The 115343-nt window shown below is 63.3% G+C and carries 101 protein-coding genes and 4 tRNA genes (2 of these 105 only partly in view); 46 read left to right on the top strand and 59 right to left on the bottom strand.

The genetic code is table 11. The features are described from left to right. From IPM06_08195 to IPM06_08185, 3 genes are all read right to left on the bottom strand, one after another. Positions 1–395 carry the 5' portion of a tetratricopeptide repeat protein gene (locus IPM06_08195; GenBank protein MBK8770395.1) on the bottom strand. 418 nt of this gene lie to the left of the window's left edge, so the window shows 395 of its 813 coding nt (coding positions 1–395); its start codon is at positions 393–395; its stop codon lies beyond the left edge, outside the window. Between the two features lie 84 nt (positions 396–479). Further along, on the bottom strand, positions 480–1553 hold the full coding sequence (locus IPM06_08190) for a quinone-dependent dihydroorotate dehydrogenase (GenBank protein MBK8770394.1): 1074 nt from the start codon (positions 1551–1553) through the stop codon (positions 480–482). Then, positions 1550–1906, bottom strand: coding sequence for a DUF952 domain-containing protein (locus IPM06_08185; protein MBK8770393.1), 357 nt, complete (start codon positions 1904–1906; stop codon positions 1550–1552). The genes IPM06_08190 and IPM06_08185 overlap by 4 nt, the downstream gene beginning before the upstream one ends. 120 nt (positions 1907–2026) lie before the next feature. Between IPM06_08185 and IPM06_08180 the strand changes: the two genes are divergently transcribed. Continuing rightward, positions 2027–2662 carry a helix-turn-helix transcriptional regulator gene (locus tag IPM06_08180; GenBank protein ID MBK8770392.1) on the top strand — a complete coding sequence of 212 codons (636 nt, stop codon included), beginning with the start codon at positions 2027–2029 and terminating at the stop codon, positions 2660–2662. Between the two features lie 32 nt (positions 2663–2694). Here IPM06_08180 and IPM06_08175 read toward each other — a convergent pair. Both IPM06_08175 and IPM06_08170 read right to left on the bottom strand, forming a co-directional pair. Beyond that, positions 2695–2771: transfer RNA gene (locus tag IPM06_08175), tRNA-His, on the bottom strand. A gap of 168 nt (positions 2772–2939) precedes the next feature. Beyond that, a complete protein-coding gene (locus IPM06_08170; GenBank protein ID MBK8770391.1) occupies positions 2940–3362 on the bottom strand; it encodes a phasin family protein in 423 nt (140 codons plus the stop codon). A 205-nt stretch (positions 3363–3567) separates the two neighbouring features. Here IPM06_08170 and IPM06_08165 point away from each other — a divergent pair, with 205 nt between their 5' ends. Together IPM06_08165 and IPM06_08160 are read left to right on the top strand one after the other, a co-directional pair. Further along, on the top strand, positions 3568–6129 hold the full coding sequence (locus IPM06_08165) for a PAS domain S-box protein (GenBank protein ID MBK8770390.1): 2562 nt from the start codon (positions 3568–3570) through the stop codon (positions 6127–6129). 9 nt (positions 6130–6138) lie between these two features. After that, positions 6139–7806 carry an iron ABC transporter permease gene (locus IPM06_08160; protein ID MBK8770389.1) on the top strand — a complete coding sequence of 556 codons (1668 nt, stop codon included), beginning with the start codon at positions 6139–6141 and terminating at the stop codon, positions 7804–7806. On the opposite strand, the gene IPM06_08155 is transcribed toward IPM06_08160, so the two are convergent. Continuing rightward, positions 7803–9794, bottom strand: coding sequence for an acetoacetate--CoA ligase (locus IPM06_08155; GenBank protein ID MBK8770388.1), 1992 nt, complete (start codon positions 9792–9794; stop codon positions 7803–7805). The genes IPM06_08160 and IPM06_08155 overlap by 4 nt on opposite strands. A 46-nt stretch (positions 9795–9840) precedes the next feature. Here IPM06_08155 and IPM06_08150 point away from each other — a divergent pair, with 46 nt between their 5' ends. From IPM06_08150 to IPM06_08140, 3 genes are read left to right on the top strand one after another with little or no spacing between them, the layout of a single operon-like run. After that, the gene (locus IPM06_08150) at positions 9841–11670 is read left to right on the top strand and encodes a hypothetical protein (protein ID MBK8770387.1); all 1830 of its coding nucleotides are present in this window, start codon (positions 9841–9843) and stop codon (positions 11668–11670) included. Positions 11671–11672: 2 nt separating this feature from the next. Beyond that, positions 11673–12128, top strand: coding sequence for a molybdopterin synthase catalytic subunit MoaE (moaE, locus tag IPM06_08145; protein MBK8770386.1), 456 nt, complete (start codon positions 11673–11675; stop codon positions 12126–12128). Then, positions 12125–12718: a thermonuclease family protein gene (locus tag IPM06_08140; protein MBK8770385.1), complete on the top strand. Its 594-nt coding sequence runs from the start codon at positions 12125–12127 to the stop codon at positions 12716–12718. The genes moaE and IPM06_08140 overlap by 4 nt, the downstream gene beginning before the upstream one ends. 3 nt (positions 12719–12721) lie before the next feature. On the opposite strand, the gene IPM06_08135 is transcribed toward IPM06_08140, so the two are convergent. From IPM06_08135 to IPM06_08110, 6 genes are all read right to left on the bottom strand, one after another. Beyond that, entirely contained in the window at positions 12722–13762 is a 1041-nt protein-coding gene (locus IPM06_08135; protein ID MBK8770384.1) for a Gfo/Idh/MocA family oxidoreductase, read from the bottom strand. Between the two features lie 113 nt (positions 13763–13875). Next, a complete protein-coding gene (locus IPM06_08130) occupies positions 13876–14664 on the bottom strand; it encodes a ThuA domain-containing protein (GenBank protein MBK8770383.1) in 789 nt (262 codons plus the stop codon). Next, positions 14661–15674 (bottom strand): sn-glycerol-3-phosphate ABC transporter ATP-binding protein UgpC, encoded by a 1014-nt coding sequence (gene ugpC, locus IPM06_08125; GenBank protein MBK8770382.1) that lies wholly within the window; start codon positions 15672–15674, stop codon positions 14661–14663. Before ugpC ends, IPM06_08130 begins: the two co-directional genes overlap by 4 nt. Before the next feature lies 1 nt (position 15675). After that, positions 15676–16809: a carbohydrate ABC transporter permease gene (locus IPM06_08120; GenBank protein ID MBK8770381.1), complete on the bottom strand. Its 1134-nt coding sequence runs from the start codon at positions 16807–16809 to the stop codon at positions 15676–15678. A 13-nt stretch (positions 16810–16822) separates the two neighbouring features. Continuing rightward, positions 16823–17839, bottom strand: coding sequence for a sugar ABC transporter permease (locus IPM06_08115; protein ID MBK8770380.1), 1017 nt, complete (start codon positions 17837–17839; stop codon positions 16823–16825). 194 nt (positions 17840–18033) lie between these two features. Continuing rightward, a complete protein-coding gene (locus tag IPM06_08110) occupies positions 18034–19389 on the bottom strand; it encodes a carbohydrate ABC transporter substrate-binding protein (protein ID MBK8770379.1) in 1356 nt (451 codons plus the stop codon). 254 nt (positions 19390–19643) lie between these two features. Here IPM06_08110 and IPM06_08105 point away from each other — a divergent pair, with 254 nt between their 5' ends. After that, entirely contained in the window at positions 19644–20675 is a 1032-nt protein-coding gene (locus IPM06_08105; protein ID MBK8770378.1) for a substrate-binding domain-containing protein, read from the top strand. 7 nt (positions 20676–20682) lie between these two features. Beyond that, entirely contained in the window at positions 20683–21498 is an 816-nt protein-coding gene (locus tag IPM06_08100) for an alpha/beta hydrolase (GenBank protein ID MBK8770377.1), read from the top strand. A 2-nt stretch (positions 21499–21500) separates the two neighbouring features. Here the strand turns inward: IPM06_08100 and IPM06_08095 are convergent, their stop codons facing one another. The 3 genes from IPM06_08095 to IPM06_08085 form a co-directional block, all read right to left on the bottom strand. After that, a complete protein-coding gene (locus IPM06_08095) occupies positions 21501–21695 on the bottom strand; it encodes a DUF1127 domain-containing protein (protein ID MBK8770376.1) in 195 nt (64 codons plus the stop codon). Between the two features lie 942 nt (positions 21696–22637). Continuing rightward, on the bottom strand, positions 22638–26204 hold the full coding sequence (locus IPM06_08090) for a DUF4011 domain-containing protein (protein MBK8770375.1): 3567 nt from the start codon (positions 26202–26204) through the stop codon (positions 22638–22640). Positions 26205–26425: 221 nt separating this feature from the next. Further along, positions 26426–26500 (bottom strand) — tRNA-Thr (locus IPM06_08085). Between the two features lie 114 nt (positions 26501–26614). On the opposite strand from IPM06_08085, the gene IPM06_08080 reads away from it, so the two are divergent. Together IPM06_08080 and IPM06_08075 are read left to right on the top strand one after the other, a co-directional pair. Next, positions 26615–26758 carry a hypothetical protein gene (locus tag IPM06_08080; protein MBK8770374.1) on the top strand — a complete coding sequence of 48 codons (144 nt, stop codon included), beginning with the start codon at positions 26615–26617 and terminating at the stop codon, positions 26756–26758. After that, on the top strand, positions 26742–27074 hold the full coding sequence (locus IPM06_08075; protein ID MBK8770373.1) for a hypothetical protein: 333 nt from the start codon (positions 26742–26744) through the stop codon (positions 27072–27074). Before IPM06_08080 ends, IPM06_08075 begins: the two co-directional genes overlap by 17 nt. Before the next feature lie 22 nt (positions 27075–27096). Here the strand turns inward: IPM06_08075 and IPM06_08070 are convergent, their stop codons facing one another. Next, a complete protein-coding gene (locus tag IPM06_08070; protein ID MBK8770372.1) occupies positions 27097–28041 on the bottom strand; it encodes a threonine/serine dehydratase in 945 nt (314 codons plus the stop codon). A gap of 207 nt (positions 28042–28248) precedes the next feature. Here IPM06_08070 and murA point away from each other — a divergent pair, with 207 nt between their 5' ends. The 4 genes from murA to IPM06_08050 are packed head-to-tail and all read left to right on the top strand — an operon-like array spanning position 28249 to position 30869. Beyond that, entirely contained in the window at positions 28249–29538 is a 1290-nt protein-coding gene (murA, locus tag IPM06_08065; protein MBK8770371.1) for a UDP-N-acetylglucosamine 1-carboxyvinyltransferase, read from the top strand. Next, on the top strand, positions 29513–29965 hold the full coding sequence (locus tag IPM06_08060) for a DUF2948 family protein (protein ID MBK8770370.1): 453 nt from the start codon (positions 29513–29515) through the stop codon (positions 29963–29965). The genes murA and IPM06_08060 overlap by 26 nt, the downstream gene beginning before the upstream one ends. Continuing rightward, positions 29962–30441 (top strand): UPF0262 family protein, encoded by a 480-nt coding sequence (locus tag IPM06_08055; protein ID MBK8770369.1) that lies wholly within the window; start codon positions 29962–29964, stop codon positions 30439–30441. Before IPM06_08060 ends, IPM06_08055 begins: the two co-directional genes overlap by 4 nt. Further along, entirely contained in the window at positions 30438–30869 is a 432-nt protein-coding gene (locus tag IPM06_08050) for an arsenate reductase ArsC (GenBank protein MBK8770368.1), read from the top strand. Before IPM06_08055 ends, IPM06_08050 begins: the two co-directional genes overlap by 4 nt. On the opposite strand, the gene IPM06_08045 is transcribed toward IPM06_08050, so the two are convergent. From IPM06_08045 to IPM06_08030, 4 genes are all read right to left on the bottom strand, one after another. Continuing rightward, complete coding sequence (locus IPM06_08045; protein MBK8770367.1) at positions 30866–31171, bottom strand: 30S ribosomal protein S21; 306 nt, start codon at positions 31169–31171, stop codon at positions 30866–30868. The two genes, IPM06_08050 and IPM06_08045, sit on opposite strands and share 4 nt — an antisense overlap. 134 nt (positions 31172–31305) lie before the next feature. Beyond that, the gene (locus IPM06_08040) at positions 31306–31518 is read right to left on the bottom strand and encodes a cold-shock protein (protein ID MBK8770366.1); all 213 of its coding nucleotides are present in this window, start codon (positions 31516–31518) and stop codon (positions 31306–31308) included. A 201-nt stretch (positions 31519–31719) separates the two neighbouring features. Beyond that, entirely contained in the window at positions 31720–33339 is a 1620-nt protein-coding gene (locus IPM06_08035; protein ID MBK8770365.1) for a lysine--tRNA ligase, read from the bottom strand. A gap of 59 nt (positions 33340–33398) precedes the next feature. Then, positions 33399–34259 (bottom strand): dienelactone hydrolase family protein, encoded by an 861-nt coding sequence (locus IPM06_08030; protein MBK8770364.1) that lies wholly within the window; start codon positions 34257–34259, stop codon positions 33399–33401. Between the two features lie 71 nt (positions 34260–34330). Here IPM06_08030 and IPM06_08025 point away from each other — a divergent pair, with 71 nt between their 5' ends. Both IPM06_08025 and IPM06_08020 read left to right on the top strand, forming a co-directional pair. Beyond that, the gene (locus IPM06_08025) at positions 34331–37138 is read left to right on the top strand and encodes an ATP-dependent DNA helicase (GenBank protein ID MBK8770363.1); all 2808 of its coding nucleotides are present in this window, start codon (positions 34331–34333) and stop codon (positions 37136–37138) included. Between the two features lie 13 nt (positions 37139–37151). Further along, positions 37152–37565 (top strand): tellurite resistance TerB family protein, encoded by a 414-nt coding sequence (locus tag IPM06_08020; protein ID MBK8770362.1) that lies wholly within the window; start codon positions 37152–37154, stop codon positions 37563–37565. Here IPM06_08020 and IPM06_08015 read toward each other — a convergent pair. Next, positions 37562–38887: an MATE family efflux transporter gene (locus tag IPM06_08015; protein MBK8770361.1), complete on the bottom strand. Its 1326-nt coding sequence runs from the start codon at positions 38885–38887 to the stop codon at positions 37562–37564. The two genes, IPM06_08020 and IPM06_08015, sit on opposite strands and share 4 nt — an antisense overlap. A gap of 51 nt (positions 38888–38938) precedes the next feature. On the opposite strand from IPM06_08015, the gene IPM06_08010 reads away from it, so the two are divergent. Both IPM06_08010 and pdeM read left to right on the top strand, forming a co-directional pair. Next, a complete protein-coding gene (locus IPM06_08010; GenBank protein MBK8770360.1) occupies positions 38939–41410 on the top strand; it encodes a ligase-associated DNA damage response DEXH box helicase in 2472 nt (823 codons plus the stop codon). Continuing rightward, on the top strand, positions 41403–42083 hold the full coding sequence (gene pdeM, locus IPM06_08005) for a ligase-associated DNA damage response endonuclease PdeM (protein MBK8770359.1): 681 nt from the start codon (positions 41403–41405) through the stop codon (positions 42081–42083). Before IPM06_08010 ends, pdeM begins: the two co-directional genes overlap by 8 nt. On the opposite strand, the gene IPM06_08000 is transcribed toward pdeM, so the two are convergent. Next, positions 42080–45238, bottom strand: coding sequence for an SEL1-like repeat protein (locus tag IPM06_08000; protein MBK8770358.1), 3159 nt, complete (start codon positions 45236–45238; stop codon positions 42080–42082). The genes pdeM and IPM06_08000 overlap by 4 nt on opposite strands. 163 nt (positions 45239–45401) lie before the next feature. Here IPM06_08000 and nudC point away from each other — a divergent pair, with 163 nt between their 5' ends. Then, a complete protein-coding gene (gene nudC / locus IPM06_07995) occupies positions 45402–46262 on the top strand; it encodes an NAD(+) diphosphatase (protein ID MBK8770357.1) in 861 nt (286 codons plus the stop codon). A gap of 1 nt (position 46263) precedes the next feature. On the opposite strand, the gene IPM06_07990 is transcribed toward nudC, so the two are convergent. Both IPM06_07990 and IPM06_07985 read right to left on the bottom strand, forming a co-directional pair. Further along, positions 46264–47130 carry a prephenate dehydratase gene (locus IPM06_07990; GenBank protein MBK8770356.1) on the bottom strand — a complete coding sequence of 289 codons (867 nt, stop codon included), beginning with the start codon at positions 47128–47130 and terminating at the stop codon, positions 46264–46266. Then, positions 47127–47876 (bottom strand): 3-deoxy-manno-octulosonate cytidylyltransferase, encoded by a 750-nt coding sequence (locus IPM06_07985; GenBank protein ID MBK8770355.1) that lies wholly within the window; start codon positions 47874–47876, stop codon positions 47127–47129. Before IPM06_07985 ends, IPM06_07990 begins: the two co-directional genes overlap by 4 nt. 111 nt (positions 47877–47987) lie before the next feature. Here IPM06_07985 and IPM06_07980 point away from each other — a divergent pair, with 111 nt between their 5' ends. The 6 genes from IPM06_07980 (at position 47988) to IPM06_07955 (ending at position 55281) form a co-directional block, all read left to right on the top strand. Further along, positions 47988–48539, top strand: a complete 552-nt coding sequence (locus IPM06_07980; GenBank protein MBK8770354.1) for a cytochrome c family protein — start codon at positions 47988–47990, stop codon at positions 48537–48539. A gap of 117 nt (positions 48540–48656) precedes the next feature. Then, positions 48657–50513, top strand: a complete 1857-nt coding sequence (locus IPM06_07975; GenBank protein MBK8770353.1) for an ABC transporter substrate-binding protein — start codon at positions 48657–48659, stop codon at positions 50511–50513. A 7-nt stretch (positions 50514–50520) separates the two neighbouring features. Next, positions 50521–51612 (top strand): microcin C ABC transporter permease YejB, encoded by a 1092-nt coding sequence (locus tag IPM06_07970; GenBank protein MBK8770352.1) that lies wholly within the window; start codon positions 50521–50523, stop codon positions 51610–51612. After that, positions 51612–52715: an ABC transporter permease gene (locus tag IPM06_07965; protein ID MBK8770351.1), complete on the top strand. Its 1104-nt coding sequence runs from the start codon at positions 51612–51614 to the stop codon at positions 52713–52715. Before IPM06_07970 ends, IPM06_07965 begins: the two co-directional genes overlap by 1 nt. Further along, on the top strand, positions 52712–54337 hold the full coding sequence (locus tag IPM06_07960; GenBank protein ID MBK8770350.1) for an ABC transporter ATP-binding protein: 1626 nt from the start codon (positions 52712–52714) through the stop codon (positions 54335–54337). The genes IPM06_07965 and IPM06_07960 overlap by 4 nt, the downstream gene beginning before the upstream one ends. Further along, positions 54334–55281, top strand: coding sequence for a glyoxylate/hydroxypyruvate reductase A (locus IPM06_07955; protein MBK8770349.1), 948 nt, complete (start codon positions 54334–54336; stop codon positions 55279–55281). The genes IPM06_07960 and IPM06_07955 overlap by 4 nt, the downstream gene beginning before the upstream one ends. Here the strand turns inward: IPM06_07955 and IPM06_07950 are convergent. The 4 genes from IPM06_07950 to IPM06_07935 are packed head-to-tail and all read right to left on the bottom strand — an operon-like array spanning position 55275 to position 58768. Next, positions 55275–56114, bottom strand: a complete 840-nt coding sequence (locus IPM06_07950) for a C40 family peptidase (protein MBK8770348.1) — start codon at positions 56112–56114, stop codon at positions 55275–55277. The genes IPM06_07955 and IPM06_07950 overlap by 7 nt on opposite strands. Next, positions 56114–56458, bottom strand: a complete 345-nt coding sequence (locus IPM06_07945; GenBank protein MBK8770347.1) for a MarR family transcriptional regulator — start codon at positions 56456–56458, stop codon at positions 56114–56116. Before IPM06_07945 ends, IPM06_07950 begins: the two co-directional genes overlap by 1 nt. Positions 56459–56517: 59 nt before the next feature. Further along, positions 56518–57900: a leucyl aminopeptidase family protein gene (locus IPM06_07940; GenBank protein ID MBK8770346.1), complete on the bottom strand. Its 1383-nt coding sequence runs from the start codon at positions 57898–57900 to the stop codon at positions 56518–56520. Positions 57901–57922: 22 nt separating this feature from the next. Continuing rightward, on the bottom strand, positions 57923–58768 hold the full coding sequence (locus IPM06_07935) for a transporter substrate-binding domain-containing protein (GenBank protein ID MBK8770345.1): 846 nt from the start codon (positions 58766–58768) through the stop codon (positions 57923–57925). 257 nt (positions 58769–59025) lie between these two features. On the opposite strand from IPM06_07935, the gene IPM06_07930 reads away from it, so the two are divergent. Continuing rightward, positions 59026–60717: a glycosyltransferase gene (locus IPM06_07930; GenBank protein MBK8770344.1), complete on the top strand. Its 1692-nt coding sequence runs from the start codon at positions 59026–59028 to the stop codon at positions 60715–60717. Here IPM06_07930 and IPM06_07925 read toward each other — a convergent pair. The 8 genes from IPM06_07925 to IPM06_07890 form a co-directional block, all read right to left on the bottom strand. After that, entirely contained in the window at positions 60695–61663 is a 969-nt protein-coding gene (locus tag IPM06_07925) for a type II secretion system F family protein (protein MBK8770343.1), read from the bottom strand. The genes IPM06_07930 and IPM06_07925 overlap by 23 nt on opposite strands. A 33-nt stretch (positions 61664–61696) precedes the next feature. After that, positions 61697–62689, bottom strand: a complete 993-nt coding sequence (locus IPM06_07920) for a type II secretion system F family protein (GenBank protein ID MBK8770342.1) — start codon at positions 62687–62689, stop codon at positions 61697–61699. A 27-nt stretch (positions 62690–62716) separates the two neighbouring features. Continuing rightward, positions 62717–64240, bottom strand: coding sequence for a CpaF family protein (locus IPM06_07915; GenBank protein ID MBK8770341.1), 1524 nt, complete (start codon positions 64238–64240; stop codon positions 62717–62719). Positions 64241–64259: 19 nt separating this feature from the next. Then, a complete protein-coding gene (locus IPM06_07910) occupies positions 64260–65522 on the bottom strand; it encodes a CtpF protein (protein MBK8770340.1) in 1263 nt (420 codons plus the stop codon). A 49-nt stretch (positions 65523–65571) separates the two neighbouring features. Further along, on the bottom strand, positions 65572–66228 hold the full coding sequence (locus IPM06_07905) for a CpaD family pilus assembly protein (GenBank protein ID MBK8770339.1): 657 nt from the start codon (positions 66226–66228) through the stop codon (positions 65572–65574). 26 nt (positions 66229–66254) lie between these two features. Further along, entirely contained in the window at positions 66255–67700 is a 1446-nt protein-coding gene (locus IPM06_07900; protein ID MBK8770338.1) for a type II and III secretion system protein family protein, read from the bottom strand. A 12-nt stretch (positions 67701–67712) separates the two neighbouring features. Further along, entirely contained in the window at positions 67713–68534 is an 822-nt protein-coding gene (cpaB, locus tag IPM06_07895; GenBank protein ID MBK8770337.1) for a Flp pilus assembly protein CpaB, read from the bottom strand. Between the two features lie 121 nt (positions 68535–68655). Then, a complete protein-coding gene (locus IPM06_07890) occupies positions 68656–69168 on the bottom strand; it encodes a prepilin peptidase (GenBank protein ID MBK8770336.1) in 513 nt (170 codons plus the stop codon). A gap of 273 nt (positions 69169–69441) precedes the next feature. Between IPM06_07890 and IPM06_07885 the strand changes: the two genes are divergently transcribed. The 5 genes from IPM06_07885 to IPM06_07865 all read left to right on the top strand — a co-directional run bounded on the left by IPM06_07885 (position 69442) and on the right by IPM06_07865 (position 73779). After that, positions 69442–69933 carry a pilus assembly protein N-terminal domain-containing protein gene (locus IPM06_07885; GenBank protein MBK8770335.1) on the top strand — a complete coding sequence of 164 codons (492 nt, stop codon included), beginning with the start codon at positions 69442–69444 and terminating at the stop codon, positions 69931–69933. A gap of 178 nt (positions 69934–70111) precedes the next feature. Further along, positions 70112–70669: a pilus assembly protein gene (locus tag IPM06_07880; GenBank protein MBK8770334.1), complete on the top strand. Its 558-nt coding sequence runs from the start codon at positions 70112–70114 to the stop codon at positions 70667–70669. Between the two features lie 14 nt (positions 70670–70683). Beyond that, positions 70684–71262 (top strand): pilus assembly protein, encoded by a 579-nt coding sequence (locus IPM06_07875; protein MBK8770333.1) that lies wholly within the window; start codon positions 70684–70686, stop codon positions 71260–71262. Between the two features lie 117 nt (positions 71263–71379). Then, the gene (locus tag IPM06_07870; GenBank protein MBK8770332.1) at positions 71380–72222 is read left to right on the top strand and encodes an EamA family transporter; all 843 of its coding nucleotides are present in this window, start codon (positions 71380–71382) and stop codon (positions 72220–72222) included. Positions 72223–72348: 126 nt separating this feature from the next. Beyond that, the gene (locus tag IPM06_07865) at positions 72349–73779 is read left to right on the top strand and encodes an aldehyde dehydrogenase family protein (protein ID MBK8770331.1); all 1431 of its coding nucleotides are present in this window, start codon (positions 72349–72351) and stop codon (positions 73777–73779) included. Between the two features lie 14 nt (positions 73780–73793). Here IPM06_07865 and IPM06_07860 read toward each other — a convergent pair whose 3' ends face one another. From IPM06_07860 to IPM06_07845, 4 genes are read right to left on the bottom strand one after another with little or no spacing between them, the layout of a single operon-like run. Beyond that, the gene (locus tag IPM06_07860) at positions 73794–74648 is read right to left on the bottom strand and encodes a DMT family transporter (protein MBK8770330.1); all 855 of its coding nucleotides are present in this window, start codon (positions 74646–74648) and stop codon (positions 73794–73796) included. A gap of 29 nt (positions 74649–74677) precedes the next feature. Then, positions 74678–75325: a fumarylacetoacetate hydrolase family protein gene (locus IPM06_07855; GenBank protein ID MBK8770329.1), complete on the bottom strand. Its 648-nt coding sequence runs from the start codon at positions 75323–75325 to the stop codon at positions 74678–74680. Continuing rightward, a complete protein-coding gene (gene pncA, locus IPM06_07850; GenBank protein ID MBK8770328.1) occupies positions 75322–75921 on the bottom strand; it encodes a bifunctional nicotinamidase/pyrazinamidase in 600 nt (199 codons plus the stop codon). Before pncA ends, IPM06_07855 begins: the two co-directional genes overlap by 4 nt. Before the next feature lie 8 nt (positions 75922–75929). Next, positions 75930–76880, bottom strand: a complete 951-nt coding sequence (locus IPM06_07845; protein ID MBK8770327.1) for a glucokinase — start codon at positions 76878–76880, stop codon at positions 75930–75932. Here IPM06_07845 and IPM06_07840 point away from each other — a divergent pair. Both IPM06_07840 and IPM06_07835 read left to right on the top strand, forming a co-directional pair. Further along, positions 76879–78567, top strand: coding sequence for a peptide chain release factor 3 (locus IPM06_07840; GenBank protein ID MBK8770326.1), 1689 nt, complete (start codon positions 76879–76881; stop codon positions 78565–78567). The genes IPM06_07845 and IPM06_07840 overlap by 2 nt on opposite strands. Positions 78568–78590: 23 nt before the next feature. Beyond that, entirely contained in the window at positions 78591–79325 is a 735-nt protein-coding gene (locus tag IPM06_07835) for a DUF599 family protein (GenBank protein ID MBK8770325.1), read from the top strand. A 68-nt stretch (positions 79326–79393) separates the two neighbouring features. Here IPM06_07835 and mtnA read toward each other — a convergent pair whose 3' ends face one another. From mtnA to zwf, 5 genes are read right to left on the bottom strand one after another with little or no spacing between them, the layout of a single operon-like run. Continuing rightward, positions 79394–80488, bottom strand: coding sequence for an S-methyl-5-thioribose-1-phosphate isomerase (gene mtnA, locus IPM06_07830; GenBank protein MBK8770324.1), 1095 nt, complete (start codon positions 80486–80488; stop codon positions 79394–79396). Further along, positions 80485–81150 (bottom strand): bifunctional 4-hydroxy-2-oxoglutarate aldolase/2-dehydro-3-deoxy-phosphogluconate aldolase, encoded by a 666-nt coding sequence (eda, locus tag IPM06_07825; protein MBK8770323.1) that lies wholly within the window; start codon positions 81148–81150, stop codon positions 80485–80487. Before eda ends, mtnA begins: the two co-directional genes overlap by 4 nt. A 2-nt stretch (positions 81151–81152) precedes the next feature. Continuing rightward, positions 81153–82973: a phosphogluconate dehydratase gene (locus IPM06_07820; GenBank protein ID MBK8770322.1), complete on the bottom strand. Its 1821-nt coding sequence runs from the start codon at positions 82971–82973 to the stop codon at positions 81153–81155. Positions 82974–82986: 13 nt separating this feature from the next. Further along, positions 82987–83712, bottom strand: a complete 726-nt coding sequence (gene pgl, locus IPM06_07815; GenBank protein MBK8770321.1) for a 6-phosphogluconolactonase — start codon at positions 83710–83712, stop codon at positions 82987–82989. Next, positions 83640–85121 carry a glucose-6-phosphate dehydrogenase gene (gene zwf / locus IPM06_07810; GenBank protein ID MBK8770320.1) on the bottom strand — a complete coding sequence of 494 codons (1482 nt, stop codon included), beginning with the start codon at positions 85119–85121 and terminating at the stop codon, positions 83640–83642. The genes pgl and zwf overlap by 73 nt, the downstream gene beginning before the upstream one ends. A gap of 151 nt (positions 85122–85272) precedes the next feature. Between zwf and IPM06_07805 the strand changes: the two genes are divergently transcribed. After that, complete coding sequence (locus IPM06_07805; protein MBK8770319.1) at positions 85273–86196, top strand: carbohydrate kinase; 924 nt, start codon at positions 85273–85275, stop codon at positions 86194–86196. 77 nt (positions 86197–86273) lie between these two features. Further along, the gene (gene hrpB / locus IPM06_07800) at positions 86274–88715 is read left to right on the top strand and encodes an ATP-dependent helicase HrpB (GenBank protein MBK8770318.1); all 2442 of its coding nucleotides are present in this window, start codon (positions 86274–86276) and stop codon (positions 88713–88715) included. A 2-nt stretch (positions 88716–88717) separates the two neighbouring features. Here hrpB and ptsN read toward each other — a convergent pair whose 3' ends face one another. From ptsN to IPM06_07765, 7 genes are all read right to left on the bottom strand, one after another. Then, positions 88718–89185 carry a PTS IIA-like nitrogen regulatory protein PtsN gene (gene ptsN / locus IPM06_07795; protein ID MBK8770317.1) on the bottom strand — a complete coding sequence of 156 codons (468 nt, stop codon included), beginning with the start codon at positions 89183–89185 and terminating at the stop codon, positions 88718–88720. A gap of 179 nt (positions 89186–89364) precedes the next feature. Then, entirely contained in the window at positions 89365–90858 is a 1494-nt protein-coding gene (rpoN, locus tag IPM06_07790; protein ID MBK8770316.1) for an RNA polymerase factor sigma-54, read from the bottom strand. 17 nt (positions 90859–90875) lie between these two features. Then, entirely contained in the window at positions 90876–91712 is an 837-nt protein-coding gene (gene lptB, locus IPM06_07785; protein ID MBK8770315.1) for an LPS export ABC transporter ATP-binding protein, read from the bottom strand. A gap of 36 nt (positions 91713–91748) precedes the next feature. Beyond that, positions 91749–92231 (bottom strand): LPS export ABC transporter periplasmic protein LptC, encoded by a 483-nt coding sequence (gene lptC / locus IPM06_07780; GenBank protein MBK8770314.1) that lies wholly within the window; start codon positions 92229–92231, stop codon positions 91749–91751. Continuing rightward, a complete protein-coding gene (gene lptC / locus IPM06_07775; GenBank protein ID MBK8770313.1) occupies positions 92228–92899 on the bottom strand; it encodes an LPS export ABC transporter periplasmic protein LptC in 672 nt (223 codons plus the stop codon). Before lptC (IPM06_07775) ends, lptC (IPM06_07780) begins: the two co-directional genes overlap by 4 nt. Continuing rightward, a complete protein-coding gene (locus tag IPM06_07770) occupies positions 92880–93494 on the bottom strand; it encodes a ribonuclease D (protein ID MBK8770312.1) in 615 nt (204 codons plus the stop codon). Before IPM06_07770 ends, lptC (IPM06_07775) begins: the two co-directional genes overlap by 20 nt. A gap of 179 nt (positions 93495–93673) precedes the next feature. Then, positions 93674–93758: transfer RNA gene (locus tag IPM06_07765), tRNA-Leu, on the bottom strand. Between the two features lie 139 nt (positions 93759–93897). Between IPM06_07765 and IPM06_07760 the strand changes: the two genes are divergently transcribed. Continuing rightward, positions 93898–94863 (top strand): complex I NDUFA9 subunit family protein, encoded by a 966-nt coding sequence (locus tag IPM06_07760; GenBank protein MBK8770311.1) that lies wholly within the window; start codon positions 93898–93900, stop codon positions 94861–94863. Here IPM06_07760 and IPM06_07755 read toward each other — a convergent pair. Further along, positions 94842–95663: an undecaprenyl-diphosphate phosphatase gene (locus IPM06_07755; GenBank protein ID MBK8770310.1), complete on the bottom strand. Its 822-nt coding sequence runs from the start codon at positions 95661–95663 to the stop codon at positions 94842–94844. The two genes, IPM06_07760 and IPM06_07755, sit on opposite strands and share 22 nt — an antisense overlap. Before the next feature lie 148 nt (positions 95664–95811). Here IPM06_07755 and IPM06_07750 point away from each other — a divergent pair, with 148 nt between their 5' ends. From IPM06_07750 to IPM06_07740, 3 genes are read left to right on the top strand one after another with little or no spacing between them, the layout of a single operon-like run. Beyond that, the gene (locus IPM06_07750) at positions 95812–96498 is read left to right on the top strand and encodes a glutathione S-transferase family protein (GenBank protein ID MBK8770309.1); all 687 of its coding nucleotides are present in this window, start codon (positions 95812–95814) and stop codon (positions 96496–96498) included. Beyond that, entirely contained in the window at positions 96479–97615 is a 1137-nt protein-coding gene (queG, locus tag IPM06_07745) for a tRNA epoxyqueuosine(34) reductase QueG (protein ID MBK8770308.1), read from the top strand. Before IPM06_07750 ends, queG begins: the two co-directional genes overlap by 20 nt. Then, the gene (locus IPM06_07740; protein MBK8770307.1) at positions 97612–98475 is read left to right on the top strand and encodes an SDR family oxidoreductase; all 864 of its coding nucleotides are present in this window, start codon (positions 97612–97614) and stop codon (positions 98473–98475) included. The genes queG and IPM06_07740 overlap by 4 nt, the downstream gene beginning before the upstream one ends. On the opposite strand, the gene IPM06_07735 is transcribed toward IPM06_07740, so the two are convergent. Then, positions 98469–99272 (bottom strand): alpha/beta fold hydrolase, encoded by an 804-nt coding sequence (locus IPM06_07735; GenBank protein ID MBK8770306.1) that lies wholly within the window; start codon positions 99270–99272, stop codon positions 98469–98471. The two genes, IPM06_07740 and IPM06_07735, sit on opposite strands and share 7 nt — an antisense overlap. Positions 99273–99375: 103 nt before the next feature. On the opposite strand from IPM06_07735, the gene IPM06_07730 reads away from it, so the two are divergent. Then, complete coding sequence (locus tag IPM06_07730; GenBank protein ID MBK8770305.1) at positions 99376–99945, top strand: translation initiation factor IF-3; 570 nt, start codon at positions 99376–99378, stop codon at positions 99943–99945. A gap of 146 nt (positions 99946–100091) precedes the next feature. Further along, on the top strand, positions 100092–101198 hold the full coding sequence (locus IPM06_07725) for a TRAP transporter substrate-binding protein (protein ID MBK8770304.1): 1107 nt from the start codon (positions 100092–100094) through the stop codon (positions 101196–101198). Between the two features lie 50 nt (positions 101199–101248). Here IPM06_07725 and IPM06_07720 read toward each other — a convergent pair whose 3' ends face one another. The 5 genes from IPM06_07720 to IPM06_07700 form a co-directional block, all read right to left on the bottom strand. Next, positions 101249–102691 (bottom strand): TRAP transporter large permease subunit, encoded by a 1443-nt coding sequence (locus IPM06_07720; protein MBK8770303.1) that lies wholly within the window; start codon positions 102689–102691, stop codon positions 101249–101251. Next, a complete protein-coding gene (locus IPM06_07715) occupies positions 102688–103293 on the bottom strand; it encodes a TRAP transporter small permease subunit (protein MBK8770302.1) in 606 nt (201 codons plus the stop codon). Before IPM06_07715 ends, IPM06_07720 begins: the two co-directional genes overlap by 4 nt. A 95-nt stretch (positions 103294–103388) precedes the next feature. Beyond that, the gene (locus IPM06_07710) at positions 103389–104969 is read right to left on the bottom strand and encodes a phosphoenolpyruvate carboxykinase (GenBank protein MBK8770301.1); all 1581 of its coding nucleotides are present in this window, start codon (positions 104967–104969) and stop codon (positions 103389–103391) included. 114 nt (positions 104970–105083) lie between these two features. Further along, positions 105084–108044, bottom strand: coding sequence for a DNA polymerase I (gene polA / locus IPM06_07705; protein ID MBK8770300.1), 2961 nt, complete (start codon positions 108042–108044; stop codon positions 105084–105086). After that, positions 108007–109095: an acyltransferase family protein gene (locus IPM06_07700; GenBank protein MBK8770299.1), complete on the bottom strand. Its 1089-nt coding sequence runs from the start codon at positions 109093–109095 to the stop codon at positions 108007–108009. The genes polA and IPM06_07700 overlap by 38 nt, the downstream gene beginning before the upstream one ends. Before the next feature lie 506 nt (positions 109096–109601). On the opposite strand from IPM06_07700, the gene IPM06_07695 reads away from it, so the two are divergent. From IPM06_07695 to IPM06_07675, 5 genes are all read left to right on the top strand, one after another. Further along, positions 109602–109678: transfer RNA gene (locus IPM06_07695), tRNA-Arg, on the top strand. Positions 109679–109835: 157 nt separating this feature from the next. Beyond that, positions 109836–110165: a type II toxin-antitoxin system RelE/ParE family toxin gene (locus IPM06_07690; protein MBK8770298.1), complete on the top strand. Its 330-nt coding sequence runs from the start codon at positions 109836–109838 to the stop codon at positions 110163–110165. Next, entirely contained in the window at positions 110146–110478 is a 333-nt protein-coding gene (locus tag IPM06_07685; protein ID MBK8770297.1) for a HigA family addiction module antidote protein, read from the top strand. The genes IPM06_07690 and IPM06_07685 overlap by 20 nt, the downstream gene beginning before the upstream one ends. A gap of 44 nt (positions 110479–110522) precedes the next feature. Next, complete coding sequence (locus tag IPM06_07680) at positions 110523–112658, top strand: DUF262 domain-containing protein (GenBank protein ID MBK8770296.1); 2136 nt, start codon at positions 110523–110525, stop codon at positions 112656–112658. 61 nt (positions 112659–112719) lie between these two features. Beyond that, on the top strand, positions 112720–115343 hold the 5' portion of the coding sequence (locus IPM06_07675; protein ID MBK8770295.1) for a class I SAM-dependent DNA methyltransferase. Its footprint extends 139 nt past the window's final position; 2624 of the gene's 2763 nt are visible here — the first part of the coding sequence; the start codon lies at positions 112720–112722; its stop codon lies off the right edge, out of view.

Below are 115343 nucleotides of genomic sequence, written 5' to 3'. Positions count from 1 at the left end.
AAGGTGGTTGCGGCATTGGGGAAGTCGCCCATGGCGAGGAAGGATTTTCCGATCCTGGCCTGCACGTCGCCATTGGCGGCATTCGCGGACGAAACCTTTTGCAGCACCTGGGCTGCATTCTGCTGCTGGCCGAATTTCTGCAGGTTGTCGGCGTAGGCCATGCCGATCGCCGCATTGCCCTGGTCCTTGTTCCAGGCGGCGGCCAGCTGTTCCGTCTTCTTGAAGGAAAGCTTGTCGTCAGGGGCGCTGGTGCTGCCGGTCGTCAGCGGATCCCCGCCTCCGATGCTTGCCTTGTTCTGGCATCCTGCCAGGAGCACGGCCGCCGAGAGCGCGATGGCCACGGCGGCGGAGCGCCGCAGTGAACGCTGGGGCTGCGAAGGCACGGCAGGCAACATGGAAAACTCCCGGACATCTTACTGACGTCCGACCATGGCCCAGCAACGGTCAATAAAGACTTAACCACGTTTTTTAAGGACTTTTCAGGCGGCGAGGCCGGCTGATTGCAGCCCTACGGCTTCCGAAATGTTCATGAGATGATGCTCGCGCAGGCGTCGCGCGAGGCCGTCGAGGATGTCGGCGACGAGGCCAGGCCCGCGATAGACCAGCGCCGAATAGACCTGCAGCAGGCTGGCGCCGGCGACGATTTTCGTCCACGCCGTATCCGCATCCGCAATGCCGCCGACGCCGACCAGCGGCACCCGCCCGCCCGTCATCTGGTGAAAGCGCGCCAACTGCCGGGTCGACAACGCAAACAGCGGCTTGCCCGAGAGCCCGCCCTGTTCGCCCTTGTGCCGCGAAAGCAGCGGCGGGCGCGACAGTGTGGTGTTGGAAATGATCACCGCATCCACTTCGCCCTTCCCGGTGGCGGCGGCGATATCGGACAGTTCCGCTTCCGTCAGATCGGGCGCGATCTTGAGCAGCACCGGCAGGCGGCGCGGCAGCTTCAACCGGGCTTCATTGACGCGGTCCAGCAGGCGCACCAGTTCATCGCGCGATTGCAGGCCGCGCAGTCCCGGCGTGTTGGGCGAGGAAATGTTGACGGTGAGATACGAGGCGCGCGGCCCGAACCAGCGCACGCCCTCCACATAATCCGCCACGCGATCGGCCGAATCCTTGTTGGCCCCGATGTTGACGCCGACGATGCCAGCCAGCCCACGCCGGGCATCCAGCCTGCGGGCGGCGGCGGCGGCACCCTCGTTGTTGAAGCCCATGCGGTTGATCACGGCTTCATCCTCCTTGAGGCGGAAGAGACGTGGGCGGGGATTGCCGTCCTGCGGGCGGGGCGTCACTGTGCCCACTTCGACAAAACCGAAACCCAGCGCCAGCATGGCATCCGGCACCTGGGCATTCTTGTCGAAGCCTGGGGCCAATCCCAGCGGATTGGGGAAGGCAAGCCCGAAGAGCTTCTGCGCCAGGGCGGCATGGCCGCCACCCTGCGCCGACCGCGCCGGCAATGCGGCGAGGGCCTTGATGGTAAGGCCGTGGGCATATTCGGCATCGAGCGCATGCAGCAGCGGGCGCGCCGCGGCAAAGCCGCGCGAGGCAAGACTCATGTGTTCCAATCCTCGGGAAAAACGTGATGGGTACCTGCCCACGGCAGCGGCTTCGCCCACAGTGCAAGCGCGGGATCGAGGGCGGCATGGAGATGGGGAAAGAGTTGCCCGCCGCGCGACGGCTCGTAACGAAGCTGCGGCCCTAGGGCAGCACCGTCAAAGGCCACCAGCAGAAGGCCCTCCTGGCCGTGGAAATGGCGGCGCGCCGTTTCCTCCGCCTGGGCTGCGGTGGAGAAATGGATGTAGCCATCCGCGAGATCGACAGGGGAGCCATCGAAACGGCCTTCCGCCTCGGCGGCGCGCCACAGCGACTCCGGCACGATCTTGTAGATGAGGGGCAGTTCGGCTGTCATGGCGGTCCGGCGGTGGCGATGCGGGCCCTCCCATAGCATTGCCGCACGGCTTGCCAAGCGTCACCTGTTCCTGTATTCTTTTCCTAGATGCGGGATTAATGCGGAATGCGGGAGAGTGCCATGTTCACCCACAAGCAGGTCTGGAATGCCATTGACGTGATTGCCGAGCGCTACGGCTTCTCGGCTTCGGGCCTTGCCAAGAAGGCGGGACTTGATCCCACGTCCTTCAATCCATCCAAGCGCAATGGCCCCGATGGCCGGCCGCGCTGGCCGACGATGGAAAGCATTGCCCGCGTGCTGCAGGCCTCGGGCGCGCCCGTGGAAGAATTCATGGAACTGCTGATGGGCCGCAAGGGTGCGCCCGCCAAGCTGCGCGTGCTGCCGCTCCTCGGCTTTGCCCGGGCCGGCAAGGGCGGCTTCTTCGATGATTCGGGCTTTCCCGCCGGCAATGGCTGGGATGAGGTGGAGGTGCCGGGTGTCACCGACAACGCCGCCTACGCGCTGGAGATCACGGGCGATTCCATGCAGCCTGTTTATCGCGAGGGCGACACCATCATCATTTCGCCCGCCGCCACGGTGCGCAAGGGCGACCGCGTGGTGGTGCGCACCACGGATGGACAGGTGATGGCCAAGATCATGCAGCGGCAAACCGCCAAGAGCATCGAGCTTGCCTCGTTCAATCCTGACCACCCCAACAAGGTGCTCGACATGAAGAGCGTCGACTGGGTGGCCCGCATCATCTGGGCCAGTCAGTAAGGCCCACGTGCTAAAAATATCGCTGGGGGAGATGGTACCGCCACCCCGGCTCGAACGGGGGACCTCTAGATCCACAATCTAGCGCTCTAACCAACTGAGCTATGGCGGCACGGGCGCTTCACTAGCGCAACACTTCTCCGAGTGCAAACCCCTGTGCCGGGAAAATTCCGCCGCGCCGGACCTCCCCCGAAAACCGAAAAGAAAAGGCCCGGACATGCCGGGCCTCGAGGAAGCCGCGCCGGGAGGGAGGCGCCGCGAATTCGTTGGGTCGCCAGACTCAGGCGGCCTTGGGGAAGGGGAAGGCAGCGAAGCTCTTGGTGAAGCCTTCCTGCACGGGAGCAGCGGCTTCGCGAACGAAGGCCGACGTCACGTCGTTCAGTTCCTGGAACTGCTTCATGGCAACTTCCGACTGGGCCTTGAAGAAGTCCTGCTGGAGCGTGAACAGCGCCTCGGGCGACTTGACGGCTGCGGCATCGCGCCAGAAGCCCATCACGGCCTTGGTGTTGGTTTCGAGGAAGGCCATGCCCTTTGAATGGAGGTCGGCAAGGCGGGCCTGGCACTGCTTGGCCGAGGCGGTCAGCGCTTCAGCGCTCTCCTTCGCGGGGCCAGCTTCACCACCAAAGGCTGCCTGGGCGGAATCGATGGAGCCGGTGACGAAATCGGTGGCGAGTTCGACGGGGGATTTGGTCTTGCGGGTCATGACGCGTTCTCCATTCCTGTGTTTCGCCTCCCTCCTACCACCATTTTTTGTGCATTGCAACATAAATGTTGCACCGCACAATCCACAGCTTTCGCACGACAGGGGCCATCAGGGTTAAGGAAGTGTGGACGTGGTCGCTCAAACTTGATTTATTGCAACGACTTGGGGCCGTGTCGGCCCCGCTTGTTCAGGCCCGCCAGACCCCGTGACCACCACCCGCCCCCGAACGCTTGAAGACCTGCGCCAGGACAGCAATCCGGCGTGGCTGTGGGATGCCGCACGCGGGCGGATCGTGTGGGCCAACACGGCGGGCGTCACACTCCTCGGCGGCGACAGCGTGTTCGACCTGGTGGACCGTCCTTTCGACGCTGAAGACCCCGGGGTTTCCGCCGTGCGCGGCCTTTCGGCGTCCCTTGCGCCCGGACAGGTGCGCTCCCTTCGCCTCCCCCTGCCCGGTGCCAGTGCCGGTGAAGACATGGCGGTGTTGTGCAGCCTGCATCTCCTCGCCGATGGCCGTCAGGGCGTTCTGGTGGCCGGTGAACCGCCACCCAGGGCCCTTTCTCCCATCGGCAGTGATATGGCGGGTACGGCGCTGCTTCATCTGCCCGTCGCGGTTCTGATCTGCGACACGGCCGGCCACATCCTTCACGGCAACGCTGCCGCGCGCGACCTGATCGACCTCACCACCGCCCGCAGCCTTGCTGATCTGGTTGCCGTTGAGGGCAAGGCCGAGGCTCTTGTCACAGCGCTGCACCGCAGCGGCATGACGAGCGCCGTCGTCCCCCTTACCTGCCGCCTGGGACAGCGCGACGTGCGCCTCACCCTGTCGCGCCTGCCCGCAGCCGAGCAATCCCTCATCTCTGTCGTCATGGAAGACGTGACGGACCGCCGCGCCCTGGAGCGCAGCCTTTCCGCACCAGCCAGCGCGCCGGTGGCGGCTCCTCCGCAGGATGCTTTCGCCATGCTGGCGAAATCCATGCAGGACACGATCGAGGCACAATCGCGCCGCCCGTCGAAGCCTGCCCTGACACCTGCTCCGCAGCCACCGGCGAAGGCGGACGTACAGCCCAACGCGAAGCCGTCGCGAACCGCCGAACCTGTGCACCTCCGCGCCAAGTCTCCTGACGTGCCCGCCGACAAGGCCCAGGGCTCCGAGGTTTCCAGAATGCCGTTCGTGCCGGAACCCGTGCGGCACTCCTTCGAGCGGACGGGCGAAGCCATTCTGATCGGCCGGGGCGAGACGCCTCTCTTTGCCACCCGCAAGGCGGCAGAATTGCTGGGCTATGATTCTCCCGATCGTCTGCTGGGCGATGCGGGACTGTGGCAGCAGATCCGCGCCGATGCGCAAGCGCAGCGCCCGACCAGCCTGCCGACGTCCACGGGGGAGGCCCTCGATCTCGCGGTGACAAGCCGCTGCGTGCCCTGGGTCAGCGGCCCCGCGCAGGAGTTTGTTCTCCGCCGCGCCCCTGCCCTTGCAAAGGGTGAAACCGCCATCGCGACATCCGTTGTGGCCGCACCTGTGCCCGAACCCGTGCCGCCACCACCACCGCCTGCTTCCGTCATCGCTGCCGACAGCAAGCCTGTTGCCATCGCGGCCGAGGCCAGTGCGGCTGCCGCCCCCGCCCCGCCGCCCGCTTCCGGCCAGGTGATGGCGACAAATGAACTGAAGGCCATGCTCGATGTGGCTTCCGACGGCATCATCGCACTGGACAGCGAGGGCTGCATCCTGAGCTTCAGTGCCGGGGCCGAGGCCATCTTCGGCATGCCGCAGTCCGAGGTGCAGGGCCGGCCCTTCGCCGACCTTCTCAGCCCGGATGGCCGCAAGGCGTGGCGTGATTACCTCGCGGCACTTGCCGGACCGGGCCTTGCCAGCGTCTTCAACGACGGCCGCGAATTTTCCGCGATCGTGAAGCAGGGCGGCACCGTTCCGCTGTTCGTGACGCTGGGCAAGCTGCAATCTCCCCATTCACAGGCGAGCTTCTGCGCGGTGGTGCGCGACATCACGCAGTGGAAGCGCACCGAACAGGAATTGCGCGAGGCCCGTGACATGGCCGAGCAGGCGAACCGGCAGAAATCGGAATTCCTCGCCGGCATCAGCCACGAAATCCGCACGCCGCTCAACGCCATCCTCGGGTTCTCGGACGTGATGCGCACCGAGCGCTTCGGTGAACTCCGTAACGAGAAATACCGCGCCTATGCCAACGACATCCACGCCAGCGGTTCACATCTGCTGGCGCTGGTGAATGACCTTCTGGATTTGTCCAAGGTGGAGGCGGGCAAGCTCGAACTGGATTTTACCGCCGTCAACGTGGCCGATGCCGTCGACCACACGCTGCGCCTCCTCAATGAAGAAGCGGCGCGCGCAAATGTCGTTGTGCGAAAGTCGTTGGCGCCGGGCCTGCCCCGCGTCGTCGCCGATCTGAGGGCGCTGCGGCAGGTGCTGCTCAACCTGCTCTCCAATGCCATCAAGTATACCAATGCAGGCGGACAGGTGATCGTGTCGGCGCAGATGGACGAGACGGGCGAAGTGGTGCTGCGCGTCAAGGACAGCGGCATCGGCATGACGGCAACGCAGTTGCAGGAAGCCTTGCGGCCCTACATCCGCGTGGATGCCGCGGGCCGCGAACGCCAGGGCACGGGACTTGGCTTGCCGTTGAGCAAGGCGCTGGCCGAAGCGAACCGCGCCCAGTTCAGCATCGCGAGCGAACCGGGCCAGGGTACGCTGGCGGAGGTGCGCTTCCCGGCCACCCGCGTCCTGGCGGAATAGCAAAGGCCCATGGCCGTTCGTGCAACGGAAGGTCCGGCCGGTCAGCGCCGGGTGACGTCGCCCTTGCGCATGGCGGCTGTTCTCCTGTCGCTACCCCTGTTCCTGCCGCTGGTGGCCATTCTCTTCCTCGCCCTCACCGCCGACAGCAATGCCTGGCCCGATCTCCTCGGCAGCGTGCTGCCGGGCATGGTCCAGCAGACGGTGCTGCTGGCCGCCGGCGTGACACTTGTAACGCTTGTCACAGGCACCGTGATGGCGTGGCTGGTGACCTTCTACAATTTTCCGGGCCGCAACCTGATGAAGTGGTCCGCGATCCTGCCGCTCGCGGTGCCCGGCTACATCACGGCCTTTGCCTACGTGGACTACTTCTCTTTCGCCGGCCCTTTCCAGACTGCGGTGCGCCGGATGATGGGTTGGCAATCGCCAGCGGAAAGCTGGATTCCCGAAATCCGTTCGTTGGGCGGCGCCATTTTCGTCATCGCCTTTTCGCTTTACCCTTACGTCTACATGTCGGCACGGGCGGCGTTCCTCAAGCAACCCATGTCGCAGCTTGACGTGGCGCGCACGCTGGGCCGTTCACCGTGGCGCGCCTTCCTGCAGATCACCCTGCCTCAGGCGCGGCCTGCCCTTGCCGTTGGCGCTTCGCTTGTCATCATGGAAGTGATGAACGACATCGGTGCTGTGCAGTTCTTCGGCATCAACACGCTGACCTATGGCATCTATTCGACCTGGCTGGGACAGGGAAACCTGGGGGCGGCGGCGCAACTGGCCTTTGTGCTGCTGCTCGCCGTCGCGGGGCTGATCGGCTTTGAACACCTGATGCGGCAGCGGGATACGCTGTCGCGTGGTGCGCGGGCGCATTCTCCCATTCAGCGGATACGGCTGCGCGGCACGGGCGCGGCACTGGCTTTCGCCGCGCTGTTCGTTCCCATTCTCCTCGGATTCGGCATTCCCGTGTGGCTGCTGCTTCACTACGGCTGGCGGCGCTTTGCCGACCTGCCATCGTCTGCGTTCTTTTCGGCCATGGGCAACTCGCTGCTGCTTGCAGCGCTGGCCTGCGCCGGGACGGTGCTGCTCGCCCTTCTCTTCGGCCACGCGACACGCAACCACGAGAACCCCTGGCTCAGCCGCCTCACGCGCTTTGCCAGCTTCGGCTATGCGCTGCCCGGAACCGTGCTGGCCATCGGCATTCTCATTCCCTTCGCCTTCCTCGACACGCAAATCAACGCGGTGGCGAAGGCGCTGTTCGGAACCATGCCGGGGCTCATCCTCTCGGGCAGCCTGGTCGCCCTGGTCTTTGCCTATGTGACGCGCTTCCTCGTCATTGCCACCGGCACCGTCGATGCCGGCTTCCTCAAAATCTCGCCACATCTCGACCAGGTGGCGCGGACGCTTGGACGGAAGCCTTTCGCGGTGTTTCACGAAATCCACCTGCCGCTGCTGCGCCCATCGCTCGTCACAGCGACGCTGCTCGTCTTCGTGGATGCGTTGAAGGAGCTTCCCGCCACGCTGCTGTTGCGGCCCTTCGACTTCGACACGCTGGCCACCTTCGTGTTCACCAGCGCGTCCCTGGGGCAACTGGAAGAAGCGGCGCTTCCCGCCTTGTCGATTGCCTGCGCGGGATTGATCCCCGTGTTCATCCTGTCACGCAACCTGCGAGACCCGGCGCAGGGCTAGGCCGACAGGTCCGGCAGATTGGCGTAGAGATCGAGCGCTTCCGGATTGGCGAGTGCTTCCTTGTTTTTCACGGCACGGCCATGCACCACTTCGCGCACGGCAAGTTCGGTGATCTTGCCAGACTTGGTGCGTGGAATATCAGCGACCGCGATGATCTTCGCGGGCACATGGCGGGGCGATGCACCGTCGCGGATCGCCTTCTTCATGCGCGCCACCAGATCGTCGGTGAGTGCAACACCGGGCTTGAGGCGCGTGAACAGGATCACGCGCACGTCACCCTGCCACTCCTGACCGATAGCGAGCGCTTCCAGCACATCGGGAATGCGCTCGACCTGGGCGTAAATCTCCGCCGTGCCGATCCGCACGCCGCCGGGATTGAGCGTGGCGTCGGAGCGGCCGTGGATGATCATGCCGCCGTGCGGCGTGATTTCGGCAAAGTCGCCGTGGCACCACAGGCCTTCGAAGCGGTCGAAATAGGCGGCGTGGAATTTCTCGCCGGTGGGGTCATTCCAGAACATGACCGGCATCGAGGGAAAGGGTTGCGTGCAGACGAGTTCGCCCTTTTCGCCAAGCACGGGGCGGCCCGCGTCGTCGAACACATCCGCCGCCACGCCCAGCATCGGCCCCTGGATTTCGCCCGCGTAGACAGGTTCATCAGGATTGCCCCCCACGAAGCAGCCGCAGATGTCGGTGCCGCCTGAAATGGAAGCCAGTTGCACATCGGCCTTCACACCATCATAGATGAATGCGAAGCCTTCTTCCGAAAGCGGCGAGCCCGTCGACATGACGCTCCGCAACGTCCGGAGCTTCAGGTGATCCTTGGGCCGGAAGCCCGACTTGCGTAGGCTGTCGATATATTTGGCCGACGTGCCGAAGTGGGTCATGCCCTCTTCCTCGGCATAATCCCAGAGCACGCGCTCGGCAGGATGGAAGGGTGAGCCATCGAAAAGCAGCAGGGTGGCGCCCGCGGCAAGGCCGCTCACCAGCCAGTTCCACATCATCCAGCCGCAGGTGGAGAAATAGAAGACGCGGTCGCCGGGCTTCACGTCGGTGTTGAGGACATGCTCCACCAGATGCTTGAGGAGAATGCCGCCATGGCCGTGCACGATGCATTTGGGCACGCCGGTCGTGCCTGACGAATAGAGAATGTAGAGGGGATGGTCGAAAGGCAATTGCGCGAAGGTGACGGGTTTCGGCGCGATGCCGCGGGTGAGGCTCGCGAGCGCAATGCCGCCGGGAATGGCCGCTGCGACGGCGTCCGCCGTGCCGGCATAGTCGAAGACGATGACCTTGCTGAGCGAGGCAATCCGGCGGGCGACCGATGTGATCTTGTCCGCCATGGAGAACATCTTGCCACCATAGAAATAGCCATCGCAACAGAGCAGCACCTTGGGTTCGATCTGGCCGAAGCGGTCGAGGATGCCGCGTTCGCCGAAATCCGGCGAGCAGGAAGACCAGATGGCACCGAGCGAGGCACACGCGAGCAGGCCCACCACGGCGGCGGGATGGTTGGGAACGACGGCGCAGACGCGGTCGCCCTTTTCGACGCCCAGCCGCTGCAGGGCCTGCTGCAGCTGCGAGACCTGCTCATTGAGGCCGCGCCAGCTCACGACGCTCCGTGCGCCTGTCTCCGCGCGGAAGATCAGGGCGGGTTCATCGCCGGTGCGGCGCAGAATGTTTTCCGCATAGTTGAGACGCGCCTCCGGAAAGAACCCCGCGTGGGGCATGCGGCCGGGATGGGCGATCACGATGTCACCCTTGGCACTCGCCTTCACCTTGCAGAAATCCCAGACTGCATCCCAGAAGGCGGGTGCCTGCTGCAGCGACCAGGCCTGCACAGCGCGAAACCCTTCAAGCGCCACGCCGTGACGGCCGCGGACGAAGGCCTCGAAATCGCGCAGGTTTGCGGTGGCGCGGCGGGCGGAGGTGGGCGTCCAGAGCGGCTCATTGGTCATGGTGGTTCTTCGGTCCTGTGAGGGCTTGCTCATATCGCCTGCCTTGAAACAGCCGCAAGGGGTGCGGCATAAGAGGGTGATGCGGCGTTCCCTCCGTTCCATTCTCCTGGCCGTCCCTGCGGCGCTGCTCGTCGTTGCGGGCGGCACGGCGATCCTGCTGCCGCAGCTTGCCGCGTCGCGCCTGGCGGCGCGGGCCGAGGCCAGGCAGGGACTCACGATGACCGTGGACGGACACGCGGGCCTTTCCTTTTCCGACGGACTGGCCGTCACTCTCGACAACGTCACATTCATGCGGGGCAGCAAGCAGGGCGTGCCCACCCTTACCGTCGGCCGCATCATCGTGCCATCGCCCCTGGCGCAGCTGGGCGGTCAAGGTCTGCGGCGCATCCGTCTGATCGACCCCGTCTTCACCTTCACGGCATCCGACACCAAAAATCTCGCCGAGAGCGATACCGCGTCCGCGACGGCGAAGGAGACGGTGAAGCCCCTCAACGTCAGCATCGAAAACGGCGCGGTGAAGGCAGCCGATCCACAGCATAACCTGGCGCTTGCCATCACCGACATCTCGGGCGAGATCACGCAGGTGGAGTCTGGCGCGCTCGAAGCCGGCCTGCGCGGTTTGTTCAATGGCGTGGCAACCGAGCTTGCCCTGTCCGTCGATGATGTGCGCCGCCTCGAACAGCGCGGTTCACCTTCCGATGTGACGCTCACCAGCAAGGCCGGACAGGTCGTCATGTCGGGGCGCCTGCGCTTTACCGGGGCCCTGCAATTCGATGGCAGCGTTTCGGCGGAGGCGCAGGACACACAATCATTCCTGTCGTGGATGGGCGTGGCGCTCTCCGGCTTTGCCGATGGCGTGCCGCTGGCGCTGGATGCGGGCCTTTCGATCGCACAATCACAGGCGCGCTTCAGCAACCTCGCCTTCTCGCTGGGCGGCATGCAGGCCAAGGGCAGCGTGGCCTTGCAGGCCGCAGCCCCGCGGCCCGCCTTCAAGGCCGATCTCGCCTTCAACACCGTGAACCTCAACATCTATTCCGCCCATGGTCCCGCAGGAGACGCGCCGCCGCCTGACCTGACGCAGGAGTGGCGCGAAGCATCGCTGCCGTTCAACGATCTCAAGGCGGCTGATGCGGAAATCGCCATCACCACCGACGAGATGACGGCGGGCGCGGTGAAGACCGGGCCCACGGCATTGCGTGCCACGCTCACCGATGGAGCGCTTGTGGCCCACGCAGAGACACAGGCTCTGTTCGGCGGCAAGGGTGTGCTGGACCTGAACCTGCGCCATGGCGACGGCACACAGATGAAACTCGGCCTCGATGTCACCGGGGCCACGGCCAAGGATTTTCTCGGCAAGGCTTTCGGCGTCACGTTCCTCTCCGGCCCTGTTGACGTGAAGGGCGACCTCAGCGCTTCGGGCTCCAGTCCGGCACAGCTTGTGTCGACGCTGGCCGGGACGGCCCGCGTTGCATTGCGCGACGGCGAGGTGGACGGCATCGATCTTGCCAAGCTCGCAGGTTTTGTCAGCACCGAAGACATCCAGGGCTGGGGCCTGTCGCAAGGCTCGGCCACGGCGGTCAGTTCGGCCTCCGCCACGGCCACGTTCAGTGATGGCATTGCCACGTTGTCCGAGGCGCGCCTCACGGCGGCGGGGCTTTCTGCAAAGATCGACGGAAACGTCGATCTCCTGCGCCGGGCCGTCAATCTTGTGGTGACGCCGGAAAAGGGCGTGCCCCTTCCTGTGGCGGCGAAGATCAAGGGGCCTTGGGAAAATCCCAAGCTCTCGGCGAAGCTCGACGTCGATGGCGCATTGCGTGGCAGCGACGGACTTGACGATGTCGTCGATGGAGTTGCCAAGGATGCCGCGAAATCGGCTAAGAAGGCGCTGAAGAAACTTCTGGGCGACTGACGCTGATGATCCGGGTGCAGGAACAGGCTTTCGATGCGGGCCGGGAGCTGATGGCTTTCAAGGCCGGCAAAACGCATGTGGGGGGCACAGCCCTGTTCGTGGGCTCCGTGCGCGAAATGAACGAGGGCGCTGCCGTTTCCGCCATGACGCTCGAACATTATCCGGGCATGACAGAAAAGGCACTGGCGGCCATTGAGGCCGAGGCACGCGGGCGCTGGCCGCTGGACGATGTGCTCATCATCCACCGCTTTGGCCGCATGCTGCCGGGCGACGACATTGTTCTCGTGTTGTGCAGTTCATCCCACCGGGAAGCTGCATTCGAGGCCTGCCAATTCCTGATGGACTGGCTGAAGACCAGAGCCCCCTTCTGGAAACTTGAAGAGGGTGGGGGCGCGCCGCGCTGGGTGGATGCGCGCGAGAGCGATGATTGGGCGGCGTCTCGCTGGAGCAAGACGTGAGGGCAGGCGCGCTGGCCGCCCAGTGGGCCACGGTTCTTGTCCTGCTCGCGCTCTTCGCCGCCATTGCCTATTGGCGGCCGCAATGGGTTTCGGGCGAGGTGAGTTCACGGCCCACGCAAGATCGTCCGGCAGGTGGGCGCTATCACGCCATTGATGGCGACAGCTTCACGCTCGGCGACAGGGAAATCCGCCTGCACGGAATCGATGCGCCGGAATACCGCCAGACCTGCCGCGCCGGAGGCGGGAAGATGGTGAACTGCGGAAAACTGGCGCGCGATGAACTCTCCCGTCTCGTCGGCAGCGGCACGGTGACATGCCGTGTGATCGAGCGCGACCGCTATGGGCGGCAGGTCTCGGACTGCATGGCGGGCGAGACCAACATCAACCGCGAGATGGTACGGAACGGGTGGGCCGTGGCTTACCGCCGGCACCTCGATGGCCTGGATCTCATTCGCTATGCCAAGGATGAGCAGGACGCGCATGCGGCCCGGCGGGGAATCTGGCAGTGGGTCTTCGAAACGCCCGAGACCTACCGCACGCACAACCGCGCCTTCCAGGGCGGGCTCGGTGGCACGTTCAAGGACGATTGAGCGTCAGACCTTCACAAGTCCCGCGCCATCATTGTCGAAGCAGAGGTCCAGCACGCGCTGCAAGCCCGCGGCGTGACGGAAATCCGGTTCGAGATTCTTGCCTGCGGCAATGGCGTTGATGAAGCGGCGGTAGTTGGTCTCGACCGGTTCCGCCTTGATCGCCCGCCAGGCCATGGTGTTCACGTCCTCGCCCGTGCAGGCGCGAAGTTCGGTCCAGCCTTCGAAGTGCTTCACTTCAACCGCGCCCTTGTCGCCATGGATGCGCAGGTGAAGCTCGTTGTCATGGCCTGTCATGAAGCGCGAAGCCTGGATGATGCCAAGCGCGCCATTGGCAAACTCGACCGTCATCACGGCGGAGTCGTTGGCATCAAGGGGATATTCGCCGATCTTGTCACCGTCCGCCTTGTGGAAGGTCTTGAGGCGGGGCTGCACGGCCACCAGTTCGGATGAGCAGCCGAAGCTGGCGAAGTCGAGAATGTGAATGCCCACGTCGCCAAGTACGCCCTTGGAGCCGTGCTTCTGCGAGAGGCGCCACAGCCACATGGGCAGAGTCTTCCAGTCGCCCCAGTGATTGCCCACCAGCCACGACTGGCGGTAACTCGCCTCCACATGGCGGATGCGGCCCAGCGTTCCCTCCGTCACCAGCCTGCGGGCGACGTGGAGTGCAGCGACGTTGCGGTAAGTGAGGTTCACCATGTTGATGACGCCCGCCTTCTCCGCCGCACGTGCCATCTCATCGGCAAGAGCGAAGTTTTCGGCGAGCGGCTTTTCGCACAGCACATGCTTGCCGGCCTTGAGCAGCTTCATCGTGGTTGGGTGATGGATGGCATCCGGCGTCACGTTGGTGGCGGCATCGAAGCCGCCCCAGGCAATCGCCGCATCCAGGTCTTCGAAGCTCTTCGCCATGCCGTAGGCCTTGGCAAATTCGGCGGCGCGGCCCGGAACGACATCGCAGGCGCCGACGAGCTCCACACGCGGGTCCAGCGCGAAGGCGGTGGCATGGGCCTTCGCCATGCCTCCGGTGCCGAGGACAAGAAGTCGGATGGGCTTGGTCATGGACGTGAACTTTCTCAAATTTCACTCACTCCATCGGCGGGCATGGCCCGAAGATGGAGACTGGTTGGCCGGATCACGCCCGGCCAGGGAGGATGTTGTGTTTATCTGTAACCTTCTTCGCCATCCTCGTGCAGGCGGGGGCCCTTCACTTCGAGAGGGTATGGCGCCTTGTCGTGGGGCACGTTGGGAGCGGCGTGGATGCCGGTCCACGGCTTCGAAGGATTATAGGCCCAGCGCGTGGCGTTCTTGATGACGCGCAGCACATCGGGATTATGATAGGTCGGATAGGCTTCGTGGCCGGGGCGGAAATAGAAGATGTTGCCGGCGCCACGGCGATAGGTCACGCCGGAGCGGAATACTTCGCCGCCTTCGAAATGCGAGATCATCACGGTTTCCAGCGGCTCCGGAATGGAGAAGGGCTCGCCGTACATCTCCTCATGCTCGATGCGGATGCATTCCGGCAGGCCTGCCGCGATGGGATGGTTCGGGTTGACGATCCAGACGATTTCCTTTTCGCCCGCCTCGCGCCATTTCAGCGAACAGGGCGTGCCCATGAGACGCTTGAAGATCTTCGCGTAGTGCCCCGAGTGCAGGACAATGAGGCCCATGCCCTCGAACACACGCTTCGCCACGCGCTCGACGATCTCGTCCTTCACGTCGCCGTGGGCGGCATGTCCCCACCAGATCAGGACATCCGTGGCGGCGAGGCGCTTCTCGGAGAGGCCGTGTTCTTCATCGTCATCGAGCAGCGCGTGATCGACAACGAAATCCTTGTCACCCGCGAAGGCCTTCTTCAGAGCGCCATGCATGCCTTCCGGATACAGCGAGGCCACGAGCTTGTTCTTCTTCTCGTGACGGTGTTCATGCCAGATCAGTGTGCGAATGGTCATTTGTCTTCAATTCTCTTTCCGTTGTCATCAAAGCGGTGAACCTGGCCATTCATGGCCGTGAGGTGCACCTTGTCGCCCGTCTTTACTGCGGTGCGGCCGTTTTCGCGGGCGGTTATAAGGCCGTGCTCGGTGGCGACATAGACAAAACTGTCGCTGCCCAGCACCTCGGTATATTCAACGACACCCGCCATGCTGCCTGCCGAAGCCCTGGTCGAAATATCAACATGCTCCGGGCGCACGCCCAGCGTCGTGCACTTGGCCTTGGCGGCGGGAGCGCCCGTGATCAGATTCATCTTGGGCGAGCCGATGAAGCCCGCAACAAAGGTATTGCCCGGCCTTTCGTAGAGTTCCATGGGCGTACCCACCTGCTCCACGCGCCCTGCCTGCAGCACCACGATGCGGTCGGCCAATGTCATCGCCTCCACCTGGTCGTGGGTCACGTAGATCATGGTGGTGGAGGGCATGCCGCGTTTCAATTTTGCAATCTCCATGCGGGTCGCAACGCGCAAGGCCGCGTCGAGGTTGGAGAGCGGCTCGTCGAAGAGGAACACCTTGGCGCCCCGCACGATGGCGCGGCCGATGGCGACGCGCTGGCGCTGCCCGCCGGAGAGCGCCTTGGGCAGGCGCGTGAGATAGGGCGTGAGTTGCAGCATGTCCGCCACCTTGCCCACCCGCGTCTTGATTTCATCGCGCGCCACGCCCTGGTTTTCCAGGGCGAAGGAGATGTTCTCGTAAACGCTCATGTGCGGATAGAGCGCGTAGGATTGGAACACCATGGCGATGCCGCGTTTCGATGGCGGCACCTCGTTCACGACGGCATGGTCGATTTCGAGGGTTCCCGATGAAATGGATTCGAGTCCGCAGATCGAGCGCAGCAACGTGGATTTGCCACAGCCCGAGGGGCCGACGAAGACGATGAACTCGCCCGAGTTGATGGCAAGGTTCACATCCTTGAGGATATGCACGTCGCCGTATGACTTGTTGAGGTTCGTGAGCTTGATGTCGGCCATGTCAGCCTCCCTTCACAGAGCCGGCCAACAGGCCGCGGACGAAGTAGCGTTGCAGCGAGAAGAACACGAGCAGCGGCACGATGATGGTGATGAAGGCCGAGGCCGTGAGGATTTCCCAGTTGCCGCCGCGTGAACCCAGCAGCGAATTCAGCTGGTAGGTCAGCACCGTCTTGTCAGGCTCGGTGCCGAGGAAGACGATGGCCACCAGCAGGTCGTTCCATACCCAGAGGAACTGGAAAATGGCGAAGGATGCGAGCGCCGGGAACGACAGGGGCAGGATGATGCGGCGGAAAATCTTGAAGTCGTTGGCGCCATCCACCTGCGCGGATTCGATCAGGTCGCGCGGCAGGCCGGCGATATAGCTGCGCAGGAGATAAATGGCGAAGGGAAGGCCGAAGCCCGTGTGGGCGAGCCAGATGCCAAGGTAGGTCTTCGAGAGAAATCCGGACGCATTGTAGAGCTTGAGCAGCGGGATGAGCGACATCTGCAGCGGCACCACGAGCAGACCCACCACGACGGAGATCATGAATCCCCGCCCCGGGATCTTCATCCACGCCAGGGCATAGGCGGCGAAGGCGGCGATGAGGATGGGGATGATGGTTGCGGGAATCGTGACTGTGAGGGAATTGACGAAGGAGCGCCCGATGCCCTGCGAGAAGAGCACGTTTGAATAGTTCTCCGTGGTAAAGCGCGGCGGCACGGAGGTCATGTAGAAGACCCGCTGTCCCCGGCCGTCCTCGATCTTCACCGGCGATGCGTAAGTGTAGGCGCCATCGCTGTTGACGGTGAGCGTGCGGCCATCGTCGTAGGCGGCGGTCGTGCCTGCGGCGAATTCATCGGGTCTGGCGACCTTCGTTCCGAAGGCGGTGACGGTGCCGCTTCCCGTTTCGCTGCCGTCGAACAGGTTGCCGGTGATGACGAACTTGCTGTCCTGTTCCACCTGGGCCGCGGCATCCTTGGTGCGGGTCTGGGCGGAGCGCACGGTGGTGGTGAGTGCCGTCCACCAGCCTGATGTGGCGATCAGGTTCTTGTCACGCAGTGACGAGACCAGAAGGCCCGCTGTCGGAAACGTCCACAGGGCGACGATGACCAGCACTGCGAAATGCAGCGCGAAGCGGGAGGGTTCAAGGCGCATGCGTTGCAGCATCTCAGTGTCCTCCCTTCTGCTCGGCGTTGGCCTGACGGATGTTCCAGATCATGATGGGCAGGACCGCGACCATGATGATGATGGCGATGGCGGCACCCCGGCCGAAATCGCCACCGCCGCGGAACATCCAGTCGAACATGAGGTTGGCCAGCACCTGCGTGTTCCACTGGCCATTGGTCATGGTGAGCACGATGTCGAAGACCTTGAGCACCAGCACGGTGATCGTCGTCCACACCACGATGATCGTCGGCATGATCTGCGGCACCATGATCCGCCAGAAAATCTTGAAAGGTCCGGCACCATCGATCAGCGCGGCTTCGAGGGTATCCTCGGGCACACCGCGCAGCGCTGCCCCCAGGATCACCGTGGCAAAGCCTGTCTGGATCCAGATGAGGATCACCATGAGGAAGAAGTTGTTCCAGAATGGCATGGAGATCCACACCTGTGGCGCTCCGCCAAACCAGGCGACAATGGCGTTGAGAATGCCAATCTGCTCCTGGCCTTCGCCGCGGTAGTCATAGACGAACTTCCAGATCACCGAGGCACCGACAAAGGAGATCGCCATGGGAAGGAATATAAAGCTCTTGGCGACGGGTCCCCAGAGGATGCGGTCGGTGAGCACCGCGATGACGAGGCCCAAGAAGGTGCAGGCGGCGGGTACCACCAGAAGCCAGAGGAAGTTGTTGAAGATCGAGGTGCGGAAGCCCGTGTCGTTCATGGCCCAGCGGTAATTGTCCAGCCCTACGAAACCATCGCCTGCCTTGTCGTGGAAGGAGAGCCAGAGCGTCTGGAAAACCGGATAGATGAGATAGACCGTAAGCAGCAGCAGCGCCGGCAGGAGAAAGAGCCAGGGGCGGATGGTGGACTGGAGCTTGAGGTTGCGGATGGAGCGGTCGTCGTTGGCGGCCTTCACCGGCAGCAGCGCATCCAGTGCTGCGTTCGATCCCCAGAAATAGGCGAGACAGCCGCCGACACCGATCAGCACGGTTGCGAGGGCATAGATCAATTGGGCGATCATGGGTCACACTCCAGCCAGCACGAGAGGGGTGGCGTTGCGGGTCAGTTCACGCAAGACGGCAGAGCAGATAGAGGGGAAACGGCCAGCTGTAAAAGCCAGCCGCTTCCGTCCGGACTTCCGGGAGGAAATCGGAAGCCTTATTTTTGTATATGGACCGCCAGCAACCCCCGGATCACTGGCGGCCCCGGTTGGGACTACTTGATTTCGTCCCAGGCCTTCTGGATGGCGGCACCTGTGTCGGCGGCGGACTTGCCGCCGACGAAATCCACCATGCCTGTCCAGAAGGCGCCGGCGCCGATCTTGCCGGGCATCAGGTCTGAACCGTCGAAGCGGAAGGTGGTGGCGGAGGAAAGGATTTCGCCCTGCTTCTTCGCCGCGTCGTTGATGTAGGCGTCCTGGTTCACGGTCTTGAGCGGCGTCAGGAAGCCGCCGTCCTTCATGAACACCTCATGGGAGAGCGGCATCTTCAGGAACTCGATGAAGGCCCGGGCAGCCTTCGAGTCCTTGGTGATGGCAGCGAGCGTGCCCGCGCCCAGCACCGGCTTGCCGAGTTCAGGCTTGGCGGCATACGGCGGGAAGTAGAAGAAGTCCGCGTCCTCGCCCACCTTCGTTCCTTCCGGGAAGAAGGAGGGAATGAACGAAGCCTGGCGGTGCATGTAGCACTTGGGAGGCGAGGAGAAGAGGCCCTTGGGGCTGTCGCGGAAATCCGTCGAGGCCACGCCTGCCGCACCACCATCAACCAGCGCGTCATTCTTGGCGAATGAGCCGAAGGCCTCAATGGCGCCCACGACTTCCGGCGAATCGAACTTCAGTTCGTTGGTTACCCACTTGTCGTAATTCTCGGGCGGCTGGGTGCGCAGCATCAGGTCTTCCACCCAATCGGTGGCGGGCCAGCCCGTTGCACCGCCGGAACCCAGACCGATGCACCAGGGCTTTCCGCCGTCCTTGACGATCTGGTCCTGCAGGGCGACCAGCTCTTCCATGGTCTGCGGAATCTTGTAGCCCGCATCCTTGAAGTTCTCCGGCGAATACCAGACGAGGGACTTCAGGTCGGCCTTGTAGGGGAAGGCATAGAAATTCGAGGCGCCGTCCTTGCCCTTGTAGCTGCCCAGCGCCACCCACGAGGCACCTGCGCCGTAGTTGTCGGTGATGAACTTGGCATCGTCACCGGTGAGCGGCACCAGGTGGCCCTTGGCCGCGAGGTCAGCAAGCAGGCCGGGCTGCGGCAGGATGAGGATGTTGGCGGGGGAGCCTGCCTCGGTATCGATCACCGCCTGCTGCTCATAGTTTTCGGACGAGGAGTATTTGACTTCGGCACCGGTGGCCTGGCGGAAATATTCCAGCACGACCTGGATGTGGGCTTCGTCATCGCCGCGCCAGGGTCCGAAAATGGTGAGCGTCTCGCCCTTGAGGTCCATCTTCTTCAGGGCATCGAAGTTGTCCCAGTGGAACGGGCCTTCGCCGGGCTTGTACTTCAGGTCGGCGGAAAGAGCGGGGGTGAGGGTTGCCATGGCAAGCAGGGCAGCCGAGACGGCCAGACGCAGTTTCATCAGATTTCCTCCCTTTGATGAGCAATGCGAGCGTACTCCGCGCGCCAGGGACGGGCAATTTCCAAAGCGCTTTGGATAAATCATGGCTAGACTTGCATTGTGGCGGAGTCAACTGGAATTCTCAAAATAAGGATATGCAGCACAGGTTAAGTGTGCAGCGCAACATGGGTTAGCAGTCGCAAAAGATCATGTGTCGCCGGCAATTCAACTGTTCTATTGAAAGCGCTTTGGGAATGTGTGAGTGTCCACGCCCGATGAATCTCCGCACCCTTTCAAACCTGCTGCAGCTGTCACAGACCACGGTGAGTCGTGCGCTCAATGGCTTTCCCGAGGTTTCGGAAGAAACGCGGGCGCGGGTGCGGGCTGCCGCAGAGATGCATGGCTACCGTCCCTCCGCTGCGGCGCGGCGATTGGCGACGGGGCAGTCCGGTACGCTGGGGCTTGTGTTTCCGCGCGAGCGCAACATGCTTGCCGATCTCATCTTCACGGAGTTCCTGGGCTCCTGCGTCGAGCAGGCTTCCGACCTCGGCTATGACGTGACACTGGCCATGGCGCGGGGAGCACAGACGGAAGAGGCGGTGTACCGCCGCGCCGTGCGCTCGGCCCGTGTCGACGGCATGATCCTGTCGAGTCCGCTGCTCTCCGATCCACGCATCGAATTGCTGCGCTCGCTGGAGATGCCCTTTATCCTGCATGGGCGCACACGCGTGGAGGTGCCGCATGCCTCGCTCGACATCGACAACCGTGGCGCCTTCCTGCAGGCAACGCGCCTGCTGTGCGATCTCGGCCATCGCAACATCGCGCTCATCAATGGCGATCCCGCCTTCAATTATGCCGCCGACCGCGAGAGTGGTTTTCGCGAGGCACTGACCGGCAACGGTCTCGTGCCGCAGTATGCACTCATCACGGGCGCGATGATGACAGAGCGCCATGGCGAAGACGAAGCGGCCCGCATGCTGGCGCTTCCCGCAAGCGCACGGCCAAGCGCCTTCCTGTGCTCTTCCATTGCCCAGGCGCTGGGCGTGAGCCGTGTGCTGGCACGGGCCGGACTGCGCACAGGCAAGGACGTGTCACTCATCGCCCATGATGACCGCGTGGCGGATTTCCGCGCCGAAACCTTCGAGATACCGCTGACGACGACGCAATCGTCGATCGGTGCGGCGGGCAAGCGCGTGGTGGAACTGTTGATCCACATGCTGCGCCATCCGGCCGAGCCCCTGCCCCATGAGGTGTGGCCCGTCGATCTCGTGGTGCGCGCCTCGACAGGGCCGGCACCCGGGGTATAACGGCGGGATGATCCAGGATTTCGACGATGCCTATACCAATGGGGCCTACATTCCCGGCGGAGCTGACTGGCCCGCGCGCTGGACGGCCTCTGCCGAGCGCTTCCGTGAGCACCTGCCTTCGCGCTGCACCGCCGAATACGGCATCCCCTATGGCAGCGGTGAGCGCAACCGCTACGACCTCTACCTGCCGGAGGGCGGGCCCAAGGGACTGGCGGTCTTCATCCACGGTGGATACTGGATGAAGTTCCAGCGCAGCGACTGGTCGCATCTGGCGCAAGGGGCGCTGGGGCGCGGCTGGGCCGTGGCCATGCCGGGCTACACGCTGGCGCCCGAAAATTCGGTCAGCGGCATGACATCGGAAATCGCCCGCGCCATCACGGCGGTGGCGGCGCGGATCGACGGACCCATCCGCATCGCCGGGCATTCCGCCGGCGGGCATCTCGCCACGCGCATGATCTGCGAACCGCCACAGGTGCCGGAAGAGGTGGTCACGCGGGTGGAGCAGGTCATCTCGATCAGCGGCCTGCACGACCTTCGCCCGCTGATGCGGACCGCCATGAACGGAACGCTGAAGCTCACCGAACTGGAGGCGCGCAACGAAAGTCCCGCGCTACGGCGGCCGCGGCCGGGCTCACGCGTCATGTGCTGGGTGGGTGCGGCGGAACGGCCGGAATTCATCCGGCAGAACGATCTTCTCGCCAACATCTGGCATGGGCTTGGCATCGACATTGCGGCCCATCACGAAGCGGGCCGCCACCATTTCGATGTGATCGAGGATCTCACCGATCCGGCAAGCGCGCTCGCCCGGCTTTTCGCACCCTGATCTCAGAACAGGTCTGACATCACCGAGGCGCGGTTGAGGCCGATGTCCTTGAGCATGCGGTCATCGAGCTTGAGAAGGGCCCGGCGCGCCGCGCGGCGCACGGCCATTTCACGCAGGCCCGTGGCCACGCGCACGATGAAGGCGCGGTTCTGGCGGGCGGTGATGTCGTTGATCTGAAGCGTTGTCATTTGGTCCATCCATTGATCAGAATTGAATGGACGCGCTCCTAAAGCCCCGGCCCTGAGCCGCACCTGAAGCTGCTGTTCATCTCGGGTTCATGCGGGAGGAAAAAAGGGCTGGTGCTGCCAGAGAGGATCGAACTCCATCCGCATCCTATAAATTTCAATTTTTTCATATGCGAACAAGACGGTTGTACATTGGCTGGGAAAAGTGTTACTGAATTGCGGATTGAGAGTGGCCATCTTCAGTGGCCCCCCCCCCCCCCCCGCCCCCCCCCCCCCCCCCCCCCCCCCCCGCCCCCCCCCCGCCCCCCCCCGCCCGCCCGCCCCGCGCCCCGGCCCCCCCCCCGCCCCGCCCCGCCGGCCCGGCGCCCCCCCCCCCCCCCCCCCCCCCCCCCCGCCCCCCCCCGCCCCCCCCTCCCGGGCCCGCCCCCCCGGCCCCCGCCGCCCGGCCCCGCCCGCGCCCCGCCCCGGCCCCCGCGCCCCCGGCCCGCGCCCCCGCCGGCCCCCCGCCCGCCCCCCCGCCCCCCCCGCGCCCCCTCCCGGCCCCGCCCCGGCCTGCCCCCCCCCCGCCCCGCCCCCCCCCCCCCCCCCCCCCCCCCCCCCCCCCCCCCCCCCCCCCCCCCCCCCCCCCCCCCCCCCCCCCCCCCCCGCCCCGCCCCCCCCCCCCCCCCCCCCCCCCCCCCCCCCTCCCCCCCCCCCTCCCGGCCCCCCGCCCCCCGCCCCCCCCCCCCCCCCCCCCCGGCCCCCCCCCCCCCCCCCCCCCCCCCGCCCCCCCCCCCCCCCCCCCCCCCCCGCGCCTCCCCCCCGCCCCCCCCCCCCCGGCCCGCGTCTGTCTCTTCGGCTGAGGTGTAATGGCCCCGCACCCCCCGCCCGCGCCCCCGGGGCCCGCCCCCCCCCGCCCCCCGCCCCCCCGGCTTGGCGGGGGCCCCCCCCCCCCCCCCGAACAACTCCCACCCCTCACCACCCCGAAGGCCAGGCCATGCTATCCAATCCAGTCTGAGGTTTGCGAGGCCCATATCCAACTGACACAAAAATTACGTCACGTTCATCACCTTGCACTGTTTCAAGGTTCTTTACGAAAAGTGGTTCGTGCACAGAGTCCGTTACAAACTTTTCCAGTTTCGAATTCTGTCGCCGTTCGTTTTCCAGAAGGTCTTCGATTAGGGTTTTCTGAGCCATAGAGAACGTCACGACCCCTAGACTTCTCGAGGGAAATCTTTGGGCGTGATCCACAATAGCTTTCACCACCTCCCGAGCTTCAATCTCATTCCTGCGTGTGCCTCCACGATCGTAGGAACCGGAAACTCTGCGCGCAACAAACCCATCACGACCGCGGACATAGTTCGGAGAGGGAGGAAGAAAGAGATTATTCTCATAGAACTCTTGGTTCGAAACAACGATCAGAGAAGGATGACGAGAGCGGTAGTGCCACCGGAGCATGCGCGATGGAAGGCCTCTCGCCTCACACAAGGTTAGAATGCTCTCCATTTCAATGGCACTCGGCAGAACAGCAGCAGCGCTGTCCTCTTCGTCTTCGTCAATTTCTTCGTCGTTCATCATTCGATCGAAGAAACTCGTTGGGGGAAGCTGCTTTTTGTCGCCAACAACTGCTAACTGCCTGCAGCGCGCGATTGCTCCCAGCGCATCTTCGGGCTTGATCTGGCTGGCTTCATCCATCACCAGGAGGTCAAATGTTACCGATCCGGGCGGCAGGAACTGAGCCACTGAAAGGGGGCTCATAAGCATAACGGGCTTAATCTGCTGTAGAACACTACCCGCCCGCGCCATGAGCTTCCGGACGGGCATAAGACCACGTTGTCTTCCAATTTCTCCCCTTATGATGCCCATCTGTCCCATTGAACCCCGCGGCATCTCTTGCCCGTGTTTAAACAATATCTGTTTCGTGGCTAGTGAGAGCCGCTTGATATCTAGCTGTCGAAATTCCTCCACGAGTTTCGTTCTTTGTTGCCCTTCCAGCTCCGCCAGCCCCGGCCTAGTCTTTATAGCTCTGTTCCAGATGCCCTCGTATCTCAAGAAGCAGACGACATCACGCATCTGAGTCGGTAGAATCCGGCCAGACTCCACCTCCTCCAAGAGCCGCCCCGCGCCACAGTTCTCCATTGTTGCCAAAGCGCGACTTAGCTTGCACCAACCAACATATTTTTCGGTTGAGTTAGCAAGAGTTCTGAACTTCACCCCCAACTCATCTAGCGGGATCGACTGCACTTCCGCGCTGGACTGGCTGGGCCACGTCAATTGAATTTCACTAACGACATTTGTCGACAGAGTGAGCAGCTCTTCTCGCTCCTTCTCATAGATATCAAGAGAGCTCGTCACCGTTCGCACCGAACCTTGAAATCCGAATACGGCCGATGCCATTGCAGGTGGCAGTTTTTCCACAGTCGCAAGCCAGTCGAAGATCTCCATTACCGTCGACTTGTTAAGTCGTGCTTCCTGCCACGCAGTCCCCAGATGTTCTTGCAGTAGTGTCCCGGCGCTGCGAGCAAGCGGTTCCTTTTCTATTGCAGCAACCAGACAATCGAGTCGCTTCACCATTTCCAAAGGCTGTTCCGGAACAGGATTAGACGAGACCCGCCTGTATTCCTCGAGGGCACGCTTATACGAAGGCGACAATCGCCCAAGCATAGATCGGGATTTTTCTGCGATTAGATCGCGCAATGGGCGCGGTTCGATGTTGTAAACACTGTCGTTGAACCAAGCTGACACGCGACGAACTTCAACATCGAAGTCCTCAACCACATCAAAGCAATCCAATAACTTTTGACGACTTCCCCCCTGTCTCAAAGATCTCGGCAATTGGGCATCTGGCCAAGGACGCTTCTGTAATGCTGAGAGCACTTGAACAACTACGGCTGCGGACAAGAAAGTGTGTGGACCGGTTAGCGACAGCTCGCTGTAGAGTTTTTGAGTCTCTCGAGAAAATTCGATCAAGCGCTCTGCTAGTGCAGATAGCTTCGCTTGCCAGCGTTGAAGTTCCGACGGCTGAATGAGAACGTTCCCAATGCCACGCCACGGATGCTCCCTAGCCAATCCTTCACTAGCGACCGATTCAATATAATCAGAACAGGAATCTAGAATCTTGCGAAATTCGTCATTTGACCAAATCGCGGCCTTTTCTATCTCAAAATGAGGTGGCTTCACGCCTTGGGACGACAAGTAGACTTGCATTCCTAGCGCTTCGAAAGGTGTTGTTCCAGTGTCGTCGAAGACTGTGTTTAATAGATTGCTTTGCGTGTTGAGGGTATCACGTATAACCTGCAAGCGTTGCGGTAGCTCTCCCTCAGTTTGTTGAGGCAATGGCGTTGCCAGAGTCCTTCCTAACTCCTCAACTACGGCTTTCTTATTGGCGTTTCGGCTGTGTAGCTCCAGGCAGACTGGGGACAGGCCTACCTTTCGAAGGCGATCATGCACGACTTTGAGAGCCGCAATTTTCTCAGAGACAAATAAGACCTTCTTACCATCCATCACGGCTGCTGCGACCACATTTGCAATAGTCTGGGATTTCCCTGTTCCGGGCGGTCCTTGGACAACGAGGTCTCTGCCTCGTCTTATTGCCTCGACAACAAGTGCCTGGGAGCTGTCAGCGTCAACAACGTGGAAGGTATCTGCGGCTGGGATTATTTGGTCTACGCTTGCACCTTCGGGAAATAACCTTTCTTCCTCCGGAAAGCCATCATTCAGAAGTCCGCGGATAAGCGGATGTTTCGCAAGTTCATCGCCTTTCCATACATCTGGATCAAGATCATGAAACATAGCGATCTTGGTGAAGGAGAAGAAGCCCAGCGCAATTTGGTTTGGCCTAATGGTCCATCTTTCCTGGCTACGAATAGTATCTCCAACGGATTGAAAATATGCACTCGGCAGCCAGTTTTCATCTTCGGGAAGAGGAGGCAGACTTATGCCGAGATCTTGTTTCAGCCTTTCCTCCAAACCGATGTTGTGGGACAAATCCTGTTCCCTCAGCTGCAGCTTGTATGCAGATCTAACGTTGTCACGAACGAGTTCCACTGGAAGCAAGACAAGCGGAGCGTGACGAGGTTCCTGCGACTTTGGATCTTCAAACCACTGCAAGAAACCTAAGGCCAAGAACAGAATTTCTATGCCTTGCTCTTGCTCAACAGTCCTTGCGTCACGATAAAGTCCCGTTAGCCTCTTTTGCAATCCTTCGGGCGTCAGCTTGGTTTGGAGCTTCGTGTCGGTATAGCGACTTTCGTCAACGTCTTCCGACAATATGTCGGGCAAAAGCAAAATGTCAGAGTCTTCAGTTGCTGCTGAACTTGCCCTTCCAGGATCGAAAGACATCTTCCGCCCTTCTGAATACAGAATGCGAAAAACTTCATCGGAGAGTTCATCAAAAATCTCGATGGACTTTGCCTTCGAGCTTCCAATCGGAAAATTGACGAGCCGGTTCCTGTTGCCGGTGTCAATCAGCGCCCGCCTGTTTTGAAGTAGATGCCTGCGGATGATTGATGTATCGGTTGGGATGGTGTCGCGATCTGACATATCTGTGATAAAGCCGAATGTCCCCGCCCCCTGTATTCTATGTAGCTCAGATTCTTACGACTGAGATTACCTACGTCAACAATCTCGTCCCGAGTGCTACTGTTTGACTACAGCGCTGGCGTTCCTGCCGCTCGTATTTCCTTAAGTCTAACTCAGTTGCCTCTGCCGCGCTCAGCCATCCAGAACCACCAGCCGTTTTTTAGCAATTACAAGAAGTAGGCTGGTGCTGCCAGAGAGGATCGAACTCTCGACCTCTCCCTTACCAAGGGAGTGCTCTACCACTGAGCTACGGCAGCATTGAAACGCCAGGGCGAAGCGCCGGAGCGGCTACGCGGGGCGCTCATGCCACAGCCTTTCCGCAAGTGCAACCCGCCCGTTGACAGACCTCCCCCACCGGGCACAATGGACCCATGAAACGGCCCGAAACTCCCAAGGCGACACAGAAGGCGGCCCGCACGGGCCGGCTGGCCAAGGCGCTCAAGGCCAATATCAAGCGGCGCAAGACGGCCGCCGACGGCGCCAAGAGGGGGCAGAGCGATGACGGACAAGCATGAAAAGACCGGGACGGCGGGCGGCGAGGGCTTCAATCTCGCCAGCATCCTGTGCAACGGCCTGGCCCTTCTCTTCGTTGCCGCTGCCGTGGCCGTGGTGTTGTACCAGGCCTACGGCTTCGTGACCGGTCAGGGCTGGACGTGGCTCAGCGTCGTTGATGCGATGGACTGGCTCGGCTTGCCGCGTCCCATGCCGACCGAGGTGAACGCCGTCAGCTTCGTCACAACGATCCTCACCTCCCTGCCGCTGCCGCTGGTGCTGCTGGTGATCGGCTGGCTGTGGAGCAAGCTCGCGGATCTTTTCGAATCCATGAGCTGAACGCTGCCGGGGCCCAAGCCCCTCAGGTGAAGGACACGGCCGTGGTATTGGCGCCGCAAAGCAGCACCGCCACCCGCTCATCCTTCGCCGGCCTGTAGGCACCGCAGAGCAGCGCCGCCAGCGCCGTGGCACCACCCGGTTCGGCCACCACGCGGAGCACATTCCAGAGCGACTGCTGCGCCGCGCTGATGGCGGCATCGGGCACGAGGATGGCGCTGTGGATATAGCGCTGGGCCAGCGGGAACATGAGTGACCCCACCTTGCGGGGGGCGAGCGAATCAGCGGCCACGCCGCTGCCCGGAGCCTCCACCGGATGCCCCGCCCGCAAGGCATCATGCAGGGTGGGGGCAAGTTCCGGCTCCACCGAGACGATGCGGACGCGGTCCTCGACCCAGGCGGCGATGCCGCCGATCAGTCCGCCGCCGCCGGTCGCCACCAGCAGTGTATCGATGTCCGGGGCCTGCTCCTCCAGTTCGAGGGCGACGCTGCCTTGCCCCAGCAGCGTTTCCCGCTGTTCGAAGGCATGCACCTTGAGGGCGCCGGAGATGGCGGCATGGGCCTCGCAGCCGGCCAGTGCCTCGTCGTAGCGGTCGCCGCCCACCACAAGCTCGGCCCCATAACTCCGGATCAGCGCCTGCTTGGCGGGCGATGAAATGGCGGGCACGAAGATGCGGGCGGCATGGCCCAGGCGTTGCGCGGCATAGGCCACGGCTGCGCCATGGTTGCCGCCGGAAGCCGCCGTCACGCCCGCGCCCGGCACGTCGCGGAGCGTCAGGTTGGCGAAGGCCCCGCGGCCCTTGAACGAGCCCGTGTGCTGGAGAAACTCCAGCTTGAACGTGAGGGGTGGCAGGTCGAGGCCGAAGTCCTCCGCCGCCACCCGGACCACGGGCGTACGGCGGATGTGCGGGGCAAAGCGGGGGTATGCGGCAGCGATGGCCGCACGGTCGATCACGGGTGTATCGGACATGCCGGAAGGTTAGGGGGCATCGCCACGGCCGCGCAAGGATGGCAATGTCCCCATTGTCATGCCCTCCCGGACCTCACGCAGGGCTGCCATTCATTTCGCACCTGCAACATATCGGTTGCCCCAAAGCCGCCATGTATGCTTGTAACGAGCACAATCGGGACGCTTCGGCCCTTGTCACGTGGGGCCACTTCAGGGAATAGCCATCACATGGATCGCATCCGTATCCGCGGCGGGAACAAGCTCAACGGCACCATCGACATCTCGGGGGCGAAGAACGCTGCGCTGCCGCTGATGATCATTCCGCTACTCACGCCCGAAACGGTGACGCTGCACAACGTGCCGCGCCTTGCCGACGTGCTGCGCCTGCAGAAGATCCTCAACAACCACGGCGTCGACATCATGACGGCGGGCAAGCGCGCCGGCCAGTCCGGCCTTGCGGGCGAGACGCTGAAGATTTCCGCGAAGTCGATCGTCGATACCACCGCGCCCTATGAACTCGTGTCCAAGATGCGCGCCTCCTTCTGGGTGCTGGGACCGCTGATTGCCCGCTGCGGCGAAGCCAAGGTGTCGCTGCCCGGCGGCTGCGCCATCGGCACGCGGCCCGTCGACATGCATCTGCAGGCGATGGAGAAGCTCGGCGCTGTCTGCGACATCGAGAACGGCTACGTGCTGGCCAAGGCCAAGAACGGCCTCAAGGGCGGTCACATCTCGTTTGCCAAGGTCTCGGTCGGCGCAACGCATGCAGCGCTGATGGCGGCCGTTCTGGCGCAGGGCGACACCATCATCGAGAATGCCGCGACGGAACCCGAAATCGGCGACGTGGCGGAATGCCTCGTCAAGATGGGCGCAAAGATCGAAGGCATCCACACACGCACGCTGAAGATCACCGGCGTCACCTCGCTGCACGGAGCCGAACATACGGTGATCTCGGACCGGATCGAGGCGGGCACCTATGCCATGGCGGCGGGCATGACCGGCGGCGACGTGACGCTCCGCGGTGCGCGCGCCGACACGCTCGAGACCGTGCTCCTCACCATGCAGCGCGCCGGCATCAGCGTGGAGACGACCAACGAGGGCCTGCGCGTCCGCCGCAATGGTTCGGGCATCCTGCCTGTTGACGTGACGACCGATCCCTACCCCGGTTTCCCCACCGACCTGCAGGCGCAATTCATGGGCCTGATGACCAAAGCGCACGGTACATCGCATATCCGCGAGACGATCTTCGAGAACCGCTTCATGCATGTGCAGGAACTGGCGCGGCTTGGCGCCGACATTCACCTGCATGGCGACATGGCGGAGGTGCGCGGCGTCAAGAAACTGACCGGCGCCGACGTCATGGCAACCGACCTGCGCGCGTCTGCAACGCTGGTGATCGCAGGGCTCGCAGCCGAAGGCGAGACCATGCTGCACCGGGTCTATCATCTCGACCGCGGCTTCGAATCGCTGGAGGAAAAGCTCCAGGCCTGCGGCGCTGACGTCACCCGCATTTCAGGATAATCCCTTGCTGCATCTCACGGCCTTCGATGCGGAAGATCTCGGCGTCATCTCTGCGCAGATGCAGGATGCCGTGATCCGCTTTGCCGACGTGAGCTACCTGAAGCGGCAGCGGCGCTTTGCATTTGTGGCCAACCGCTTTGCCTGGGACATGCTGCCGGACCGGCAGCGTCACCGCACCGGCGTCTCGATCAACGATGTGACGCGCGTGCAACGCCAGGGTCCGCAAGGACTGGGCGATCTCACGGTCTTGTCGCTGCTCGCCCTCTCCTTCACACCAGCCCGTGGCGAAGACAATCCAGGTGGAACGATCACCATGACCTTCTCGGGCGGTCACGTGATCGCGCTTGAGGTTGCCTGCATCGACGTGAGTCTGGATGATCTCGGCCCGGCGTGGTCTACGGAGAAGACGCCGGAGCACGGGGCATGAGCCCGCGCCCTGCGAACCGCCTTTCCGCAATCGAGGTTGATGAATCGATCGGGCGTGGCCCCTCGCCGGAAGCCGAGCACGAACGCAACACCGCCATCTACGACCTCATCGAGGACAACCGCTTTCAGCTGAGCAACGGCATGGCGGGGCCCTATCATCTGGTGCTGTCCACCCATGAGGGGCGGCTTGTGGTCGACGTGCGCGACGAAGCGCAGCGGCCGCTGATGGCCTTCGGTCTTTCACTCACGCCGTTCCGGCGCATCGTCAAGGACTACTTCCAGATCTGCGACAGCTACTATGAAGCGATCAAGCTCGGCACACCGGCGCAGATCGAGACCGTCGATATGGCGCGCCGCGGCCTGCACAACGAGGGCAGCGAAATCCTGATGGAGCGCCTCAAGGGCAAGGTCGAGACCGACATGGATACGGCGCGGCGGCTTTTCACCCTGATCTGCGCGCTGGTGTGGCGGGGATGAGCATGGAGAAGAAGATGCCGTCGGCCGTGCTGTTCATCTGCACGCACAACGCCATCCGTTCGCCCATGGCGGCGGCCCTCATGCATGCCGCGTTTGGCCACAAGATCTATGTGGCATCAGCCGGCATTCATGCCGGCGATCCCGATCCCTTCGTGGGGCTGATCATGGACGAGGTGGGGCTGGACCTGACGCGCCACCGGCCGCATTCGGTGGATGACCTCGCCGACTCGGCCTTCGATCTCGCCATCACGCTGTCGCCGGAGGCGGACGCCTATGCGCGGGACATGGCCAAGACCATGGCGATCGACGTGGAATACTGGCCGACGCCCGATCCCTCGCACGTGCATGGCTCGCGCGAGCAGATCCTTGAATCCTACCGCGAGGTGCGGCGCGGGCTGGAGCGGCGGCTGAAGGGCAGGTTCGGTTAGGACTTCGCGGGAACGACGGACGCCTGCGGACCGTCCGGATTGAACGGGCTGCGGTTCTGGCCGGGGCGCGGAACACGGGGCTTCGGCTTCGGCATGGGCAGGAGGCCCTCGCGCTGCATCTTCTTCCGTTGGGCCTTGCGGGCACGGCGGATGGCCTCGGCCTTCTCGCGCACACGCTTTTCCGACGGCTTCTCGAAGGCCTCGCCCTGCTTCAACTGGCGGAACAGGCCTTCACGCTGCATCTTCTTCTTCAACACGCGCAACGCCTGTTCGACATTGTTGTCGCGGACAATGATCTTCATTCAGATCTCCTTTCGAGACAAAAAACAAAAGCCGCGTCCTCTCGCAGACGCGGCTTCCTTCCCTGGAACCAGACTTTACATTCCCCTTGCCGCCAGTACATCCGTGGCTGGCATGAGGCGCTGGATCAGGATGATTACTTGATGGCCTTGAGCTGGTCGGCCGAAGACTTGCCCGAGCGGCGGTCGGCGACGACTTCGAACGAGACCTTCTGGCCTTCGTTCAGGCCGTTCATGCCAGCGCGCTCAACGGCGGAGATGTGGACGAACACGTCCGGGCCGCCGGTTTCCGGCTGAATAAATCCAAAGCCCTTCTGGGAGTTGAACCACTTGACTGTGCCTGTCGGCATATTTGCATTCCTTCTAGTAGCTTGTGTCACGCCCGGACTGCGGAATTGCTGTCACGGGCGACAGCCTATCGATGTTTTGGAAAGAGGTGGCTTGGAACACTTGCAGTTTAGAAGTGCGGAGCCGAGCCTAATCGGCCGTACGTCGACGTCGGCAATATGTACCGGCTGCGACAAAATTTCAAGCCCTCATTTGCAAGGGCATTATTTCACCAATTCCCCGCGCAGGGCCTTACCGATCAGGGCCCGGGTGTTGGCGATGCCGTAAAGCGCCACGAAGGAGCCGAACCGGGGTCCGCGCTCCTCGCCCAGCAGTACCTGGTAGAGCATGTTGAACCAGGTCTGGGCCACGCCCACCGAGCCATCCTTCTGGGTCGTGGTGTAGGGCGGGCGGCGGCCCACGTCGTAGACGACCTTCTGGATGTCTTCCGGCAGCGTGCCCTCGGGCAGCAGGCCCAGTCCCGCCGACAGGTCGGCCAGCGCCTTCGCCTCGGTTTCATCCGGCAGCTTGTACTGCTTGGCTGGCTTCACGAAATCCTGGAAGTAGCGGATGGCAAAGCCCACCAGCTTGTCCAGCCGCGGGTTGGTCTGCGGGGAAAGCTCCGGCATGTAGCGCTTGATGAAAGCCCACATCACGTCCTTGTCTTCCGTGTTGGCCACGGTTGCCAGGTTGAGCAGCAAGGCAAATGTGACGTTGCCGGGTTCCGGTGCCGGCGGTTTGCCGCTGTGGATGTGCCACACCGGATTCATCAGCTTGTCCTTGGCATCCGCCTGCTTGGGGTAGGCGGCGAGGAACTGGGCGTATTCATCCACGGCGCGCGGGATCACGTCGAAGTAGAGCTTCTTCGCCTCGCGCGGCTTGTTGTACATGTAGAGCGCCAGCGACTCCGTGTCGGCATAGGTCAGCCACTCGTCGATGGTGAGACCGTTCCCCTTCGACTTGGAAATCTTCTGGCCGCCGTCATCAAGGAAAAGCTCGTAGACGTAATGCTCCGGCGCCTTGCCGCCGAGGATCTCGCAGATCCGGTCGTAGATCGGCGCGTTGGTCTGATGGTCCTTGCCGAACATTTCGAAATCGACGTCCAGTGCCGCCCAGCGCATGCCGAAGTCCGGCTTCCACTGCAGCTTGGTGCGGCCACCACGCACATCAACCGTCACGTCCGTGCCGTCCTCGTCGGCGAAGGTGATGGTGCCCTGCTTCGGGTTCACGGCTTTCAGCGGCACATAGAGAACGCGGCCCGAAGTGGGCGAGATCGGCAGGAAGGGCGAATAGGTGGCCTGGCGCTCCTCGCCCAGCGTGGGCAGCATCACCGCCATGATGTCGTCGTACTTCTCGAGGGCGCGGATCAGCACCTCGTCGAAGCGTCCGGTCTTGTAATATTCCGTGGCGCTGGCGAATTCGTAGTCGAAGCCGAAGGTATCAAGGAAGCGGCGGAGCATGGCGTTGTTGTGATGGCCGAAGCTCTCGTAGTTGCCGCCAAAGGGATTCGGCACAACGGTGAGCGGGCGCTGCAGGTGCGGCTCGAGGAAGCTCTTGTCCGGCACGTTGTCCGGAATCTTGCGCATGCCATCCATGTCATCGGAGAAGCAGAGAAGGCGCGTCGGCAGGTCGCTCATCAGTTCGAAGGCGCGGCGCACCATGGTGGTGCGCGCCACCTCGCCGAAGGTGCCGATGTGCGGCAGGCCCGAGGGGCCATAGCCGGTCTCGAACAGCACGTTCTTCTTGCCGGATTTCTCCACCCGCTTCAGAATCTTGCGGGCTTCCTCGAAGGGCCAGGCCTTGCTCTCAAGGGCGGCAGCACGAAGGGCGGGAGAAACGGGCATGAAGCGGGCTTTCGAATTGGGGGACGCCGTTCTTTACGGACGCACCTCCCGCCCGTCAATCATGCGATGCCCGCCACGTTCTTCTTCAGGAAAGCCACGGTGCGCGACCAGGCGAGGTCAGCGGCATCCTTGTTGTAGCGCGTTGCATTGGTGTCGTTGTTGAAGGCGTGGTTGGCGCCTTCGTACACGTAGAGTTCGTAGCTCTTGCCGTTGGCCTTCAGTGCCGCCTCGTAAACCGCGATGCCGGCGTTGATGCGTTCGTCGAGGCCGCCATAATGCAGGAGCAAGGGTGCGGTGATCTTCGGCACCGCATCGGCGGGAGGCTGCTGGCCGTAGTAGGCAACGCCTGCCGCCAGCGTGGGGTCTGCCACCGCCAGCGCATTCACCATGCCGCCGCCCCAGCAGAAGCCCACGGCCCCCGCCTTGCCATTGGTTGCGGGATGGGCGGCAATGGCCTTCAGCGCAGTCTGGGCATAGGCGACCACGTCTGCGGGCGGCAGCGTGCCGATCATCTCGCGGGCCTTGTCTTCATCGGCAGGTGTGCCACCCCGTGGCGCCAGGAAATCAGCGCCAAAGGCCACGAAGCCTTCCAGGGCGAGGCGGCGGGTCACGTCCTTGATGTGCGGATTGAGACCGCGGTTCTCATGGATCACCAGTACGCCCGGCAACTTGCCTGTGGCATCCTTGGGAATGGCGAGCAGGCCCTTGATGCCTGGTGCAATCTCGCCCTCGCTGAGCGCCAGGCGCGGATCATCCTCAGCCACCATCGCGGCCTCGGCATAATTGTTTTCGAGCAGGGGCAGCAGCGCCGTCGCCGCGGCAGTCGATCCTGCGGCCAGCGCCAGACGGTCGAGAAAATCCCGGCGCGAGAGGCCGCCGTGCGTATAACGGTCAAAAAGATTGATGATCTTCTGGTCCATGATCATATCCTCGCAGTTCATCGGGTGCCGGGGCATTTCACTCTATGGCTGAATCAGGCAAATGGGTGGCCATGGCACATGACAATTCCGTCATCATTCCGGCGATGACCGCTTCCGGCTTCGGTGCCGTGAGCGCGGGGCGGAACCTCGCGCCGGCGGAGGCATTGCGGGCCTTGGCGGGCACTCCGCATCTCGTCTGCCATGCCGGTTTCCTGATCGAGCGATTGGGCCATGCGGCATCTGCATCGCGGAGCGACGTGCGCGCCGCGCTGGAACAGAAACACTTCGATGTGGCGGAACTCTTCGCCTTCGTCTGCCCCGCGCAACAGGCGGTGCCTACGCCGCGCGGTCTGGCGCGTGCCCTCGCGCTCACCGCCCCAACCGATGCAGACGCCCTGCCGCTGGTGCGCGACACTTTGCTCACGCGGCTCTCCGATCCGCGCTATCCGCTGGTCAGGGAAACGGCGGAAACCGCAACCTTCCTCGCACGGGCGAACTGGCCGTGGTCGCGCGCCGTCATGTCGGCGCTGCTGGCGGCCAATCCACGGCTTGATGTGGGCACCTTTGCCACCGGCCTCAATGTGTGGGACCGGGTGGACGAATGGGAGGAAGACGGTCCCCGTCCACCCGGGCGTCAGGACGAAGTCCAGCCGGAAGAAGCAGGCCTTGTGCTCCGCGAGGCACTGGGTCCGGATGCCGAACGGCGTGAACAGCAGAGGGCCTATGCGGAAGTTGCCCTTCACGCCTTTGCGCCGCGGCAGTCTCCCGCCTTCAACAACATTCTCGTTGCCGAGGCGGGCACGGGGCTGGGCAAGACGCTGGGCTATCTCGCACCCGCCTGGGCGTGGTCACGCAAGAACGCGGCGGCGACGTGGATTTCCACCTACACCAAGAACCTGCAACGGCAGCTTGACCAGGAAACGGCGCGCCTCCTCCCCGATCCGCAGGAGCGGCGGGAACGCATCGTCATCCGCAAGGGCCGCGAGAATTATCTCTGCCTTCTCAACATGCAGGAATCCTTCGGCCGCCTGCAGGCGGGCGGAACGCGGGGAGCACTGCTGGCGGCGCTCATCGCCCGGTGGGCGCGGCATTCGCGCGACGGCGACCTGATCGGCGGTGATTTCCCGTCGTGGATCCTGTCGCTGTTCCCTGAGAGCAACCTCGATGGCGAGACACGCCATCCCTCGCCACAGGGTCTTGGCCTCACCGACCGGCGCGGCGAATGCATCTACGTCGCCTGCCCGCACTACAAGCGCTGCTTCATCGAGAAGAACCTGCGGGCCGCGCGCAAGGCCTCGCTGGTGATCGCCAACCACGCACTGGTGCTGCACGCCGCTGCCGTGGACCATGCACTGGGCCAGGCCGCCACCAGCGAGGAAGAGACAACACCAGGCGGATTGAAACGCATCGTCTTCGATGAAGGACATCACCTGTTCGATGCCGCTGATTCCGCTTTCTCGGCGCATCTCACGGCGATGGAGACGGCGGAGTTGCGGCGCTGGTTGCGCGGGCCCGAAAACGACCGCCGCCGGGGACGCGGGCTTGCCGAGCGCGTGGGCGACCTGGTGTCGGGCGAAGACGGCGGCGAGGCCATTCTCGACGAGGTTCTGCGGGCCGCGCATGCGCTGCCGTCGTCCGGCTTCATGCGGCGCATTCAGGATGGCCGGGGCGATGGGCCTGCGGAGAAATTCTTTGCCCTGCTGCGCCAGCAGGTGCTGGCCCGCGACGGCACGGAGACGGGGCATACGCTGGAGGCCGATTGCCTGCCGCTGATCGACGGCCTTGCGGAAGCGACGGGCGAACTTGCGGCCGCACTCATCGATCTCAAGCGCCCCATGGAGCGGTTGGCGAAATTGCTCGCCTCCAAGCTTGATGACGAGGCCGCCGAACTCAACTCCGCCGAACGGGGTCGCATCGAGGCCTTGTCGCGGTCACTGCGGCGGCGGGGTGAACTCATGGTGGGGGGATGGATCACCATGCTGCACCGCCTCATCGGCGAGAAGTCCGTCAACATGATCGAGTGGTTCGACGTGGAACAGGCAGGGAGCCGCGAGATGGACGTGGGCTTCCATTCGCACTGGATCGACCCCACGGAACCGCTGGCGCTGGCGGTGTTGCGTCCAGCCGATGGCATCATCGTCACATCAGCAACGCTGAAAGACCGCCCGCCGGACCTGCCTGATGACTGGCAGAATGCCGAGATGCGCACCGGCGCCGTGCATCTTCCCTATCCCGTGCGGCGCGAAAGTTTCATCTCGCCCTTCGATTACCCGAACATGGCGCGGCTCATCGTCGTCAACGATGTGAACCGCGAGAACATGGACCAGATCGCCGCAGCCTACCGCGAGCTTTTCCTTGCCACGCACGGCGGCGCGCTCGGCCTCTTCACGGCGATCTCGCGGTTGCGCGCAGTGCACCGGCGGATCATGCGGCCGTTGGCAGAAAAGGGCCTGCCGCTCTATGCGCAGCATGTGGATCCGATGGATACGGGCACGCTCGTAGACCTGTTCCGGGCCGAGCGCGATGCCTGCCTGCTGGGGACGGACGCCGTGCGGGACGGTGTGGACGTGCCGGGCGATTCGCTCCGTCTCATCGTCATGGACCGCGTGCCGTGGCCCACGCCCACCATTCTTGAGCGCGCCCGCAAGGAGGCCTTCGGGTCGCCAGGTTACACCGACATGGTGGTGCGCTTGCGCCTGCGGCAGGCCTTCGGGCGGCTCATCCGCTCGGCGAAGGACCGGGGCTGCTTCGTGATGCTCGATGCCCGCATGGCCTCGCGCTTTGCCACCGCCTTCCCGCCCGGCGTAGCCATCGAGCGCATGGGACTTGTTGACGCCATTGAAGCGGCGAAGTCTTTCTGTAAAACCGCGCCCAGGTGAATCAGGAGTTTCCATGTCAGGTACCATTTCCACGGAACAGGCCCTCATCTACGTGATGGTGATGATGTCGGGCGTCGAGGGTGCGATCAAGCCGGAGGAACTGGCGGAAATCGAGCTGCTGGTGCGCACATTGCCCGTCTTCAAGGGCTTCGACCGCTCACGCCTCGCCAACGTGGCGCAGGAGTGCGGGGACATGCTGCAGGTGAAGGACGGCATGCAGACCGTGATCGCGCTGGTCAGGGAGCAGTTGCCGGTGCGCCTGCGCGAAACGGCCTATGCGCTGGCTGTGGAAGTGGCGGCGGTCGATCTCGCCGTGGGCAAGGAAGAGCTGCGCTTCCTCTCCATTCTCCGCGACGGCCTGAACATGGACAAGCTCACGACGGCGGCGCTGGAACGTTCGGCGATTGCGCGGTTCCAGTCGCTCTAGCCAAACACTTTCTTCTCGATCGCGCCCAGCCGTCCGGAGAAGGTGATGCCACGGGCGATGAAGAAGATGTTGAGTGCGGCCCAGAGGCCATGGTTGCCCCAGGCCGGTTCCAGCACCCACCATGCTGCCAGATAGACCGCCAGCGAGACGACCATCATGTTGCGCATGTCGCGGGTGGCCATGGCGCCGGTGAAGATGCCATCCAGCTGGAAGCAGGCGGTGCCGAGCACCGTCGCCATCGCCGCCCAGAGGAAATAGTGCGAAGCTGATTCACGGACGGCGGGATCGACGGTCATCAGCGCGGACAACTGGTTGCCGAAGACGAGGATCACCGCGGCGCAGGCCAAACCCAGCACGCCGGCCCACAGGGTCGTCAGCCCCACGGCGCGGCGGAAGCGCTCCCGCACCTTCGCGCCAATCGACTGTCCCACCAGGGCCTCGGCGGCATAGGCGAAGCCATCGATCATGTAGGCTGACACTTCGAAGAGATTGAGAACAACGGCGTTGGTGGCGACGATCAGATCGCCCTGCCGGGCGCCCCGTGCCACGAACCATCCGAAGGCGAAGACGAGGCAGACCGTGCGAATCATGATGTCGCTGTTGGCGCTGACCAGCTTGAGGAATTGCTCGCGCTGCAAGATGACCGGCCAGTCCGGGCGGAGCCTGAGCATCGCAAGCCGGCGTGCGGCCAATGCGAGGCCAAGCGCCATCGCGGCATATTCGGCGCTGACGACGGCGAGGCCTACGCCCGCAGTGGCATAGCCCGCTTCCAGCACGAGGACGGCACTCAGCGCCATGTTGGTGACATTGAGGAAGAGCTGCACCACGAAGGCCGTGCTGGCGCGGCCATGGCCGATGAACCAGCCCATGATGGCAAAGTTGGTCAGGGCCGCAGGTGCCGCCCAGATGCGATAACTGAAATAGGTCTGCGCTTCCGCCATGACCTTTTCGCTGCCGCCGACCAGCCCCACGGCGAGTGGCCCGAGCCACGGCCCCGCGGCAACGAGACAGAGGCCGATGCCCCCTGCGAGGATCAGGCTGCGGAACAGGAGCGTCACCAGGGCGGGATGGTCGCCTGCCCCGGTGGCCTGGGCCGAAAGGCCGCCCGTGGAGAGCCGCAGGAAGCCGAAGCCCCAGAAGAGGAAGGCGAAGATCAGCGCCCCCACGGCAACCCCACCGATGTAGTGCGGGCCAGGCAGGCGGCCCATGACGGCCGTATTGACCACGCCGATCAGCGGTTCCGACATGTTGGAGAGCACGATCGGAATGGCGATACGGAGAACCGATCGGTGGGTGATGGGGAGACCTGGAGCAAGTGCCATGATGGTGCCGGGTTGCGTGAGACGGGCGGCTCCGTCAAGCTCCGGACTGTTATGCCTGCATTGCATCACAAGATCGCCGACTGGTTCCATTCGCGGGGGTGGACGCCCCGCCCGCACCAATTGGCCATGTTGCAGCAAGGCCTCGCCGGGCATTCGGCGCTGCTCATATCTCCGACAGGCGGCGGCAAGACGCTGGCCGGTTTCCTGTCCACGCTGCATGAACTCGCCGAACCGCACAGCCACGAGGGCATCCACACGCTCTACATCTCGCCGCTCAAGGCGCTGGCGGTTGATATTGCCCGGAACCTGGAGGCGCCGGTGCGGGAGATGGACCTCCCCATCACCATCGAGACGCGGACAGGCGATACGCCGCAATCGCGCCGCGCCCGCATCCGGACGCATCCGCCCGACATCCTGATCACCACGCCGGAGCAACTGTCCTTGCTGGTGGCCGACCCGGCGGCGGCGCATCTCCTGCGCGATCTTCGTAGCGTCATCATCGACGAGCTTCATGCCGTGGTCACGTCGAAGCGGGGCGTGCTTCTCTCGCTCGCCCTCACGCGCGTGCGCGCCCATGCGCCAGCGACGCGCTTCTTCGGCCTCTCCGCCACCGTCGCAGACCCCGATGCGGTGCGGGCCTGGCTTGCACCTGCGGGCACGCCGCCCGTGGCGCTGGTGACGGGGGCGGCGGGAGCCGCGCCTGATCTCCACATCCTGGAATCAGAGGAGCGGGTGCCGTGGTCCGGGCATTCCTCGCGCTATGCGGTGCCGGACATCTACGCCGCCATCAAGCGCCACGGCATGAGCCTCATCTTCGTCAACACGCGCTCGCAGGCCGAGTTGCTGTTCAGGGAACTGTGGGACGTGAACGAGGACACGCTGCCCATCGCCCTCCACCACGGGTCGCTCGATGTGGCGCAGCGGCGGAAGGTGGAAGCGGCCATGGCGGCGAACAGCCTCAAGGCCGTGGTCGCCACCTCCACCCTTGATCTTGGCATCGACTGGGGTGACGTGGACCTTGTGATCCAGGTGGGCGCGCCCAAGGGGTCGAGCCGCCTGCTGCAAAGGATCGGCCGCGCCAATCACCGGCTGGATGATCCGAGCAAGGCGCTGCTGGTGCCGTCCAACCGCTTCGAGGTGCTGGAATGCGAAGCGGCCGTGGAAGCGGTGGCCGACAATGCGCAGGACACCGAATACCCCATGGTGATGAAGCTCGACGTGTTGGCCCAACACATGTTGGGGCGCGCGGTGGCAGGGCCCTTCGCCAGCGATGACCTGTTCCGCGAGGTCACATCGGCCTTCACCTTCCGCAACCTGGCGCGAGAGCTGTTCGACCAGACGCTCGATTACGTGGCGACCGGCGGCTACGCGCTGAAGTCCTACGAGCGGTATGCCAAGCTCCGTCAGCAACCCGACGGTTTGTGGCGGCTGTCGCATCCGCGGCTGGGCCAGCAGTACCGTCTCAACATCGGCACCATTGTCGAAGACGAGATGATCAAGGTGCGCATCGCCCGAATCCGCACCGTGCTCGGCAAGCGGGTGGCGACAGGCGGATTTGTGCTCGGTGAACTGGAAGAGTCATTCATCGCGCAACTGGCCTATGGCGACACGTATCTGTTTGCGGGCCAGGTGCTGCGCCACGAGGGGCTGGATGAATACGGCGCGCTGGCGACGCGCGCGCCCGGCCGCGACCCACGCATTCCCTCCTATATGGGCGGCAAGTTTCCCCTGTCCACCTATCTGGCGCAGCGGGTGCGCCGGATCCTCGCTGATCCTTCGCGCTGGGGGCACCTTCCGCCGCAGGTGCGCGATTGGCTGTCGACGCAGCGCTGGGCCAGCGTCCTGCCCGACGAAAACCAGATGCTGGTGGAGACATTCCCGCGCGCCGACAAGTTCTACATGGTCTGCTACCCTTTCGAGGGTCGGCTGGCGCAACAGACACTGGGCATGCTTCTCACCCGGCGCCTGGAGCGCCTGGGGGCGCGGCCACTCGGCTTCACTGCGTCCGAGTATGCGCTGGTCGTGTGGGGACTGCGCGACATGGGCGCGATGATCGCCGAGGACCGCCTGTCACTGGCGCGGCTCTTCGACGAGGACATGCTGGGCGACGACCTTGAGGCGTGGCTCGCCGAGTCCAACCTGATGAAGCGGACCTTCCGCAATGTCGCCATCATCGCAGGGCTGATAGAGCGGCGCATTCCCGGCAAGGAGAAGACCACGCGTCAAGTGACGGTCAACACCGACCTCATCTACGATGCGCTGCGCTCGCACCAGCCGGACCATGTGCTGTTGCGTGCGGCCTGGGATGACGCCGCGGAGGGATTGATCGACGTGCACCGGCTTGGCGGATTGTTGAAGCGCATCAAGAACCAGATCCTGCACCGCGACCTGGAGCGGGTGTCGCCACTTGCCGTTCCGGTGCTGCTTGAGATCGGGCGCGAATCGATTCAAGGCAGTGGCGATGATGCCCTTCTCGCCGAAGCCGCCGAGCAACTCATGGATGAGGCCGTCCGGCTTGTCTAAGGTCCATGACATCTCGCTTGCCGGGTTGAGCTTCCGGCCGGACCTCTCGGGGGCACTGTTTGCGCCCGCGTTCGGTGCGCTGCTGGTCGCTGACCTGCATCTGGAACAGGGCGCGGCCCTGGCGCGGCGCGGCATCAGCGTGCCGCCCTATGATACGAGCCTGACGCTCTCCGCACTGGAGGCGGTGATTGCCGATACGGGGGCCAAGACACTTTATCTGCTCGGCGACAGTTTTCACGACGCCAAAGGCCATGCGCTGCTGGGCGATGAGGCTTCGGCACGGCTGACCGCGCTGACGCTCCGGATCGAGACGGTGTGGATCAGCGGCAATCATGATCCGGGGCCGAAGACGGGGTTGGGGGGGCGGCATGCGGACAGCGTGCAACTGGGGCCGGTCACCTTGCGGCACGCCCCCTCGGGCAAGCTCGCCACACCGGAAATCGCCGGCCACCTGCACCCGGGTGCGGGTGTGGTTCAGCGCGGCCACATGGTGCGGGGCAAATGTTTCGTGGCGGATACGCGCCGCATCATCCTCCCGGCCTTCGGGGCCTATACGGGGGGCCTCAGCGTCCGCACCGCTGCATTCGATGGCCTTCTGGAAACGGAGCGGGCCAGCGTGTTCCTGCTGGCCCGGCAAAAGATGTACCGTTTTCCGTACCTGCGCGTGAGCTAGCCGCCCACGCTCATCTGCACGTTCCAATCCGGATTGTTGATGGCGATCACGTTGGCTCCATCGGGGGCCTTCTCGGGCGACCAGGCGGCGAGGCGCGTCTTGGCACCAAGGAGTTCGCTGGGCGACATGGCCTTGGCGAGCGTTGCGGCGCGCTTCTTGGCGTCGTCGTCCTTCTGCTGGGCCGCAACGGAATACCAGAACCAGGCATCCGCCGGATTGACTTCGGTTCCGAGGCCGCGTTCCAGCAGGACCGCGAGGTTGAACTGGCTGTCCTTGAGGCCGTGGGCGGCACCGAGCGAGAACCACTTGTAGGCGCGCTTGTAGTCGGGCGAGGCCAACTCGCTGCCGGAGGCGAGCACCGCGGCGTTGTGCATGGACTTGACGTTGCCGAGGCTGGCAGCGCGTTCATACCAGCCGAGTGCCGCCTTCAGGTCCTTGGCGACGCCGCGGCCACGCTCATACATGGTGGCAAGCCGGTATTGCGCCGGGGCAGAACCTTGGGCAGCGGCCTTGCCATACCAGAAGGCGGCCTTCTCGAAGTTCTGTTCCACCTTCTCGCCGTTGAGGTAGCGGGTGGCGATCACGAACTGCGCCGTGGCATCCCCCAGGGCCGCCGCTTCGCGGAGCGCCATGGAACCCACTTCCGAGGGCGGCAGGTTTTCGGGTGCTGCCGTATCACCGGCGACGAGGGCAGCGATCGGCTTGCTGCCCAGCGTCGAGGGCAATGAACCTGTCAGGATGGGATCGCTGTCGCCTGATTCCAGTGCGCCGCTTTCGAGCGGTGCAGGTGCGGGCACGGCAGCCGGGGCAGCGGGTGCTGCGCCATTGTCCGACGGCACGGGCGAAACGGCGTTGGGCGTTGTGGTCTGGCCCTGTTCGATCGACTGTTCCACGGCAGTGGGTGTCACCGGCGCCTTCACCTTGTGACCACGGCCCACCATGTTGAAGGTGAAGGCGGACACGGCGGCGAGCAGCACAAGACCCATGAGCAGGAGCTTGCGGCGCTTGTTCTCGGTGTTGCTGTTGGCAGGCTTGAAGCCGGGCGGCGGCTTGATCTCGCCCGTCAGTCCGACTGGACCTTGCGCCTGTGCTGCGGCCTGGGCCTTCTGCTTCGACTTGAAGATCGACAGCTTGAGCAGCCTCTTGGAGCTTTCTTCGCTCATCTTGGCCGCACCCGGCGCAATACCGCTCAGCAGCGACTTCTGCTGGGAGGCGGCCTGGGCGGCACGGCGGGCTGCGGCAATGAAATCGTCGCCGCTGGCAAAGGCTGCGGGATCGACGGCAGCGCCCATCGGAGCAAAGGGATTGGCCGCAGGTTGCGGCGGGGCTTCAAATGGATTGAGGCTGGGCGCTGCGGCAAACCCTTCCGGTGCAGCCTGGATTTCCGCCATGGGCTGCACGTCGTCGATCGCAGCCTGATGGGCGAAAGGATTGTTCTCCGGATCGGGAGGCAGCGGCGGGAAGGCTTCCATGGCCTCTACCGGCTGATCCTGAGTGGCTGCGGCAGCAGGTGCTGCAGCGGCGGCAACGCGCTGGCCGATCGCCGCCGTTTCCAGCTCCGCGAGTTTGGTGACAATCTGCTCCAGCGTATCGTGGACGGCTTCCAGCGTTTCCTGGTTGCGCTGGTCGGCGGTTTCGGCGGCGGTGCGAACGGCGGTGAGGCCGCTTTCCAGCGCCTGGATTTCAGGCGAACCGGCAAGCGACACCTGCTGGGGCCCGGCGGCCATGATCTGCTGCGCCACGCGGTTGGCGGCACCCTCGGCCACCTCTTCCGTCCACTTGCGCTGCTGCTCCATCGTATCGAAGAGCTGATTCACGGCGCGCTCGATCGTCTCGAGCGACGAGAGCTGCTGTTCCGTGCGGCTCAGGCGTTCGGAGACTTCGGCAATGCGTTCCTCGATCTCGGCGGCGTGCGACGAGCCGCGACCCGCCATCGCTTCGCTGAACTTGTAATCCAGTTCGGCGATGCGGTTTTCCAGTTCGGCGAACTGCGGCATGGCGCGTGTCGCTGCCTGCGTCTGTTCGAGGCGCTGGGTGATGTCGAGGATGCGGCGATCCATGTCGGCGAGCGGCCGCATGTCGGGTCCCTGCGCCACGCGGGTGGAGAGCTGCTCCACGGCGGCGCGCAGTTCCAGGACGTCGGGGCCTGCACCCGCTGCATGAACCTGCGTTTCGTCGATGCGGCGGTTGAGGCGTTCGATCTCGCCGCGCAGACGCTGGATTTCAGCGGGGCCTGCAGAGGCGCTGGAGAGCGACGACTGGGCTTCCTTCAGGAGGCCGAGGATGCGGCTTTCGATGGCGCGCAATTCGTGCTGGCTCGCCTGCACCGCCTGTGTCTGGGCCTTGTTGGCAAGGGTCTCGGAATTCTCGCGCACCTGGTCGATGCGCTTGGCGAGATCAGTGATTTCACGGCGCAGGAGATCCGACAGCGTCTGGTTCTGCGGAGACGTTTCGGTGCGCTCCACGCGCTTGGCGAGATCGGCAAGGCGCGATTCCAGCGCCGAGAAGGCCGGTGCCTGGCGGACGATCTGGTCATTGTCGGAGCTCTGCGCCTTGCTGTTGAGCGAGGAGAGGCGGTCCTGCAGCGACTTGAAGGTTTCCTTGTTGCGCTTCTCGCTCGTCTCCATGTGCTCGACGATGCTGCGCACCGCCTTTTCCAGCGCCTGGAAGCCCTGAGAATCCTCGACGCGCGAGGCTTGCGGGCGGGGCGTGCTGGTGAGCTGGCGGCTGAGGCCGGCGATGCGCTCGTTGAGGCCGGTGATTGCCTCAACGGTCTGGCGTTCGTTGTTCTCGACGCGGCTCAGCACGCGCTGCATCGCCTCTGCGTCCTGGCGGTCTTCGGCGGCATGGATGCCGATCCGCGAGGCGGTGGCCGATTCGCCAATGGACAGGCGGGCGAGTTTCTCCGCGATGTCTTCGAGGCGACTGGCGGCACGCTCAATGGCTGGCATGCCGGCAGCCGGTGCACGGGTCCTCGCCCGCGCTGCAACTGGCGGCGGCGGCGCTTCGGCCGGGCCATCGGCCTGATCCATGATGGTGCTGTTCAGCCATTCGCCCAGGGTCATTCCCGACCGGCGGGCGGCAAGCTTCGCAGCTTCGCGCACATCCGGCTCGATACCCTTCACACTCCACGGCAATCCTGGCTTCATCGCCACTCACTCCAACGGCTGCAACGCGGTGCAAAGAATCAGTCCGACCGGACAGCAGCCCCAATAATCCCGGAGCCGAAAGTTAACTTTCTTGGTAAATATTACGTTAAGCGTTTGATCTTTTATGCGGATTGGGCGACGAGAGCCCCATTCCACGAGGGAAAAATTCATGTCACTGGCCTATGTCACGTCGCCTCTCGACCGGGCGCATCTCCTCCGTCTGAAGCCCGAGGAGCTGCTTCGCCTGCGCCAGCGGCGTGATTGCCGGGTGTTGCGGGTGCGCGGCGACCTTGTGGAAACGCAGGGCGCGGGCGAGGCCAGCACGCCCCTTCACCATGCGGGTCCCACCGACGATGGCGAGATCTTCCTCGGGCTCGATGACGGGGGCATTCCATGGTTTGTGGCGCCCGCACCGGAGACGGCTGCCCTGACGCCCCTGCGGGCGCTGATGCTGTCGGGGGCCACCGATGCGGCGGAGTTGTCGATCCTCGCCCAGGCGCGGAGCGTGCTGCACTGGCATGAGCGCCACGGATTCTGCGCCAATTGCGGTGTGAAGACCGAGATGAAGGACGCCGGATACCGCCGCCATTGCCCGGCCTGCGCCGCAGACCACTTCCCGCGCACGGACCCCGTCGTCATCATGGCGGTGACGGATGGCGACAAGGTGCTGCTGGGGCGGCAGTCGTCGTGGGCAGCGGGCATGTTTTCAGCACTGGCGGGATTCGTGGAACCGGGCGAGACCATCGAACAGGCGGCGCGGCGCGAGGTGTTCGAGGAAGCCGGCATCCGCGTGGGCGAAATCACCTATGTGGCCAGCCAGCCCTGGCCTTTCCCCTCGTCGCTGATGATCGGGTTGATCGGCCGGGCGGAGACGCGCGACATCACCATCGACACGAGTGAAATCGAGGATGTGCGCTGGTTTTCGCGGCAGGACGTGCTGCAGATGCTGGACCGCAGTCACGCCGGGGGACTTCACGCCTCGCACCCCTATGCCATCGCGCACCTGCTGTTGAAGACAACAGTCGCCTGAGTCAGGCCGACTGTTCCGCCAGTTTCTTCGCGATTTCGGCGCGGTAGGGACTTGCGGGATAGACGCCGAGAATCCGCATGTAGGAGGAGAAGAATGCCAGTTCCTCCATGGCAAGGCGGACGTTGCGGTCCTGCGGGTGGCCTTCCACTTCGGCATAGAACTGGGTCGCGGCGAAGCGCCCTTCGAGCTGATAGGACTCCAGCTTCGTCATGTTGACGCCGTTGGTGGCGAATCCGCCCATGGCCTTGTAGAGGGCAGCGGGAACGTTCCGTACACGGAAGACAAAGCTGGTCATCACCATGCCTGAACCCGGTTCGGCGTCGGCACGCTGGGGCGCGAGGATCACGAAGCGCGTGGTGTTGTGGGCCTCGTCCTCGATGTCGGAGCGCAATACGTCGAGGCCGTAGATGTCGCCCGCGAGGCGCGTCGCAATGGCCGCCCTGGTCTTGTCCTTGATCTCCGAGAGTTCGCGCGCGGCACCTGCCGTATCGACCGCCACCACGGCTTGCAGGCCCATCTCGCGGATCACCTTGCGGCACTGGCCCAGCGCATGGACATGGCTGTGCACGGTCTTGAGGCTCGCCGCATCCGTTCCCTTCACCACCAGCAACTGGTGATGCACGGGCAGAAAATGTTCGCCGACAATCGCCAGCGAGGATTGCGGCAGCAGGTGATGAATGTCGGCGACACGGCCCGCCACCGAATTGTCGGTGGGGATCATGGCGCAGGCGGCAGTGCCGTCTTCCACAGCCTGGAAGGCATCCTCGAAGGTGCGGCAGGGCAGCGGCTCAAGGGTGGGGCAGGCCTCCGCGCAGGCGATGTGCGAGTTGGCGCCGGGCTCTCCCTGGTAAGCGATCTTTCCGGTCATTTCTTCTCCTTGAGGACGAGGCGTGCGGCATCGAGGTCGGCGGGCGAATCGACGCCCAGCGGCACCGTGTCGACGCGGACGACCGCGATCTTCATGCCGTTGTCGAGGGCGCGCATCTGTTCCAGCGAACGCTCCTTTTCGCGGGGCGATTGCGGCAGGGTGACGAAGGTTTCGAGTGCCGCGCGCCGGTAGGCGTAGATGCCGATGTGATGCCAGAAGGGCGGCGTGTGCGAGGGCGAGACGGCGCGGACGAAATCGCGGGCAAAAGCCACCTCGCGGTCGGGGCCCAGTGGCGCGATCGCCTTCACGATGTTGGGATTGGCGACGTCGGCGTCATCTGTGATGAGCGAAGCCACCGTCGAAATGTCCACGCTCTCGTTGGTGAGGCCTGCGAGACAGCGCTGGACCGACAACGGATCGATGGTCGGAAGGTCGCCTTGCAGATTGACGACATGGGTGTAGCGCCCCTGCGGATCGCGAAGTGCGAGGGCCGCCGCCACGCGGTCGGAGCCGGACGGCAGGTTCGCTTCCGTCGTGATGGCATCGCCGCCTGCAGCACGCACGGCTTCGGCGATGGGAAGGTCTCCGGCGGCAACAAGCACGTGACCGATCTTGGCTTCCATGGCCCGGCGCCAGACATGGACGATCATGGGTTCGCCCCAGATATCGGCGAGCGGCTTGCCCGGCAGGCGCCGCGCTGACAGCCGCGCCGGGATTACTACAATGGTATTCTGCTGTTCAATCATGAGGTTACGTCAAGGCGCGGCAAAATGAGGCGAGTTGACTTATAGATATTGCGGCGGCAGGGGCAAAGCATTAGTTAGTCGCGGCTGAACCAAGTGGGACCTCTGAATCGCATGAACAGCTGGACATTCAACAAGATCGCAGGCGCAGTCCTCGGCACGGCGCTGCTCGTTTTTGGCCTGAAGGGTGTGACGGGTCTCGTCTATCACCCACTCGCCGCAAGCACTGAAAACCCGGGCTACAAGATCGAAGTCGCTGAGTCGGCTCCGGCCGGCGGTGAAGCGGCTCCCGCAGCCGAAGTGAAATCCATCGGCACGCTGCTGGCCGCTGCCGACGCCACCAAGGGCGCTGCCGAAGCCAAGGCCTGCGCGGCCTGCCATGATCTCAGCAAGGGCGGACCCAACAAGACCGGCCCCAACCTGTGGGACGTGGTGGAGCGCCCGATCGGCAAGCACGAGGGCTACACCTACACGGCCGGTTTTGCCGAGAAGGGCAGCGAAAACTGGACCTACGAGCATCTCAACACCTTCCTCACCAATCCCAAGGGTTTCATCCCCGGCACCAAGATGGCCTTCGGCGGCCTCAAGAACGACGCCAAGCGCGCCAACCTGATCGCCTATCTGGCGACCCTGTCGGATGCCCCGAAGCCGTTCCCGGCTCCTTGAGAAAGCCAGAATCCACTTCCTTCAATGACACCGGCAGGGCGCTCCTGCCGGTGTTTTCTTTTGGGGCAGATGCCGCGTAAAACAGGAACCGAATCAATGAGGCGAGGACGGTCCGGCATGATGCTGACGCGCAGGGTGATGTTGCAGCTTTCGGCAGCGGCTCCCTTTGCCTCCCTTTCCGGCCTTTCCGCGCAGGCGGACGAGCGCGCCTTCCGCCACGGCACGACGCTGTTCGAGAGCCTCAAGTATCCGCCCGATTTCGCCCGCTTCGCCTATGTGAATGCGGAGGCACCGAAAGGCGGCAAGGTGCGGCTTGCGGCGCTTGGCTCGTTCGACAGCATCAACCCCTTCACCATCAAGGGCGATGCCGCCAATCCCGGCGTCAACGAAACGCTGATGAAGCCGTCGCTGGATGAACCGTCCAGCGAATACGGCCTGCTGGCCGAGAGCGTCTGGTTTCCGGATGACTATTCCATGGTCGTCTACAAGCTCCGTACCACGGCGCGCTTCCATGACGGCGAGCAGGTAAAGCCCGAGGACGTGATCTTCTCCTTCGAGTCGCTCAAGAAGAACCAGACGCAGTCTGCCGCCTATTACAAGGACATCGTGAAGGCCGAGAAGACCGGAGACGGCGAAGTCACGTTCACCTTTTCCATGAAGGGCAACCGCGAGCTGCCGCATATCACCGGTCAGATCGTCGTTTTTCCGAAGCACTGGTGGACGGGCAATGACGCCAGCGGCAAGCCGCGCGATGTGGCCAGCAACACGCTCGAACCCATCCTCGGTTCCGGCCCCTATGCCGTCTCCACCGTGCGCCCCGGCCTCTCCCTCACGGTGAAACGCGTGGCGGATTACTGGGGCAAGGACCTGCCGGTGAACGTGGGGCAGAACAATTTCGATGAGATCGAAACGCAGTTCTACCAGGACCGCAACATCCTGCTGGAGGCCTTCAAGGGCAACCAGTTCGACATCCAGTTCGAGTCGTCCTCGAAGCAGTGGGCCACGGGTTATGATTTTCCCGCCGCACGCGACGGCCGCGTCTTGCGCGAGGAGATGCCGCGCCTTGGCGTGTCCGGCATGCAGAGCTGGGCGGTGAACACGCGGCGGCCACTGTTTGCCGACGTGCGCGTGCGCAAGGCGCTCGACCTCGCCTTTGATTTCGAATGGTCGAATACCAATCTCTTCTACGGGCTCTATACGCGCAGCCGCAGCTACTTCAACAATTCCGAACTGGAAGCAAAGGGCTTGCCTTCGGCTGAGGAACTGGTGCTGCTGGAGCCCTTGCGCGCGCAAGTGCCGCCCGAGGTTTTCACCACCGAATACGCGAGCCCGACGAACAGCACGCCGCAAGAACGGCGCAAGAACCTGCGCGCGGCGCAGGCCCTGCTGGCCGAGGCGGGATGGGCACCTGTGCAGCAGGGCGGCAGGCAGGTGTTGAAGAACGCCAAGGGCGAACGCTTCAGCTTCACCATCCTGCTGGACAGCGAGGCCTTCCAGCGCGTGGCGCTGCCTTTTGCAGAACAACTGGCGCTTCTCGGCATCGAGGCCAAGGTGCAATTGGCCGATGCGGCGCAGTACGAGCGGAGCGAAGGCGATTTCAACTTCGACATGATCGTGGGCTCCTGGGGACAATCGCTTTCGCCCGGCAATGAGCAGCGCGAATTCTTCGGTTCCGAATTTGCCGACAAGAAGGAAAGCCGCAACCTCGTCGGCATCAAGAACCCGGCTGTTGATGTGCTGGTGGACAGGATTATTGCCGCGCCCGATCGCGCCAGTCTCATCACGGCCTGCAAGGCACTGGACCGTGTGCTGATGGCGAACCACTATGTGATCCCCATGTGGTACAAGGCGGCGGACTGGATTGCCTACTGGAAGCGCGTGAAGCATCCCGGGACGATGCCAGGCTATTCGCCCGGCTACCCCACGATCTGGTGGTTTGATGCGGAGGCGGACGCGGCCTTGAAGAAGTCATGACACGCTGATGGGATCCTATATCCTTAAACGCCTGTTGCTGATGATCCCGACGCTGGTGGGGGTGATGCTGCTCACTTTCGTGGTGGTGCAGTTCGTGCCCGGCGGCCCCATCGAGCAGATCATCTCGCAACTCGACAATGGCGGTGACGCCAATTCCCGAATCAATGGCGGCGGCTCGGAGGTGCAGGGCGAGGACGCAGGCGGAGGTGGCGGATCGAAGTACCGGGGCGCCCAGGGGCTGGACCCGGAATTCATCAAGCAGCTGGAAGTGCAATTCGGCTTCGACAAGCCGGCGCCCGAGCGCTTCCTCAAGATGCTGAAGGATTATTTCACCTTCAATTTCGGCAAGAGCTATTTCACCGACAAGACGGTGATCTCGCTGATCAAGGAGAAGATGCCTGTTTCGATCTCGCTCGGCCTGTGGCTGACGCTGATCACCTATCTCGTCTCCATTCCGCTCGGCATCAAGAAGGCGGTGCGGGACGGTTCGACCTTCGACATCTGGACGTCTGCCGTGATCATTGTGGGCTATGCCATCCCGAGCTTCATCTTCGCCATCATCCTGATCGTGCTCTTCGCCGGTGGAAGCTATTGGGACCTGTTTCCCCTGCGCGGCCTCACCTCGGACAATTTCGAGCAGCTCTCATGGTGGGGCAAGCTCAAGGATTATGCCTGGCATCTGGTGCTGCCGCTCACGGCGCTGGGCATCAGCGGCTTTGCTACCATGACCTTGCTGACGAAGAATTCCTTCCTCGACGAAATCAGGAAGCAATACGTGGTGACCGCCCGCGCCAAGGGACTGAACGAGCGGCAGGTGCTGTACGGCCATGTATTTCGCAATGCCATGCTGCTGGTGATCTCGGGTTTCCCAGGCGCGTTCCTTGCTGCCTTCTTCTCAGGCTCGCTGCTCATCGAATTCGTCTTCTCGCTGGATGGTCTCGGCTATCTCACCTGGAAATCGGCGGTGAATCGCGACTATCCCGTGGTCTTCGCCAACCTCTACATCTTCACGCTGCTGGGGCTCGTGGTGGCGCTGATCAGCGACCTGACCTACACGTGGATCGATCCACGCATTGATTTCGAATCGCGGGATACCTGATGGCCCTCCTCTCGCTTTCGCGGTTGAACCAGAGGCGCTGGGAGCTGTTCCGGCGCAACAAGCGCGGCTTCTGGTCCTTCGTGATCTTCAGCATCCTCTTCGTGCTCTCCGTCTTTGCGCCGCTCATTGCCAATGACCGGCCCATCATCGCGTCCTACAAGGGCGAACTGCTGTTTCCGCTGTTGGTGGACTACCCGGAGAGCAAGTTCGGCGGCTTCCTCGCCGTCACGGATTTCCGCGACCCCGTCAACGCCGATGAGATCACTGCCAACGGCTGGATGGTCTGGCCCCTGATCCATTATTCCTATGGCACGGTGAACCGCGAATTGCCCGCTCCCGCCCCTTCCCGACCCGCCTTCGTGATGCATGAAGACTTCGCCTGCGCGAAATACCCATTGGCCGCGAAGGACCCGCAATGCAGCTTCGGCAACCTCAACTGGCTCGGCACAGATGACCAGGGCCGCGATGTGCTGGCGCGGCTCATCTATGGCTTCCGCATCTCGGTGGCCTTTGGCCTGATCCTCACGCTGGTGTCGTCCGTGATCGGCGTCACGGCGGGGGCGGTGCAGGGTTATTTCGGGGGATGGACCGACCTGATCTTCCAGCGCTTCATCGACATTTGGTCGTCGATGCCGACACTCTACCTGCTCATCATCCTTGCCGCCTTCGTGACGCCAAGTTTCTGGCTGCTGCTGTTCATCCTGGCCCTGTTCTCGTGGACGGGGCTTGTGGGCGTCGTGCGCGCCGAATTCCTCCGTGCGCGGAATTTCGAATATGTGCGGGCGGCGCGGGCCCTGGGCCTTTCCGACCTGCAGATCATGGTTCGGCACCTCCTGCCCAATGCGCTGGTCTCCACCGTCACCTTCATGCCGTTCATCCTTTCCGGTTCGGTGACGACGCTTACAGCTCTTGATCTCCTCGGCTTCGGCTTGCCGCCGGGGTCTGCCTCACTGGGCGAGATGGTGCAGCAGGGCAAGAACAACCTGTTCGCGCCGTGGCTGGGATTCACCGCCTTCTTCGTCACGTCCATCCTGCTCACGCTCCTCGTGTTCGTGGGCGAGGCGGTGCGTGATGCGCTCGATCCGCGAAAGACCTTCGCATGAGCGAGCCGCTGTTGCAGGTGAAGGACCTCTCCGTCGCGTTCCATCAGGGCGGCGTGACAACGCTTGCCGTCGACCATGCGTCCTTCGCGCTGGAGAAGGGCAAGACGCTGGCGCTGGTGGGCGAGTCGGGCTCCGGCAAATCTGTCAGCGCGCTCTCGATCCTCAAGCTGCTGGCCTATCCCGCCGCGTCGCATCCCTCAGGTGAGGTGTGGTTCAAGGGTCAGAACCTTCTGGACAAGGATGATTCAGACCTGCGCAAGGTGCGCGGCAACGACATCACCATGATCTTCCAGGAGCCGATGACGTCGCTCAACCCGCTGCATACGGTGGAGCAGCAGGTGGGGGAAATCCTTGACCTGCACCAAGGGCTGAGCAAGGACGCGGCCCGGCAGCGGACCATCGAACTCCTCGGCAAGGTCGGCATCCGTGACCCTGAAACACGGCTCGGCGACTATCCGCACCAGTTGTCCGGCGGGCAACGCCAGCGCGTGATGATTGCCATGGCGCTCGCCAACAATCCGGAACTGCTGATCGCCGACGAGCCGACGACGGCGCTCGATGTCACCGTGCAGGCGCAGATCCTGAAGCTGCTGAAAGACCTTCAGGCGGAATTCGGCATGGCGCTTCTGCTCATCACCCACGACCTCGGCATCGTGCGCCACATGGCGGACACTGTCTGCGTGATGCAGAAGGGCAAGGTGGTCGAACAGGGTCCAGCCAAGGCGCTCTTCGCAGCGCCGCAGCATGCCTACACGAAGATGTTGCTCTCGGCGGAACCCAAAGGCTCGGCGCCAGCGGCGAAGGCCGATGCCGAGATCATCGCGGAAGCGCATCACCTCAAGGTCTGGTTTCCCATCAAGCGCGGCTTCCTGCGCCGCACGGTGGGGCATATCAAGGCGGTGGATGGGCTTGATGTGCAGGTGAAGGCCGGGCAGACGCTGGCGATTGTCGGCGAGAGCGGATCGGGCAAGACCACGCTCGGCCTCGCCATGCTGCGGCTCATTTCCTCACAAGGGCAGATCACCTTTCGCGGACGGCGGATCGACGGGCTGAACAGCCGCGAGATGCGGCCACTGCGCAAGGACATGCAGGTGGTGTTCCAGGATCCGTTTGGGTCGCTGAGCCCGCGCATGTCCATCGTGCAGATCGTGGAAGAAGGATTGCGCATCCAGGACCCGTCGCTGGGTGTGGAGGAACGGCGCGCCCGCGTGGCGCAATCGCTGGCCGAAGTGGGACTCGACCCAGCTGCCATGGACCGCTACCCGCACGAGTTTTCAGGTGGCCAGCGGCAACGCATCGCCATTGCACGCGCCCTCGCGCTTGATCCACGCTTCATCATGCTGGACGAGCCCACCTCGGCGCTCGACATGTCGGTGCAGGCGCAGGTGGTCGATCTCCTGCGTGCGTTGCAGGAGAAGCATGGCCTCGGTTATCTCTTCATCAGTCACGACCTGAAGGTGGTGCGGGCGCTGGCGAACGAGGTGATCGTATTACGCAACGGCACCGTGGTGGAACGTGGACCGGCGCGGGAGATTTTCGGGAATCCGCAGGACCCCTATACCAAGGCCCTGCTGGCTGCGGCCCTCAACCTCAAGGCCAGCGAAGGAGCGGTGAAACAATGAGCACGTTTCTGTTCGTGACACCCACCTGGGACGCCCAGTTGTGGGCTGCCGAGATGCGCAAGGCGGCGCCGGGCATGGAGGTGCGGGTGTGGCCCGAGATGGGCGATGTGGCCACGGTGGATTATGTGGCGGCATGGCTGCCGCCACCGGATGTGGTGCGCTCCCTCTCGCGCCTCAAGGTGATCTTCTCGCTGGGTGCGGGTGTCGATGCCATCCTCAAGGACCCGACGCTGCCAGATGGCGTGCCCATCGTGCGCGTCAATGATCCTGACCTCACCATGCGCATGTCGGAGTACGTGGTGCTGCATGTGTTGCTGCATCACCGGCAGCAGCGCCGCCTCGACGAGAACCAGCGTAACAAGATCTGGGACGGCTTTCCCACGCATGCGGCAAATGCACTGCGCGTGGGCGTCATGGGATTGGGCGTGTTGGGGCAGGACGCGGCGCGCAAGCTCGCCATGCTCGGCTTCAAGGTGGCGGGATGGAGCCGTTCACCGAAGTTGATCGATGGCGTGCAATGCTTCTCCGGCGCGGGCGGACTGGACACCTTCCTGGCGCGCACCGACGTGCTGGTCTCGCTGTTGCCCGCCACGCCGGAGACGGACGGCATCCTCAACCGCGCGCTCATCCGCAAGCTCGCCCGCAGCGGTCCGTTCGGTGCACCTGTGCTCATCAACGCCGGCCGCGGGCGGCAGCAGGTGGAAGAGGATATTCTCGCCGCACTGGAGGCGGGCGAACTTCATGGCGCCACGCTGGATGTCTTCCGCACCGAACCCTTGCCGCCAGACAGCCCGTTCTGGTCGCATCCGCGCGTCACGCTCACACCGCACATCGCGGCGGATTCCGATCCGCAGGTGATCTGTGAATATGTCGCGCGGCAGATTGCGGCGTACGAGGCGGGTGGCAAGCTCAGCAATCTTGTTGACCGGGCGCGGGGTTACTGAAGCCGCTTCACGCTGGTGACGGGCTGGCCCTCGGCGTCGCTGCGGGCAATGGCATCTGCCAACGGCTCGCAGACCACCATCATCTCGAAGCCATTTGCATGGAGCAGCATATCTGCGTCCGCCATGATGCCGACGTGGCCTTTCCAGAACACGAGATCACCGCGGCGGAGTTTCTCGGTCTTGGCCAGCGCCGTTCCGAGTGACTCTTCCTGCATGTCGCTGTCGCGAGGGCAGTCCCGTCCCGTGGCATGCAAGGCGAGTTGCACGAGGCCGGAGCAATCCAGTCCATGCACCGTCTTGCCGCCCCAGTAGTAAGGCGTGAAAAGGAAACGTTCAGCGGTGCTAACGAAATCGCCACTGCCGGAATCCGCCGGGCGGAGATGCTTCGCAAAGACGAAGCCCGCGCCTGAATCAGCGTATTGGCCGTCTCCGCCGGCCACGGAGAGGCGCGACAGCATGGGGAGCGTGGTGGCTGGCTGCGTCTTCAGGTCCGCCTTGGGATAGAGAAGTGTCGAGGGGACACTCACCTCATGGCTTGGGGTTGCGGCGCGCGGAACAAGGCGCTTCGTTTCGACGTGGCCCACATAGCCGTCGCGGTCGAGCTTCACCCACGACCAGCCGTCCTTCTCATCGAACACTTTCAGGGTTTCGCCGGGCAGGGCCTCGGTCAATTGCATGGAGGCGGGATCGGGCATGCGGCGCACGGAGGCAATCTGCATCGCCACCTGGGCAGGACGGCCCTCCACGAAGCGTCCGGCATCGATTCGTCCCCGTAACGCTGCGTCGGCGAGGTCGGGGCGATGGAGGTGGAGGCGCTTGTCGAGGTTGGTCATCACAGGGTTTCCGAAGTTTGGCCGATGAGGTCGCCGAGGCGTTCGAGGTAAAGCACGCCCTTCACGGTGCGTTGCACCAGCACGTTGCGCTTGTCCTTCTCGTCGCGGCGGCGGCTGACGAGACCGAGCTTGCCCATGCTGTCGAGGGCGCGTGTGATCACAGGTTTTGTGACGCGGAGCTTGGAAGCAAGTCCGCGCACCGTGTGCGGCGGGGCCTCCAGATAAACGGTCAGCAGCACGCTCATCTGGCGCACAGACAGGTCAGGCGCATCATCATGGACAAGGGAAAGATGGACATCGTGCCAGAGCTTCATGCACTGGGCGGGTGAGAGTCTGTGGGGCATGAGCGGCGGCCCGTTTGTTTCGGCCCCGTATCATTCGCTAAAACCGCGGGCGCTGCAAGTCACTTTCCGTAACGCTCACGCAGCAGCGCAAACATGGCCCGCATGGCCTGTGCCTCGCCGCCCCTGGGCCGTCCCGGCTTTGCCGTGGGCGTCCAGGCGAAGATGTCGAAATGCACGTAGGCCTTGGCGTGTTCCACGAAGCGGCGGAGGAACAGCGCCGCGGTGATCGACCCGGCAAAGCCGCCGGCGCCTGCGTTGTTCATGTCGGCGACCGGCGTCTCGATCATGCTGGCATAGGGCTGCCACAAGGGCAGCCGCCACAAGGGATCGTTGACGGTGAAGGCAAGGCGGCTCACGTCGGCGGCAAGCTGTTCGTCGTCTGTGTAGAACGGCGGCAGATCGGGTCCGGTGGCAACGCGGGCGGCACCCGTCAACGTCGCCATGTCGAGCAGCAAGTCTGGTTTTTCCTCATCCGCCAGCGCCAGGGCATCGGCGAGGATGAGTCGGCCCTCGGCATCGGTGTTGCCGATCTCGACGGTCAGGCCCTTGCGTGACTTGAAGATGTCGCCGGGGCGGAAGGCGTCACCGGCAATGGCATTTTCAACTGCAGGAACAAGCACCCGCAGCCTGACCTTCACCTTCGCTTCCATGATGAGCCGGGCGAGCCCCAGCACGTTTGCAGCGCCGCCCATGTCCTTCTTCATCAGCAGCATGGATGCCGATGGTTTGATATCGAGTCCACCCGTATCGAAGACGACACCCTTGCCGACCAGTGTCACCTTCGGGTGCTTTGCCTGCCCCCATGTGATGTCGATGAGGCGGGGCTTGCGCGGCGAAGCAACACCGACGGCATGAATGAGGGGGAAGCCTTTTGCCAATGCCGCTCCCGAGGTAACGCTGATCCTGGCGCTGTGCGCCTTCGCCAGCGCGCGAGCATCACGCTCCAGTTCGTCGGGACCATAGAGGTTCGCCGGTGTGTTGACCTGATCGCGCACCGAAAAGATGGCGTTGGCGATCATTACGGCCTCTGCTGCTGCTTCTTTGGAGGGCATGCAGAGGGTGACGCCTTTGATCCGTGTCGTGCGGTAGGGATCGTATTTGTACAGTTCGCCGCACCAGCCCAGGGCCACGGAGACCGTGCACTGGCTCTTCTCGGCAAAGGCATAGATGCCTTCCGGCAGGCGCGTGGCGATGGCGCCCAGCGCGAAGGGATCGTCCCGCTCGGCCGGCGCGCCCACGTAGACGCTGGCCAATTCCCCCGCCTTGCCAGGTACGGCCAGCACGGCCAGAGGTGCCGCCTCGAAGCCGTGCGTGCCGGCCCAGGCCTTGTCCTGTGCGGAGAGCGACTGGTGGAGCTTTGGCCAATCCGCCTTGCTCACCACATAAATCGGGACAGCAGCCGCGCGGCCCGGTGGCAAGATGATCTTGCGTGCGTCAATCATGGTCAGTCCTGGATCTTGAGAGTTACCAAATGGGGGCGGGGAGATAGCGCGCGAAGATGCTCGCCGTCGTTCCGTTTTCCTCCAGCGTGTCGAGCGCCTCGTCGAGGCGGTCGCGCACTGCGGCCTTGTCCTGGCGGACAACGTAGACGAGGGGGCGCGAGAAGGTTTCGGAATCGATGACGGCGCCGCCCAGCCCGGCGCAGCATTTGCGCGCGCCATCGCTGTTCATCCAGAAGGACATGCGCAGGCTGTCGCCGAAGGCCACGTCCAGCGCGCCGGTGCGCAAGGCCTCGTACATGACCGCTTCGCTGTCTTCCGGAACAAGCTGCGACTTGTCGTAGTAGGTCTTGAGGAACGCCTCATGGGCCGTGCCCTTGACGACGCCGATGCGCCGCCCCGCAAGTGCGCGCGGATCAGCGGCCAGCACCTGCGTGCCCCGGCGGATCATGAAGCGGCCCATGGCACGGAAATAGGGACGGGTGAGTGCCGTGTTCGACATGAGATCGCCGTTCAGGCGAAGTCCCGTGACGATGACGTCGCCGTCGCCCTTCTGCAGGGCGGGCAGGAGACCGGTGAAGGGCGTCGCCATCACGTCGCAGGTCAGGCCCGCCTCAGTGCAGGCGGCGCGTACAAGATCAACGGAGATACCCGCGAGCGTGCCGTCCTCCAGCGTGAAGCTCCACGGGGCAAAATCCGGTTCCGCCAGCAGGCGGACGGTGGGCAGCGGCAGTTTCTGCGGATGGGGTGCGTCGGCATCAATGGCACGGAAGCGCGGGATCGGCACCTGGGCTACCGCCGGTGGCTCCCCGGCCGGCTGGGATTGGTCCTGGGCGACGGCAGGCTCTGCAGCTTGAATCAGCGTCAGCACCAGAATCGCAACCATAAGGCGTGCGGCGCACCAAGGACCTATTGACCTTTGCTTGTATTTCATCTTGTCTTGCGCATCAGGGTTGAGACCTGGCCGCAAAAATGTGTGTGACGTGGCGTGCAGGTGTGTGTGCGGGGGCATCAGTGGGGTTTGATCGCGCAAGTTCAGGCGCATGGCGGGGGGCGGGTCTCGAGTCAGGGGCGGAAGCGGGACAGTGGGCCGGAAGGCGCAGTCTAGACGATGGTCCGCCCGATGTCTTGCCGCTTTTTCCGGACCATCTGCTGCCCGGCATGATGGCGCGCCTCACGCCTGAGGACCGCAATCTCGCCCTGCGGCACCAACTTGTTCCAGCCGCCGTTCTTCCAGGGTTGACTGTTTATGCCGCGGCGTCCGAAGCGGCCCGGCGCAGGGGCGAGGCCATGGGCCTTCGCATCGTGGCGCGCCTCAACCCCGCAGCCTACCGCAAAGCCGTACGCTTCGTGCTGGGGCCCGCGCTGCTGCGGCAAAGCGTGATGTCGCTCGCCGTGCAACAGCCGGACCTCTCGGCGCGCCGGAGGTTCACGCTTGAACAGGCGATTGTCATCACCCTCCTCGGCATGGCCGTGGTGGCCGTGGGGCTGCTGACGGACTGGGGATACGTGGGCCTGATGTTCAGCGCGTTCGCTGGCCTGTTCTTTGCCATGACGGTTGCCATCCGCGTGTTCGTGCTGCTGCCCGGTCCGCCGGTGGCGGCAGCACGGATCAGCCCTCTGCCCGCCGGCGACCTTCCCACTTATACCGTCCTCGTGCCGCTTTTCCGCGAGACGGAAGTGCTGGGCCAACTGGTGACCGCGCTCAAGGCGCTGAGTTATCCGGTAGGCAAACTCGACATCAAGCTCATCCTGGAGGAGGAAGACACGCTGATGGTGCGGGCCGTGACGGCGCTGGGGCTGCCGGACCATTTCGACATCATCGTCGTGCCCGCGGGCAAGCCGCAGACGAAGCCCCGGGCCCTCAACTACGCGCTGAACTTCGCCCGTGGCGAACTCCTGACCATCTACGACAGCGAGGACATCCCCGAACCCAACCAGTTGCGGCAGGCGGCGGCAATCTTTGCGTCACGGGGCGATGGCCTTGCCTGCCTGCAGGCCGTGCTCACCTACTACAACCCCAATGAAAACTGGCTGACCCGGCAATTTACCGCGGAGTACGCGGCTCTCTTCAACGTCATCCTGCCGGCACTCGCGTCTGCCGGCCTGCCGCTGCCGCTGGGCGGCACGTCCAACCATTTCCGCACCGCAGCCCTTGTTGCCGTCGGTGCCTGGGATCCCTTCAATGTCACCGAAGATGCCGATCTCGGCTACCGTTTCGCCCGCATGGGCTTCGAGACGGACGCCTTTTCCAGCAAGACCTACGAAGAGGCCAACACGCATCTGTGGAACTGGATGAAGCAGCGGCGGCGCTGGCTGAAGGGCTTCCTCCACACCTGGCTGGTGCTGATGCGCCATCCCGCACAGCTTCTGGCCGATGTGGGCGTCACGCGCTTCTGGGTGATCCAGTGCATGTCGTTCGGCGTGTTCGCGGCAGCCCTGCTGCACCCCTTCCTGCTGGTGCATGCCCTCTGGTTCTTCCTGTCTGGGCAGTTCCAGCATCAATTATCGATGCCGTTGCACGGCGGACTGATCGGCCTCAATGGCGCGATCCTGATCCTCGGCTATGCGGCGGCGATTGCCTGCGCCCGGCAGGGATTGCGGCGGCTGGGCCATGTCCGCTGGACGGCGACGCTGGCCACCATGCCCTTCTACTGGATGCTGATGACGCCTGCGGCGTGGATGGCCCTGTGGGATTTCGCCGTGCGGCCACACCACTGGCACAAGACACGGCACGGGCTTTCAGCCTTCCTCCGCCCCGCCGCGCCGAATGCCCGGCGGGCAAAAGACAACGCCGCTACTCGAGCTTCATCACCATGATGATCGACGGTCCGAGAATGACCACGAAGATCACCGGCAGGAAGAACAGGATCATCGGAACCGTCAGCTTCGGCGGCAGGGCGGCGGCCTTCTTTTCGGCTTCGGCCATGCGGGAGTCGCGGTTTTCCTGGGCGAGCACGCGGAGCGCCGTGCCGAGTGGCGTACCGTAGCGTTCTGACTGGATGAGCGATGTCACCACGGCTCTCACTGTTTCAAGGCCGGTGCGGCGGCCGAGGTTGTCAAGCGCCTTGCGGCGGTCCTGCAGGTAGGACAGTTCGGCAACAGTGAGCGAGAGTTCTTCGGCCAGCGGAACCGACTGGCTGCCGATTTCCTTGGCGACGCGCACCAGCGAGGGTTCGAGCGCCATGCCCGATTCCACGCAGATGAGCAGGAGGTCGAGGGCGTCGGACCAGGCCTTCTTGATCGAGGACTGGCGGCGCTGGATGAGGTTCTTGAGGCCGACGCCCGGAATGTAGAAGCCGACGACGAGGGCGATGATGGCGGCCGCCACGCGCATGTTCGGCGACACCTTGTCGGCGAAGATGGTGGAAGCATAGACAAAGGTGATGATGGCGACAACGATCGGGATGATCACGCGCAAGGCGAGGAAGGTGACAAGATGCTTTTCCGCGCGGAAGCCGGCCTGGCGGAGCATGTCGCGGCTGGCTTCACCTTCCAGAACCTGCTTCAGGTTCAGCGCTTCCACCAGCTGCTGGTAGATGCCGCCCTTCGGCTTTTCACGCAGGCGCGCTTCGCTGCCGGCAAGCGATGCCTTGAGCTGCTGGCGCAGGCGGTCGCGTTCTTCGGTCACGCCCTTGATGCGGCTCTGCAGCTTGTCGCCTTCGAGATAGGGCGCTGCGATGGTGATCACCGTGCCGAACGCCGCCAGCGCAACGAGCACCGTGATCAGCGTTTCGATTTGAAGGAGCGAGGTGATCAGTTCCATGTTCTTGTTCTTCTTCGCGTGTCCGGTATCAGTCTAGATTTCGAAGTTGATCATCTTGCGCATGACAAGAACGCCCATCATCATCCAGGTGCCGCTGCCGACCAGCAGCATGTTGCCGGTCGATGTATCGAACATCGGATTGAGATAGGTCGGGTTCAGCACGGTGAGGCCGCCCATGATGACGAATGGCAGGGCGCCGATGATGGCGGCGGACGACTTCGCTTCCTGCGAAACGGCGCGCACCTTGTTCTTCATCTTCTTGCGGTCGCGCAGCACGCGCGAGAGGTTGCCAAGCGCTTCCGAAAGGTTGCCGCCCGTCTTCGACTGGATGGTCATGACGATGGCGAGGAAGTTCACCTCCGCCAGCGGCATGCGCTCAACCATGCGCTCGATGCCCTGGTCGATGGAGATGCCGACGCGCTGGCCTTCCACGACTTCCATGAATTCGGGGCCCACGGGCGGGCCGGATTCGGAGGCGATGATCTTCATGGCTTCCGAGACGGGAAGGCCGGCCTTCAGGCCGCGCACCATCACGTCAATGGCATCGGCAAAGTCGTTGAGGAACACGTTCTGGCGGCGCTTGCGCAGATAGCCGAGGAACCAGCGCGGGAAACCGAGGAAGCCAACGAAGGCAGCACCGGCGCCGGCATAGATGGGAGCGCCGAGGATGGTGGGCACGAGGAAGAAGGCAACGCCTGTGACCAGCGACATGATCCAGAACACGCGCGTCGTGATGTCGAGGCCCGATTGCTGGATCAGCGTCGACAGCGACACCCGCTTCTTGACCTTGACGCGGTCCTCGTTCTGCTTGTTCAGGGATTCCTGGATCTGGCGGCGGCGTGAATCCTTGTTGTCTTCCTGGAAGCGCTGACGGAAGGAGGATTTCGTATCCTTCTTGCCGGTCGCGATGGCGTCCACGCGGCGCGATGCGTTATTCGCCGAAATCATCGGGAAGACGATGGCAATCAGCAGTCCACCCACCGCCACGGCGACGGTGAAGAGGAAGGCCAGATCTGTAATTTCCATGCCGAACATTGCGTTCAAGCCCTTTTGTTAGGCGCTGCCGGTCTCGCGTGCCTCGGCGCGTTCCAGCGCTTCGGCGAGACGGCGTTCTTCATTGTAATAGCGGGCGCGATCCCAGAAGTGGGGACGTGCGATGCCCGTGGAGCGGTGACGGCCGATGATCTTGCCGTTGGCATCCTCACCGACGATCTCGTAGACGAAGAGGTCCTGGGTGATGATGACATCGCCTTCCATGCCGACTACTTCAGTGACATGGGTGATCTTGCGCGAGCCGTCGCGCAGGCGCGAAGCCTGGACGATCACGTCGATCGAGCCGCAGATCATTTCCTTGATGGTCTTGGACGGCAGGGCGAAGCCGCCCATGGTGATCATGGATTCGAGTCGCGAGATGGCTTCGCGCGGGCTGTTGGCGTGGAGCGTGCCCATGGAACCGTCGTGACCGGTGTTCATCGCCTGCAGGAGGTCGAAGGCTTCCGGTCCGCGGACTTCGCCGACGATGATGCGTTCGGGACGCATACGCAGGCAGTTCTTGACGAGGTCGCGCATGGTGATGGCGCCTTCGCCTTCGAGGTTCGGCGGGCGCGTTTCGAGACGCACCGTATGGGGCTGCTGCAGCTGGAGTTCGGCTGCGTCCTCGCAGGTGATGATGCGCTCGTCGTGGTCGATGTAACCGGTGAGACAGTTGAGCAGCGTCGTCTTGCCCGAGCCCGTACCACCGGAGATCAGCACGTTGCAACGCACGCGACCGACGATTTCGAGAATGGTGCCGCCTTCCGGCGTGATCGACTTGAAGCGCACGAGGTCGGGCAGCTTCAGGCGGTCCTTCTTGAACTTACGAATGGTGAGGGCGCAGCCGTCGATGGCCAGCGGCGGGGCGATGACGTTGACGCGCGAGCCGTCGGGAAGACGGGCGTCGCAGATCGGCGAGGCTTCGTCAACGCGGCGGCCGACCTGGCTGACGATGCGCTGGCAGATGTTGAGGAGCTGGGCGTTGTCGCGGAAGCGCACGCCGGTCTTCTGCATCTTGCCGTCGACTTCGATGAACACCGTTGAGGCGCCATTCACCATGATGTCGGCGATGTCGTCGCGGGCGAGCAGCGGTTCGAGCGGGCCGTAGCCGAGAACGTCGTTGCAGATGTCCTCGAGCAGTTCTTCCTGCTCGGCAATCGACATCACCACATCCTTGAGGGCGATGATCTCGTTGACGATGTCGCGGATTTCGTCGCGCGCGGCGTCGCGGTCGAGCTGGGCGAGCTGCGTCAGGTCGATGGCGTCGATGAGCGCGTTGAAGATCGTGCTCTTGATGTCGTAGTAATTTTCCGAGCGCTTGCTGTGATCGGGGTTGCCCGGCTCGCGTGCCGGCGGGGTCACCGCGGGCGGCGATGCCGTGCGCGCCGAGGCGCTGTTGGCGCCGAAGCCCATGGGCGCCTGCACCTTCACGTCGGGCACGAAGTTTGCCTGCGCCGCGGCCGGCGCTGCACCCGGAGCGGCACCCGGCGGCGGCGGAAGTGCCGCGCCCTGGGGAATGGAATTTTCGGGTCTCTTGCCAAACATGCGTCAGGTCCTCTGCAGCTTACTTCTTCTTGAAGAGGGGCAGCTTGGAGAACAGGCTGCCGGACTTCTTCACGTCGGAGGAGGCTTTCTGGTTTCCGGCGAGGTTGCGGGCGAATTCACCCAGCACTTCCGCCGCTTTCGACTTGGGTGCGACTTCGAAGACCATCTGCCCATTGCCCTGGGCCATGCCGAAGGTCTGCGGGTCGTGGGGAATGACGGCGGTCGGAGTGATGCCCACGGCCTTGGCGAAATCATTCACCGGAATCTCGGGGCGCTTGGGCACGCCCACCTGGTTGAGAATGAGGCGCGGCGGCTTGTCGTTGGGGCGCGAGGCCTTGAGCATGTCCACCAGGTTCTTGGTGTTGCGCAAGGACGGCAGTTCGGGCGTCGCCGTGATGATAATCTCATCGGAGTTGAGCAGCGTGTACTTGATCCACGGAGCCCACATGTTGGGCACGTCGACGATGACGATGGGCGCCGAGAAGCGCACCACGTTGAGGATGGTTTCGACGGCATGGGCTTCGATCGAGATGTCGCGGTCGATGCTGCTCGGGCCATTGAGGAGGCTGAGCTTGCTGCCGAGCTTGGTCATCAGGCGGTCAATGAGGGTCGAGTCGACGCGGTCCGGCGCGCCCAGCGCATCCATGATTCCGCCCGAGCCGTCCTGGTTGAAGTTCAACGCGGCGGTGCCGAAGGCAAGGTCGAGGTCAGTGATGATCGTATCGATGCTCTGGCGCTGGGAGATGGCCCAGCCGACATTGTGGGCGATGGTGGAGGAACCCACGCCGCCCTTGGCGCCGACAAAAGACACGATGCGGCCCAGCGGAGCCGCCTTCGGATCGTTGAAGAGGCCGGCCACGGTCTCGATGAAGCTGAATGAGGTGATGGGCGCCACCACATATTCGCTGATGCCGGCCTTCACCAGTTCGCGGTAGAGGATGACGTCGTTGACATGGCCGATCACAACGACCTTCGTCGTTGCCTGGCACACTTCGGCGAGACGGCTGAGTTCGGCCATCACCTGATCGCGGTTGCCGTGGGTTTCGACCACCAGCACATGGGGCGTCGGCTGGGTCTGGTAGACCTGCACGGCAGCCGCAATGCCGCCCAGCTGAATGGTCACATGGGCCCGCGCCATGCGGCGGTCACCGCTGGCGACCTGGATGGCCTGCCCCGTCTCCTGCGTTTCACAGAAGATGTGAATGTCGACGCGCGGGACAAGGGCCACAAGCTCCTCGTGGGAGCCGGCCATCTGGGGAGAAATCTGCGTTGCGGTGTTCATGGTGTTGCCTTGAATTTGCGCCGTTGTCAGGACTTGGCCGAATGCATGATCAGAAACCGAAGATCGAGGCGAGCGGCGAGGTGGAAGAGCCGTTGCTGATCTTCTTGATGGCGTTGGTGCCGCTGGCGGCCTGGCCCGGTGTCACCGCCTGCGGTGCCACGGCATCCTCCGGGTTGGACAGCATGGCGGCAATGTTGGACTGCACAGCGCAGCCGTGGTTCGGCATGTCGATGTTCTGGCTGGACTGGGTCGAATCCATGCTCCAGTCGCCACACGGCTTGGTGTGGGCGAAGGACTTCACATAGGCGAGGCGGACCGGCGCGGAGGATGGTGCCGGATAGGTTCCCATCCGGATCATGCTGCGGGGCACACCCTGGCGGATCATCAGGCCAGCGATCTCTTCGGCAACGTTGGCCGAGGCACCACCGCCCGCGGGGCGCTTGATGCTGACCGGCGTCAGGCTGCCACCCATGGACTGGCGGGCGAAACGGGCCACCGCGTTCACCTGCGAAGGCTGCAGGCTGCCGTGGGCGGACGACACCTCCATGGTGATCGGCCCCCTGGCGTATTCGATGGGGAAGCGTTCCTCGGGGCTCAGCGGCACATAGGCATCGTCGAGCGCCAGCTCATCGTGGGCGCAGCCGCCCAGTCCGAGGCTTGCGACAACGAAGAAGAAGGAGAGGGATTTCCGAGACAAGACTGACATACGCATTTTCCTAAACCTTTCCCGGCTCACTCGACGATGAAGCCAACGTTGCCGTGATATGTGCCGTCGGGCGCTTTTCCGCCGCCGCCGTAGACCTTGTTGAGGCGGCCCAGGAGGATGGTCTGGCGGTCGGTGGGCGTGTTGTAGCCCTCGTCCGGCGTGGTGAGCTGCTTCTCGCCCGTGGGACGCACCAGATAGGGCGTCACGAGGACAACCAGTTCCGTTTCATTTGCTTCGAAGTCACGGCTGCGGAACAGGGCGCCCAGAACCGGAAGGTTCTTGAGGCCGGGCGTGCCCTTGACCGTCTGGCTGGTCTTGTTCCGGATCAGGCCCGCAATCATCATGGACCCGCCGCTCGGCATTTCGAGGACTGTTTCGGCCGTGCGCTTGTTCAGCGTCGGGATGGCGGCATCGGTGACGGAGGGAGCGAACTCGCTCACTTCCGTCTTGATCTTGAGGTTGATGCGGCCCTGGTCAAGCACCGTCGGGGTGAAGTTGAGGCTCACACCATATTCCTTGTACTCGTACTTGAGGCACTCCAGCGTGGCGCGCACCAGATCGACGCAGTAGGGGAATTCGCCGCCGGCCAGGAACTTGGCATCGGCACCGGTGATGGCGGTGAGGTTCGGTTCCGCGAGAGTGCGCAGCAGGCCATCGGATTCCATGGCACGGACGGCGCTGTCAAAGGTGCCATTGCTGCCGCTGTAGGCGGCCGCGTAGCCGCCAGCCGGACTCAGCAACTGGTTGGCGAAAGGGTTCATGTTTGAGAGGTTGAAGGCAAAGTTTCCGGCCTTGATGAGGGCCTGGAAATCAACGCCGAGCTGCTTCAGCACGTCACGGCGGATTTCAACGACCTTCACCTTCAGCATGACCTGGTCTTCACCCGCCACCTTGATGGTGTTGATGAGCGAAGAACCACTCTGGAAGAAGGAGGACGACTGCACGAACTGCGTGGCGAGATCGACGGCTGTCTTGGCTTCGAGCTGGCTCTGCGCCATGCCGCCGAGGACGACGTTGTTGTTCACGGTATCAACGGTGATCCGCGTGCCGGGCAGCGAGCGCTGCAGGAGCTTGCGGATGGCGATCGGGTCGAGCGCCACCTCAAGGTCAAGATTGAGGATCTGCTGGCCGTTGGCGTCAAAGAAGAAGACGTTGGTCTGGCCGGGCTTGCGGGCAAACAGATAGGCGGTGTTCTTGGAGCGGACCACCGCGTCGACGATCTCGGGATTGCCGACGATCACGTCGCGGGCATCACCCGGCAGCTTTACCACGACCGACTTGTTGAGGCCGATGCGCACGAAGCGGCCATCGTTCTCGGCTGCCGAGATGTCGAGGTCCGTGGCTTGCGCCCTGGGCGCGGTGAGCGCCTGGAACGAGAAGGCAAGCGTTGCCGCCGTCACCAGGCCCGCCAGCAGGAACCCTGCCTTGGCCACCGGACGCGCGAGATACGAGTTGTTGAAGTTCATGAACATGACGCGTGTGCCTCAGCGATTGGTGGCGTAGGTTTCGATGCCTGCGCGAATGAAGAGCGTGTCGGTCGTCTTGGTGGCGCCGTTGCTGCGATACTTCTCGGCAAGGATCGGGCCTTCCTCAAGTGACTTCGCATCGTTTTCGGCGATGGAGCGGAGCGCCAGCGAAAGCTCGCCTTCCGATTCCACCTTGGCGAGGATTTCAGCCTGTTCAGGGCGGAGCTCGACGGTGGCGGTTTCCACTTCCTTCATGGAAACCTCGTCGCCCTCCTGGACCTTCTTGAACACCTGATCCATGGCCAGGATACGGACGTTGGAGATCACCGTTTCGCTCTTCACGAGCTGGCCGGCGCCTGGAATTTTCTTCGTCAGGATCACATCCACCCGGTCATTGGGGAGGATGAAGCCGCCGGCGGTGGAGCGCACCGAGACCGCCACCGAGATGGCGCGCATGCCTTTGGGCAGGATGGCGCTGATGAAACCGCCATCGCCAGGCTTCACGACCTTCTTGTCGTTGATGACTTCGCCTTCGAACATCGGCACATAGGCGCGCGCCTCGGCGTATTTCTCTTCGGCGTCCGGCATTTCCTCCTTGGTGATCATGGGCTCGAGGACGTTCTCCTTCGGCCACGAGCGCCAGATGACACTGCCCGGAGCGAGCTTTTCACCCGTCTGGATATCGCGTGCGGCGACGAGGACGTCTTCCGTCTCGACCTTGGTGATGATCTTGGTTTCCGGCGGCGGCGCCTTCTTGCCAATCACACCCTTGGCCAGCATGGCGGCCACGACAGCAGCGCCAATCGAACCAGCCAACACCATAACGCGCATCTTACTCATCTGCAGATCCTCACGGGTTGCACCGCTTCAAATCGCGGGGCCACACACACTCTCGGGTTCCATCTTTCGGACGGAATGGCAAAATATTGGTTAATGTTATCCATGTTTGCGGAAATCCGGATCACGCGGCCCCTGTCATCCACCAGCTCTGCGGGAAAGCGACGATGGCGCCGATGGCGAATGCAAAGCCGTAGGGAAGTTTCGGGCGAATCTTCCGGGCCACCCGGACAAGGCGCGTATTTTCGCCCGGCCCATGGATTTCAAAGACGGTCATGATGAGCGACCACACCGCCACCGCGATGGCGAGGCCGCCCCCGGCCAGCACCGTGGCGACAAGGAAGGGCATGGTTTGCGCCGTGCCGAACCAGAGTCCGGCGGCCGCCATGAGCTTGGCATCACCGCCGCCGAAGAGGCCGAAGGAGAAGAGCGCGAAGCCCGCGACAAAAAGGATGAGGCCGGCGGCGAGATGCCAGCCGAATTCCACCAGCGGCATGCCGGTGAGCCAGGCCATGGGAAAGAAGAGCACGGCAGTCAGCAGCGTCAGCCAGTTCGGGATGCGGAACGACATCAGGTCGCTGATCGCGGCGACAATCATGAGGATGGGCAGGAGTGCAATGGAAAGAATGTGAATCATGGAACCCGTCCGTTGTGCGGGCGACGGCGCGCCGCGCAGTGAATGAGGCATCCTTCTCACGAGAGCTGTAAAGGCGCGGTTAACCCTTCCGCCGAAGACATGGAAAACCATGGGCGGCAACGCCTGTTTACCGTGGCGGTCCGCTCATCGTGCGTCTCCTGACCCAAAGTGACGCCGCGGTAACCGAAGATTCACCATTGCCGTGCAAGGTTTTTCCGCAAAGGCAGGTGCGCGCCCCGCGTGCCATGCCGTCACGCCAAGAGGTTTGTCCGCATGCGTCTCCGCTTCTCCCTGATGATTTCCGCAGCCGTCGCGGTGGCAGCGCTCGCCCTGCCCGCAACGCAAGCCGGCGCCGCGCAGGTGCTGACGATTGAGACCGATCAGTCGCAGATGGTGATCCTGCCCGCCCTTCCCGGCTCCGTGGTGATCGGCAATCCGACGATCGCGGACGCAACGGTCGAAGGCACCAAGCTCTTCATCCATGGCCGTGGCTTCGGGACCACCAACCTCATGATTCTCGACTTGTCGGGCAACGAGATGGCGTCTTTCGATGTCTCCATCTCTCACACCACGCCCAACACTGTCGCGCTGTTCCGCGGTCCGGAGCGCCAGTCCCTCAATTGCGCACCGTTCTGTGAAAGCGAATTGCAGGTCGGCGACGACCTCGTTTATTCCGCCAAGATCATCGAGCAGACCAAGAAGAAGATCGAACTGGCCACGGGCACCGACAGCGCCAAGTCGGATGCGCCGCCGGCGCCGCAGTGAGGTTTTTCACGCATCGCATCACACAGCGGGCGGGCCTTCCGGGCTCGCCCGTTTTCATGTGGGACAATCCGATCATTCAAATTTTAGACAATCCGTTCAAATACCGGAAAGCTCCTCATGATAAGTCGGAGCTTGGTGGCGGGTCCGGAAGCGCCACCCGTCAGTGGGGAGTAAAATCATGCGTCTGAAATTCGCGCCCAAGCGGTTCCTCCGCAATGCGCGCGGCGTGACCGCCATCGAATTTGCCATGGTGGCGCCCGTGTTCTTCTTCGCCATGGGAGCCGTGGTCGAGACCGGCCTGATGCTGTTCACCGAATATGTCCTGCAATCGAGTGTCCAAGAAGCGGCGCGCAAGATCCGCACCGGCCAGGCCCAGACCGCCGGCATGAGTGCCGCTGCCTTCAAGACGGAGATCTGCAAGCTGGCCAATACGGTCATGGACTGCAACAATTCGGTCAAGGTTTACGTCAAGTCCGCGGCCACCTTCGCCGCCCTCAAGACCGCAACGCCCTCCTACCTCAACGTGGGCACGTCCTATAGCGGCGCCCCGTCCTCTTCGTCCTATGACTGCGGCGGGCCGTCCAAGCCCGTGGCGGTGATCGCCACCTACGACTGGAACATCGTGCTGCCCTTCATGAGCGCCTTCGGCAACGTGGACAACGACCGCAAGCGCCGCATCGCCGGCTTCGCCATGTTCCAGAACGAACCCTTCCCCGCCGGCACGAACTGCACCTGAGCGAGACTGTCATCATGACCCCGACGTTCAAGACCTTCCTGCGCGCCGATAACGGTGTCGCCGCCATCGAGACGGCGATCATCCTGCCGTTCCTGATCCTGCTGTTCTTCGGCATGATCGACCTCACGGCGTTGATCTCGTTCAACCGCAAGATCACCTATTCCGCCAGCGTCGTCGCCGACCTTGTGGCGCAGAACCGCACCTCGATCCTCAAGAGCCAGATCGACGACTACTACAAGGCAGCCGAAATGGTGATCGCGCCGACGCCTGTCGCCGATTTCCACATCAACGTCTATGGCTACCGCAAGGTCGGCGCGACGGTCACGCAGATGTGGAAGACCAAGATGACGGCCGGCCCCACCTGCGACACGACGCCGGACACCACAGCCATGCCCGCCTTGATGACAGCCAACAACGACGTCATCGTCGCCATCGCCTGCATGGACTATGTGCCTTATGTGGCCTCATTCCTCGGCGACAAGATTCTCGGCGCCACCACCTTCAACGTGGAACAGGCCATCATGGTGCGTCCCCGCTCCACCTCGGCACTGACCTGCTACCAGTCCGCCGTGGGCGGCGCTGTCTGCAGCTGATCCACCGAAACAACCAGTTTCCGCCAATCTCAGGGCCCGGCGCTTGTGCCGGGCCTTTTTTGTTGCGCCCTCCCCCGGTGCCGCTTATCGCTGGGTTTTCAGCCACGGCCAGTCATCTTGAGCACCACCGTCTTCCTTCTCGTCCTGTTTGCGGCCTTCCTGCACGCGGCCTGGAACGTTCAGGTCAAGCTCAACCTTGACCGCTTCCTGGGACTGTTCCTGATCCAGACGGGCATGGGCTTCTTCGGCCTCGCCATGCTGGCGGTGACGGGCATGCCGAACAGCACGGGCCTCATCTACGGCATCGTTTCGGGCTTCCTCCATACGGGCTACAACCTCTTCCTGGCGCGCAGCTACAGAACGGGCGACCTCAGCCTCGTCTATCCGCTGGCGCGAGGTGGTGCGCCTTTCCTGACGCTGCTCGGCACATCGATTCTCATGCACGACGTGCCGACACCGCTGGCCACGGCGGGGATCGTGGTGCTGCTCATCGGCCTGCTGCTCGCGGGTCTTTCCGGGCTCCGGCGCGCCAACGTGGACCGCCAGACGCTGTTCTTCGCAGGTGGCACGGCCGTCTTCATCGCCGTCTATACCGTGGTCGATGGCCTGGGGGGCCGCGTTTCGGGCGATCCCATCGCCTATGCCGGCTTTGTCTTCGTGCTGGATGGGCTGTTCCTGTTCGTGACCGGCCTGATGATGCGCGGACCCGTCATCCTCACCCATGTGCTGCCGCACTGGAAGAAGGGCCTGTTCGGGGCCGCGGCCTCGTCTCTCGCCTATGCCATCGTCATCTGGGCCATGGCGCAGGCGCCGATCGCCACGGTGGCGGCGCTCCGCGAAACCAGCATCATCTTCGCGCTTGTCATGTCGGCGCGGCTGCTCAAGGAAACCCTCACCATTCAGCGCGTGGCGGGCGCCCTGCTCATCGCCGCGGGCGCAATCCTGCTCCGCATCGGCTGATGCTTGCGCCAGCGCTGCCCCTTCTTTAGAGCGGGCGCAACCAAGACCGAACCAAATCTGACCGACGTCTGATTTCATTCCCGCACGGTCAGGCATTGGTGGATTTTGCAAACAAGGAAGACAGACATGCTGCACAAGAACTTCATTGCCGGTGAATGGGTCGAGGGCAAATCGGCCAAGGACAACATCAACCCGTCGGACGTGAGCGATGTGGTGGGCACCTATGCCCAGGCCGACAAGGCGCAGGCGCTCGCTGCCATTGCCGCCGCCAAGGCGGCACTTCCCGGTTGGGCCGGAACCACGCCGCAGCAGCGCGCCGACATCCTGGAAGCCATCGGCGTCGAACTCCTTGCCCGCAAGGAGGAGATCGGCAAGCTGCTCGCCCGCGAGGAAGGCAAGCCGCTGATGAACGGCATCATGGAAACGGCGCGCGCCGCGCAGATCTTCAAGTTCTTCGCCCAGGAAGCTCTCCGCGTCGATGGCGTGGCGGTGCCCTCGGTGCGGCCCGGCGTCGATATCACCATCACGCGCGAACCTGTGGGCGTCGTCGGCCTCATCTGCCCGTGGAACTTCCCTATCGCCATTCCCGCCTGGAAGATCGCGCCGGCGCTGGCCTATGGCAACACCGTGGTCTTCAAGCCCGCCGATCTCGTGCCGGGCTGCGCCTGGGCGCTCACCGAAATCGCCTCGCGCGCGGGCCTGCCCAAGGGCGTGCTCAACCTCGTCATGGGCCGCGGTTCCGAAGTGGGCCAGGCCATGCTGGACTCGCGTGACGTGAACGCCATTTCCTTCACCGGGTCGGTGCAGACGGGGGCGCGCGTGGCGCAGTCTTGCGCGGCGCGCGGCGCCAAGTTCCAGCTGGAGATGGGCGGCAAGAATCCGCTCGTCGTTCTCAACGATGCCAACCTCGATGCCGCCGTCGCCGGCGCCGTTGATGGCGCCTTCTTCCAGACGGGCCAGCGCTGCACGGCCTCTTCGCGCCTCATTGTCGAGAGCAAGATCCACGATGCCTTCGTCGAGAAGGTCGTCACCGCCATCAAGGCGCTGAAGGTCGATCATGCGCTCAAGGACGGCACGCAGATCGGCCCGGTGGTCGATGAATCGCAGTTGAAGCAGGACGAGATGTATATCGACATCGGCCGCAAGGAAGCCGAACTCGCCTGGGGCGGCGAGCGCCTGAACCGCGACACCAAGGGTCACTTCCTCTCGCCCGCGCTCATCATCAACACCCGCAACGACATGCGCATCAACCGCGAGGAAGTGTTCGGCCCCGTGGCTTCGGTGATCAAGGTCGAGAGCTACGACGAGGCGCTGGCCGTGGCCAACGACACGGACTTCGGCCTCTCGTCGGGCATCTATACAAATTCGCTCAAGGCGGCGACGGACTTCCGCAAGAAGTCACAGGCCGGCATGGTGATGGTGAACCTGCCGACGGCGGGCGTCGACTATCACGTGCCGTTCGGCGGCCGCAAAGGCTCAAGTTTCGGCCCGCGCGAACAGGGCCGCTACGCCGCGGAATTCTACACCTCGGTGAAGACGGCCTACATCGCAGGCTAAGCCGGCGGCAACAATCAATCCTCGGGCGTGGCGTCCTGCGCGGTCGTCACGCCCTTCTTGCGTTCGCGGGCAAAGACGTAAGCGCCGCTGCCGACGACGATGACGGCGCCGAGCAGCGTCCAGCGGTCGGGGAACTGGCCGAAGACGAAGGCACCGGAGATGGTCATCCAGACGATCTGCGTATAGATGAAGGGTGCAATTGCCGAGGCAGGTGCGAGGCGATGCGCCTTGATCAGCATGGAGTGGCCTGCCGTTCCTGCAAGTCCCATGAGCACCAGCGGCAGCCATTGCCATCCCTCCGGCGTCTGCCAGGCATGCACGAGCGGAAGTGACGCGCCCAACGATCCGACGAGCCCCACATAGAAGAGCGACGTCTGCGTTCCGTCGCTGCCACCCACCTTGCGGGTGGCGATGTTGTAGAGCGCCCCGAACAAGGCGCTCATCAGCGAAATCATCATGGCCCAATGGAAATCCATGGAGCCGGGCCGCATGATCACCATCACGCCCACGAAACCCACCAGCACCGCCATCCAGCGGCGCAGGCCCACATGTTCGCCCAGCAGCGGCACGGAAATGGCGCAGACCCAGAGCGGCAAGGTGAAGTTGATCGCCGCCGTCTGCGCCAGTTGCAGGTGAGACATGGCGGTGAAGTTGCACGCCGTCGAGCCCAGCAACAGCAGTCCACGCAGGATCTGGAGATAAGGGTGGCGGGTGACGAGGAGAGAAAACCCGCCGGCGCGCCAGATGATGACGGAGGCCAGCAGCAGCCCGATCACATAGCGGAAGAAAACGCCGACGAGGACGGGAAGGCTCTGGGCGGCGTATTTCGCGGATGTGTCCAGCACGGTGAAGGTGGCCATGGCGCCCATCACCAGCAGGATTGCCTTCAGCCGGTCACTCACGTGACGACGACGCTGATGTCGCCCACGCCTTCGATGCCGCCGCTGAGCCTGTCGCCCTTCTGCACCGCGCCCACGCCTGCAGGGGTTCCGGTGAAGATGATGTCGCCGGGCTTCAGGATGAAGTACTCGCCGAGCGAGTCGATGATTTCCTGCACGTTCCAGATCATGTCGCGAAGATTGCCCGTCTGCCGCCGCGTGCCGTTGACGTCGAGCCAGATGGCGCCGGACGAGAGCATATCGGTGCGCGGCGTGATGGCGCTGACGGGGGCGGAGAAGTCGAAGGCCTTGGCCGTGTCCCAGGCCCGTCCCAGCTTCTTTGCCTCGGCCTGCAGGTCACGGCGGGTGAAGTCGATGCCGACGGCATAGCCGCAGATTTTCGTGTCCGGACCTAGCGCCACCACCAGTTCGATCTCGTGATGCACATCGCGGCTCATGGGCGGATAGGGAAAGCGTCCATCAAGCACGATGGCGTCGTTGGGCTTGGAGAAGAAGAAGGGCGGATCGCGCCCTGCCACGCCGCCCATCTCGACCACGTGCTCATTGTAGTTGCGGCCCACGCAATAAATGCGATGCAGCGGAAAGCGCTGTGCCGTGCCAGTGACAGGCAGTGTCACGGAGGCCTGTGCGGGGAAAAGCAGGTTCATGCCAGCACGATGTCCCGTTCGGCGAAGCTCGCTTTCGTGACCGCGGCGCTGCCGTTGAGGTCGATGGCGCGCGTGGCCTTTTCGATCACGGTGACGCCGAAGCCCTGGGCGCGGGCATCCTCGGCGGAGTAACGCACGCAATAGTCGAAGGCGAGGCCCACCAGGGTGAGGCGCGTGAGGCCACGTTCGCGCAGGTATCCGCCAAGGCCGGTTGGCGTCACATGATCGTTCTCGAAGAAGGCCGAGTAGGAATCGATCGGCTTGCGGAAGCCCTTGCGGATGATGAGTTCGGCGCGCGTCACGTTCAGACCCTTGTGAAAGGCCGCCCCTTCGCTGCCGATGATGCAATGGTCCGGCCAGAGCGTCTGCGGGCCATAGGGCATGGTGATGGCGGAGAAGGGCGCGGCCCCTTGATGCTGCGAGGCAAAGGAGGAATGCCCCTCCGGGTGCCAGTCCTGCGTGAGGATGACGTGATTGAAATCCCCCATCAGCGCGTTGATGAGCGGCACGGTTTCGTCGCCGCCTGCCACAGCAAGTCTGCCGCCGGGGCAGAAGTCGTTCTGCACATCGATGACGATGAGGGCGCGGTTGTCGATCATGAGAGTCACTCCCCCATGGCAGCGAGTGCTGCGGCACAGCCCTTGAACGCCGGGAAGCGGTCGGTGATCACGAACCACGGGATTGGCTTCATCACTTCGGCGATGCGGCCCTTGTCCTCGAAGACGGCGCGATATTTCGGCTGCTGCAGCTTTGCAGCAATCGAGGGGGCAATGCCGCCCGCGAGATAGACACCGCCCCTGGCTTGCAGCGCCATGCCCACATCGCCCGAGGCGCGGGCGAGGAAGGTCATGAAATGATCCAGTGTCTTTTCCGCTGCCGCATCAGCGCCCGCCAGCGCGGCCTGCAACACGGCTTCGGGCGTCACATGCACGGGGTTCTCCGCCACGGCCTTGTATAGGGAGAGCAGGCCAGGCCCCGTGAGCACGTCTTCTGCTTCGGCGAAAAGGTCTTTGCCCGCGATCTTGTCCTTCAGCGCCAGCTCCTCCGCCGTGACGACGGGCAGCGTGGTGTGGCCGAGTTCGCCGGGGATGGGCATCCAGCCGCCCTGCGGCAGGGGTGCGAGAACAGCCATGCCAAGCCCCGTTCCGGGGCCCAGCACCACCTTCACATGAGGTTCGGGCGGGAGGCGCCCGCCGATCTGCACCAGGTCCGCCGCGCCGATGTGCGGCAATGACCAGGCCAGCGCCTCGAAGTCGTTGAGCAGGCGGAAGCGGCGGGCGCGGGCGGCCTTGCGCAGGCTTTCGGCGCTGAAAGTCCAGTCCCTGTTGGTGAGGGTGATGACCTCGCGGTCAACCGGGGCCGCGACATCGACAGCGGCAGCAGCCAGTTCGGTGATGCCGCGTTTTGCCACGTAGTGCGAAATGGCGTCTTCAAGGCTCGGGAAAGTGTCGTTCTTCAGGACCTCGACGTCCTGCACATCCATGGCGCCCAGGCTGACCAGCCCGAAGCGCGAATTGGTGCCGCCGATATCGCCCAGAAGTGCCAGTTTTGTCATGGAAAAGCCTCTGCGTCCCCCATGCCACAGCAGGCGCGCCGGGGCAACTCTCTGGACGCCCGCAAGGCATTCCGCTACAGCCCGGCAAAGCCAAACCGGACCCCGTTTCGTGACACTGACCATTCCCCAAGAGGTCGCCCGCCGGCGCACCTTCGCCATCATTTCGCACCCGGACGCGGGCAAGACGACGCTGACCGAAAAGCTGCTGCTGTTCGGCGGCGCCATCCAGCTTGCCGGCCATGTGCGCGCCAAGGGCGACCGCCGCCGCACCCGCTCCGACTGGATGGCCATCGAGCGGCAGCGCGGCATCTCGGTCGTCACCTCGGTGATGACCTTCGAATACGGCGGCTGCGTCTTCAACCTGCTCGATACGCCCGGCCACGAGGACTTCTCGGAAGACACCTACCGTACGCTGACCGCAGTGGACGCCGCCGTCATGGTGATCGACGGCGCCAAGGGCATCGAGGACCGCACCCGCAAGCTTTTCGAAATCTGCCGCCTGCGCGACATTCCCATCATCACCTTCATCAACAAGCTCGACCGCGAAACACGCGAGCCCCTCGACCTGATCGACGAGATCGAAAAGGGTCTGGCGCTGACGGCGGTTCCCATGGTGTGGCCCATCGGGCTTGGCAAGGCCTTTGCCGGGACCTACGACCTCACGGAGCCCCGCATCCGCAAGCTCGATTCCGCCCCGGAAGGCGAGGAAGTATCAGGCCCCTCTGATTCACGTGTGACGGCGCTGCTGGCGCCCGGTGCGGATGCCCATTTCCGCGATGAGATCGAACTCGTGCATTCGGTCACGCAGGGCTTTGACAGGCAGGCCTTCCGCGAAGGCCATCTCAGCCCTGTCTATTTCGGTTCGGCCATCAAGAACTTCGGCGTGCGTGATCTCCTGGAGGCGCTGATCAAGTATGCGCCACCGCCCCGCGACCAGCATTCGCGCCAGCGCGACGTGAAGGCGGTGGAGCCCAAGCTCACGGGCGTGGTGTTCAAGATCCAGGCCAACATGGACCCCAATCACCGCGACCGCATCGCCTTCATGCGCGTCTGCTCCGGCAAGCTCACGCGCGGCATGCGCACGACCATCGTGCGCACCGGAAAGTCCCTCGCCCTCAATGCCCCGCAATTCTTCTTCGCGCAGGACCGTTCTCTGGCGGAGGAGGCCTATGCGGGCGACGTGGTGGGCATTCCCAACCATGGCGTTCTGCGCATTGGCGATACGCTGACGGAAGGCGAGGACATCGTCTTCACGGGCGTGCCCAGCTTCGCGCCGGAAATCCTGCGCCGCGTCAAGCTCAGCGATCCCATGAAGGCGAAGAAGCTGCGTTCCGCGCTTGAAGAACTGGCGGAGGAAGGCGTGGTGCAATTGTTCACGCCGATGGATGGCTCGGGCGCCATCGTGGGCGTTGTCGGCGCGCTGCAGCTGGACGTGCTGAAGGACCGTCTCAACCAGGAATACGGCGTGCCCGTGGATTTCGAAACGACGCGCTTTGATGTGCTGCGCTGGATTTCGAGTGGCGACAAGAAGACGCTCGACAGCTTCGTGGAAGGCAACCGCTCGTCCATCGCACAGGACCTCGACGGCGCCCCCGTGCTTCTGGCATCATCGGCGTTCAACCTGAACTACACGCTGGAGCGCGCACCCGGGATCAGCGCCCAGAAGATCAAGGAAATCCACGGTTGATCTGACGGCGAGGACAGCAGACGATGCCCTACGACTTCGACCTTCCGCACCTCATGGCCGTCGGCCTCATCTTCCTGATGTGGGCGGCCTATGGCCCCATCCTTTCGCTCCTCGGGCGGGGCACGCTGAATGCGCAGTTGCATGTGGTGCGGCTGCGCTGGATGCGCATGCTGCTCAATTCGCCGCGCGAGAACCGGGTGATCGACGCGATCATGCTGGGGCAGCTTTCCAACAGCATGTCGTTCTTCGGCTCGGCCACGCTCATCCTGCTGGCGGGTCTCGTGGGCACGCTGGCCAGCATCAACCACGTGCATGCCTCCCTCACCACCATGAGCTTCTTTCCGCCCATGTCGCTCGGCGTGTTCTCGATGAATTTTGCGTCCCTTACTGTCATCATGGCGGCGGCGTTCTTTTCCTTCACCTATGCGTTGCGCAAGCTCGCCTACGCGCTGGCGATGATTGGCGGGCTGAACAACGCGGACGCACGCACGCCCCACTGCACGGTGATGATCGCGCAGACGGCAGTGGTGCTGACCGAGTCGGTGAAGAGCCTCAACAACGGCATCCGCGGCTATTACTTCGCTGTGTCTGCATTGTTCCTTTTCGTCGGACCCTACGTGGCGATGGCCGTCACCATCGCCGTCAGCGTGCTCCTGCTTTACCGTCAAGGCTTCTCCACCGAGTCACTCGCCATCGAACGCTATGTGGCGGCGATGAACGATCTGGAGGTGGAAGCCGAGCGCGAGGGCCGGTTGTGAGCGTGGCGTGAGCGCCCGGGTTCGCTCCTCATCGCGTCAATCAATTCCGTCCATGATGGCGGACATCCCTATCGCCGCTCCGGAAAGAGCCCCGTCAGGCCTTCGCGCGTGGCGGCACAGACGCCGCGTTCGGTAATGAGGCCGGTCACGAGGCGGGCGGGTGTCACGTCGAAGCCGTAGTTGATGGCGGCACTTCCGGTGGGCGTGAGCTGTACTGTTTCCAGCCGGCCATTGCCCGCAAGACCGGTGATGTGCGTGACCTCGCGCGGCGAGCGCGTCTCGATGGGGATGTCACGCAGGCCGTCGCTCATGCTCCAGTCCACGGTGGAGGATGGCAGCGCCACATAGAACGGCACGCCGTTGTCGTGGGCGGCCAGGGCCTTGAGGTAGGTGCCGATCTTGTTGGCCACGTCGCCGTTGGCCGTGGTGCGGTCCGTGCCCACGATGCAGAGATCGATCATGCCATGCTGCATGAGGTGGCCACCGGCGTTATCGACGATCACCGTGTGGGGAATGTTTTCGCTGTTGAGTTCATAGGCGGTGAGGCTGGCGCCCTGGTTGCGGGGCCGCGTTTCATCCACATAGACATGGACGGGAATTCCGGCTTCCACGGCCTTGTAGATGGGTGCCGTGGCCGTGCCCCAGTCCACCGTTGCGAGCCAGCCCGCATTGCAGTGGGTGAGAATGTTGACGGGGCGCGAGCGTCCCTGGCTCTCCCACACCGCGCGGATGAGATTGAGGCCGTGTTCGCCGAGGCGCGCGCATGTTTCCACGTCTTCATCAGCGATGTGGGCGGCTTCGGCGAAGGCTGCGCTGGCACGCTCACGCGGCGGCAAGGGGCTGAGGACAGCCTGAACAGCATCCAGCGCCCATTTCAGATTGACGGCGGTGGGCCGCGTGCGGACCAGCGTGTCGTGAGCCTGCGCCAGGCTGACGTCACCGGCATCAGCGCGCATCGCAAGGGCAAGGCCATAGGCCCCTGTTGCGCCGATCAGCGGCGCACCGCGCACCAGCATGTCCGAAATCGCGTTGGCCGCGTCTTCGAGTGTCCGCAAGGTCACCGTTTCAAAGAGGTGCGGCAGCTTCGTCTGGTCGATGATTTCGACAGCAGTGCCGTCCGCCGAAGGCCAGATGGTGCGGTATGATTGGCCGTTGATCTTCATGCGACGTGATCCGACGTGGTTGTGCTGGCGAGGGCGGCTGCATTGCGCGCCAGCTTTTCAATGCCTGCCCAATCGCCTCCCGCCATCATCGCCTTGGGCGCCATCCACGAGCCGCCGAGGGTGATGACATTCGGCAACTTGAGATAGGACGGAGCGAGTGCTGCGTTGATGCCGCCGGTGGGACAGAACTTCACCTGCGGCAGAGGCTGGGCCAGCGATGCGAGATAGGCCGTGCCGCCTGCGGGCTCAGCGGGGAAAAACTTCTGGAAGTGGTAGCCGCGCTCCAGCAGCGCCATCACTTCCGTCGCGGTGACGCCACCCGGCAGGAGCGGCATCTCGATCCTGTCCGCCGCATCGAGCAGTAGCGGCGATGACCCCGGCGAGACGGCGAAGGCACAGCCCGCCTCCGCCACCATTTCCAACTGCACCGGTGACAGCACTGTTCCCGCCCCCACGATGGCGCCCTCAACCCCGGCAATGATGGCGCGGATGGCGTCGAGTGCACCAGCGGTGCGCAGCGTGATTTCCAGAACGGGCAGTCCGCCCTTCACCAGTGCGCGGGCCAGCGGCACGGCCTGGGCAACGTCCTCGATCACCATCACGGGCACCACGGGGGCAGCGCGGAGGATTTTTTCCGTCCGGTGTTGTTTCTGCTTGTTCATCGTCACGCCACCTCGAAGATTGATGCGCCCTGGTCGGCCCGCCCTGCGATGCGGCGGAAGGCGGCGAAGAGTTCGCGGCCAACGCCTGTTTCGTTGGGGACAAGGTTTGCCGTTGCCAGGGGCCGCGCGGCAAATTCCGCTTCATCGACCAGAACCTGCAAGGTGCCGTTCACCGCGTCGATGCGGATCAGGTCGCCGTCCTGGATGCGCGCGATCGGTCCACCATCGGCGGCCTCGGGTGTCACGTGAATGGCGGCGGGCACCTTGCCGCTGGCACCCGACATGCGCCCGTCGGTGACGAGGCCGACCACCAGTCCGCGGTTCTGCAAGACGCTGAGTGACGGTGTGAGGGAATGAAGTTCGGGCATGCCGTTGGCCTTGGGTCCCTGGAAGCGGACGACCGCGATCACGTCGCTGTTCAGCAGGCCGTTCTTGAAGGCCGTCTTCAATTCGTCCTGCGAATGGAACACCTTGGCGCGCGCCTCCACGATGTGACGTTCAACGGGAATGGCGGAGGACTTGATCACCGCCTTGCCGATGTTGCCTTTCAACACATTGAGGCCGCCCGTGGGCTGGAAGGGATCGGCAGCGCCCCGCAGCACCCCGGTGTTGTTCGATGCCTCGGGCGTGCGGGTCCAGTTCAGGTTGCCGTCTTCCAGCACGGGTGCGGTGAGGTAGCCATCAAGGCCCGTGCCCATCACCGTCGTCACGTCCTTGTGGAGCAGGCCTGCGCCCAGCAATTCGCGGATCAGCACGCCCATGCCGCCTGCCGCGTGGAAGTGGTTCACGTCGTCATAACCGTTGGGATAGACGCGAGCGAGCAGCGGCACGGTTTGCGAGAGTTCAGCGAGATCATCCCAGGTCAGCACAATCCCCGCCGCCGCCGCCATGGCGATCAGGTGCATGGTGTGGTTGGTGGAACCACCCGTGGCAAGCAGGCCCACGACGCCGTTCACCACGGACTTCTCGTCATAGATCTTGCCGATGGGGGTGTACTGGTTGCCCAGTGCGGTGATGGACAGTGCCTGCCTGGCGGCGGCCTTGGTGATTTCGTCGCGCAGGTCGGATCCCGGGTTGACGAAGGTCGTGCCCGGCAGGTGCAGGCCCATGATCTCCATCAGCATCTGGTTGGAATTGGCCGTGCCGTAAAAGGTGCAGGTGCCGGGCGCATGGTAGGAGCGCGCTTCCGCCTCCAGCAATTCCTCGCGGCTCACCTTGCCTTCGGCATAGGCCTGGCGGACCTTGCCTTTGTCATCGTTGTTCATGCCGCTGGGCATAGGGCCGGCGGGGATGAACAGCGCTGGCAAGTGCCCGAAGGACAGGGCGCCGATCACAAGGCCTGGCACGATCTTGTCGCAGACACCGAGATACACGGCCGTATCGAACATCTGGTGCGACAGGGCCACGGCGGTGGAGAGCGCGATCACGTCGCGCGAAAAGAGCGAGAGTTCCATGCCCGCCTCGCCTTGCGTCACGCCATCGCACATGGCGGGCACGCCTCCGGCCACCTGCGCTGTGCCACCTGCGGTCCGGGCGGCTTCCCGAATGATGTTGGGATAGTGCTCGAAGGGCTGATGCGCCGAGAGCATGTCGTTGTAGGCGGTGACAATCGCGAGGTTGGGGCCTTCGCCATGGCGCAAGGCGTGCTTGTCCTGCACGCCGCAGGCGGCAAAGCCGTGGGCGATGTTGGCGCAACCCAGCGTCTTGCGGGCGGGCGTGCTCGCCTGCGCCCTGGCGATGCGGTCGAGATAGCGGCCCCGCGAGGCCCGGGAGCGGGCGATCAGTTTTTCGGTGACGGCGGAGATGGTGGAGGTGACGGTCATGGCGGATCCTCGTTCAGGGGCACCAATAGAGATCAAGTGGCGTTGCCGCAGCGAGCACGGCACGGATGGGCATCGCTTGCGCATCGCTTCCCCTCACGGCCTCGTCCAGCACCTTCATTTTTCCGGTACCTTCGATATGGAGGCAGAGGGTGGACGCCGCCAGCAACTTCGGAAGCGTGAAGGTGAGCCGGGGCTCTCCTGCCGCGGGCGCGTTCAACGGAACGATGTTTTTCTCCGTTTGCGGATCAATGGCCACAGCCAGCGCATCGCCGCCGGGGAAGAAGGAGGCGGTGTGGCCGTCATTGCCCATGCCAAGCACCACCACATCAAGAGAGAGCCCTGATGCTTCCGCTTCATTTTCGAAAAGCGGCACGAAGCGGGCCTTCGCGGCCTTGCCCGCCATCAGCATCTTGCGCACAAGTGCTGCGTTGGAGCGCGGACTTGCTTCCGGCACCTGGCGCTCATCCACCAGCGTCACCGTAACCTTGCTCCAGTCGATCTCCTGCAGCGACAGAGCGGTGAAGAACAGGGCCGGCGTCGTGCCACCCGAGACCGCGAGGGTGGCAGAACCTGCGGCTGCAATCCTTGCCGCGAGGGCCTGCGCCACGTCGCGGGCGAGCGCTGCGGCAAGGTCCGCGCGGGTGGCGAAGGTGTTGTGCTTGCGGATCACGCCATGCCCTCGTCGTGCCAGGTGCGGCCATCGCGCTCGATCAGGGCGATGGCCGAGGCCGGACCCCATGTACCTGCCGTGTAGGGCTTCGGCACATCATGGGAGGCCTTCCAGTAGTCGAGGATGGGGTCGATCCAGGCCCATGCGGCATCCACTTCATCGCGGCGCATGAAGAGCGTCTGGTTGCCGCGAACCACGTCGGTGAGCAGGCGTTCGTAGGCATCCGGGTTGCGGACGTTGAAGACTTCCTTGAAGGTCATGTCCACCGGCACCTGCTGCAGGCGCATGCCGCCCGGTCCCGGGTCCTTGATCATCAGGTCGAGCTGCACGCCTTCATTGGGTTGCAGTCGGATCACCAGCCGGTTGGGCATGGGCGGTCCGGCGGAGGCCTCGAAGACATTGTGCGGAATGTTGCGGAACTGCACCACGATCTCCGACACGCGCGATGGCAAGCGCTTTCCGGTGCGGAGGTAGAAGGGCGTGCCGTTCCAGCGCCAGCTGCGAAGCTCCGCCTTCAACGCCACGAAGGTCTCCGTCTCCGAGGACGGATTGCCCAGCTCTTCCAGATAACCCGGCACCGGACCGGAGGCCGCAGCGCCCGCGCGGTACTGTCCGCGCACGATATGGTTCTCCAGCCGCTCCGCCGTCATGGGCTTCAGCGACTTCAGCACCTTGAGCTTCTCGTCGCGCACCGCATCGGCGCTGAGGCAGGAGGGTGGTTCCATGGCAGTGAGGCAAAGAAGCTGCAACAGATGGTTCTGCACCATGTCGCGCACGGCGCCCGCCGTATCATAATATCCGGCACGGCCTTCGACCCCCAGAGTCTCGGCAACGGTGATCTGCACGTGGTCAATGTACTTGTGGTTCCACAGGGGCTCGAAAAGGAGATTGGCAAAGCGCAGCGCCATCAGGTTCTGCACCGTCTCCTTTCCGAGGTAATGATCGATGCGGTAGATGGCGGGTTCGGGGAAGACCTTGCCGATGACGTTGTTGAGCGCGTCAGCCGAAGCGCCGGACTTGCCCAGCGGTTTTTCCACCACCACGCGCGACTTCGCCGTCACCAGGCCATGGTGACCCAGGCGTTCGCAGATGGCGCCGAAGAGATCGGGGCCCACGGCGAGATAGAAAACGCGGATCACGTCCTTGCGGTCGGCGAGTTCCTGCTCCAGCGCCAGCCAGCCGTCGTCCTTCGTGGCTTCCGCCGCATAATAGCGGAGGCGCGCGAGGAAGCGCTGCACCACGGTTTCGGGCGTGTTGCCCGCCTTGGCATGAGGCGCAATGGCCTCCGCCGCGAAGGCCTTGAATTCATCGTGGGTCATGGGCTTGCGGGAGGTGCCGATGATGCAGGCACCGTCGGGCAGCTGGCCCTGCTCATCACGATGGAAGAGTGCGGGCAGCAGCTTGCGCTGGGACAGGTCTCCGGTGGCTCCGAAGATCACGAGATCAAAATCGTCGACGGGGATGATGCGGGTTGTCATTCTCACCTGCTGGGTTGACCGCCCTCTCCGGGCCGGTTGAGGTGCGTACCTCAGAATTGCGACGCTTCCTAGACGACTTCAAAAGCACTGGCAATAAATCAATCGCCATGATTTATTGCCGAAAACGCATGCCTGAAGGGGGAAGCATTCCATGATCCTGTGCTGCGGGGAAGCCCTGATCGATTTTCTGCCGCGCGAAGGCAAGGACGGCGCGCTGGTTTACCAACCCGTGAACGGCGGCTCGGTCTACAACACCGCCATCGCGCTCGGGCGGCTTGATGTGCCGGTGGCGCTGTTTGCCGGCATGTCCAGCGACTTCTTCGGCGACAGCCTGCGCGAGGGGCTGAGCGCCAGCCATGTCAGCCTCAAATACCTGCGGACCAAGCCGCAGCATACCACGCTTGCCTTCGTGAAGCTGGATGGCGGCCATGCCCGCTACTCTTTCATTGACGATGCCTCTGCCGGGCGGAACCTGGTGAAGGCCGACCTGCCGAAGCTGCCCAAGGCCGTGGCGGCGCTCCACTTCGGATCGATTTCGCTCATCCCGGAACCGGAGGGCGGAACCTATGAGGCTCTGTTGAAGCGCGAGGCCCGAAACCGCGTCATCTCCATTGATCCCAACATCCGGGCGTCGCTCATCAAGGATCGCAAGGCGCATCTGGCGCGGCTGGCACGGATGATGGCGCTCGCCGACATCGTCAAGATTTCAGACGAGGACGTGGCGTGGATGACCGGCAAGAACGATCTCGCCACTGCTGCGCGCAAATGGCTGAAGTCAGGCGCCAAGGTCGTTGCCATCACGCGGGGCGGCGCCGGCGTTGAAGTCTTTGCGAGTGGCCGGCAGGTCTCGCTTGCCGCGCCAAAGGTGACGGTCGCGGATACGGTCGGAGCCGGTGACACGTTCACCGCGGGTTTCCTCTGCCAACTCCAGCGCAACGGTCTCCTAAGCAAGGCGGCGGTCGCGGCGCTGGATGAAGCGCAACTCGCTGCGGCTGCCGCCTTCGCCATGAAATGCGCCGCCGTCACGGTCTCGCGCCCCGGAGCCGATCCACCCTGGTCGCAAGAGGTGGCATGAGGGGCGGCGCGAACCGCAGGATGTGAGGGCGATGCCTCGTCTGGCTTCCCCGGCCCAATCCCGCTAAGCCCCGCGCCATGGAATTTCCCGTCGATCGCATCGTTCCCGAACTCTCCGCTGCCCTGGCGGCAAACGGGGCGGCTGTGCTGGTGGCGGAACCCGGTGCGGGCAAGACGACGCGGGTGCCGCTGCTTCTGAAAGACGCGGCATGGCTCGGGGCGAAGAAGATCGTCATGCTGGAGCCCCGGCGCCTCGCGGCGCGCACCTCGGCAAAGCGCATGGCCGACACCCTCGGCGAGGCAGTGGGCGAAACCGTGGGCTACACGGTGCGCCTCGAACGCAAGGTCTCGGCCAGGACGCGGATCGAAGTGGTCACCGAAGGCATCCTCACGCGGCGGCTGCAACAGGATCCGGAACTTGCTGGCACGGGCCTCGTCATCTTCGACGAATTCCACGAGCGCAGTCTTGATGGCGACTTCGGGCTGGCGCTGACGCTGGATGTGCAGCGGGGCCTGCGGCCCGACCTCAAGATTCTCGTGATGTCGGCAACCCTCGATGCGGAAATCCTGTGCGCGCATCTGGGCGATGCACCACTCGTGCAGACAGCGGGCCGCATGTTCCCGGTGGGTATCACGGCACTCGAACGCCCCACGCGCTTCACGCTGATTGACGAGACGGTGAAGGCCGTGGCCCGCGCCTTGCGCGACGTGAAGGGGAGCCTTCTCGTGTTCCTGCCGGGGGAAGGTGAAATCCGCCGCACCGCGGAGGCGCTGGGCAAGCTCGATCTGCCGGCCCGTACAGAGGTGCGGCCCCTCTATGGCGCGCTGTCCTTCGCTGAGCAGGACGAGGCGATCCGCAAGCCGGCGGAGGGGGAGCGCAAGATCGTGCTCGCCACCACCATCGCGGAAACCTCCCTCACCATCGAAGGCATTGAAGCGGTGATCGACACGGGGCTGAAGCGCGCGCCGCGCTTTGATCCGGCATCGGGCATGACGGCGCTGGAAACGGTGCGCGTGAGCCAGGCTTCGGCTGAACAGCGCAAGGGCCGCGCCGGTCGTCTCGGCCCCGGCCAGTGCTACCGGCTGTGGCCTGAGGCGGAAACGAAGGCGCTTGCCGCCCACGACGCGCCCGAAATCCGCGTGGCGGATCTTGCCCCGCTTGCGCTCGAGATGGCGCAGTGGGGCGTCACTGCGCGCGAAGGCCTGCCGTGGCTGGAAGCGCCGCCAGCCGCCGCCTTCGCGCAGGCGCAGGACCTGCTGCGGCAGCTGGGCGCCATTGATGCGACCCATTCCATCACGCCCCATGGCCGGGCCATGGCGCGTCTGCCGCTCCACCCGCGACTGGCGCACATGGTGGTGAGGGCGCAGGCGCTCGGTGCTGCCCGTGCAGCGGCGGAGACGGCGGCGATGATCAGCGAGCGCGACGGCCTGCCCCGCGACACGAGTGCCGACATCGAGGCCCGGCTCCTGCATCTGCGCGGCCCGGCGCGCGAGCGCATTCGCCAATCGGCCCGGCAGATCATCGATCTCCTGCGCTGTGGTGAAGACACGGCTGGGATTTCCCATGGCGTCCTGCTGGCCCTCGCCTATCCCGACCGCATTGCGCAACGGCGCGGCGGCAACCGCTTCCGCATGGCCAATGGCGGCGGTGCCGTGGTGGCGGAGCATGATGGGCTGGCCAAGGCTGAGTTCATCGCCATCGCGCTCCTCGACAACGCGCAGGCGGATGCCAAGGTGTTCCTCGCCGGTATCCTCACGCGCGCCGACATCGACCGGCATTTCGGCGATCTCATCACCACGCAGGCGCGGGGTGGCTGGGACGCGAAGCAGAATGCCGTGATCGCCAGCGAAACGCGCACGCTGGGGGCGATTGTGCTGGCAGAAAAGCCGCTGCCCTCACCCGATGCCGAAGCCCTGGCGAAGGGCATGCTGGATGGCGTGCGGGCGATGGGCCTTTCCGTCCTGCCGTGGAGCGAGGGCGCAAACGGGCTGCGCCAGCGCATCCGCTTCCTGGCGCGCACCATGCCGGACGCGGGCTGGCCTGATGTGTCGGATGGTGCCCTCATGGCAACACGCGACGATTGGCTGCTGCCCTATCTGGCGGGCATGAGCCGGAAGAACGACCTCGCACGCCTCGACATGCACGCCATCCTGCGCAGCCTCGTGCCGCACGCGCTTCTCTCGCGCATCCAGGCGCTTGCGCCACAGCGCATGGAGGTGCCGTCGGGCGGGCATTACAGGATCGACTATGACACCGATGGTGATCCGGTGTTGCGTGTGCGCCTGCAGGAGATGTTCGGGCTTCATGCGGCCCCGCAGGTGGCGGAGGGCCGGGCCCGGCTGCGGATCGAATTGCTGTCACCCGCGGGCCGGCCTGTTGCCGTCACGCAGTCACTCGAAACCTTCTGGACCAATGCCTATGCCGATGTGCGCAAGGACATGCGCGGACGCTATCCCAAACACTACTGGCCGGAGAATCCGCTGGAGGCGCAGGCCGTGGCCCCGCGCCGCTTGCGCTGAGGTCAGGCGGCTGACTGCGTGGCCGAGGGTTCGGTGAGGATGGCGTAGAGGCCTTCCGCCGTATCGGTGCCGCGCAGCTTGGCGAGCGTCGCCGGTTCGCGCAGCAGGCGCGAGATGCGGGCCAGGGCGGTGAGATGATCGGCGCCGGCATGGTCGGGTGCCAGCAACACGAAGACGAGGTCCACCGGCTGGCCATCGATGCTGTCGAAATCAACCGGTGTGGCGAGACGCGCGAAGAGGCCGTAGACGCGGTTGATGTTGGGGAGACGGCCGTGCGGAATGGCAATGCCCTGGCCGAGGCCGGTCGAGCCCAACTTCTCGCGGCGGTTCAGCGTTTCGAAGACAACACGCTGGTCGGCAGCAACAAGTCCGGCAATCGCCTGGGAGAGTTCCTGCAACACCTGCTTCTTGTTCTGGGCCTTCACCGCGGGAAGCACGGCGCGGGCGTCGATGATGTCTGCAAGAGTCATTCGATCAGCAATTCCGGTTCGTACAAGTCGGCCTGACGTCAAGACATGGGCGCGAGAATGTCTCGCGTCAATGGCGGCGGAGCTGGCTTGTGAAAAGTGTTGTTGTTGGGCACTGCACCATCTTGGTTCATGCCGTTTCCATTCAGACGGGCGCTGGATAGGCGCGCCACGGACGCAAGTCAACCCTTCAACCGGGCCTCCCGGCGACGCTGCACGGATGACAATATATTTAGCGATTCCCGATATTTAGCGACTGTCCTCCGGGCGATATCCACACCCTCGAGGCGCAGCGCTGCCACAATGTCGTCATCGGAGAGAATGGCCTCGGGATTCTCCTTCGCGATCATCTCGCGGATCCGGTGGCGCACGCTTTCGGCGGAGTGCGCATCGCCTTCGCCATCGGCCGAGGCAATGGCCGTGGTGAAGAAATATTTGAGTTCATATGTGCCGAGCGGTGTTGCGATATACTTGTTCGAGGTGACGCGGCTCACCGTCGACTCATGCATCTCGATCGCATCAGCCACCATCTTCAGCGTGATGGGGCGAAGGTGCTGTACGCCATGAATGAGGAAGCCATCCTGCTGGCGCACGATCTCACGCGCGACCTTCAGCACTGTCTTGGCGCGCTGTTCGAGGCTCTTGACCAGCCATGCCGCCTGGGCATGGCATCCGGCGAGGAAGAGCTTGTCGTCTTCACTGCGGGCGCCGCGCGATACCGTGGCCATGTAGCGGTTGTTGACGAGAACACGCGGCAAGGTCTCGCTGTTCAATTCGATGATCCAGTTGCCGTCGGGCGAGGGCCGCACGAAGACGTCCGGCACCACCGGAAGCGTGGGCTCGCTGCCGAAGGCGAGGCCGGGCTTGGGATTGAGGGCGCGCAGTTCCGCCAGCATGTCCTGCAGGTCATCCATGGTGACGGCGCAACGGACGCGGAGCGTGCTGAAATCGCGCCGTGCCACGAGGGGCAAATTGTCGATGAGGGCGGCCATGGCGGGATCGAGACGGTCGAGGTCCTGCAATTGCAGTTTCAGGCATTCCGCAAGGTCGCGGGCAAACACACCGGCCGGCTCGAAGCGGCGGAGGCGAGCGAGGACATCCTCGATCTGCTGGGGCGTGGCCTTGAGGGTTTCGCACAGGCTCTCGGGTTCGCCAGAGAGATAGCCCGCATCGTTCAGCATGCCGATCAGGTGCTGGCCGATCATCAGGTCGGCGGGGGCGGTGAATTCCAGATTGAGCTGCGAGGTGAGGTGTTCGGCGAGCGAAATGCCGCTGGAGAGATTGGCGGCAAAATCGCCGTCCTCGCCGTCAAACGAAAGGTGGCCGGACGAGCGCAGGCTGGCCCAGCCGGAATCACGCGGCATCGAAGCTTCATCGGCCATGCGCGCAGAGGCGCCTTCGGGCGCCTCGGCATCGCCGCCCATGTCCTCGGGGGCGGCATTGCGACTGGTGAATGTTTCGTCGAGGCTGTCGGGGGTCTGCTTTTCAGGCGTGCCGGCTTGCGGCTCGGAAGAGGCTTCTTCGCGTTCGAGAAGCGGGTTGCGCTCCAGCTCGGCATCGACAAAGGCCTGCAATTCCATGGATGACATCTGCAACAGCTTGATCGCCTGCTGCAGTTGCGGCGTCATCACCAGGGACTGGCCCTGTTTCAGAATTAATTTTTGACTGAGACCCATCGTGCCTCCTCCTGCCATCAGAGGCTGAAGGATTCACCAAGATAGTAGCGCCGCACGTCGGGATCGTTAACGATTTGTTGCGGGCTGCCCTCGGTCAGGACATGGCCCTCATGGATGATGAGGGCACGGTCGATGAGTTCGAGGGTTTCACGGACATTGTGATCCGTAATAAGCACCCCGATTCCCCGAGCGGTGAGCTGTCGCACCAGGGCGCGAATATCACCGATCGCAATCGGATCAATCCCGGCGAAGGGCTCATCGAGGAGCATGTACTGGGGCTTGGCGGCGAGGGCGCGGGCGATTTCCACCCGGCGACGTTCTCCGCCAGAGAGCGCAACAGCCGGCGAATGCCGGAGGTGGGCAATTGAGAACTCATCATACAACTCACGCAACTGACGCTCGCGTTCGGACTTGTCCTTCTCATGAAGATCAAGCACTGCACGCAGATTCTGTTCAACGGTGAGGCCCCGGAAAATGGAACTTTCCTGGGGAAGATACCCGATCCCCAGCCTGGCCCTTTGGTACATGGGCAAGTGGGTCACATCTTCGCCATCGATCCTGATCGAGCCCTTGTCGGCGGCAATCAGTCCCGTGATCATGTAGAACACGGTCGTCTTGCCGGCGCCATTGGGACCAAGCAGGCCAACAGCCTCGCCACGCCGCACCGAAACCGACACATCCCGGACCACCGGCCTGTTGCGATAGCTCTTGGCGAGCATGGTCGCGGTCAGGCCTTCGGCCGGAGGCTGCATCATGGGACGGCCACTGCCCTGTGGCTGCCGCTGTGGGCGGGGGGCCATGGGGCGGGGACGAACCCGAGATCCGGTGCTGGACGCCTGGTGATTACGAAGCATTTATCTTAATTTTGCGTGAAGCTGCGATTTGTGCGGTCACTTCGGCACGAATGTGCCCTTGACGCGGCCACCCTTCATGACGGTGCGCTTGGTCTTGAGATTGGCCACCAGCTCTGGTCCGCGCAGGACCGTCTTGCCCTGCACCACCTTGACGTTGCCGGTGACATTCAGTTCGTCACGGCGGATGTGGAAGACGGCGCGGGTGCCGGTGATGGTCTGGGTCGGGGTCGTGATGGTCACACCACCGGTGCAATCCATGGTGTCGACTTCCGACTTCGAGGTCCCATCGGGCTGCTTCACATCAACGTAGTCCACCACCATCTGGTCGGCCTTGATCGTCTCGCTGGAGCGCTGAGCCACCACGTCGCCCCGGAAGATGGCGCGCTTGTCGGCGTCGATGATTTCCATTTCGCTGGCTTCGATGTTGACGCTTTCCTCCTGCGCCTGTGCCAGCGCCAGCCTGGGCGCCGATCCCGCGAAGGATGCGGCCACGGCCAGCATCATGATCCAATTCTTCATTCACCGTCTCCTGGGTTGCCCTTTTGTGTCACGAAGCGCGCCTTGACGCCACCCCTGAAAAGAATGCGCTCGCCATTGGACGTGATGGTCAGGCTGTCCGCCGTGATCTTTCCACCGATGATATCGACTGCCACCGGCGACCTCGAGGTGAGGGTCTGGTCTGCCATGTTCACGGCGGCCTTGTCCATGTGGGCGCGGAAGCGGTCGCCTTCCGCGAAAACCACATTGCCATCGAGTTCCAGCGCCTTCGTCTTGGTCTCGTAGACAGCCCCAATCGAGGTGATGTTCAGCTTGGCCCCGTTGGGCCGCGCAAAGTTGCTGTCGACCGTTTCCAGGTGCACGACCGTCTCGATCTTTTCATCCTGCACGCCCTTTTGCGCGGTGATCTCGAAGGGCAGGTTGTTCTTGTCGAAGCCGGAAATCTTGGACGGTCCGCCAGTGATCTGGTTTGGTCTTTCCACGGGTGCCAGAGGCGCATCGGTCTTCTGGATCTTCGGCGTGAACAGTCCGAGTTCCACCGCAAAGGTCACGGCCAGCCCGGCAGCGGCAGCCACGATGACGTAGGAGAGCCAGCGCGTCAGGCCGGCGCGCGCATTGGCACGCCTTACAGGCGCACCGATGGCCCGCGAGCCGCCATCGCCCGCCATGTCATGAATGTGCGAAGACATCTTCTTCACCCCAGCCGCCGAGGTCGAGGGCAGATCGGACAGGAATGAAATCGAAGCACGCCCTGGCGAGATGCATGCGTCCCTCCCGCTCCAGCATCTGGTCGAGGCGGGTCTTCAATTCATGAAGATAGAGCACGTCCTGGGCGGCGTAGGTCTTCTGCGCCTCGCTCAGCACATGGGAGCCCCAGTCGGAGCTCTGCTGCTGCTTGTTGGCGTCGATGCCGAGGAGTTCGCGCAAGACGTCCTTGAGGCCGTGCTTGTCGGTGTAGGTGCGGGCCAGGCGCGAGGCGATCTTGGTACAGTAGAGGGGGCCGGTGTCGGCGCCGAGGTATTGCTTCAGCACGGCCACGTCAAAACGTGCGTAATGGAAGATCTTGAGGACGGCGCGGTCTTCCAGGAGGGCCTTCAGGCGCGGTGCTGCGTGAGCGCCGGCATCGAACTGCACGAGATGGGCATTGCCGTCGCCCGTCGAGATCTGCACGACGCAAAGACGGTCGCGGCGGGGGTTCAGTCCCATTGTTTCGGTATCGATCGCCACGGCCGTGCCGGGATTGAAATCGGCCGGCAGGTCGCCGCGGTACATTTTGACAGCCATGGAACGTTTCTAACCTTCTGCAACATCGGAATTAAGGCCGCTTCGGCCCTAGAGCCCTGGGGGGAAGAGCCGGGCCTGCACAACCGGGACTGCGCATACAGGGAGAGTGATGCCAACTCAATGCGGCAGAATTCGACGGTCACCCGCCGTCATGTATTGCCTCGCCCGTGTGCGAAGCATGGTGCCCTGAAGAGGACTCGAACCTCCACGACTTTCATCGCTAGTACCTGAAACTAGTGCGTCTACCAATTCCGCCATCAGGGCCAGTTTCCGGCTGGGCTCTTACGCGGGGGTGCTGCATTTTGTCAACCAAGGCTTTTCGGCATTGTGTTGTCTTTGCATTGCCGCGCCAAATCGCTAAAAGAGCGCCCAATTCAAGCATTCAATTCCGCGCGAGGGTTCCTTGGTCTCCACTCCATCCGACAAGCTTGTCACGGTGTTCGGCGGTTCCGGCTTTATCGGACGCCAGATCGTCCGCAGCCTCGCCAAGCGGGGCTATCGAATCCGCGTCGCCTGCCGCCGTCCCGACCTCGCGGGCCATGTCCTGCCGCTGGGCACGCCCGGGCAGATCGCCCTGGTGCAGGCGAACCTGCGCTACCCCGCATCGGTCGCGGCCGCCTGCGAGGGAGCCTACGCCGTCATCAATGCCACGGGCACGGATGTCTCCAGCGGCGCGCAATCCTTTGACGCCGTGGTTGTGTTCGGCTCCGAGGCCGTGGCCAAGGCCGCACGGCAGGCCAAGGCCAGCCTGATGCTCATGGTGTCGGGCATGGCTGCCGATGCCGAATCGCCCAGCCTCGCTTCACAAGCCAAGGCCAAGGCGGAAGCAGCCACCGCCCGCGCCTTCCCCGGTGCCATGGTGGTGCGGCCCTCCGTGGTGTTTGGTCCTGACGACCGTTTCTTCAATCGCATGGCTGGCCTCGTCCGCTTCGCGCCGGTGCTGCCGGTGATCGCACCCGAGACCAAAGTGCAGCCCGTGTTCGTGGGCGACGTTGCCGAAGCCATGGCGACGCTGGTCGACCGGGGTGTGGCCGACGGAAAGACCTACGAGCTGGGTGGACCGGCGACAGGCACGCTTCAGGACATGATGCAGTATGTGGTGGATGTGACGCAGCGCAAGCGCCTGCTGCTGCCACTGCCCCACGGCGCGGCCAAACTCTTCGGTCTCCTCATCGGTTGGCTGCCCGGAGCGCCCATCAACGCCGATCAGGTGGAAATGCTACAGGGCAACAACGTGGTGAGCGCGGCGGCGCATGCAGAGGGACGTGATCTCGCAGGGCTCGGCATCACGCCGCGCGCCTTTGCGACCATCGTTCCCACCTATCTCTACCGCTTCCGCAAGGAAGGTCAGTTCACCGTTCCCAACTGAACGCCGGCGAAGATCAGGCCCAGCAGGGCGCCGCCGAGAATGACCCGGTAGATCACGAAGGGCAGGAAGCTCATGGTGCGCAGCATGCGCATCAGGAAGGCAATCGCCAGCAGCGCCACGAAGAAGGTGAGAACGCCGGTCATGATGACATCGCCGGTCAGCCGTTCGCCGCTCGACAAGGCATCGCCGATCACCAGCGCCGATGCCGCGCCATTTGCCGGAATGGAGAGCAGGAAGGAAAAGCGTGCCGCCTCGGGCCGCACATAGCCCATGGCGCGCGCTGCCGTCATGGTGATGCCGGAGCGGCTCGTGCCCGGTGACAGGGACAGCGCCTGGGCGCAGCCGATGGCGAGCGCCACCTTCCACGACATGTCGCGCACCGTGCGGGTGAGAAGACCGTAGGCATCCGCCGCATAGAGCAGGATGCCGAAGACGATCGCATTCACCGCTACCAGCGTGGCGCTGCGGATGTGGTCATCAAGGTGCGTGGCCTTCATCACAAGGCCCACCAGCACGATGGGCACGGTGCCGATCATCACGTTGAGTGCGAGCCGCGCGCCCGCCGAACTGCGCCGCATCACGAGGTCGAATGTACCGCGCACCATCGCCACCACATCGCGCCAGAAATAGATGATGACGGCGGAGAGCGTGCCGAGGTTCGTCACCATGTCGGTGAGCACCCCCTGGTCCTTCCAGCCGGTGAGCGCGGGCACAAGAATGAGATGCCCGGAAGACGAGACCGGGAGAAACTCGGTGATGCCCTGGATCAGGGCCAGTACTATGATCTGCTCTAGAAACATGCCGCTCACCGCCCCCGCGTCCCATGGTCTAGACCAGCGAATCGCTGGTGCCATGTGGACAAACGTCATAATTGGGGCCAAATGCGGGGGCAATGGCCGGAAAACAGCGGGTTTTCACGGCTGTGGATTCATTCATACCGGTTCCGGAATGCCCAAACTCTACCATTTCACGCTTGATCCCCATGGCCGGCGCATGCGCCTGGCGCTCGCCGAATACGGCGCGGCTCCGCTCCTCAGTGAGGAACGGCCGTGGCAACCGTCGGATCAGCTGATCGATCTCAACCCGACGGGCCTCACGCCTGTCTACGTGGAGGACGATGGCGCGGTGGTGGCGGGCGCGGAAGCGCTGACGGAATATCTGGAGGAAACGCTGGGCCGCGAACGTCCCCTCATTCCCGGCGACACGCTGGCACGGGCCGAGGTACGCCGCCTCGTGGCCTGGTTCGACATCAAGTTCTACGCCGAGGTGACGGAGCCCGTGCTCACCGAAAAGGTCATCCGCCGCTTCGTCGCAGCACCCGGCAATGGCCGCGGTTCTCCCGACATGCAGCGGATGCGCACCGGCCTGCAATTGCTGAAGCCCCATCTCGATTATCTCGCCTATCTGGCCGAGCAGCGCTCGTGGCTTGCGGGAAATGAACTGTCGCTCGCCGATCTCGCCGCGGCGGCCCATATCTCCGCCATTGATTATCTCGGCGAGATCAACTGGGCCGATCATCCCATCGCGCAGGACTGGTACAGCCGGATCAAGTCGCGGCCTTCCTTCCGCGCGCTGCTGGGCGATGTCATTCCCGGTGTTGCGCCATCGGCCCACTATGCCGAGCTCGATTTCTGAGACGGCGAAAAAGGCGCTCGCCCGTCTGCGTCAGGCGGCCGTGCGCGAGGGGCTTCCGCTCCTGCGGGTGACGGAAGCACGTCTCCCGCCCACCGTGGCGGAACGATTGCAGACATTTCTGGATGCCGGTCATGCCGGCGACATGGCGTGGATGGCCGAGACGGCGGAGCGCCGCGCTTCGCCCGAGGCCATGTGGAGCGAAGCGCGCACAGCCATTGTCTTTGCCCAACCCTACACGCCCGCCATCGATCCCCTGTCGCGGCTTGACGACACATCGGCGGGCGTCATTTCTGTCTATGCGCTGAACCGCGATTATCACGAGGTCTTCAAGGGCAAGCTGAAGCAGCTGGCGCAGGTCTTTGCGGCAACCGCCGGTGCCGAGGTGAAAGTCTTCGTCGATACCGCCCCGCTGATGGAGAAACCGCTGGCGGCGCAGGCGGGACTGGGCTGGCAGGGCAAGCACAGCAACCTTGTGTCGCGCGAGGCCGGAAACTGGTTCTTCATCGGCACCATCCTCACCACCGTTCCTTTGCCATCAGACACGGCGGAAGAGGATCATTGCGGCACCTGCCGTTCCTGCCTGGACATCTGTCCGACGCGGGCCTTTCCGGCGCCCTACCGGCTCGATGCGCGGCGCTGCATTTCCTATCTTACCATCGAGCACACGGACCACATCGCGCGGGAGTTCCGCAAGCCCATGGGCAACCGCATCTATGGCTGCGATGATTGCCTTGCCGTTTGTCCCTGGAACAAGTTTGCGCAGGCTTGCAACGAAGCGAAACTCGTGGCCCGTGATGACCTCGTGGCACCGCGATTGGCCGATCTGCTGGCACTCGACGATGCGTCTTTCCGGCAGCTCTTTTCGGGCTCGCCGGTGAAGCGTGTGGGGCGTGAGCGTTTCCTCCGCAACTGTCTCATCGCTGCGGGCAACAGCGGCGATGCGGCCCTCATCCCCATCATTGCGGCCCGTCTCGCGGATGCCTCGCCATTGGTACGGGCCATGGCAGTGTGGGCGCATGCGCAACTGGCCGAAGGCGCTGTTCATGACCAGTTGCGCGCCAGATATTTGCCTCTGGAAAATGACGCGGGCGTGCGGGAAGAATGGCAGGCAGCATGAACCACATCCTGTTTTTCGGTTTCGGATTCTCGGCGGAAGCCCTGACCCGCCGGCTCGATCCCGCGCAATGGCGCATCACCGGCACCAGCCGCAGCGAAGAAGGGGCCGCCCGCCTGCGGGCGCGGGGAGTGAACGGCGTCCGCTTCGATGCGCTGAACGATATTCCCGACGACGTGACCCATATCGTTTCCTCCGTGCCGCCGGGGGACTCCGGTGATCCCGTGCTGTTGCGGTTTGGGGCGGCGTTGCAGCGGCAGGTCCATCGCCTCACATGGGCGGCCTACCTCTCGACCACCGGTGTCTATGGCGACCATGGCGGGGCCTGGATCGACGAGGCCACAACACTCACGCCCAACACCGAACGCGGGCGGCGGCGGCTTGCGGCGGAGGAGGCGTGGCTCCGGCTCCATCGCCTCAATGGTTTGCCACTCCACATCTTCCGCCTCGCCGGTATCTATGGCCCCGGGCGCAACCAGCTTGAAACTGTGCTGGATGGAACTGCCAAACGTATCATCAAGGAGGGCCAGGTGTTCAGCCGCATCCATGTGGATGATATCGCCGGCATCCTGCTCGCCTCCATGGCCCGGCCTCATCCGGGGACCGCTTACAATGTCGCCGATGATGACCCCTGCCCGCCGCAGGATGTTGTTGAGCATGCGGCGGAGCTTCTCGGGAAACCCGTGCCTCCCGCCATCGCCTTTGCGGATGCGGAGCTCTCGCCCATGGCGCGGAGCTTCTATGCCGATTCAAAGCGAGTGGCGAACCGCCGCGTGAAGGAGGAGCTGGGCTATCGTTTCCTCTATCCGAGTTTCCACGAAGGGCTTGCAGCACTCCTTCCGGGGGCGGGAAAACCTCAGTAGCGGATACCGTCGGCGCGTTCCGCCAGTTGCAGCACTGTCTCCTGCATGATGCGCAACTGCACGGCGGTGGAAAGACGATGGTCGCCGCCCTTGAGAAAGGTGAGCGTGATGTCGCTCGCCTCCAGCGCCTCAAAGGTTTTCACCGCATGGGAGGGGGGAACATCGACGTCGGCGCTCCCTTGCAGGATGCGCACCGGCATGTGCAGCGACAGGCCTTCCTCCAGAATCAGGTGCTTGGCCCCATCCTCCAGCAGCCGGAGGGTGATGGCATAGGGTTCGCCATATTCCGAGGGACGGAGATAGACGCCGCGCTCCAGCAGTTCCTCCCGGGCCTCGGCGCCGAAATTCTCCCACATCAGGTCGCGGGTCATGTCGGTTGCGGGGGCGATGAGGACGAGGCCTGCGATGCGCCGGGCCGCCAGCGGATCTTCCTTCATCAGGCGGCGGGCCAGCAGCAGGGCCAGCCAGCCCCCCATGCTGGAACCGACGATGATCCGGGGATTTTGGGTATGGCGCAGGAACATGTGGGTTGCCTGCTCCAGCCAGCCCGTGATGGTTCCGTCCACGAACAGGCCGTCGGACTGGCCATGCCCGGTATAGTCGAAGCGCAGCAGGTTCCGGCGGGAGGCGCGGGCGAGGTCGGCCAGGTTTTCGGCCTTGGTTCCCGTCATGTCGGACTTGTAGCCCCCGAGCCAGACGATGCCGCAGGGGCCGATATCGTCGGCCGCCCCGTCCTTCATGTAGGCAAGCCGGCATCCCGGAAGATTGTCGTCAAATGCCACCCGGCCCATTGCCATTAAAACCCCTTCATTTTGCAGGTTTTCCTTGCTAACCAATGCCCGCCGGATTCGCAAAACATCCTTGCGGGGCCGGCGGACCACAACAGGAGAGACCGACCACTTGAGCCTGCCCCCACGCCGCCCTTCGTTCAACCGCAATGCTCCTGTTCCGCAGAAGGAAGACGAGCACAAGATCAACAACCGCATTGATGCCCGCGAGGTGCGCCTGATCGGTGCAGATGGCGGCAATGTCGGCGTTGTCCCGACGCGGCAGGCCATGATCATGGCCGAAGAGGCAGGCCTCGACCTCGTGGAGATTTCTCCCGATGCCAAGCCGCCCGTCGCCAAGATTCTCGACTACGGCAAGTTCCGCTTCCAGGAACAGAAGAAGGCAGCGGAAGCCCGCAAGAAGCAGCGCGTCATCGAGATCAAGGAAATCAAGCTCCGCCCGATGATCGACGACCACGATTACGAAGTGAAGATGCGCGCCGCCAAGCGATTCTTCGAAGAAGGCGACAAGGTGAAGGTGACGCTGCGCTTCCGTGGCCGCGAAATGGATCACCAGGATCTGGGCTACAAGCTCCTGTTGCGGGTGAAATCAGAAATGGCCGAGATCGCCAAGGTGGAACTGGAACCAAAGCCTGAGGGACGGCAGATCATCATGATCATGGCTCCGCGCGGCAAGGGCTGAAGCGTCTGCCAGCACGACACGAAGGGGCCTCACCGGCCCCTTTTTCTTTTTGCGCGCCTTGCGATGTTGAAAGGTCGCGGACGCCTTGCCATAGTCACAGGTGCCAGGGGCAGCCCAGACTTTCCATTCTTGACCGGAGGAAATCCATGTCACTCAACAGACGAAAGTTGTTCGCCCGCAGCGGGGCCGTCGCCGTGGGGGCCGCGGCCTCCCTTGCCACGCCTGCGATCGCCCAGACCGCACCGGAATTGAAGTGGCGGCTCACCTCCAGCTTTCCCAAGGCGCTGGATACGATCTATGGCACCGGCGAAACCTTTGCCCGTTATGTGCGTGAGGCCACCGACGGCAAGTTCCAGATCCAGGTCTTCGCCGCGAATGAAATCGTGCCCGGACTCGAGGCCGCCAATGCGGCGGGTGCGGGAACCGTGGAGATGTGCCACACCTGCTCCTACTATTACTGGGGCAAGGACCCAACCTTCGCCTTCGGCACGGCGGTGCCCTTCGGTCTCAACGCGCGCCAGCAGAATGCCTGGATGTACTATGGCGGCGGCATCGACCTGATGAATGACTTCTATGCCGGGCACAATCTCGTCGGCTTTCCGTGCGGCAACACCGGCGCGCAGATGGGCGGTTGGTTCACCAAGGAGATCAAATCGGTCGAGGACCTGAAGGGCATCAAGATGCGCATCGCCGGATTTGCCGGCAAGGTCATGTCGCAGCTTGGCGTGGTGCCGCAGCAGATCGCCGGCGGTGAAATCTACCAGGCGTTGGAAAAGGGCACGATCGACGCCGCCGAATGGGTGGGGCCATATGACGACGAGAAGCTCGGCTTCTACAAAGTGGCGCCGCACTACTATTACCCCGGCTGGTGGGAAGGCGGCGCCATGCTGCACATCATGACCAACAGCGCCAAATGGGCGGAACTGCCCGCGACGTACCAGTCCATCATCAAGACCGCCGCGCAGGCCGCCAATGCCGACATGCTGGCGAAGTATGATGCGGTCAATCCAGGCGCGCTGAAGAAACTCGCGGCGGCGGGTGCCAAGCTCGCGCCCTACCCGCAGGACGTGATGGAGGCCTGCTTCAACACCTCCAAGGCCGCCTATGCCGAGATCAGCGCCAGCAATGCGCCGTTCAAGAAGATCCATGATGCCATGATGGCCTTCCGCTCCGACGCCTATCTGTGGGCGCAGTTCTCGGAATACCAGTTCGATGCCTTCATGATGGGACAGCAACGCAAGAAGGCGCTGTAACGTCCTCTTTCATCACATGAGCAAGGGGCTTCCCCCGTGAAGCCCCTTTTTCATTGCACGGGGGGCGGCGTGTTGAGGTCGAATGCCGGCGGCGCGAGGGGATCAAGCTCCTGGCCGCCTTGCGGCACAATCACTTCGAAATCGGGGGCCACCACGATCTCCTTGTCCAGGAAGGCCGTCACCAGTTCGGGGAAGGCGATCAGGATGATGACCAGCAGCAACTGCAGGATCACCCAGGGAATGGCGCCCCAGTAGATGTCGCGGCTTCGTACCGAAGAAGGTGCAATGCCGCGCAGGTAGAAGAGCGCGAACCCGAATGGCGGATGCATGAAGCTCGTCTGCATGTTGGCCCCCAGCAACACACCGAACCAAACGAGGTTGATGCCCAGTGTCTGCGCCACGGGCGCGAGCAGCGGCACGATGATGAAGGCGATCTCGAAGAAGTCGAGGAAGAAGGCGATGACGAAGACGAAGGCGTTGACCGCGATGAGGAAGCCCACCTGCCCGCCCGGCAGCGCCACCAGCATGCCTTCGATCCATTCCTTGCCGCCAACGCCCTGGAAGACGAGGCTGAAGACGCGCGCACCAATGAGGATCAGCACCACCATGGCGGTGATGCGCATGGTCGACTGCATCCCGTAATAGACAAGTGCCCTATCGAGGCGGCCGTTGAGAAAGGCGAGGATCAATGCGCCGAGCACACCCATGGCACCCGCTTCCGTCGCGGTGGCGAGGCCCGTGAAGATCGTACCCAGCACGATGAAGATCAGGGCCAGCGACGGCACCATGCCGCGCAGGCAGCGCCAGACCAGCGCCCAGCCGCGCAAGGTGCGCGCTTCCGGCGGCAGGGCGGGCACATGGTCCGGCCTGAAGATCGAGACCAGCAGCACGAAGGCCATGAAAAGCAGCACCTGGACCACGCTGGGGCCCATGGCGCCCTTGTACATCTCGCCCACGTCCACCCCCATCTGGTCCGCGAGCACGACCAGCACGAGCGAGGGCGGAATGAGTTGCGTGATGGTCCCCGATGCCGCGATCACGCCCGTGGCGTGACGGATGTTGTAGCCGTAGCGCATCATGACCGGGAGCGAGATCAATCCCATGGCAATCACGGAGGCCGCGACCGTGCCCGTGATGGCACCGAGCACGGCGCCCACCAGGATCACCGCATAGGACAAGCCGCCGCGCACGCCGCCGAACAATTGTCCGAAACCATCGAGCAGGTCTTCGGCCAATCCGCTCCGTTCCAGGATCGCACCCATCAGGGTGAAGAAGGGTATGGCGAGCAGCAGGTCGTTGCGCAGCACGCCTTCGATCTGGAAGATGATGTTGCCGAGAAAGTCTGGTGCGATGAGGCCCAGTTCAACACCAAGAAAGCCGAAGAACAATCCCACCGCCGCCAGCGAAAAGGCGGCGGGGTAGCCATAGAGCATGAAGAGGATCAGCCCCGCGAACATCAGCGGCGCCATGTTGTGCGCAACGAACGCCATCATTGCACGGGCTTCTCGTAGGCGTGTTCGCGGCGTTCACCGGTGAGCAGGGAATGCACGCATTTGATCAGTTCCGACAGCCCCTGCAGCAGGATGAGGCTGAAGCCCAGGGGAATGAACAGCTTCAGCGGCCAGCGCGGCATTCCACCTGCATTCTGGGACATTTCGTTCGATACCCAGGCCTCCACGAACCAGGCCCAGCTGAAATAGACCATGAGGATGCAGAAGGGGGCGAGGAAGAGGAGTGTGCCGATCAGATCGATCCACACGCGCGCCCTGTCGCTGACCGATGTGTATACAAGATCGACGCGCACATGCTCGTTGAGCTTTAGCGTCCAGGAGGCGCCCAGCATCACCATGCCGGCAAAGAGGATCAGTTGCAGGTCGCGCAGCGAATTGGAATTGCCGCGGTAGAGATCGAACAGCCAGAGGCCGAGGCCGCCGTTGCCGCCGCCGGAAAGGCGCAGCAATCCGTTCACGCTGTAGCGCAGAATCGCGTCCGCCGCGCAGACGAGGGCGGCGAGAAGCACCATCCAGTTGGCGATGATTCCGAGCCAGCGGGAAAGCCGGTCGATGGCCCTGCTCACGGCCAAGAGGAGTGGCATCCTGTCCTCCCTGTTGGGGCCCGCACGCCCGTTCTGCATCCCAAGGCGAGGCGATGAGACGCGAAAACAGGGTGGGGCGCAACAGGTAAGTCGGATCACTCAGCGGCGTGGCGGGGTGCTTCCGGTTGTGCGGCGAAGCGCTTGGCATTGTCGGCGAACATGGCCACGAGCTTTCGCGCCGCGGCGTCATAGGCGGCCGCGTCGGCCCAGCCCTTGGCAGGGTCCAGCACCGTGTCTGGAACGCCTGCGAGACGGACGGGAACCGCGAGACCGAAGTGCGGGTCGGTGCGGGTTGCCGTCTCTGCAAGTGCGCCGGAGAGGGCGGCGCGCACGATATTGCGGGTCACATCGATCGGGATACGCTTGCCCGTGCCGTAGGCACCGCCGGTCCAGCCAGTGTTGACGAGATAGCAGGCGACCTTGTGACGGGCGATAAGGTCCTTCAGCATTGCGCCATAGGCGGCCGGATGGCGCGTGAGGAAGGGTGCGCCGAAGCAGGCGGAGAAGGTGGCTTGCGGTTCCTTCACGCCACGTTCGGTGCCAGCCACCTTGGCGGTGTAGCCCGCCATGAAGTGTTCCATGGCCTGGTCGGGCGTGAGCCTGGCCACCGGCGGCAGCACGCCGAAGGCATCCGCCGTCAGCATGATAATCGTCCTGGGGATGGTGCCCAGACCATCCTCACGCGCGCCCGGAATGGCCGACATGTCGTAGGCGACGCGGGTGTTCTCGGTGATGCCATTGTCGCCGAAGTGCGGCTTGTGGTCTTCGTCGACGGTGACGTTTTCAAGCACGCTGCCGAAGCGGTGGGCGGCGGCGTAGATTTGCGGCTCAGCGGCAGCCGACAGATTGATCGCCTTGGCGTAGCAGCCGCCTTCGATGTTGAAGACGCCCCTCTCCGACCAGCCGTGCTCGTCATCGCCGATGAGGGCGCGTTCGGGATCGGTGGAGAGCGTCGTCTTGCCAGTGCCGGAGAGGCCGAAGAAGACCGCCGTATCGCCCAGCGTGCCGATGTTGGCGGAGCAGTGCATGGGCAGTACGCCGCGCTCGGGCAGGATGTGGTTCATGACCGTGAAGACGGACTTCTTGATCTCGCCCGCATAGTGCGTGCCGCCGATCAGGACGAGGCGCTGGGCAAGGTCGAGGGCGACGACCACGTCGCTGCGCGTGCCGTGGCGGGTGGGGTCGGCCTTGAAGCTCGGCAGGCAGAGGATTGTGAGGCCGGGGGCACCGGCAAAATCCGCTTCCGGCACGATCAGCAGGTTGCGGATGAACAGCGCCTGCCAGGCGAATTCGGTGATGACGCGCGTCTCCAGGCGATGGGCGGGATCGGCACCGGCGTTGAGGTCCTGGACGAACAGCGACTTGAGCCGGGCATGGGCCAGCATGTCGGACTTGATCTGGTCGAACTGGGACTGGGTGAGGCTTGCGGTGTTGTCCCACCACACGCTGTCGGCGGAAGCGGCGTTGCGAACGATGTACTTGTCCCTGGGGCTGCGGCCGGTGTGGGCCCCGGTCATGACGGAAAGCGCCCCACCATCGGCAACACGGGCTTCGCCCCGCTCCAGTGCCTGCTGGTACAATTCGGCGACCCCGGCATTCCACGAGATGCAGTTGGCCCAGCGCAGGCCGATCTTGGCCAGTTCGGCGCGGATGACGGGCTCGTTCAAGGCGTTCATGGCATCTTCTCCCGGTGACGTGAGACGCCTTTCTGCGGGAAAAAATGATTGATGTAAAGATGCAATCACATCATCAGTTAATGTTATCGAACATCAAATTCTGGTGTTATCTCATCAGTGCGCTTCATCCCAGTTTGAAGCGGCCCGGGCGTCCACCTGGAGGGGCACGGAGAGTTTGACCGCCGGTTCCGCCGCGCCCTCCATCACCTTGCGCACCAGCGGGAGCGTGGCATCCACCTCCGTCGAGGGAACCTCGAAGATCAGTTCGTCGTGCACCTGCAGGAGCATGCGCGCCTTGAGGCCCGCCCCGGCCAAGGCCGGCATCATTCGGATCATGGCACGGCGGATGATGTCGGCCGCGGACCCCTGGATGGGCGCGTTGATGGAGGCGCGCTCGAGGAAGGCCCGCTCGGACGCGTTGGGAGACTTGATGCGCGGGAAATGCATGCGCCGGCCGAAGACCGTTTCCACAAAGCCCTGGTCATGGGCGGCCTGCTTGGTGGCGTCCATGTAGGCGCGGATCCCGGGGAAACGCTTGAAGTAGGTGCGGATGTATTCGCCCGCCTCCTCGCGGCTGATGCCAAGCTGGTTGGCAAGGCCGAAGGCCGAGATGCCATAGATGATGCCGAAGTTGATGGCCTTGGCGCGGCGGCGCACCGCCGGGTCCATGCCGGCAAGGGGCACGTTGAACATCTCGCTCGCCGTCATGGCATGAATGTCGAGGCCATCGGCGAAGGCCTTCTTCAATTGCGGAATATCGGCCACATGGGCGAGCACGCGCAACTCGATCTGCGAATAATCGGCGCTCACAAGGCGGTGGCCGAGCTTGGCCACGAAGGCGGTGCGAATGCGGCGGCCCTCGTCGGTGCGAACGGGAATGTTCTGCAGGTTCGGATCCGACGAGGACAACCGCCCCGTCGATGTCGACGCCATGGCGTAGCAGGTGTGTACGCGATTGGTGCGCGGATTGATGAAGTTGGGCAGCGCTTCCGTATAGGTGGAGCGGAGCTTGGACAACTGCCGCCAGTCGAGGACCCGGCGTGCCAGGTCAACACCCTGCGCGGCGAGATCTTCCAGCACATCGCTATCGGTGCTCCATGCGCCCGTCGCCGTCTTTCGTCCGCCGGTCAGGCCCATGCGGCCGAAAAGGATATCTCCCAACTGCTTGGGCGAGCCGATGTTGAACGCCCCTCCGGCCAGCGCCTGAATGTCTGTCTCGATGCGGCCCTGACTTGCTGCAAATTCGGAGGAGAGCCGTTGCAGCACATTGCGGTCCACCACCACGCCTTCATTCTCCATGGCGAGCAGCACCGGCACGAGTGGGCGTTCCAGCGTTTCGTACACCGTCATCTTGCGGGCCCGCAGCAGCTTCTGCCGGAACAGCATCCACAGGCGGAGCGTGATGTCGGCATCCTCGGCGGCATAGTGGCAGGCGCGATCGATTGGCACGCGGTCGAAGGTGACGGCACTGCGGCCCGAACCGGTGACCGCCTTGTAGGTGATGGGCTTGTGGCCGAGATGGCGGTCCGACAGTTCATCCATGCCATGTCCCACGTCGCCCGATTCAAAGGCGTAGGACATGAGCATCGTGTCGTCGAAGGGCGCAATCGCAATGCCGCGCTGCTTCAGCACCAGCATGTCGAACTTGAGGTTCTGGCCGATCTTGAGAATGTGCGGCGCTTCCAGCATAGGCTTCACGATGGCGAGCGCTTCCTCCTCGCCCAATTGGCCCGCCAGGCGTTCCCCGCCGAACAGGCCCTCGCCCAGGCTCTTGTGGTTGAGGGGCACATAGCAGGCCTTTCCCGGCGCCAGCGCCAGCGACAGCCCGGCAATGCCGGCGCGCATGGCATCGAGGGAATCCGTCTCGCTGTCGAAGGAGACGAAGCCCTGCGCATCGGCGGCGGCAACCCATGCCCGCAAGGCCCCCGCCGTCGTCACCGTTTCATATCCGGCGTGATCGACGGGAATGGCGCGCAGGTAAAGTTCCAGGTCATCTTCGGCCAGAGTATCCGCCGGTTGTTGCGGCAGTGCAGACGGCGCCAGCAGCGGTGTCTCCATTGAAGGCGCCGGCTTTGCCACGGGCACGGGCGTCACAGGCAGGCCACCTTCCGGCGGCCAGAAATTGATCTCCACGGGCACGGGTTCGATGGCCGCCATGTCGGCCTGCAATTCGCCCGCGACCTTGCGCGTGAAGGTGGAGAATTCCAGCGTCTTCAAGAAGCCGATGAGCTGCGAGGCCTTGGGCACATCGACAGCAAAGCCGCCCACCTGCTCCTCCACCGGCACGCGATCGTCCAACATCACCAGGCGTTTGGAGAGTCTTGCCTGTTCAGCGTATTGAATGAGGTTCTCGCGGCGCTTGTTCTGCTTGATCTCGGCGGCACGTTCCAGCAGGGCTTCCAGCGAACCATAGGTGTTGATGAGTTCCGCACCGGTCTTGAGGCCGATCCCCGGCACGCCCGGCACATTGTCCACGCTGTCACCGGCAAGGGCCTGCACGTCCACCACCTTGTCTGGGGTCACGCCGAATTTCTCCAGCACCTGCGCCTCGCCGATCTCCTTGTCCTTCATGGTATCGAACAACGAGATGCCTGGTTTCACCAGCTGCATCAGGTCCTTGTCCGACGAGACGATGCGGCAGGTGGCGCCTGCCTCCGCCGCCTGACGGGCATAGGTGGCGATGAGATCGTCGGCCTCGTAGTTGTCCTGCTCCACGGCGGGGACGTTGAAGGCGCGCGTTGCCTGCTTGATGAGCGAGAACTGCGGCCGCAGGTCGGCCGGCGGTTCGGGCCGGTGGGCCTTGTATTCGGAATAGATGTCGTTGCGGAATGTCTTCGACGACTTGTCGAAGATCACCGCGAGGTGGGTGGGCTTGTGGCCGTTGTTGGTTTCCTTGAGCAGCTTCCACAGCATGTTGCAGAAGCCCTGCACCGCACCCACGGGCAGGCCGTCGCTCTTGCGGGTCAGCGGCGGAAGGGCATGATAGGCGCGGAAGATGTAGCCTGATCCATCGATCAGATAGAGGTGGTCGCCGGGCTTAAGGCCCTGCGCCGGTGTGCTTGGCGTGTTGTTCATGCCCCGCACTGTGCCAGACCTTGCCCGCCGTTTCCAGCTTGGGACTGTCAGCAAGCCGCGCCCAGCGGGGCCTGCGGAACAGGAAGCGCAAGCTGGTATTGCGGGTGAGATGGAACAGCACCACGGGACCGATCACGCCTGCCGCGGTGCTGGCGAGCGAGATGGCATCCGGTCCCCAATGGGTAAAGAACTTCAGGGCCAGCGTGCGGCTTGCGGCCATGAACAGGAAGAAGGAGAGATAGACCACGATCGAATTCTCGCCCAGGTAGCGGAGCACATGGCCGGCGCGGAAGCGGGCCAACAGCACGCCCGCGGAGATCACGGCGCCGACCCCGATGAAGCCCGCGACGATGCCCCATCCCGCACCGCTCACGTAGCCCTGCTGGAAGGCCAGCGTGTGGGCGTAGCCCCAGACAAAGAGCGCGGAGAGAAGGGCCGGGGTCGACAGCGACGCCATGGCGGAGGCAAAGCGGAAGACGTGCGCGGCCAGCCAGTAGCCCGCATAGAAATAGACGAAGCGCGCGGCAAACTCGTCGATCATGATCCATCCCGTGTGGATGGGGGCGATCTCCAGGGCGGCGGCAACAGCAAAGACCAGCAGTGGCGGCACAGGCCGCAGCAGGCGCGTCACCAGGAAGAAGACCGGCAGCAGGTAGATGAACCACAGCGTGCCGAAGGGTTCGAGGAAGGCCAGGGCAAATTCCGACGCAAGGCCGGCGGGCCCGCGCGCCTCGATGATGCCCGGTCCCTTGAAGAGAAGCTGGAGCGTCATCCAGAGAAAATAGAAATATAGGAAGTGCACGACCTTCTTGTCGAGGAAGCCGCGCCAGGGCGCATCGATGCGGCGCGCCAGGAAGAGGCCGGAGATCAGGAAGAAGTCCGGCATGCGGAAGGGCTGAGCCCAGTGGATGAAGGTGTTGAGTGCCCCCGCCTCGCCCATGGCCTTCTCGACGCCGAGCGTCGAATGCATCAGCACCACGAGGACAATGCAGATGCCCTTGGCGAAATCCACCCAATCCACGCGCAGGCGCGTGTCAGAACCGTCAGCCATCTTTCAGATCCTGTTCCAGACTGGCACGAGGGCATGCCGCAGGGTTGGGAGACGCAAGACTGGGACCCTGTCCTCAAGATTTGGACCGCGCCGGGAAGGCGCGATGAAAAGATGGTTTGCAAAGGGTTAAAGCGGCACCACACCCACCATTGCCGCCGCCCCCGCCCTCCGCTATAGACCAGCCCGCACCACACCGCGCACACGCACCCGTAGCTCAGCTGGATCAGAGCGCTGCCCTCCGAAGGCTGAGGTAAGTCAAGCCTGCTGGGCAATGAGTTTGAAAAGCGAAGCAAAATCAATATCTTGATTACGCTTCAAAATATGAGTTTCTCTACTCCGTAGCTGCGGAAGCACTGCGGAAGCAAACTGAAAGGAGGTTGTAGCGAGCGATCGGCGGCCAAAAGGTAGGGCGAAAGCCGTGTCCCTATTGTCAGTCGAGTCGACCTTAAGAGTTTCGTGTTTGAGGTTGACCCCGTTCAGGCTCAGGCACTATCGAGTCCCAAGATGCACCCGTAGCTCAGCTGGATAGAGCGCCACCCTCCGAAGGTGGAGGCCACACGTTCGAATCGTGTCGGGTGCGCCAACCTCAAAAGGTTGGCGTGTGAACGCAGTTCACTCCCATTCCATAGCCCGCAAAATGCAGTTCTCGAACCACGGCACGCGGACCGATGTGACGAATTTCACTGCAATAGTCGTATAGTGTCGCTTGACGCTATTCGCAGCCTTGGCTAGCTTCAGCCATGCAGATCAGAAACGTAGCCCACGACGGGCTGCGCAAGTTCATCTCCGACGATGATGCAGCCGGTCTCGCCGCCGCCGCCGCAACGAGAGTGCGTCGGATCGTGTCCTTTCTACAGGACATGGACGGGGAAGATGAGGTCCGGACGGTTCCAGGTTGGAACACGCTCTCGCGGGCAGAGGGCGCCTTGGAGAGGCTAAGCATTCCGGTAGCGGAGGGCTGTCGTCTCATATTTCGGGTCGATAAGGGACAAGCCGAGATCCTCGATCTCGATTGGTTAGACGGCCGGTACGGAGGCGGCGACGATGGCGATGGGCGGCATAAGGCTTAGAAACCCCGCGCATCCAGGCGGTTTCGTGAAGAGCGAAGTCATCGAGCCTTTGGGGCTTTCCGTCACCAACGCGGCTCAGGCGCTTGGGGTTACGCGCGCGGCGCTGTCAGCGGTTCTCAATGAGCGAGCGCATCTGTCACCGGAAATGGCGCTCCGTCTGGAAAAGGCATTCGGCGTATCGATGGATACCCTGATGCGTATGCAGAATAGTTACGACATCGCCCGGACGCGTGAGCGGGAAGCGCAAATTAAGGTCGCTCCCTTTCAGGGCGCAGCGCCCGATGCGTGTCCGACCGCCGGTCTGACCGAATAGAAGCACAATACATTGGGCGCGCGGGCGGCGCGGAAGGGGTTTTGATGAAGATTTCGACGGCACTGGAGAAAATCGACGAGCACCAATTGTTTGTCCCGGCCTTTCAGCGTGAGTACGTCTGGAAGCGGGATGATGCGAAGCAACTGGTCGACTCCCTCATCAAGCAATACCCCACTGGCACGATGCTGACCTGGGAGACGGCGAACCCCCCGGAACTCAAAGGTCCGCATAAATACAATGAAAAGCAGGGAGCAGTGCGCATCCTGCTGGATGGCCAGCAGCGCATTACGACGCTCTACATGCTCGTGCGCGGCGAGATCCCGCCCTACTACACCGCCTCCGAAATCCTGAATGATACGCGCGGGCTCTATGTGAACGTGGAGACCCTGGAACTCGCCTATTACACAAAAACCAAGATGGAAAATGACGCGCGATGGCAAAACATCACGGACATTTTCCAGCGGAAAATTCGCGCCAAAGACATTGTGCGCGAACTGGAAAAGAAAGGTGAGACGGTCAGTCGCGAGCGCGACGATGCAATGGATGACAACACGCGGGCGATCGAGAACATCCTCGACCGGGAGTTCCCGGAACAAACCATTCCTGTTCGGGCCAGCGTGCGTGAAGCCATCGACATTTTTTATAAGGTGAACGCCAGCGGCGTGTCGCTCACCGACGCCGAACTCGCGCTTGCTCAGATTTCGGGGTACTGGCCGGAAGCCCGTGACACCTTCAAGAAAAAGCTGAGCGAGCTTGCCGAGAAGGGCTTTGTCTTCAAGCTGGACTTCATCGTTTATGTCCTGCTGGGTTGCCTCTACCACCTCGGCTCGGAGATGAAAAAACTCCACGACGCCGACAACGACGAAAAGCTCCGCGCAGCGTGGAAGCTACTAGACGGTCAGGTCCTGGACTACGTCGCAAGCCTGATGCGGTCGCATGCCTTCGTCGACCACACGGATGAGATCAACTCGGTTTACGCGCTGATCCCGATCACCGTCTATTGCTTCGAAAAGGGCGGCACCCACCTGAATGACGCCGAGATCCGCAAGCTGGTGAAGTGGTTCTACTACTCCCAGATCAGGACGCGATACGTCAGCCAGCTTCCTCAAAAGCTGGACCGTGACCTGCGCACGATCAAGGAATCGAAAAACCCGTTTGATGAACTGTTGGCGGTCATTGAGGAGGAGCGGCGCCTGGAGATCACACCCGACGAATTCGTCGGCCGATCGATCTCCCACCCGCTCTTTGGCCTCCTGCGTTGGTATTTGAAGAGCCGTAACGCCGTCTGCTTCACGACCGGCGTCGCATTGCGCCAGGCCATGGGCAAAAAATATGCGCTCGAGAACGACCACATCTTCCCCTATTCAAAGCTGAAGGCGCAGGGATATGGGCAGGAAAACCGCCTGAAATATTCCCTCGCGCAGGAACTGACAAACCGCGCGATTCTGACCCAGATTGCCAACCGCACCAAAAGCGCAGCGGACGCCAAGGTGTATTTGGCCGATGTGAAGGACCGATTTCCGAAGAGCCTCGCGCTGCAATGCGTTCCTGAAGACCCATCGCTTTGGGAAATCGAGAATTACGAATCCTTTCTACAAACACGGCGCACGACTTTGGCATCGCACCTCAATGCCTTCCTGACCGGCATCACCGACACAAAGCCGCCGGAAGCCGCCATCACGCTGGAAGAGCTGATCGCCGAGGGCGAGGACGACGAACTGGAGTTCAAATCGTCCCTGCGCTGGGACTTCAAGGAACTGGCGACCAACAAGAAGCTGGAGGAGGTGATCGTCAAGACGGTCGCGGCCTTCGCCAACAGCCAGGGCGGAACGTTGCTCATCGGCGTCAGTGACAGTGGCGAAATCCTTGGTCTTGAAGGGGACTACCTGTCGCTCGGCGGCGCCAACCGGGACAAATTCGAGCTGCACCTGCGCAACCTTCTGAGCAGCGCGTTTGGGGCTGCCTTTGTCAGTAGCAAGCTCAAGGTTCTGTTCCCTGCGATCGGCGAGGTCGAGATTTGCCAAGTCGATGTTCAGCCGTCTGCGAAACCCCTCGTGCTCACCGTGAAGGACAAGAATGGTGTCGGCCAGGAAAAATTCTATGTCCGCAGCGGCAACTCCTCGCAGGAGTTATCTCTCGCCGAAATGCCGCCCTACCTCGCAGAGAGGTTCCAGAAATGATGATCGGCAATCTGGGCGTACTGACCGATATGCGTAAGCGCGCGTGCCAGGGGCTATGGGCATGAATGCGGTCGAAATCGAAGAAGCCATTTCGGCGCTGGCGGAGCGGCCTTTCGAGGCTGACGAATTCCCCTATGCGTTTCTCGAAGCCTTCGGGAACAAGGAAACCACGCTCAAGCGCTTGCGCAAAGGCGAGTCCAACAAGTCCGATCTGGGCGGCGTGCTTCAGACGAACAACATCCATATCGCCGTTTGCAAGCCGGGCGAGGTCACGCGGACGCTCGCGGCGTTGAAGGCTAGCCCGGCCACGGCGCGGGCGAAGGCGCGCTTCGTGCTGGCTACGGATGGCGACTTGTTCGAGGCCGAAGATCTCACGACCGACGACGCGCCGGTCTCCTGCACTTATGCCGATTTCCCGAACCACTTCGGTTTCTTCCTGCCGTTGGCGGGCATCACCACGGTCAAGCAGGTTCGCGAAAGCTCGTTCGACATCCGTGCGACGAGCCGCCTGAACCGGCTCTATGTCGAGTTGCTGAAGGACAACCCCGCATGGGGGACCGCGCAGCGTCGGCACGACATGAACCATTTCATGGCGCGGCTGATCTTCTGCTTCTTTGCCGAGGATACCGAGATTTTCAACGGCAGCGGCGCGTTCACCTCCGCCATCGAGACCATGAGTACGAAGGATTCGTCGAACACCCATGAGGTGATCGGCGAACTGTTCCGCGCCATGAACACCAAGACAACGGAACGGGTCGCTAATGGTGTCCCGCGCTGGGCCGATGGCTTTCCCTATGTGAACGGTGGGCTGTTTTCCGGCAGCACGGATGTGCCGCGGTTCAGCCGCATCGCCCGATCCTACCTTCTCCACATCGGCAGCCTCGATTGGAAGAAAATCAACCCGGATATTTTCGGGTCGATGATCCAGGCGGTGGCGGACGATGATGAGCGCGGCGCGCTCGGCATGCACTACACCAGCGTGCCGAACATCCTGAAGGTGCTGAACCCGCTCTTCCTCGACGACCTGCGGCAGCAGCTGGAGGAAGCCGACGACAATGCGCGCATGCTGCTCAACCTGCGCAAGCGCATGTCGAAAATACGGGTGTTCGATCCGGCCTGCGGTTCGGGGAATTTCCTCGTCATCGCCTATAAGGAAATGCGCGCGATAGAGGCCGAGATCAATCGGCGCCGCGATGAGGCTGACCGGCGCACCGAAATTCCGCTGACAAACTTTCGTGGTATTGAGCTGCGCGACTTTCCGGCGGAGATCGCGCGTCTGGCGCTGATCATCGCCGAATATCAGTGCGATGTGACCTATCGCGGCCAGAAGGAGGCATTGCGCGATTTCCTGCCGCTCGATGCGCAGAATTGGATCACCTGCGATAACGCTCTACGGCTCGATTGGATCAGCGTCTGCCCGCCGACGGGCACAGGTGTGAAGCATCATGCCGACGACTTGTTTCACACGCCTCTCGATCAGCCCCAGATCGATTTCGAGAACGAGGGGGGGGAAACATACATTTGCGGCAATCCGCCCTACAAAGGCAACGCAGATCAATCGAAAGATCAGAAGGATGATATCCGTCGATGCTTTTCTGGCATTGACGTAAACTGGAAGTCATTTGACTACATATGCGGATGGTTCTGGAGGGCGTCAAACTATAGCAAAATAACCAAGGCAAAATTTGCATTTGTTAGCACCAACTCAATCTGCCAAGGTCAGAATATCTTCTATTTTTGGAAACCACTTCTAGCGGATGGTTTAAAAATTGAATTTGCAATCCGTTCTTTTCGCTGGAGAAATCTGGCTACAGAAAACGCGACTGTTACTGTTGTTGTGGTTGGATGCTCTCGCGAAGATGGCACCTGCTTCCTTTTCGATAATGATATTAAGCAGGAAGTGCCTCAAATAAATCCATATCTTGTTCCCGGCGACAATGTGTTCGTCGAGAGATCGTCGCGACCAATGTCTTCACTGCCCCAGATGACCAAAGGGAATTACTATGGACTGTCTGATGGACTGTTGCTGGATGAGGGGGGGCGAGTAAATTTGCTGGAAAGAGGATTGCCGCCGGCATACATTCGCACCTTCAAAGGCGGTGCCGAATTAGTAAAAGGCGTGCAGCGGTGGTGCTTGTGGTTCCCGCAACCTTGCCTTCCTGCAGATGCAGCGGACATTCCCGAAATCGCGCTGAGGATCGAGGCAGTACGAGAAAGCCGATTAGCTTCTCCAGATGCTGCGGCAATTAAAATGGCGGAACGCCCCCATCAGTTCCGAGAAATGAATGATTGCACCAAATGGTCGATAGCGATTCCTAATGTTTCGTCTGAGTCCAGGCCATATCTTCCAGTCACACTCGAAAATAGAGACGTAATTTTCCCAAATACCGCATTCGCTATATACGATGGAGAATTATTTTGCTTGGCGATAGCCGCCTCGAAATTACACCTGGTGTGGACCGTCACCGTCTGCGGTAAGCTTGAGACTCGCATTCGCTATTCTAATACGCTCGGATGGAATACGCTTCCTGTCCCTGCGCTTACCCAAAAGAACAAAGCTGACCTAACGCGTTGCGCTGAAGACATCTTACTTGCGCGCGAGGCGCATTTTCCCGCGACTATCGCTGATTTGTATGCCCCGGAATCCATGCCGGAGGACTTGCGGGCTGCGCATGAACGGAATGA

The organism is Hyphomicrobiales bacterium (genome assembly GCA_016710435.1).
Classification (GTDB): domain Bacteria; phylum Pseudomonadota; class Alphaproteobacteria; order Rhizobiales; family Aestuariivirgaceae; genus Aestuariivirga.
This window is presented reverse-complemented; position numbering and strand designations above follow the sequence as displayed.

Coding starts and splice junctions, on each gene's coding strand:
- IPM06_08190 (MBK8770394.1), bottom strand. CDS start 1,553: ATGAGTCTTGCCTCGCGCGGCTTTGCCGCGGCGCGCCCGCTGCTGCAT.
- IPM06_08185 (MBK8770393.1), bottom strand. CDS start 1,906: ATGACAGCCGAACTGCCCCTCATCTACAAGATCGTGCCGGAGTCGCTG.
- IPM06_08180 (MBK8770392.1), top strand. CDS start 2,027: ATGTTCACCCACAAGCAGGTCTGGAATGCCATTGACGTGATTGCCGAG.
- IPM06_08170 (MBK8770391.1), bottom strand. CDS start 3,362: ATGACCCGCAAGACCAAATCCCCCGTCGAACTCGCCACCGATTTCGTC.
- IPM06_08160 (MBK8770389.1), top strand. CDS start 6,139: ATGGCCGTTCGTGCAACGGAAGGTCCGGCCGGTCAGCGCCGGGTGACG.
- IPM06_08155 (MBK8770388.1), bottom strand. CDS start 9,794: ATGAGCAAGCCCTCACAGGACCGAAGAACCACCATGACCAATGAGCCG.
- IPM06_08150 (MBK8770387.1), top strand. CDS start 9,841: ATGCGGCGTTCCCTCCGTTCCATTCTCCTGGCCGTCCCTGCGGCGCTG.
- IPM06_08130 (MBK8770383.1), bottom strand. CDS start 14,664: ATGACCATTCGCACACTGATCTGGCATGAACACCGTCACGAGAAGAAG.
- ugpC (MBK8770382.1), bottom strand. CDS start 15,674: ATGGCCGACATCAAGCTCACGAACCTCAACAAGTCATACGGCGACGTG.
- IPM06_08120 (MBK8770381.1), bottom strand. CDS start 16,809: ATGCGCCTTGAACCCTCCCGCTTCGCGCTGCATTTCGCAGTGCTGGTC.
- IPM06_08115 (MBK8770380.1), bottom strand. CDS start 17,839: ATGATCGCCCAATTGATCTATGCCCTCGCAACCGTGCTGATCGGTGTC.
- IPM06_08110 (MBK8770379.1), bottom strand. CDS start 19,389: ATGAAACTGCGTCTGGCCGTCTCGGCTGCCCTGCTTGCCATGGCAACC.
- IPM06_08105 (MBK8770378.1), top strand. CDS start 19,644: ATGAATCTCCGCACCCTTTCAAACCTGCTGCAGCTGTCACAGACCACG.
- IPM06_08100 (MBK8770377.1), top strand. CDS start 20,683: ATGATCCAGGATTTCGACGATGCCTATACCAATGGGGCCTACATTCCC.
- IPM06_08095 (MBK8770376.1), bottom strand. CDS start 21,695: ATGGACCAAATGACAACGCTTCAGATCAACGACATCACCGCCCGCCAG.
- IPM06_08090 (MBK8770375.1), bottom strand. CDS start 26,204: ATGTCAGATCGCGACACCATCCCAACCGATACATCAATCATCCGCAGG.
- IPM06_08080 (MBK8770374.1), top strand. CDS start 26,615: ATGAAACGGCCCGAAACTCCCAAGGCGACACAGAAGGCGGCCCGCACG.
- IPM06_08075 (MBK8770373.1), top strand. CDS start 26,742: ATGACGGACAAGCATGAAAAGACCGGGACGGCGGGCGGCGAGGGCTTC.
- IPM06_08070 (MBK8770372.1), bottom strand. CDS start 28,041: ATGTCCGATACACCCGTGATCGACCGTGCGGCCATCGCTGCCGCATAC.
- murA (MBK8770371.1), top strand. CDS start 28,249: ATGGATCGCATCCGTATCCGCGGCGGGAACAAGCTCAACGGCACCATC.
- IPM06_08055 (MBK8770369.1), top strand. CDS start 29,962: ATGAGCCCGCGCCCTGCGAACCGCCTTTCCGCAATCGAGGTTGATGAA.
- IPM06_08050 (MBK8770368.1), top strand. CDS start 30,438: ATGAGCATGGAGAAGAAGATGCCGTCGGCCGTGCTGTTCATCTGCACG.
- IPM06_08045 (MBK8770367.1), bottom strand. CDS start 31,171: ATGAAGATCATTGTCCGCGACAACAATGTCGAACAGGCGTTGCGCGTG.
- IPM06_08040 (MBK8770366.1), bottom strand. CDS start 31,518: ATGCCGACAGGCACAGTCAAGTGGTTCAACTCCCAGAAGGGCTTTGGA.
- IPM06_08035 (MBK8770365.1), bottom strand. CDS start 33,339: ATGCCCGTTTCTCCCGCCCTTCGTGCTGCCGCCCTTGAGAGCAAGGCC.
- IPM06_08030 (MBK8770364.1), bottom strand. CDS start 34,259: ATGGACCAGAAGATCATCAATCTTTTTGACCGTTATACGCACGGCGGC.
- IPM06_08025 (MBK8770363.1), top strand. CDS start 34,331: ATGGCACATGACAATTCCGTCATCATTCCGGCGATGACCGCTTCCGGC.
- IPM06_08020 (MBK8770362.1), top strand. CDS start 37,152: ATGTCAGGTACCATTTCCACGGAACAGGCCCTCATCTACGTGATGGTG.
- IPM06_08015 (MBK8770361.1), bottom strand. CDS start 38,887: ATGGCACTTGCTCCAGGTCTCCCCATCACCCACCGATCGGTTCTCCGT.
- IPM06_08010 (MBK8770360.1), top strand. CDS start 38,939: ATGCCTGCATTGCATCACAAGATCGCCGACTGGTTCCATTCGCGGGGG.
- nudC (MBK8770357.1), top strand. CDS start 45,402: ATGTCACTGGCCTATGTCACGTCGCCTCTCGACCGGGCGCATCTCCTC.
- IPM06_07990 (MBK8770356.1), bottom strand. CDS start 47,130: ATGACCGGAAAGATCGCTTACCAGGGAGAGCCCGGCGCCAACTCGCAC.
- IPM06_07985 (MBK8770355.1), bottom strand. CDS start 47,876: ATGATTGAACAGCAGAATACCATTGTAGTAATCCCGGCGCGGCTGTCA.
- IPM06_07980 (MBK8770354.1), top strand. CDS start 47,988: ATGAACAGCTGGACATTCAACAAGATCGCAGGCGCAGTCCTCGGCACG.
- IPM06_07975 (MBK8770353.1), top strand. CDS start 48,657: ATGATGCTGACGCGCAGGGTGATGTTGCAGCTTTCGGCAGCGGCTCCC.
- IPM06_07970 (MBK8770352.1), top strand. CDS start 50,521: ATGGGATCCTATATCCTTAAACGCCTGTTGCTGATGATCCCGACGCTG.
- IPM06_07965 (MBK8770351.1), top strand. CDS start 51,612: ATGGCCCTCCTCTCGCTTTCGCGGTTGAACCAGAGGCGCTGGGAGCTG.
- IPM06_07960 (MBK8770350.1), top strand. CDS start 52,712: ATGAGCGAGCCGCTGTTGCAGGTGAAGGACCTCTCCGTCGCGTTCCAT.
- IPM06_07955 (MBK8770349.1), top strand. CDS start 54,334: ATGAGCACGTTTCTGTTCGTGACACCCACCTGGGACGCCCAGTTGTGG.
- IPM06_07950 (MBK8770348.1), bottom strand. CDS start 56,114: ATGACCAACCTCGACAAGCGCCTCCACCTCCATCGCCCCGACCTCGCC.
- IPM06_07945 (MBK8770347.1), bottom strand. CDS start 56,458: ATGCCCCACAGACTCTCACCCGCCCAGTGCATGAAGCTCTGGCACGAT.
- IPM06_07940 (MBK8770346.1), bottom strand. CDS start 57,900: ATGATTGACGCACGCAAGATCATCTTGCCACCGGGCCGCGCGGCTGCT.
- IPM06_07925 (MBK8770343.1), bottom strand. CDS start 61,663: ATGGAACTGATCACCTCGCTCCTTCAAATCGAAACGCTGATCACGGTG.
- IPM06_07920 (MBK8770342.1), bottom strand. CDS start 62,689: ATGGAAATTACAGATCTGGCCTTCCTCTTCACCGTCGCCGTGGCGGTG.
- IPM06_07915 (MBK8770341.1), bottom strand. CDS start 64,240: ATGTTTGGCAAGAGACCCGAAAATTCCATTCCCCAGGGCGCGGCACTT.
- IPM06_07910 (MBK8770340.1), bottom strand. CDS start 65,522: ATGAACACCGCAACGCAGATTTCTCCCCAGATGGCCGGCTCCCACGAG.
- IPM06_07905 (MBK8770339.1), bottom strand. CDS start 66,228: ATGTCAGTCTTGTCTCGGAAATCCCTCTCCTTCTTCTTCGTTGTCGCA.
- IPM06_07900 (MBK8770338.1), bottom strand. CDS start 67,700: ATGTTCATGAACTTCAACAACTCGTATCTCGCGCGTCCGGTGGCCAAG.
- cpaB (MBK8770337.1), bottom strand. CDS start 68,534: ATGAGTAAGATGCGCGTTATGGTGTTGGCTGGTTCGATTGGCGCTGCT.
- IPM06_07890 (MBK8770336.1), bottom strand. CDS start 69,168: ATGATTCACATTCTTTCCATTGCACTCCTGCCCATCCTCATGATTGTC.
- IPM06_07885 (MBK8770335.1), top strand. CDS start 69,442: ATGCGTCTCCGCTTCTCCCTGATGATTTCCGCAGCCGTCGCGGTGGCA.
- IPM06_07880 (MBK8770334.1), top strand. CDS start 70,112: ATGCGTCTGAAATTCGCGCCCAAGCGGTTCCTCCGCAATGCGCGCGGC.
- IPM06_07875 (MBK8770333.1), top strand. CDS start 70,684: ATGACCCCGACGTTCAAGACCTTCCTGCGCGCCGATAACGGTGTCGCC.
- IPM06_07865 (MBK8770331.1), top strand. CDS start 72,349: ATGCTGCACAAGAACTTCATTGCCGGTGAATGGGTCGAGGGCAAATCG.
- IPM06_07860 (MBK8770330.1), bottom strand. CDS start 74,648: ATGGGCGCCATGGCCACCTTCACCGTGCTGGACACATCCGCGAAATAC.
- IPM06_07855 (MBK8770329.1), bottom strand. CDS start 75,325: ATGAACCTGCTTTTCCCCGCACAGGCCTCCGTGACACTGCCTGTCACT.
- IPM06_07840 (MBK8770326.1), top strand. CDS start 76,879: ATGGAAAAGCCTCTGCGTCCCCCATGCCACAGCAGGCGCGCCGGGGCA.
- IPM06_07845 (MBK8770327.1), bottom strand. CDS start 76,880: ATGACAAAACTGGCACTTCTGGGCGATATCGGCGGCACCAATTCGCGC.
- IPM06_07835 (MBK8770325.1), top strand. CDS start 78,591: ATGCCCTACGACTTCGACCTTCCGCACCTCATGGCCGTCGGCCTCATC.
- mtnA (MBK8770324.1), bottom strand. CDS start 80,488: ATGAAGATCAACGGCCAATCATACCGCACCATCTGGCCTTCGGCGGAC.
- eda (MBK8770323.1), bottom strand. CDS start 81,150: ATGAACAAGCAGAAACAACACCGGACGGAAAAAATCCTCCGCGCTGCC.
- IPM06_07820 (MBK8770322.1), bottom strand. CDS start 82,973: ATGACCGTCACCTCCACCATCTCCGCCGTCACCGAAAAACTGATCGCC.
- pgl (MBK8770321.1), bottom strand. CDS start 83,712: ATGGGGTCCGGCCTCGGCCATCGCCCTGATCGAGCGCGATGGCCGCAC.
- zwf (MBK8770320.1), bottom strand. CDS start 85,121: ATGACAACCCGCATCATCCCCGTCGACGATTTTGATCTCGTGATCTTC.
- IPM06_07805 (MBK8770319.1), top strand. CDS start 85,273: ATGATCCTGTGCTGCGGGGAAGCCCTGATCGATTTTCTGCCGCGCGAA.
- hrpB (MBK8770318.1), top strand. CDS start 86,274: ATGGAATTTCCCGTCGATCGCATCGTTCCCGAACTCTCCGCTGCCCTG.
- ptsN (MBK8770317.1), bottom strand. CDS start 89,185: ATGACTCTTGCAGACATCATCGACGCCCGCGCCGTGCTTCCCGCGGTG.
- rpoN (MBK8770316.1), bottom strand. CDS start 90,858: ATGGGTCTCAGTCAAAAATTAATTCTGAAACAGGGCCAGTCCCTGGTG.
- lptB (MBK8770315.1), bottom strand. CDS start 91,712: ATGCTTCGTAATCACCAGGCGTCCAGCACCGGATCTCGGGTTCGTCCC.
- lptC (MBK8770314.1), bottom strand. CDS start 92,231: ATGAAGAATTGGATCATGATGCTGGCCGTGGCCGCATCCTTCGCGGGA.
- lptC (MBK8770313.1), bottom strand. CDS start 92,899: ATGTCTTCGCACATTCATGACATGGCGGGCGATGGCGGCTCGCGGGCC.
- IPM06_07770 (MBK8770312.1), bottom strand. CDS start 93,494: ATGGCTGTCAAAATGTACCGCGGCGACCTGCCGGCCGATTTCAATCCC.
- IPM06_07755 (MBK8770310.1), bottom strand. CDS start 95,663: ATGTTTCTAGAGCAGATCATAGTACTGGCCCTGATCCAGGGCATCACC.
- IPM06_07750 (MBK8770309.1), top strand. CDS start 95,812: ATGCCCAAACTCTACCATTTCACGCTTGATCCCCATGGCCGGCGCATG.
- queG (MBK8770308.1), top strand. CDS start 96,479: ATGCCGAGCTCGATTTCTGAGACGGCGAAAAAGGCGCTCGCCCGTCTG.
- IPM06_07740 (MBK8770307.1), top strand. CDS start 97,612: ATGAACCACATCCTGTTTTTCGGTTTCGGATTCTCGGCGGAAGCCCTG.
- IPM06_07735 (MBK8770306.1), bottom strand. CDS start 99,272: ATGGCAATGGGCCGGGTGGCATTTGACGACAATCTTCCGGGATGCCGG.
- IPM06_07725 (MBK8770304.1), top strand. CDS start 100,092: ATGTCACTCAACAGACGAAAGTTGTTCGCCCGCAGCGGGGCCGTCGCC.
- IPM06_07720 (MBK8770303.1), bottom strand. CDS start 102,691: ATGATGGCGTTCGTTGCGCACAACATGGCGCCGCTGATGTTCGCGGGG.
- IPM06_07715 (MBK8770302.1), bottom strand. CDS start 103,293: ATGCCACTCCTCTTGGCCGTGAGCAGGGCCATCGACCGGCTTTCCCGC.
- IPM06_07710 (MBK8770301.1), bottom strand. CDS start 104,969: ATGAACGCCTTGAACGAGCCCGTCATCCGCGCCGAACTGGCCAAGATC.
- polA (MBK8770300.1), bottom strand. CDS start 108,044: ATGAACAACACGCCAAGCACACCGGCGCAGGGCCTTAAGCCCGGCGAC.
- IPM06_07700 (MBK8770299.1), bottom strand. CDS start 109,095: ATGGCTGACGGTTCTGACACGCGCCTGCGCGTGGATTGGGTGGATTTC.
- IPM06_07690 (MBK8770298.1), top strand. CDS start 109,836: ATGCAGATCAGAAACGTAGCCCACGACGGGCTGCGCAAGTTCATCTCC.
- IPM06_07685 (MBK8770297.1), top strand. CDS start 110,146: ATGGGCGGCATAAGGCTTAGAAACCCCGCGCATCCAGGCGGTTTCGTG.
- IPM06_07680 (MBK8770296.1), top strand. CDS start 110,523: ATGAAGATTTCGACGGCACTGGAGAAAATCGACGAGCACCAATTGTTT.